The sequence below is a fragment of the Polynucleobacter alcilacus genome (genome assembly GCF_018881545.1).
In the GTDB taxonomy this organism is placed as follows: Bacteria; Pseudomonadota; Gammaproteobacteria; order Burkholderiales; family Burkholderiaceae; genus Polynucleobacter; species Polynucleobacter alcilacus.
In genome coordinates this window covers 57176-172518 of the sequence record NZ_JACVQD010000001.1, presented here as the reverse complement: position 1 = coordinate 172518, position 115343 = coordinate 57176, and the positions used below count along the sequence as shown (strand labels likewise).

The 115343-nt window shown below is 45.6% G+C and carries 112 protein-coding genes and 3 tRNA genes (2 of these 115 running past the window's edge); 28 read left to right on the top strand and 87 right to left on the bottom strand.

All coding sequences use genetic code 11. The features are described 5' to 3' along the window. The 5 genes from ICN45_RS00860 to ICN45_RS00840 form a co-directional block, all read right to left on the bottom strand. Positions 1 to 1510 carry the 5' portion of an alkaline phosphatase gene (locus ICN45_RS00860; protein ID WP_216172118.1) on the bottom strand. Its footprint begins 236 nt before the window's first position, so only the first 1510 of its 1746 coding nucleotides appear in the window; its start codon is at positions 1508 to 1510; the stop codon falls past the left edge of the window. 78 nt (positions 1511 to 1588) lie between these two features. Continuing rightward, positions 1589 to 3037 carry a DUF2252 domain-containing protein gene (locus ICN45_RS00855; protein WP_216172116.1) on the bottom strand — a complete coding sequence of 483 codons (1449 nt, stop codon included), beginning with the start codon at positions 3035 to 3037 and terminating at the stop codon, positions 1589 to 1591. Positions 3038 to 3100: 63 nt separating this feature from the next. Beyond that, positions 3101 to 3541 (bottom strand): tautomerase family protein, encoded by a 441-nt coding sequence (locus ICN45_RS00850; RefSeq protein WP_216172114.1) that lies wholly within the window; start codon positions 3539 to 3541, stop codon positions 3101 to 3103. A gap of 23 nt (positions 3542 to 3564) precedes the next feature. Beyond that, positions 3565 to 4065 (bottom strand): arsenate reductase ArsC, encoded by a 501-nt coding sequence (locus ICN45_RS00845; RefSeq protein WP_216172111.1) that lies wholly within the window; start codon positions 4063 to 4065, stop codon positions 3565 to 3567. A gap of 27 nt (positions 4066 to 4092) precedes the next feature. Further along, complete coding sequence (locus ICN45_RS00840) at positions 4093 to 4269, bottom strand: hypothetical protein (RefSeq protein WP_216172109.1); 177 nt, start codon at positions 4267 to 4269, stop codon at positions 4093 to 4095. Between the two features lie 361 nt (positions 4270 to 4630). Between ICN45_RS00840 and ICN45_RS00835 the strand changes: the two genes are divergently transcribed. Then, on the top strand, positions 4631 to 5107 hold the full coding sequence (locus tag ICN45_RS00835; protein ID WP_216172107.1) for an MgtC/SapB family protein: 477 nt from the start codon (positions 4631 to 4633) through the stop codon (positions 5105 to 5107). Between the two features lie 83 nt (positions 5108 to 5190). Then, the gene (locus ICN45_RS00830) at positions 5191 to 5391 is read left to right on the top strand and encodes a hypothetical protein (protein WP_216172105.1); all 201 of its coding nucleotides are present in this window, start codon (positions 5191 to 5193) and stop codon (positions 5389 to 5391) included. Positions 5392 to 5426: 35 nt separating this feature from the next. Here the strand turns inward: ICN45_RS00830 and phoR are convergent, their stop codons facing one another. The 8 genes from phoR to ICN45_RS00790 form a co-directional block, all read right to left on the bottom strand. Beyond that, on the bottom strand, positions 5427 to 6725 hold the full coding sequence (gene phoR, locus ICN45_RS00825) for a phosphate regulon sensor histidine kinase PhoR (protein ID WP_216172104.1): 1299 nt from the start codon (positions 6723 to 6725) through the stop codon (positions 5427 to 5429). Positions 6726 to 6794: 69 nt separating this feature from the next. Continuing rightward, complete coding sequence (gene phoB, locus ICN45_RS00820; protein WP_216172102.1) at positions 6795 to 7508, bottom strand: phosphate regulon transcriptional regulator PhoB; 714 nt, start codon at positions 7506 to 7508, stop codon at positions 6795 to 6797. A gap of 15 nt (positions 7509 to 7523) precedes the next feature. Beyond that, positions 7524 to 8231 carry a phosphate signaling complex protein PhoU gene (gene phoU / locus ICN45_RS00815; RefSeq protein ID WP_216172100.1) on the bottom strand — a complete coding sequence of 236 codons (708 nt, stop codon included), beginning with the start codon at positions 8229 to 8231 and terminating at the stop codon, positions 7524 to 7526. 13 nt (positions 8232 to 8244) lie between these two features. Beyond that, on the bottom strand, positions 8245 to 9078 hold the full coding sequence (pstB, locus tag ICN45_RS00810) for a phosphate ABC transporter ATP-binding protein PstB (protein WP_216861700.1): 834 nt from the start codon (positions 9076 to 9078) through the stop codon (positions 8245 to 8247). Between the two features lie 8 nt (positions 9079 to 9086). Continuing rightward, positions 9087 to 9953: a phosphate ABC transporter permease PstA gene (pstA, locus tag ICN45_RS00805; RefSeq protein ID WP_216172098.1), complete on the bottom strand. Its 867-nt coding sequence runs from the start codon at positions 9951 to 9953 to the stop codon at positions 9087 to 9089. Further along, positions 9950 to 10936, bottom strand: a complete 987-nt coding sequence (pstC, locus tag ICN45_RS00800) for a phosphate ABC transporter permease subunit PstC (protein ID WP_216172096.1) — start codon at positions 10934 to 10936, stop codon at positions 9950 to 9952. The genes pstA and pstC overlap by 4 nt, the downstream gene beginning before the upstream one ends. An 88-nt stretch (positions 10937 to 11024) precedes the next feature. Next, on the bottom strand, positions 11025 to 12047 hold the full coding sequence (gene pstS / locus ICN45_RS00795) for a phosphate ABC transporter substrate-binding protein PstS (RefSeq protein ID WP_216172094.1): 1023 nt from the start codon (positions 12045 to 12047) through the stop codon (positions 11025 to 11027). A gap of 420 nt (positions 12048 to 12467) precedes the next feature. Beyond that, positions 12468 to 13499, bottom strand: coding sequence for a CorA family divalent cation transporter (locus tag ICN45_RS00790; RefSeq protein ID WP_255531032.1), 1032 nt, complete (start codon positions 13497 to 13499; stop codon positions 12468 to 12470). A gap of 94 nt (positions 13500 to 13593) precedes the next feature. Here ICN45_RS00790 and ICN45_RS00785 point away from each other — a divergent pair, with 94 nt between their 5' ends. From ICN45_RS00785 to ICN45_RS00775, 3 genes are all read left to right on the top strand, one after another. Next, on the top strand, positions 13594 to 14427 hold the full coding sequence (locus ICN45_RS00785) for a hypothetical protein (RefSeq protein ID WP_216861699.1): 834 nt from the start codon (positions 13594 to 13596) through the stop codon (positions 14425 to 14427). 93 nt (positions 14428 to 14520) lie between these two features. Beyond that, complete coding sequence (locus ICN45_RS00780) at positions 14521 to 14940, top strand: hypothetical protein (RefSeq protein WP_216172092.1); 420 nt, start codon at positions 14521 to 14523, stop codon at positions 14938 to 14940. A gap of 95 nt (positions 14941 to 15035) precedes the next feature. Beyond that, positions 15036 to 15902: a hypothetical protein gene (locus ICN45_RS00775; RefSeq protein WP_216172089.1), complete on the top strand. Its 867-nt coding sequence runs from the start codon at positions 15036 to 15038 to the stop codon at positions 15900 to 15902. A gap of 33 nt (positions 15903 to 15935) precedes the next feature. On the opposite strand, the gene ICN45_RS00770 is transcribed toward ICN45_RS00775, so the two are convergent. From ICN45_RS00770 to ICN45_RS00745, 6 genes are all read right to left on the bottom strand, one after another. After that, positions 15936 to 16493 carry a hypothetical protein gene (locus ICN45_RS00770; RefSeq protein ID WP_216172088.1) on the bottom strand — a complete coding sequence of 186 codons (558 nt, stop codon included), beginning with the start codon at positions 16491 to 16493 and terminating at the stop codon, positions 15936 to 15938. Between the two features lie 114 nt (positions 16494 to 16607). Beyond that, on the bottom strand, positions 16608 to 18950 hold the full coding sequence (locus ICN45_RS00765; protein WP_216172086.1) for a DUF3141 domain-containing protein: 2343 nt from the start codon (positions 18948 to 18950) through the stop codon (positions 16608 to 16610). A gap of 479 nt (positions 18951 to 19429) precedes the next feature. Next, positions 19430 to 20773: a phosphoglucosamine mutase gene (glmM, locus tag ICN45_RS00760; protein ID WP_216172084.1), complete on the bottom strand. Its 1344-nt coding sequence runs from the start codon at positions 20771 to 20773 to the stop codon at positions 19430 to 19432. A gap of 28 nt (positions 20774 to 20801) precedes the next feature. Further along, positions 20802 to 21665 carry a dihydropteroate synthase gene (gene folP / locus ICN45_RS00755; RefSeq protein WP_255531029.1) on the bottom strand — a complete coding sequence of 288 codons (864 nt, stop codon included), beginning with the start codon at positions 21663 to 21665 and terminating at the stop codon, positions 20802 to 20804. 21 nt (positions 21666 to 21686) lie between these two features. Further along, positions 21687 to 23564 carry an ATP-dependent zinc metalloprotease FtsH gene (gene ftsH / locus ICN45_RS00750; RefSeq protein WP_216172082.1) on the bottom strand — a complete coding sequence of 626 codons (1878 nt, stop codon included), beginning with the start codon at positions 23562 to 23564 and terminating at the stop codon, positions 21687 to 21689. A gap of 171 nt (positions 23565 to 23735) precedes the next feature. Continuing rightward, positions 23736 to 24410 (bottom strand): RlmE family RNA methyltransferase, encoded by a 675-nt coding sequence (locus tag ICN45_RS00745; protein ID WP_216172080.1) that lies wholly within the window; start codon positions 24408 to 24410, stop codon positions 23736 to 23738. Positions 24411 to 24536: 126 nt separating this feature from the next. On the opposite strand from ICN45_RS00745, the gene ICN45_RS00740 reads away from it, so the two are divergent. Continuing rightward, complete coding sequence (locus ICN45_RS00740; RefSeq protein ID WP_216172078.1) at positions 24537 to 25163, top strand: YhbY family RNA-binding protein; 627 nt, start codon at positions 24537 to 24539, stop codon at positions 25161 to 25163. A gap of 39 nt (positions 25164 to 25202) precedes the next feature. Here ICN45_RS00740 and ICN45_RS00735 read toward each other — a convergent pair whose 3' ends face one another. The 7 genes from ICN45_RS00735 to gloB all read right to left on the bottom strand — a co-directional run bounded on the left by ICN45_RS00735 (position 25203) and on the right by gloB (position 35095). Further along, positions 25203 to 25694: a DUF4149 domain-containing protein gene (locus ICN45_RS00735; protein WP_216172076.1), complete on the bottom strand. Its 492-nt coding sequence runs from the start codon at positions 25692 to 25694 to the stop codon at positions 25203 to 25205. Between the two features lie 22 nt (positions 25695 to 25716). Further along, positions 25717 to 26193 (bottom strand): transcription elongation factor GreA, encoded by a 477-nt coding sequence (gene greA, locus ICN45_RS00730; protein WP_216172074.1) that lies wholly within the window; start codon positions 26191 to 26193, stop codon positions 25717 to 25719. Between the two features lie 58 nt (positions 26194 to 26251). Continuing rightward, positions 26252 to 29515, bottom strand: a complete 3264-nt coding sequence (carB, locus tag ICN45_RS00725; RefSeq protein WP_216172073.1) for a carbamoyl-phosphate synthase large subunit — start codon at positions 29513 to 29515, stop codon at positions 26252 to 26254. Beyond that, the gene (gene carA, locus ICN45_RS00720) at positions 29515 to 30699 is read right to left on the bottom strand and encodes a glutamine-hydrolyzing carbamoyl-phosphate synthase small subunit (protein WP_216172071.1); all 1185 of its coding nucleotides are present in this window, start codon (positions 30697 to 30699) and stop codon (positions 29515 to 29517) included. The genes carB and carA overlap by 1 nt, the downstream gene beginning before the upstream one ends. A 247-nt stretch (positions 30700 to 30946) precedes the next feature. Continuing rightward, a complete protein-coding gene (locus tag ICN45_RS00715) occupies positions 30947 to 32830 on the bottom strand; it encodes a propionate--CoA ligase (RefSeq protein WP_216172069.1) in 1884 nt (627 codons plus the stop codon). A 37-nt stretch (positions 32831 to 32867) separates the two neighbouring features. Further along, complete coding sequence (locus ICN45_RS00710; protein ID WP_216172067.1) at positions 32868 to 34289, bottom strand: transglycosylase SLT domain-containing protein; 1422 nt, start codon at positions 34287 to 34289, stop codon at positions 32868 to 32870. Next, entirely contained in the window at positions 34289 to 35095 is an 807-nt protein-coding gene (gene gloB / locus ICN45_RS00705; protein ID WP_216172065.1) for a hydroxyacylglutathione hydrolase, read from the bottom strand. The genes ICN45_RS00710 and gloB overlap by 1 nt, the downstream gene beginning before the upstream one ends. A gap of 36 nt (positions 35096 to 35131) precedes the next feature. On the opposite strand from gloB, the gene ICN45_RS00700 reads away from it, so the two are divergent. The 5 genes from ICN45_RS00700 to dnaQ all read left to right on the top strand — a co-directional run bounded on the left by ICN45_RS00700 (position 35132) and on the right by dnaQ (position 41621). Then, entirely contained in the window at positions 35132 to 35914 is a 783-nt protein-coding gene (locus tag ICN45_RS00700; RefSeq protein WP_255531028.1) for a class I SAM-dependent methyltransferase, read from the top strand. 4 nt (positions 35915 to 35918) lie between these two features. Beyond that, on the top strand, positions 35919 to 36383 hold the full coding sequence (gene rnhA / locus ICN45_RS00695) for a ribonuclease HI (protein WP_216172061.1): 465 nt from the start codon (positions 35919 to 35921) through the stop codon (positions 36381 to 36383). Between the two features lie 113 nt (positions 36384 to 36496). Beyond that, positions 36497 to 37816 carry an efflux RND transporter periplasmic adaptor subunit gene (locus tag ICN45_RS00690; RefSeq protein ID WP_216172059.1) on the top strand — a complete coding sequence of 440 codons (1320 nt, stop codon included), beginning with the start codon at positions 36497 to 36499 and terminating at the stop codon, positions 37814 to 37816. Continuing rightward, positions 37813 to 40911, top strand: a complete 3099-nt coding sequence (locus ICN45_RS00685) for an efflux RND transporter permease subunit (protein ID WP_216172057.1) — start codon at positions 37813 to 37815, stop codon at positions 40909 to 40911. The genes ICN45_RS00690 and ICN45_RS00685 overlap by 4 nt, the downstream gene beginning before the upstream one ends. Then, positions 40911 to 41621, top strand: a complete 711-nt coding sequence (dnaQ, locus tag ICN45_RS00680) for a DNA polymerase III subunit epsilon (protein ID WP_216172055.1) — start codon at positions 40911 to 40913, stop codon at positions 41619 to 41621. The genes ICN45_RS00685 and dnaQ overlap by 1 nt, the downstream gene beginning before the upstream one ends. Before the next feature lie 7 nt (positions 41622 to 41628). Here the strand turns inward: dnaQ and ICN45_RS00675 are convergent, their stop codons facing one another. Beyond that, positions 41629 to 42720, bottom strand: coding sequence for a tartrate dehydrogenase (locus ICN45_RS00675; protein WP_216861698.1), 1092 nt, complete (start codon positions 42718 to 42720; stop codon positions 41629 to 41631). 59 nt (positions 42721 to 42779) lie between these two features. Beyond that, positions 42780 to 43442, bottom strand: coding sequence for a SprT family zinc-dependent metalloprotease (locus tag ICN45_RS00670; RefSeq protein ID WP_216172053.1), 663 nt, complete (start codon positions 43440 to 43442; stop codon positions 42780 to 42782). Positions 43443 to 43523: 81 nt separating this feature from the next. Here ICN45_RS00670 and ICN45_RS00665 point away from each other — a divergent pair, with 81 nt between their 5' ends. Beyond that, on the top strand, positions 43524 to 44834 hold the full coding sequence (locus tag ICN45_RS00665; protein ID WP_216172051.1) for an amidase: 1311 nt from the start codon (positions 43524 to 43526) through the stop codon (positions 44832 to 44834). A 7-nt stretch (positions 44835 to 44841) separates the two neighbouring features. Here ICN45_RS00665 and ICN45_RS00660 read toward each other — a convergent pair whose 3' ends face one another. Both ICN45_RS00660 and ICN45_RS00655 read right to left on the bottom strand, forming a co-directional pair. Continuing rightward, positions 44842 to 45819, bottom strand: coding sequence for a Bug family tripartite tricarboxylate transporter substrate binding protein (locus ICN45_RS00660; RefSeq protein WP_216172049.1), 978 nt, complete (start codon positions 45817 to 45819; stop codon positions 44842 to 44844). Between the two features lie 53 nt (positions 45820 to 45872). After that, positions 45873 to 46994, bottom strand: a complete 1122-nt coding sequence (locus tag ICN45_RS00655; protein ID WP_216172047.1) for an NADH:flavin oxidoreductase/NADH oxidase — start codon at positions 46992 to 46994, stop codon at positions 45873 to 45875. A 162-nt stretch (positions 46995 to 47156) separates the two neighbouring features. On the opposite strand from ICN45_RS00655, the gene ICN45_RS00650 reads away from it, so the two are divergent. Beyond that, positions 47157 to 48677 carry a CoA-acylating methylmalonate-semialdehyde dehydrogenase gene (locus tag ICN45_RS00650; RefSeq protein ID WP_216172045.1) on the top strand — a complete coding sequence of 507 codons (1521 nt, stop codon included), beginning with the start codon at positions 47157 to 47159 and terminating at the stop codon, positions 48675 to 48677. Between the two features lie 74 nt (positions 48678 to 48751). Here the strand turns inward: ICN45_RS00650 and ICN45_RS00645 are convergent, their stop codons facing one another. From ICN45_RS00645 to rpsO, 32 genes are all read right to left on the bottom strand, one after another. Beyond that, complete coding sequence (locus ICN45_RS00645; protein WP_216172044.1) at positions 48752 to 49429, bottom strand: amino acid ABC transporter permease; 678 nt, start codon at positions 49427 to 49429, stop codon at positions 48752 to 48754. Further along, positions 49426 to 50163, bottom strand: a complete 738-nt coding sequence (locus ICN45_RS00640) for an amino acid ABC transporter ATP-binding protein (RefSeq protein ID WP_216172042.1) — start codon at positions 50161 to 50163, stop codon at positions 49426 to 49428. The genes ICN45_RS00645 and ICN45_RS00640 overlap by 4 nt, the downstream gene beginning before the upstream one ends. A gap of 34 nt (positions 50164 to 50197) precedes the next feature. Beyond that, complete coding sequence (locus ICN45_RS00635; RefSeq protein WP_216172040.1) at positions 50198 to 50851, bottom strand: amino acid ABC transporter permease; 654 nt, start codon at positions 50849 to 50851, stop codon at positions 50198 to 50200. A 23-nt stretch (positions 50852 to 50874) separates the two neighbouring features. Next, a complete protein-coding gene (locus tag ICN45_RS00630; RefSeq protein ID WP_216172038.1) occupies positions 50875 to 51627 on the bottom strand; it encodes a transporter substrate-binding domain-containing protein in 753 nt (250 codons plus the stop codon). An 82-nt stretch (positions 51628 to 51709) separates the two neighbouring features. Continuing rightward, on the bottom strand, positions 51710 to 52828 hold the full coding sequence (locus tag ICN45_RS00625) for an adenylate/guanylate cyclase domain-containing protein (protein ID WP_216172036.1): 1119 nt from the start codon (positions 52826 to 52828) through the stop codon (positions 51710 to 51712). 15 nt (positions 52829 to 52843) lie between these two features. After that, on the bottom strand, positions 52844 to 53674 hold the full coding sequence (locus ICN45_RS00620) for a CheR family methyltransferase (RefSeq protein ID WP_216172034.1): 831 nt from the start codon (positions 53672 to 53674) through the stop codon (positions 52844 to 52846). A gap of 8 nt (positions 53675 to 53682) precedes the next feature. Further along, complete coding sequence (locus ICN45_RS00615; RefSeq protein WP_216172032.1) at positions 53683 to 54840, bottom strand: protein-glutamate methylesterase/protein-glutamine glutaminase; 1158 nt, start codon at positions 54838 to 54840, stop codon at positions 53683 to 53685. A 57-nt stretch (positions 54841 to 54897) separates the two neighbouring features. Further along, entirely contained in the window at positions 54898 to 55356 is a 459-nt protein-coding gene (locus ICN45_RS00610) for a chemotaxis protein CheW (protein ID WP_216172030.1), read from the bottom strand. Beyond that, positions 55356 to 57707, bottom strand: a complete 2352-nt coding sequence (locus ICN45_RS00605; RefSeq protein ID WP_216172028.1) for a chemotaxis protein CheA — start codon at positions 57705 to 57707, stop codon at positions 55356 to 55358. The genes ICN45_RS00610 and ICN45_RS00605 overlap by 1 nt, the downstream gene beginning before the upstream one ends. A 42-nt stretch (positions 57708 to 57749) precedes the next feature. Further along, a complete protein-coding gene (locus ICN45_RS00600; protein WP_216172025.1) occupies positions 57750 to 59552 on the bottom strand; it encodes a methyl-accepting chemotaxis protein in 1803 nt (600 codons plus the stop codon). Positions 59553 to 59732: 180 nt separating this feature from the next. Continuing rightward, entirely contained in the window at positions 59733 to 60218 is a 486-nt protein-coding gene (locus tag ICN45_RS00595) for a DUF1178 family protein (RefSeq protein ID WP_216172023.1), read from the bottom strand. Between the two features lie 88 nt (positions 60219 to 60306). After that, complete coding sequence (locus ICN45_RS00590; protein ID WP_216172022.1) at positions 60307 to 60906, bottom strand: NUDIX domain-containing protein; 600 nt, start codon at positions 60904 to 60906, stop codon at positions 60307 to 60309. A 123-nt stretch (positions 60907 to 61029) separates the two neighbouring features. After that, positions 61030 to 62529, bottom strand: a complete 1500-nt coding sequence (gene nuoN / locus ICN45_RS00585; protein WP_216172020.1) for an NADH-quinone oxidoreductase subunit NuoN — start codon at positions 62527 to 62529, stop codon at positions 61030 to 61032. A gap of 10 nt (positions 62530 to 62539) precedes the next feature. Further along, positions 62540 to 64006: an NADH-quinone oxidoreductase subunit M gene (locus ICN45_RS00580; RefSeq protein ID WP_216172018.1), complete on the bottom strand. Its 1467-nt coding sequence runs from the start codon at positions 64004 to 64006 to the stop codon at positions 62540 to 62542. 24 nt (positions 64007 to 64030) lie between these two features. Then, the gene (gene nuoL, locus ICN45_RS00575) at positions 64031 to 66097 is read right to left on the bottom strand and encodes an NADH-quinone oxidoreductase subunit L (RefSeq protein WP_216172016.1); all 2067 of its coding nucleotides are present in this window, start codon (positions 66095 to 66097) and stop codon (positions 64031 to 64033) included. Positions 66098 to 66099: 2 nt separating this feature from the next. After that, positions 66100 to 66408 carry an NADH-quinone oxidoreductase subunit NuoK gene (gene nuoK / locus ICN45_RS00570; protein ID WP_216172014.1) on the bottom strand — a complete coding sequence of 103 codons (309 nt, stop codon included), beginning with the start codon at positions 66406 to 66408 and terminating at the stop codon, positions 66100 to 66102. After that, positions 66405 to 67052: an NADH-quinone oxidoreductase subunit J gene (locus tag ICN45_RS00565; protein ID WP_216172012.1), complete on the bottom strand. Its 648-nt coding sequence runs from the start codon at positions 67050 to 67052 to the stop codon at positions 66405 to 66407. Before ICN45_RS00565 ends, nuoK begins: the two co-directional genes overlap by 4 nt. 21 nt (positions 67053 to 67073) lie before the next feature. Further along, the gene (gene nuoI, locus ICN45_RS00560; protein WP_216172010.1) at positions 67074 to 67565 is read right to left on the bottom strand and encodes an NADH-quinone oxidoreductase subunit NuoI; all 492 of its coding nucleotides are present in this window, start codon (positions 67563 to 67565) and stop codon (positions 67074 to 67076) included. Between the two features lie 11 nt (positions 67566 to 67576). Next, a complete protein-coding gene (nuoH, locus tag ICN45_RS00555; RefSeq protein WP_216172008.1) occupies positions 67577 to 68650 on the bottom strand; it encodes an NADH-quinone oxidoreductase subunit NuoH in 1074 nt (357 codons plus the stop codon). Between the two features lie 8 nt (positions 68651 to 68658). Beyond that, complete coding sequence (gene nuoG, locus ICN45_RS00550) at positions 68659 to 70974, bottom strand: NADH-quinone oxidoreductase subunit NuoG (RefSeq protein ID WP_216172006.1); 2316 nt, start codon at positions 70972 to 70974, stop codon at positions 68659 to 68661. 31 nt (positions 70975 to 71005) lie between these two features. After that, positions 71006 to 72304 (bottom strand): NADH-quinone oxidoreductase subunit NuoF, encoded by a 1299-nt coding sequence (nuoF, locus tag ICN45_RS00545; protein ID WP_216172004.1) that lies wholly within the window; start codon positions 72302 to 72304, stop codon positions 71006 to 71008. Further along, a complete protein-coding gene (gene nuoE / locus ICN45_RS00540; protein WP_216172003.1) occupies positions 72301 to 72807 on the bottom strand; it encodes an NADH-quinone oxidoreductase subunit NuoE in 507 nt (168 codons plus the stop codon). Before nuoE ends, nuoF begins: the two co-directional genes overlap by 4 nt. 23 nt (positions 72808 to 72830) lie before the next feature. Further along, on the bottom strand, positions 72831 to 74084 hold the full coding sequence (locus tag ICN45_RS00535; RefSeq protein ID WP_216172001.1) for an NADH-quinone oxidoreductase subunit D: 1254 nt from the start codon (positions 74082 to 74084) through the stop codon (positions 72831 to 72833). Positions 74085 to 74087: 3 nt separating this feature from the next. Further along, positions 74088 to 74687, bottom strand: coding sequence for an NADH-quinone oxidoreductase subunit C (locus ICN45_RS00530; RefSeq protein ID WP_216171999.1), 600 nt, complete (start codon positions 74685 to 74687; stop codon positions 74088 to 74090). 3 nt (positions 74688 to 74690) lie between these two features. Then, the gene (locus tag ICN45_RS00525; RefSeq protein ID WP_011902891.1) at positions 74691 to 75173 is read right to left on the bottom strand and encodes a NuoB/complex I 20 kDa subunit family protein; all 483 of its coding nucleotides are present in this window, start codon (positions 75171 to 75173) and stop codon (positions 74691 to 74693) included. A gap of 5 nt (positions 75174 to 75178) precedes the next feature. Further along, positions 75179 to 75538, bottom strand: coding sequence for an NADH-quinone oxidoreductase subunit A (locus ICN45_RS00520; RefSeq protein ID WP_216171997.1), 360 nt, complete (start codon positions 75536 to 75538; stop codon positions 75179 to 75181). Between the two features lie 109 nt (positions 75539 to 75647). Then, positions 75648 to 75732: transfer RNA gene (locus tag ICN45_RS00515), tRNA-Leu, on the bottom strand. 86 nt (positions 75733 to 75818) lie between these two features. Then, the gene (gene secG, locus ICN45_RS00510; RefSeq protein WP_216171995.1) at positions 75819 to 76172 is read right to left on the bottom strand and encodes a preprotein translocase subunit SecG; all 354 of its coding nucleotides are present in this window, start codon (positions 76170 to 76172) and stop codon (positions 75819 to 75821) included. Positions 76173 to 76194: 22 nt separating this feature from the next. Then, positions 76195 to 76953 (bottom strand): triose-phosphate isomerase, encoded by a 759-nt coding sequence (gene tpiA / locus ICN45_RS00505; RefSeq protein WP_216171994.1) that lies wholly within the window; start codon positions 76951 to 76953, stop codon positions 76195 to 76197. A 23-nt stretch (positions 76954 to 76976) separates the two neighbouring features. Then, positions 76977 to 77975 (bottom strand): NAD(P)H-quinone oxidoreductase, encoded by a 999-nt coding sequence (locus ICN45_RS00500; protein ID WP_216171993.1) that lies wholly within the window; start codon positions 77973 to 77975, stop codon positions 76977 to 76979. A gap of 31 nt (positions 77976 to 78006) precedes the next feature. Next, the gene (pnp, locus tag ICN45_RS00495; protein ID WP_216171991.1) at positions 78007 to 80184 is read right to left on the bottom strand and encodes a polyribonucleotide nucleotidyltransferase; all 2178 of its coding nucleotides are present in this window, start codon (positions 80182 to 80184) and stop codon (positions 78007 to 78009) included. 269 nt (positions 80185 to 80453) lie between these two features. Next, on the bottom strand, positions 80454 to 80723 hold the full coding sequence (rpsO, locus tag ICN45_RS00490; RefSeq protein WP_011902897.1) for a 30S ribosomal protein S15: 270 nt from the start codon (positions 80721 to 80723) through the stop codon (positions 80454 to 80456). Between the two features lie 212 nt (positions 80724 to 80935). On the opposite strand from rpsO, the gene ICN45_RS00485 reads away from it, so the two are divergent. Beyond that, positions 80936 to 81532, top strand: a complete 597-nt coding sequence (locus ICN45_RS00485) for a lipid-binding SYLF domain-containing protein (protein WP_216171989.1) — start codon at positions 80936 to 80938, stop codon at positions 81530 to 81532. Between the two features lie 36 nt (positions 81533 to 81568). Here ICN45_RS00485 and ICN45_RS00480 read toward each other — a convergent pair whose 3' ends face one another. The 6 genes from ICN45_RS00480 to ICN45_RS00455 form a co-directional block, all read right to left on the bottom strand. Then, positions 81569 to 83116, bottom strand: coding sequence for a 2-isopropylmalate synthase (locus ICN45_RS00480; RefSeq protein ID WP_216171987.1), 1548 nt, complete (start codon positions 83114 to 83116; stop codon positions 81569 to 81571). A gap of 232 nt (positions 83117 to 83348) precedes the next feature. Further along, positions 83349 to 84209: a CDP-diacylglycerol--serine O-phosphatidyltransferase gene (gene pssA / locus ICN45_RS00475; protein ID WP_216171985.1), complete on the bottom strand. Its 861-nt coding sequence runs from the start codon at positions 84207 to 84209 to the stop codon at positions 83349 to 83351. 25 nt (positions 84210 to 84234) lie between these two features. Beyond that, positions 84235 to 84882, bottom strand: coding sequence for a phosphatidylserine decarboxylase (locus ICN45_RS00470; RefSeq protein ID WP_216171983.1), 648 nt, complete (start codon positions 84880 to 84882; stop codon positions 84235 to 84237). Positions 84883 to 84924: 42 nt separating this feature from the next. Further along, on the bottom strand, positions 84925 to 85941 hold the full coding sequence (gene ilvC, locus ICN45_RS00465) for a ketol-acid reductoisomerase (RefSeq protein ID WP_216171982.1): 1017 nt from the start codon (positions 85939 to 85941) through the stop codon (positions 84925 to 84927). A gap of 55 nt (positions 85942 to 85996) precedes the next feature. Beyond that, on the bottom strand, positions 85997 to 86488 hold the full coding sequence (gene ilvN / locus ICN45_RS00460) for an acetolactate synthase small subunit (protein WP_216171980.1): 492 nt from the start codon (positions 86486 to 86488) through the stop codon (positions 85997 to 85999). Continuing rightward, complete coding sequence (locus tag ICN45_RS00455; protein ID WP_216171978.1) at positions 86488 to 88275, bottom strand: acetolactate synthase 3 catalytic subunit; 1788 nt, start codon at positions 88273 to 88275, stop codon at positions 86488 to 86490. The genes ilvN and ICN45_RS00455 overlap by 1 nt, the downstream gene beginning before the upstream one ends. 192 nt (positions 88276 to 88467) lie before the next feature. Between ICN45_RS00455 and ICN45_RS00450 the strand changes: the two genes are divergently transcribed. From ICN45_RS00450 to ICN45_RS00435, 4 genes are read left to right on the top strand one after another with little or no spacing between them, the layout of a single operon-like run. Further along, positions 88468 to 89037, top strand: a complete 570-nt coding sequence (locus ICN45_RS00450) for an RNA polymerase sigma factor (protein ID WP_216171976.1) — start codon at positions 88468 to 88470, stop codon at positions 89035 to 89037. Further along, positions 89034 to 89492: a DUF3619 family protein gene (locus ICN45_RS00445; protein WP_216171974.1), complete on the top strand. Its 459-nt coding sequence runs from the start codon at positions 89034 to 89036 to the stop codon at positions 89490 to 89492. Before ICN45_RS00450 ends, ICN45_RS00445 begins: the two co-directional genes overlap by 4 nt. A 13-nt stretch (positions 89493 to 89505) precedes the next feature. Then, positions 89506 to 90123, top strand: a complete 618-nt coding sequence (locus ICN45_RS00440) for a DUF3106 domain-containing protein (protein WP_216171972.1) — start codon at positions 89506 to 89508, stop codon at positions 90121 to 90123. Between the two features lie 28 nt (positions 90124 to 90151). Next, positions 90152 to 90688 carry an RDD family protein gene (locus ICN45_RS00435; protein WP_216171970.1) on the top strand — a complete coding sequence of 179 codons (537 nt, stop codon included), beginning with the start codon at positions 90152 to 90154 and terminating at the stop codon, positions 90686 to 90688. Between the two features lie 7 nt (positions 90689 to 90695). Here ICN45_RS00435 and ICN45_RS00430 read toward each other — a convergent pair whose 3' ends face one another. The 7 genes from ICN45_RS00430 to ICN45_RS00400 all read right to left on the bottom strand — a co-directional run bounded on the left by ICN45_RS00430 (position 90696) and on the right by ICN45_RS00400 (position 97641). Continuing rightward, positions 90696 to 93176 (bottom strand): ABC transporter permease, encoded by a 2481-nt coding sequence (locus tag ICN45_RS00430; RefSeq protein ID WP_216171967.1) that lies wholly within the window; start codon positions 93174 to 93176, stop codon positions 90696 to 90698. Continuing rightward, complete coding sequence (locus ICN45_RS00425) at positions 93173 to 93958, bottom strand: SDR family oxidoreductase (RefSeq protein ID WP_216171965.1); 786 nt, start codon at positions 93956 to 93958, stop codon at positions 93173 to 93175. Before ICN45_RS00425 ends, ICN45_RS00430 begins: the two co-directional genes overlap by 4 nt. 23 nt (positions 93959 to 93981) lie before the next feature. After that, positions 93982 to 94608, bottom strand: a complete 627-nt coding sequence (locus ICN45_RS00420) for a PqiC family protein (protein ID WP_216171963.1) — start codon at positions 94606 to 94608, stop codon at positions 93982 to 93984. Beyond that, complete coding sequence (locus ICN45_RS00415; RefSeq protein ID WP_216171961.1) at positions 94605 to 95537, bottom strand: MlaD family protein; 933 nt, start codon at positions 95535 to 95537, stop codon at positions 94605 to 94607. Before ICN45_RS00415 ends, ICN45_RS00420 begins: the two co-directional genes overlap by 4 nt. Then, positions 95534 to 96310, bottom strand: coding sequence for an ABC transporter ATP-binding protein (locus tag ICN45_RS00410; protein ID WP_216171959.1), 777 nt, complete (start codon positions 96308 to 96310; stop codon positions 95534 to 95536). Before ICN45_RS00410 ends, ICN45_RS00415 begins: the two co-directional genes overlap by 4 nt. Then, a complete protein-coding gene (locus tag ICN45_RS00405) occupies positions 96310 to 97485 on the bottom strand; it encodes an ABC transporter permease (RefSeq protein ID WP_216171957.1) in 1176 nt (391 codons plus the stop codon). The genes ICN45_RS00410 and ICN45_RS00405 overlap by 1 nt, the downstream gene beginning before the upstream one ends. Positions 97486 to 97564: 79 nt before the next feature. Beyond that, a tRNA-Arg gene (locus ICN45_RS00400) sits at positions 97565 to 97641 on the bottom strand. Between the two features lie 18 nt (positions 97642 to 97659). On the opposite strand from ICN45_RS00400, the gene greB reads away from it, so the two are divergent. Next, positions 97660 to 98160, top strand: coding sequence for a transcription elongation factor GreB (greB, locus tag ICN45_RS00395; protein WP_216171955.1), 501 nt, complete (start codon positions 97660 to 97662; stop codon positions 98158 to 98160). Between the two features lie 17 nt (positions 98161 to 98177). On the opposite strand, the gene ICN45_RS00390 is transcribed toward greB, so the two are convergent. The 4 genes from ICN45_RS00390 to ICN45_RS00375 are packed head-to-tail and all read right to left on the bottom strand — an operon-like array spanning position 98178 to position 102417. Beyond that, positions 98178 to 100568 (bottom strand): RelA/SpoT family protein, encoded by a 2391-nt coding sequence (locus ICN45_RS00390; protein ID WP_216171953.1) that lies wholly within the window; start codon positions 100566 to 100568, stop codon positions 98178 to 98180. A gap of 15 nt (positions 100569 to 100583) precedes the next feature. After that, on the bottom strand, positions 100584 to 100787 hold the full coding sequence (gene rpoZ / locus ICN45_RS00385; protein WP_011902918.1) for a DNA-directed RNA polymerase subunit omega: 204 nt from the start codon (positions 100785 to 100787) through the stop codon (positions 100584 to 100586). 45 nt (positions 100788 to 100832) lie between these two features. After that, positions 100833 to 101471: a guanylate kinase gene (gmk, locus tag ICN45_RS00380; RefSeq protein WP_216171952.1), complete on the bottom strand. Its 639-nt coding sequence runs from the start codon at positions 101469 to 101471 to the stop codon at positions 100833 to 100835. A gap of 16 nt (positions 101472 to 101487) precedes the next feature. Then, positions 101488 to 102417 carry a YicC/YloC family endoribonuclease gene (locus tag ICN45_RS00375; protein ID WP_216171950.1) on the bottom strand — a complete coding sequence of 310 codons (930 nt, stop codon included), beginning with the start codon at positions 102415 to 102417 and terminating at the stop codon, positions 101488 to 101490. A 56-nt stretch (positions 102418 to 102473) separates the two neighbouring features. Between ICN45_RS00375 and rph the strand changes: the two genes are divergently transcribed. Genes rph through hemW form a run of 3 tightly spaced genes read left to right on the top strand, consistent with a single transcriptional unit; the run spans position 102474 to position 105018 of the window. Then, positions 102474 to 103214, top strand: a complete 741-nt coding sequence (gene rph, locus ICN45_RS00370; protein WP_216171948.1) for a ribonuclease PH — start codon at positions 102474 to 102476, stop codon at positions 103212 to 103214. Between the two features lie 27 nt (positions 103215 to 103241). Further along, positions 103242 to 103832: an RdgB/HAM1 family non-canonical purine NTP pyrophosphatase gene (gene rdgB, locus ICN45_RS00365; protein ID WP_216171946.1), complete on the top strand. Its 591-nt coding sequence runs from the start codon at positions 103242 to 103244 to the stop codon at positions 103830 to 103832. Further along, complete coding sequence (gene hemW, locus ICN45_RS00360; RefSeq protein WP_216171944.1) at positions 103825 to 105018, top strand: radical SAM family heme chaperone HemW; 1194 nt, start codon at positions 103825 to 103827, stop codon at positions 105016 to 105018. The genes rdgB and hemW overlap by 8 nt, the downstream gene beginning before the upstream one ends. Positions 105019 to 105043: 25 nt before the next feature. Here the strand turns inward: hemW and ICN45_RS00355 are convergent, their stop codons facing one another. Further along, entirely contained in the window at positions 105044 to 105841 is a 798-nt protein-coding gene (locus ICN45_RS00355) for an enoyl-CoA hydratase/isomerase family protein (protein ID WP_255531027.1), read from the bottom strand. Positions 105842 to 105850: 9 nt separating this feature from the next. Beyond that, positions 105851 to 106837 (bottom strand): Bug family tripartite tricarboxylate transporter substrate binding protein, encoded by a 987-nt coding sequence (locus ICN45_RS00350; RefSeq protein ID WP_216171942.1) that lies wholly within the window; start codon positions 106835 to 106837, stop codon positions 105851 to 105853. Positions 106838 to 106916: 79 nt separating this feature from the next. On the opposite strand from ICN45_RS00350, the gene ICN45_RS00345 reads away from it, so the two are divergent. Then, positions 106917 to 108143, top strand: coding sequence for a CaiB/BaiF CoA transferase family protein (locus tag ICN45_RS00345; RefSeq protein ID WP_216171940.1), 1227 nt, complete (start codon positions 106917 to 106919; stop codon positions 108141 to 108143). Positions 108144 to 108175: 32 nt separating this feature from the next. Here ICN45_RS00345 and ICN45_RS00340 read toward each other — a convergent pair whose 3' ends face one another. The 5 genes from ICN45_RS00340 to ICN45_RS00320 form a co-directional block, all read right to left on the bottom strand. Further along, complete coding sequence (locus ICN45_RS00340) at positions 108176 to 108691, bottom strand: hypothetical protein (RefSeq protein ID WP_216171938.1); 516 nt, start codon at positions 108689 to 108691, stop codon at positions 108176 to 108178. Positions 108692 to 108818: 127 nt separating this feature from the next. Next, positions 108819 to 109100: an EF-hand domain-containing protein gene (locus ICN45_RS00335; RefSeq protein WP_216175554.1), complete on the bottom strand. Its 282-nt coding sequence runs from the start codon at positions 109098 to 109100 to the stop codon at positions 108819 to 108821. Between the two features lie 198 nt (positions 109101 to 109298). Then, positions 109299 to 110093 carry a hypothetical protein gene (locus tag ICN45_RS00330; protein ID WP_216171936.1) on the bottom strand — a complete coding sequence of 265 codons (795 nt, stop codon included), beginning with the start codon at positions 110091 to 110093 and terminating at the stop codon, positions 109299 to 109301. A 49-nt stretch (positions 110094 to 110142) separates the two neighbouring features. Then, positions 110143 to 110820, bottom strand: coding sequence for an outer membrane beta-barrel protein (locus tag ICN45_RS00325; protein WP_216171934.1), 678 nt, complete (start codon positions 110818 to 110820; stop codon positions 110143 to 110145). A gap of 345 nt (positions 110821 to 111165) precedes the next feature. Beyond that, positions 111166 to 111255 (bottom strand) — tRNA-Ser (locus ICN45_RS00320). Positions 111256 to 111413: 158 nt separating this feature from the next. Here ICN45_RS00320 and ICN45_RS00315 point away from each other — a divergent pair. Both ICN45_RS00315 and ICN45_RS00310 read left to right on the top strand, forming a co-directional pair. Further along, the gene (locus ICN45_RS00315) at positions 111414 to 111671 is read left to right on the top strand and encodes a type II toxin-antitoxin system Phd/YefM family antitoxin (protein ID WP_216171932.1); all 258 of its coding nucleotides are present in this window, start codon (positions 111414 to 111416) and stop codon (positions 111669 to 111671) included. An 8-nt stretch (positions 111672 to 111679) separates the two neighbouring features. After that, positions 111680 to 112090 carry a type II toxin-antitoxin system VapC family toxin gene (locus tag ICN45_RS00310; RefSeq protein WP_216171930.1) on the top strand — a complete coding sequence of 137 codons (411 nt, stop codon included), beginning with the start codon at positions 111680 to 111682 and terminating at the stop codon, positions 112088 to 112090. A gap of 4 nt (positions 112091 to 112094) precedes the next feature. Here ICN45_RS00310 and ICN45_RS00305 read toward each other — a convergent pair whose 3' ends face one another. After that, positions 112095 to 113228, bottom strand: a complete 1134-nt coding sequence (locus tag ICN45_RS00305) for an NAD(P)/FAD-dependent oxidoreductase (RefSeq protein ID WP_216171928.1) — start codon at positions 113226 to 113228, stop codon at positions 112095 to 112097. 100 nt (positions 113229 to 113328) lie between these two features. On the opposite strand from ICN45_RS00305, the gene pgi reads away from it, so the two are divergent. The 3 genes from pgi to ICN45_RS00290 form a co-directional block, all read left to right on the top strand. Further along, entirely contained in the window at positions 113329 to 114831 is a 1503-nt protein-coding gene (gene pgi / locus ICN45_RS00300; protein WP_216171926.1) for a glucose-6-phosphate isomerase, read from the top strand. 85 nt (positions 114832 to 114916) lie between these two features. Continuing rightward, positions 114917 to 115177 carry an AbrB/MazE/SpoVT family DNA-binding domain-containing protein gene (locus tag ICN45_RS00295; RefSeq protein ID WP_216171924.1) on the top strand — a complete coding sequence of 87 codons (261 nt, stop codon included), beginning with the start codon at positions 114917 to 114919 and terminating at the stop codon, positions 115175 to 115177. After that, positions 115177 to 115343, top strand: the beginning of a protein-coding gene (locus ICN45_RS00290) for a type II toxin-antitoxin system PemK/MazF family toxin (RefSeq protein WP_216171923.1). 202 nt of this gene lie beyond the right edge of the window; the window shows 167 of its 369 coding nt (coding positions 1-167); the start codon lies at positions 115177 to 115179; its stop codon lies beyond the right edge, outside the window. The genes ICN45_RS00295 and ICN45_RS00290 overlap by 1 nt, the downstream gene beginning before the upstream one ends.

Genomic DNA, 115343 nt, shown 5'->3' with positions numbered 1-115343 from the left:
GCACAAATGTGCCGTCCAACTTTGGATGCATCGTCTCGTAGTGGTCAGGATAATTACCGTAGAAAAAAGCGAGTCGTTTAGATACGTCGATTTGATTGGGGTAACCTTGAACATCGGCTTTGGGATAATTTGGGTAACCTGCCTCGGCATATGTACCAACCTTCTCGCGCAAGGGCCCTGGCTTGTCATCATGCACTACCCCGCTAATCGAGCCACTGTGGGTGTGATCAGGAGTAACGATAATGAGGGTATCAGGATGGGTCTTTGCAAAATCCTTAGCAATTTGTACTGCATTACTGAGCATGATGGTATCGAAAGCAGCTCGCTCCCAATCTAAGGGGTGGTTAAATTTGTCGATGAGTGCGGCCTCGACCATGAGAAAAAATCCATTGGGATTCCGAGCTAACACCTCGATAGCGGACTGCGTCATCTCTGTCAAATCCGGCTGATGAGGGTATTGAGCGACGGTGTTCTTCTTTAAAAACAAACGATCCAAGGATCCATCCATATTGTCCGGATGAAATACGCCAAACAATTTCTTAGTATTTTTATTATTGGCAGCCGCAAGCAATTCTTGTTTAGTAAATGCCAATTGATAGCCATCTGCTTTAAAGGCATCAATCAGATTTTTTTCATCTTTACGTTTTGATCCCTTACTTGACTGGGGATAGAAATAGGCTGATCCTCCCCCAAGAATCACTTCAGCATGACTGGCTAGCAGTTGATCGGCAATGTATTGTTTATCTGCACGACGACGAGTATGGGCAACCATCGCACCAGGCGTTGCATCTTGTAATTCAGAATCAGACACAATACCTACTGACATTTTTGTATTGCGTTTAACTAATTCAGTAATGGTTTCTACTTTAGGATGCGATAAGTTATCGCTGGCGCGTGATACATACACACCCATCGCATTGACTGCAGTCTTGTGGCCAGTGGTATAGGCGCTCATTGAGTTGGCAGAGTCAGTAATCAAAGAATCCGATCCTGAGGTGCCAATCATTGCTGTGCTCGGCATATCATCAAATGCCAATTTACCCTGATATTTACCCTCAACAATTCCCTTGGAAAGAACTCGAGCAGCAGTTCGATTAGCGATGGTCATACCGTCGCCAACAAATAGAATGATATTTTTTACCCGGCGCGGACCGCTAGAATACACATCCCATGTCACCTGCAATCGTTCTTGAGGGATGCGAGCGGTCAGTTGGTATTTTCCTGCTTTGGCTAATTGCACATCTCTAAAGAGGATTGAGCTGCCCTTCCCATTTTCATTGGGGATAAATTCAGGCTTAACAGCGATGAGCTTGTTGAGTGGTGCGCCATTGATATCAATCACTAGCTCTTCAAGATTAATAACATGATTGAGCTCCACTTTGATGTCAAATTTGGAGCCTGCCAATATGGCTGCATTGTCAATGGGATAAACCGCTGCCGCACGCACAGTGTGAGCAAAAAGCAAAGCGACTATAAAGAATAAGAATCCAGCAAGGCGAATAAGAGACATAGCGTAAGTAATGAGTAATAAGGGTCAACTTACAATATCTACAAAGAAGATGACATATTTGTGACTCCTCATTGCGAGCTACCTGGATAAGGCTACCTTACGGCTTGCAACCGGCAATTTGCCATTCTTAACGGCTTTACAAAATACCTCAAAATCTAGCTGATTTTGTTTGGCATAAGACCTTGCAAAGGCATACAAGGCCTCTGTTAAGGCATTCGATTGCCCACAATACCCCGCAATCATCGCAGCATCCCCAGAACGGGCATGTCCAAGCGCTAGCGCCCAGCCAAATAATCTAGCGTAATCTGGGAAGTTTTTTAATGAAACTCCGCCAGGTCCGATGGCAATTCCGCCTTTCATATCCCGCAATTGGCGCAGGTAAAACCCTTGGCTGCGATCAATATCGAATTGAACAGCGCCGTAGTTTAGAAAAATATCGGGCGCCCCCTGCAGCAAACGCTGGCCCGCAACTACCCGCCTGCCCATATCGCGATACATCGACTCACCTAGATAGGGAGTCAAGACAGATTTTTGCGCTTCCTTATACTGAAGAAATAAAGGGTCGTTTTCACTATCGCCTTCGAAATATAAAACCATACAATTGGTCCCTACACTACCTACCCCCACTACTTTTCTCGCAAAATCCTTTAACGCATAGCGTTGAAATAGTATTTGACGGTCTGCTAGTAAAGTACTTGAATAGTTCAGAAGCGCCTTATCGATGACGGAAATAAGGGAAGCTCCATACGCATCCTTTTTAAAGTGCTCAATCAATGGCGGTTTATTGATAATTTTTCGATTCTTACCTACTAAAGTCGTGAGATTTTCCAGAACTTGAATATTCCCCTGACCTTTTGTTTCCTTAAGATACACATCTAACTTTTTTTGATGTTCTTTAGAAAAGTGTCTGCGAATATCTTTCTCAGCAATGAACACTTGTGCTAAATCTAAATAAGGCATTTTTGCGTATTGCTCCATCCGCTTTTGGTACTCTGAGGCAATACGATACACAAGCTTCTTACTCAGATTCTGTTCACCACCCATGCTCTCGCAAGCGATCACGGCACTCGCAACTAAGCGCTTGATGTCCCACTCCCAACTGCCAGGCAAGGTTTCATCAAAATCATTGATTCCAAATACCAGACGATGTTCTGCCGTTCCAAATAAGCCAAAATTAGAAACATGCATATCGCCGCAAAGTTGCACAGTAATGTTAGTAGTCGGCTGGTTCGCTAAATCTTGCGCCATGATGGCAGCACCACCACGATAAAAAGCAAAGGGTGACTGCAACATGCGCTCATAACGAATCGGGATTAAGGATGTAATGCGCTGTTTAGCCTGCTGTTCAAGTATTGCTACAGGGCTAATACGGTCTTGAGGGGGCGTATAAATACCTTGCTGGGCAAAGCTCACCACTTTTCGTAAAGCCCTGCCATCTGCCATGCGTTTTTTAATACTGGGGCGGGGATCTTTGAAAGACTCCACGGAGTGAAGGACAGCATATTTGGGTTTATTCACTAAAGACATTGGATCTTCCGAGCAGTGTTCTAAACCACCCATCTTAATGCCACTGTAGGAAAAAACCTGCCGTTATGAATTGAGGTAATTCAACTTCTTTTGGATACTGGCTGGGAGGGTGGAGAACCAGACGCTATCCTCGCCAACGGCAGGAAGAACCTGCCCATATTCAATCATTTGACCAGGAGCAATTTCATCAATATAGGCCCAAATCTGATGACCGGCCAATTTGCTGACCCGCTGGATCGCGATTTCGAGCTCTACCAGTAATTGTTTCTTAGTTTGTTCACTTCTTCCATGGCGTATTTGACCACTCAGAAATATATGGGGCTCGTCTAGCAAAACGCCGCCGATGAAACAGTCATGCACATCCAGATGTTTAAAAATCACCTGGGCAAAATACGCCTCTGCTCCAGTGACATCCGCATGAATTTTTGTAATCGCTTGTGCAAGCGTATATTTTTGCAGTGTGGTGAGCGAAAGATCAGCGTAATACACGCTATAGGTGGCCATGGCACTCTTTCGACAAGCGGAAACTAGGCATTCAACTGATGGTGGATTGCATGTAGCTCGTCTTTGATTTGTAGATGGTCTAACTTATCAATTGGCAGATCAATTAGAAGCTCTATCCGATTGCGTAAACCCATCTCTACTTTTCTGAAGGCACTCCATTTTTCTTCAGTGCTGCCTACAACGGTTGCGGGATCAGGAAATCCCCAATGCGCGGTAGCTGGGTGCCCAGGCCAATAGGGGCAAACTTCGTTAGCCGCCTCATCACACACAGTGATGATGAAATCCATATGCGGCGCATTTTCTCTGCCAAACTCATCCCAACTTTTACTTCGAATTAATTCCGTTGGGTAACCCATTTCCTTGACTAGCTCAAGTGCAATTGGATCAATCTCTCCACTCGGGGAGGAACCAGCGGAATAGCCAATAAAACGGCCATGACTCAAAGTGGTTGCCAGGGCCTCACCAAGAATGGATCTAGCGGAGTTTCCGCTGCAGATAAACAGAATATTGTAAGGACGGGTCATAAAGAATCAGTATGGAAAAATGCTTAGTTAAATAATCTCATCCAGCCGCAATGAAAATTTTCTATCAAGAATAAATTGTTGCATATTTCGATCGGTCAAATGAGCCGTATTGTGATCGCGCTTTTCTAGAGCGTCTGAATCAGCATTGCTTTTGATATCCCTTCTAAATACATCAGATAGATATTTATTCAAATTTTCGCTCATATTAACCTCGATTAGATGGGGTTGATTACCGCCTCATCCTAAGGTGTATTTATTTCAGTTTGATGAAGGTTCTAAAAAGAAAAAACCCAGCGCAAACTGGGTTTAAAGGGAGGGTAATACTGCTTTATCTTGGTCAGAAAAGCCCTGACCTTTGCAATTTATCCCTTCTTTATGACATCCCAATGACTAGCTACCCAGTCGATGGTGCGAATGGCTGCTGACGCACCCTCTTCTAGCCTCATTCCAAACCCACACCGCATGTAAAACGATTTTTTACATGGCATCCTGATTGTCGATTTATGACAGAACGAAATTCTTGGAATACACTGAATTCCATCATTTTGACTACATAGGCAAGAGCATGGGTATTTGGGACCTCTACGGCACCATTGCATTAAGGCTAGGGTTGGCCCTCTTAGTAGGAACCATATTAGGCCTGAATCGCTGGCTTCACCATAAATCTGCCGGAATCCGTACTCATTCATTAGTTGCTATTGGCGCCGCAACCGCTGTCTTGCTGATCAGTGACTTTGTGAAAGATGATGCGCAGTCGGTTAGTCGCGTGCTTCAGGGGCTGATTACTGGTTTAGGTTTCTTGGGTGCTGGTGTCATTATTCGCGAACAACGATCACAACGGGTACATGGCCTCACTACGGCAGCGAGTCTGTGGGCCTGTGCGCTGATTGGCGCTGCTTTTGGAGCCGGGCAATACGTGCTTGGAGGCCTATCTTTGAGCGCCATATTGCTCACCCTAGTCATTGGTGGGCCGCTGGAGAGGCTTGTTTCTCAAATGAGGGGCATTAAAAGAAGCTCTGAAATCTCTGGGGAGCCAGACTAATACCCGAGTAAACCACTTAAAAATGGTGTTTTGACATATTACTTTAGTAGAATTTGTCATCCGATCACTGGGAACCTAGGTCTATGAGCAACTACCATTACGAAGACGCAGTAAAGCAGTTACAAGAATCTGGCGCAATTGGCCTCGTTGATCTCAAGAATCTTCCGCATGAGGATTTGGTAGAGCTATTCGAAGAAATTAAGGTTTGGTGTTTGTATGCCAGCGGCAAAACCGAAAAATTGCCAAAAGAATCTAAAAAGAAGAAGAAAAAGAAAAAGGATTAATTCCTCTTCACTGAGGCCTACAGGCGCTTAAGTACCTAAGTACTTAAGCGTTCTTTAGGAAAGCGCAGGGTAAATTGACTCCCCTTCCCAGGCGTGCTTTCAATCAGTAATTGAGCTTGGTGGCGGTTAGCAATATGCTTAACAATGGCCAAACCGAGACCAGTCCCTCCAGTATCTCGAGAACGACTCCGATCCACCCTATAAAAGCGCTCTGTGAGCCTTGCAAGATGCTCTGCTGCTATTCCTGGGCCCGTATCCCTCACAATAAACTCGCCCTGACCATGGGCATTGATCTGCCAGCTGACGGCAATCGCCCCTGAATCTGGTGTGTAGCGAATAGCATTGGAAACTAAGTTACTAAAGGCGGAGAGTATTTCGCGTTCATCGCCTAGCAAGTTTTCACTGGAAAGAATTTCAAAGCTAAATGGATGTCTACCCTGTGATAAGGCCTCAGCATCGTTTTTTAACAATGCCATGACGGTTTTAATATTGACCTCATTGACCGCAGCTGGCAAGGCATTTGCTTCTAGATTAGCTAAGGTCAATAAATCCTCAACCAAACTCTTCATGCGTTGCGCTTGCGAGGTCATCATTTCAAAATACTGATCTCGCTGGCCCTTTTCCAGATCTAAGGACTGTACTGTTTCTAAAAAACCCATTAATACCGTGATTGGCGTTCTCATTTCATGAGAGACATTCGCCACAAAGTCCCGCCGCATTGCATCGGCTTTTTGTAAATCAGTCACGTTTTGAACTAGCAATAAGTGACGCTTATCACCAAATGGAAAGGCTTGTAGCATCAAACTTAAACTACTATCTGTTCCCATACGCTCCATCAATAGCGGTTCGTCAAAGTTCCGCTTGATTAAATATTGAATAAATTCGGGGCGGCGTACCAAAAAGTTAATCCGCTGCATCACATCCCGTTTGTATTGCAGTCCAAAGAATCGTTCTGCAATGCCGTTACACCATTCGATCTGATCGTCTTCATCTAACATGACAATCCCATTCGGTGAGGCCTGGAAAGCCTCAATAAAATGGTTATGTTGCTGCTCAATATCTCGCATCTTTAACTTGAGATTTTTTACGGAGCGTTGCAACCTGGAAAAAACCTCTTCCCAGTAACCGCTTGGAAGAGGCATATTTTCAATCGTATCGCTTGCTACATATTTTTTTAAGCGCGCTAGATTGATATAGGAGTTCACTAATGGGATTGATAGGAAAAAGATCCCAATGCAAATGGCCCATTCAGCACCCCAATTAATCAAGGTGATAAAAGCGGCTGTCAGGGCTAGGAAAACGATAAAAACGAAGCGGGCTAAAGCGGAAATCATTCTGCAATCTTAGACGATCTCCAGGCGGCGCCAGAAATCTCAGAAACTGAGAAAGTCAGTGAATGAGAATTAACTCTCGGTAGGCGTTTTGGTGATGCGGTACCCGCTGCCTCGAACAGTCTCTATAAATCGATCGCAATCAACGGGGGCTAGTGCAGCCCTTAAGCGCTTGATATGGACATCTACAGTACGCTCCTCAATATAGACCTCATTACCCCAGACCTTATCGAGTAGATTGGTGCGGGAGTGAACCCGCTCTGGATTGGCCATAAAGTACTGTAAAAGTCGATATTCGGTAGGTCCTAAAGAGACAGGACGAGGATCACTATTCGGCCAATTTGCCAAGACACGGTGTGAGCTAGGGTCGAGTTTGAGAGGTCCAAGTGTGAGTGGGCCGGTATCTTCTATCGGGGCCTGCCTACGCAATAAGGCTCGGACTCTCGCAATGAGTTCTTTTGGTGAAAATGGTTTGGTGACGTAGTCATCAGCACCAGAGTCCAAGCCCATAATCTTGTCTGCCTCTTCGCTCTTTGCGGTCAGCATCAAAATCGGCAAGCCTCTAGTGCGGTCATTTGCACGCAATTCTTTTGCAAATTGCACACCAGATTTACCCGGGAGCATCCAATCTAAAATCACTAGACTAGGCAAGCGCTCCTTCATGGCAGCAAGGGCAAGATCTGTCTGCATGACTTTTTCAACTTCATAGCCAGCATGCGTTAAGTTAATTGCAATCAACTCTGCAATCGATGGTTCATCCTCAACTACCAGTACGCGGCGAGTCATTGAGTCAATAAGGAGTTAAGGCTTATTGGCTTCGCGCACTAAATCTTCGTGCGGTATATGACGAACATCAGCGCCTTTGGCAACATAGATCACAAATTCAGCGATGTTTTTTGCATGGTCACCAATTCGTTCAATTGCTTTTGCGATAGTCAGCATATCTAAACCGGTTGAGATAATATGCGGATCCTCAGACATGTAAGTAATCAGTTTACGAACAAAGCCTCTGAATTCCTCATCGATTTGGCGATCTTCAGCCACAACCTCAGAAGCCGCCGTAGAGTCTAGTCTTGCAAAGGCATCCAAACTCCGACGCAATAAGTTAATCGCCATCTGACCAGAAAGGCGGATCTCAGCAACGTTAATATTGTGTGGAGCGCCCGATTCAATCAGTCGCTTAGTGCGCTTAGCAACGCGCTCCGCCTCGTCACCTGCCCGCTCAAGATTGGTAATGGCTTTTGATACTGCCATCACTAAGCGTAAGTCACGAGCGGTAGGTTGCCGACGCGCAATCAATTCTGTACAAGCTAAGTCAATCTGAATCTCCAGATCATTAACCAGCTTTTCATTCTCAATAACGATATTGCACGTATCGATATCCATTTGAGTAAAAGCACGCATCGCAGTTGAAATTTGTGACTCAACCAATCCACCCATTTCAAGCAAACGGCTAGAAAGTGAGTTTAGATCTGCATCAAACTGTGATGAGAGGTGTTTATCTGACATTTAATGCCTCCAATTAACCGAAGCGGCCGGTAATATAGTCTTCTGTTTCTTTACGCTGAGGCTTGATAAAGATTTCATCGGTTTTGCCATACTCAATCAAACTACCAAGATACATATATGCAGTGTAATCGGATACACGAGCAGCCTGTTGCATATTGTGGGTAACGATTGCAATCGTGTATTCGTGCTTGAGCTCATTGATCAATTCTTCAATTTTACCCGTTGAAATAGGGTCTAAAGCGGATGTAGGCTCATCTAACAAGATTACGGAAGGTTTCACAGCGACGCCACGGGCGATACATAAACGCTGTTGCTGACCACCAGAGAGTGATAAACCACTCTGACTCAACTTATCTTTAGCTTCATTCCAAAGCGCCGCTTTGTTTAGAGCCCATTCAACCCGCTCATCCATATCAGATCGGGATAGCTTCTCATAAAGACGCACACCAAAAGCAATGTTTTCGTAAATAGACATTGGGAATGGAGTCGGTTTTTGGAAAACCATGCCAATGCGTGAACGCAGCAAATTTAAATCTTGAGATGGCGTCAGAATATTTTGACCGTAAAAATTAATCTCACCTTCGGCACGTTGACCGGGATAGAGGTCATACATGCGATTTAAAGTCCGCAACAAGGTGGACTTGCCGCAACCTGAAGGACCAATAAATGCGGTTACCTTGCCCTGCTCAATATCTAAGTTGATATCTTTTAAGCCTTGGAAAGAGCCGTAATAGAAATTGAGATTTCTAACTTCAAGCGCATTAATTGCCGCATGTTCTGTTTGTTGATTTGTTTCCACTCCGCCCCCTTGACTATCAATCTTATTTAAGTCAAACATTGTTTTCATATTACTCATCATGCTTGGACCTTCTCGCGAAATACCACGCGCGCTAATATATTTAGCCCCAGTACTGCAAACGTAATCAATAAAGCACCACCCCAGGCAAGATTTACCCAATTGTCATAGGGGCTCATAGCAAACTGGAAAATAACCACTGGCAAATTAGCCATCGGTGCATTCATATTGGTTGAGAAAAACTGGTTATTTAAGGCAGTAAATAGCAGCGGTGCAGTTTCACCACTCACCCGCGCCAATGCCAATAAAACACCCGTAATGACACCACTTTGCGCCGCGCGCAAGGTAATCATAAATGCCACTTTCCATTTTGGAGTACCAAGAGCATAAGCAGCTTCCCGTAGACTTCCTGGCACCAAGCGCAACATATTTTCTGTGGTACGAACCACAACAGGAATGGCAATTAAAGCCAGGGCTATCGTACCCGCCCATCCTGAAAAATGCCTTACTTGGGCAACCACGAAAGCATAGACAAACAGACCAATCACAATCGATGGCGCTGACAGCATAATGTCGGTCACAAAGCGTGTGACTGAAGCTACCCGACTGCGATCACCGTACTCAGATAAATACAGACCAGCCAATACTCCAACCGGAGTACTAATTAAGGTACAAGTGCCAACCAATAACAGACTTCCAACAATGGCATTCGCCAGGCCACCGCCTTCAGAGCCTGGTGCTGGTGTGCTAGCTGTAAACAGAGATAAATCCAGTGCGGAGAATCCCTTGAAGAAAAGTACACCCAAAATCCAGAATAGAAAGACCATACCTAAGAGCATGGCACCCATGGATAAAGTAAGACCAATCTTATTGACACGCTTGCGTTTAGCGTAAATAGCGGGATCCAAATTAGAAGTATTGTTCATGTTTTTAAACCCTGCTTCTTCTCCATATTATTTAGCATCCACTTTGCCAATGCTAAAACAATGAAAGTAATGATGAATAGCGCTAAACCTAATGCATATAAAGAAGATAAGTGATTTCCAGCTTCAGCCTCACCGAACTCATTTGCCAAGGTAGAGGCAATCGAAGTTCCAGGGGAGAAAAGTGAGGGAGATAAACGGTGGGCATTACCAATCACAAAGGTGACAGCCATGGTTTCACCAAGCGCTCTACCGAGACCCAGCATGATGCCGCCGATAACACCGGCTTTGGTATAGGGAAGCACAACATTCTTGACTACTTCCCAAGTTGTACAGCCAATACCGTAAGCAGATTCTTTAAGAACTGGCGGAACAATCTCAAACACGTCACGCATCACCGATGCGATGAATGGCAGAATCATCATAGCCAGAATCAGTCCAGCACAGAGAATTCCGATGCCGTTAAATGCACCAGAAAACAAAATTCCAAAGAAGGGTATCTGGCCTAAGGTCGCAGCCAATGCCGGCTGAATATATTCAGCAAATAAAGGCGCAAATATAAATAAACCGAACATCCCGTAAATGATAGAAGGAACCGCTGCTAGCAATTCAATGGCAGTCCCTAAGGGTCTACGCAGTGGTCCAGGGCAAAGCTCCGTGAGGAATACTGCAATACCAAAACTGAGTGGCACAGCAATTAACAGCGCAATAATGGAGGTAACTAGAGTTCCATAAATAGCAATCAAGCCACCAAACTCTCCGTTGACGATATCCCATTCTTGCGTGAAGAAAAACGCCGGGCCAAAAGTATGCAGTGCAGGCCATGCATTAATTGTGAGGGAAATAATAATTCCCAGCAAAGCAATCAGTACTGATACGGCAAAAAATTGCGTAATGGCATGAAAGAGGAAATCTTGAATGCGCTGTAACTTAGCGATGCTGACCGCTTGCGGGGTTGGCGCTGAATGAGACTGCGTAATATCCATTATGTATTCATCTTGTTCAAATGTTGAAACAGCCTCGACACCGGACGAGGCTGTTTTTAAATGAAGTGCAAAGTAAGCGTCATTAAACTTATTTAGTCACAATCTTGGTAAATACATTTTTACGAATGAAGTCTGTAGTCTTGTCAGGCATAGGAACATAGTCTAAATCTTCCGCCATCTTCTTACCATCCTTAAATGCAAAATCAAAGAACTTGACTACTTCAGCGACGTTCGCTTTATTTTCTGGATTCTTATAAATCAAGATAAAAGATGCGCCAGTGATCGGCCATGACTTAGCACCAGGAGCATTCGTAATGAAAGTACCCATACCTGGAATTTGTGACCAGTCTGTACCAGCCGCCGCCGCTGCAAATGTTAAATCGTCAGGGGCAACAAAATTACCGTCCTTATTTTTCATAGACAGGAAGGTCATTTTGTTTTTCTTAGCGTAGGCATATTCTACGTAGCCAACTGCGTTCTTTACACGGGTTACGTTAGCTGCAACACCCTCATTACCTTTGCCGCCAACAGTAGAAGCTGCAGGCCACTTCACGTTTGCACCTGAACCTACGGCATCTTTAAAGAGCGTGCTGGTCTTGGCTAAATAATCGGAGAAAATTGCGGTTGTTCCAGAACCATCGGCACGCACAACCACTGTAATAGGGCCACTAGGAATCTTTACACCAGGATTCATGATGGCAATACGCTTATCGCCCCAATCAGAAATAACCCCTTGGAAAATATCCGCTAAGGTAGGCCCGTCTAATCTCATTTCACCTGGCTTAACGCCCTCAACGTTAATGACCGGAACCACGCCGCCAATAATTGCTGGGAACTGAACTAAACCGTCTTTTTCCAGTTCGTCAAATTTCACTGGATTATCAGTAGCACCAAAATCAACTGTTTTTGCCTTGATTTGCTTGATACCACCAGAAGATCCAATGGATTGATAATTCAAGTTGGAACCCGTTTTTGCCTTGTAAGCTTCAGCCCATTTAGCATAAATTGGGTATGGGAATGTAGCACCCGCACCCGTCATATCTAAGGCAAAAGCAGTTGGAGCGATTGAAATGGCGCTAATCAGAAGCGCTTGTTTCAGAATGGATTTCATTAAGTTCAGTCCTTGATTGGTAAAAAGCTAGCAAAGTGTTGATAAGAAGATACGTTTTATCTATGACGCTTTGATGACAAGCTTTCTTAATCGCAAATAAGCCCATAAATTCAATAGCTTAGAAAAAATACACCCATCAAAATCCAGTATTAGTGCGAATAGTAGATAGTTACTAGGGGGCTACTTAGAGCGGATTTACGTTCGGAATGACGCAATCGACAATCTGAGCCCCGAATTGGTGCCCACAGGTCCAATATTGAAATAAATTAGACTCAAACAACTATTTTCGTAAATAGAAATAAATAGTCATCAAAGTGCCACATACGCAATTCAATATTGAATGAGATGTACAAGTGTTACTCCAAATGATGCAATTTTCCCCAATCGTGAATTGGGGATTTTTTTTGGGCACTACCCAAGTTAAATAATTCTTTTTAACTTTAAAGTTGCAAAAACTGCCGCACCGGCTATAGCCATGATGACCATCACCTCATAAAAGGATCCCTTTAATCCAGGGAGGTCCTCCATATTCATGCCCATAATCCCAGAGATTAAGGTCATCGGCAGAAAGATCACTGTCATCACAGACAGTACTTGCAAGTTCTTAGCATTAAACTCCGCGACATGGGCAGCCTGCTCGTCCTGCAACACTTTCGCACGATCATAGAGACTGGTGATTTCTTGAACGAGATAAGAAAGCAGATCTAAGTCATCGTTCAAGCTATTTTTATCTTCATCGCTAAACCAATACGGCAAGCGCTTTAATAGACGATGCAAGGCGATTAACTCGGGAGAGAAATGCCTGCGAAGTCGACTACATTGAATCCGAATTCTGCCTAAGTTTTCATGTTCAGGAAACTCCCTACCCTTTAAAAGATTCTCTTCTAAGTCATCCATATTTTCAGATAAGTGAACTAATAGCGTGCGCAGCTGTTCAGCGCGCAAGTCAAGCAGCTCGTGGAATATCTCAATAGCCGATACCGGGTTCAATTGACCATTCCTGAGGTCATAACGCAATTTATCTGTTGTACGCAGTGGATTATTCCTCAGGGAGATCATTAACCTCGGCGTCAGAATTGCCCAGAGAGTCCCTAGACTTGAATCACCATGATCTCCCCCAAACTCTTGTTGAAAATCATTCATCACCATCAAAAGGCAATCGTCTAATTTTTCAATACGCTCTAAGCGGCTGAGGTTTACGCCCTCCCGAATCATTTCGACAACGCGCTCAGGAACAAGGCTTGTTTTTTCTAGCCAGCGCTGTACTTGAGAGTTCGATAGATTTAAATGCAACCAAATCGAGAGCTTGGGATCCTCTAAGGCATCCGCAATCTCGAATAGGGGTAATTCATAGCCTGCCCCTGATGAAGGCATCGCCCAAGCAAAAACGACGCCAGCAACTGGGAAGGAATTAGCGGGTAGACCAACATTCATTTGCAGATTGTATGACAAGCACAAGCGCGTAATTCCCAGCATTGACATGAATTTGTAATGGGAATCCGCTATACACAAAGCTTAATGAATACCTGAAACTCTTAAGATCGTGATGAAATGGCTGTTAGTGGGTTTTCTCCTATTGCCCACCCTATCGCAAGCATTTGAGCCTCTCAATACAGACGATGCTGGCACAGTGGTAGCTGGCGGAAACCAAATTGAACAATACTTCTTTTCCATCAACCGCAATAGCGGAAGTCCACAGGTGGTGGATATCATCACTCCAGGTGAGGAGTATTCAGGTAATGCAGATGCTAAGGCTTTCCCTTTCACCTATACTCGCGGCCTGACCGATACTGTAGAAGCCTCTTTCTCAACAACATACTTTAACCAGCCATCTGGTAACTTCACTCGGTTGTCAAACTATGTTTTTGCCACCAAATGGCGCTTTCATGAAGATGAAGAAAATCGCTATGCATTAGCTATTAAACCAATGCTGGTTTTACCTGCAAGCAAACAACAACAAGTGAACGGCTTAGGGTTAGCATCATTTAATTATGGAGCTAATTTGATTGCTTCTAAATATTGGGAAGATATTGAGGTGCATGTAAATGCCTCTTATATGCACTCACCCTACAACACAAACTACAGCGTAGGATATGCCACGGATAATAATCGGACTAATATCCTCCTGCTTTCCATAGCTCCAGTATGGACGGTAAGCACTGGATTTCGTGTGGCCCTGGATATCGGCGCTACTACTAACCCCAATATGACAGAGGGATATTTAAGCTACTATTCATTGTTAGGCGCTATCTACTCCATTAATGACAGCCTTGATTTAGGAATCTCTTATATGCGCGTCGCTCTCACTTATGGTGCCACACTGGGCACGCAAACGGCAGGCTCTACCCGTTCTGAAATTGGTGTTACCTGGAGATTCTAAATGCTCAAAGCTAATAGCAGATTCAGGGTTGTCATAATTTATAGGCAAACTCTTCCCTAATATTTGATTAATTCAATCTCATTGGAGCATGCTATGCAATATCAAATTATTCCTCTAGAAATGGGCTCTTTAGTAGAAAGACACGTTTTTCAGAAAGGCAATAAAGAAATTAAATGTGGCCTAGTATGGAAGCTTGGCTCAGTCATCACCAGTGTGAAACCTGCTTTTTTAAAGACCTACGATCCCGATATTGGAATCTGTATTCAAGATATCCCCGGTGGCAGCATAGGCGAAACGTATGAGGGTGAAAAAGTAATTTACTTCTCAGATACCGTCGAAGATGAGGAGGAGTATGAGCTCTCAGAAATCTTTTATGCGAGCTCCAAAAAATATTCAAAGAATTATGCTGACGTCTATCATGACCTTGGCTGGACAGAAGTCAGCTCTGAGTCTTATATTTTTGGTGAGATAGAGATCAAAGAAATCAATAGCATGCCTACAAACTATAAATGAAAAACCTACCTGTTAGGCAATCTCTCTTTTTATGCCTTCTGCTTTGCTCATGTACCTCTTTTGCGCAATCATTTAAGTTCGTTGCCCTTGGCGACATGCCATACAACCCCCCTGAAGACTTTGTTCGTTACGAAAGATTGATTCAGGAGATCAATAGACTAAATCCAAAGTTTTCTATCTTTATTGGCGACACCAAGTCTGGATCAACACCCTGTAGTGATGAATACAACGTCACTGTTAAAGAGCATTTCAATCAATTTAAAGCGCCATTAATTTATAGCATTGGTGATAACGAGTGGACAGACTGCCACAGACCTCTAGCGGGCTCCTATGACCCACTTGAGCGTCTGCAAAATATCAGACAAACATTTTTTTCTACCAAGATAAGCCTTGGAAAGACACCGCTGCCATTAACTAGGCAAGCAGATATTGATCCTCAATATAGTCAGTTTATAGAAAACTCGTTTTGGGTAGTAAATAACTATCTATTTGTTAACCTTCATATTCCAGGATCTAATAATAATTTTGAGCGCGATGATAGTGCAATCCAAGAATATAACGAACGCAATCGTGCCAATTTAAGTTGGATTGAACGCGCATTTACCCTAGCTTCCAATAAATCCTATGCTGGCATCATTTTTGCTTACCAGGCGGATATGTTTTACTCACCAAGTCAAGCAACGGATGCAGCTAGCGGCTATAGAGATACCCTCAAAGCATTCAGCAGTCATGCGCAAGAATTTAGAAAGCCTGTGCTTCTGATTCATGGGGATAGTCACCGGCTCATCATTGATCAACCCTTACGAACAGTAGATCAAAAACACATACTAGAAAATGTAATCAGACTCCAGATGATGGGCGCCGATCAAATTCAGGCTGTTGAAATTCAAGTCAATCCGAATGCTGAACACGCATTTGGATTCACACCCATCATTCTCAAGCAAAATAGGAAGGCACCCTGACCCCGTTTGCAGCATCTGAGTGCCTTCATCTAATTATTTAACTGGCTTTTTAACTTTAGAAGATTTACTCGTGCTGCTCGGTACGATCAATTCTGCCCCAGTTATTTTATTGAGTGCTTGATCGGCATTATCGATTGCGTCACTCACTAACTTACGACCTTCTTTGTATGCTTGTGACCCTGCTTGCGAAAAATCACGCACAACATTTGCCAGCTTTTCAGCACCGATAGGCATCTTCTTATCTCCCTCTTCCAGCCAATCGGCTAGGGTGTGCATAGCATGCTGAATATGCTTTTCAGATTGTGTAGAAACTTCATGGCTCAAATTATCCAATAACTTTCTAGCATCCTTTTGATAAGTGTTAATACGAATTGTCGCTTCGAGTGCAGCATCCTTTTGAATTTCCTCAAGCTTTCTGAGATCACTTGTGGCAGTATGTTTTGCTAATTCGATTGCATGATTCACATGAATGCGCAATTCGTTTGCATGATACTCACCCAATTGCTTTGCAACATCCAGCATTTGGTGAGATAAAGAAAACAGTTCTTCTGCCTTCTGCTTATTCCAGTCTTTCATATCTACATTTTTCATTTGTAATTCCCATATTGATTGATAAACATCTTCTTTAATCTAGCTAATTCAAATGACAAATCAGAGGCAGTTTTATTACAACTGCTATTATTCAGTCATTAGTCCAAGTATTCATTAATTAGTATCGTGAGTAGCCACTTTTTGATGATTTTCCTTAGTCAACATCTCGTTAATCTGACCATACATCTTGAGTGCAAATGGATGCATTGTTTCATGTGGGCCGGCAATATCCATCACTAACTTCATCGCTTTTTCTTGCTTTTCTGCCGTATTTAGCAGGGCACATAAAGTATCCATTGCACGCTTTGGCTCAAAGTCTACGATGAGCGATTGTTGGTGAACTAGCTTCACGATATCTTTGTGAGCCATACTCGGGAATAATGAAGAGTGGCTGAGAGCAATCAGTTCACGCTCTAAGCGGGTACGACGTACATAGCCTCTGGCGCTATTGAGTAAATGCAGAATACGCACTACTGCTTCAGCAACACCACCCGTCTCGATATTAGACAAGGCAGAGTGTACCTCTGGCATTTCACGCACATCAACATCTTGCCGCTTTGGGATATGCTCATTATTAGGCGAAATTATTGCCTTCACTAGTGGCGATGTATAAATTGAGAAAAACATGGTTTCTGTCATTGCATCACGGAAATTACGATAGAGATTGAGTTGAGTCTCTACAACTTCACCAATCATTTTTTCGCCAATTAAAAATGGATTATCTTCACTAGCCTTCTTTCGCTCTTGAATCAAGGCTTCAGCAAACTTATCTAAGACTGGCATCAGCGGATTTTGATCAGAAAATGCCAAGCGTTGCGTTCTTAATGGATGCGACTCTCTGATAAATACAGCAGATTCAGGAGTAACCATATTTTTGATTGCTGGGCGTACGAAGCGGTCATAGATCGCAGTATTAATATTAGACATTTCTGCAACTTCAGTGAACAACTCCTCATCATCTCGGCCGTCACCAAGAGCCAATATATCGCCCATGCTACGGGGCTCAAAGCGAATATGCATACGATCTTCTTCATCATCAAGGAGCATTTCATACAAACCAGGTGAAAGGGTTTCAATGGCTCTGACTGTATCGGTAATCGCATTGTGTTCACGTCCAGCAACTTGGCTAGAGACAAAAATACCAAGGTGCCCTACAGAGTCATGCAACATGTAAATAATGCGTTGACCTCTCGCCTTGATTTCTTCGACACTCGTGTATAAATCGGGAATCCAATTAAGCGCTTGTTGCGGTGGAGTAATGTTGTCACCATGTGAGGCAAAAACAATAATAGGTGATTGAATCACTTTTAAGTCAATACGCTCTATACCTAAAACTGCTTCACCACTAGCAAGTTTGTTGCCAATAAATAGGTTATCTAAGATCCAGCGCATTTCTGCTTCAGTCATAAAGCAGTAACCGCCCCACCACTTTTCAAAATCCAAGAAGCGTTGCGCCTCTGTGTCCACATTGGTATAGAGTTTGTAGTACTTACCAAAAAAACTGCTACTCGGATTGAGTGATTCGAAATTGGCAACTAAGTTAGCACCATCGAATAAGCCGTTTCCTAGATCAGCCATTAGTAATGCGGATACTGCGCCACCGCGCATACCACCCGTATAACGCATGGGATTGTCTCCAATTTTTCCTGCCCAATATGACATTGGGGAGCCATTCAAGACTATTGGCCCTAGAAGTTCGGGAGCTGAGGCTGCTAACAACATGGCAGCCCAACCACCCTGACAATTACCAACCACAATCGGCTTTGGAGAATTGGGATGACGCTGAATAATCTCTTTTAAAAAAATAATTTCCGCATCTCGAATATCAGAAATTGTTTGATCTGGCTCAGGCATTGGTCGGAACACCACAAAATACACTGCGTGTCCATCATCAAATGCATCGCCTACTTGGCTATCTGGCTTAGAACCGCCAATGCCTGCTCCATGGCCTGCACGTGGATCAATAATCATCACGGGTGCACGTTTTTCATCAATCACAACTCCGTCGGGAGGTATGATCTGCAGCAGCATATAGTTCACTGGAGAACTTAGTGACTCACCATCAACAACTACTTCATACTTGAAATCCAATACGGGCGGCATTCCAGAATCGATGTGTTCTACATAGCTATTTCCGCGTTTTCGTAGCGTATCAAATACCAAAGCTGAGCGTTGCATAGAGTCAGTAGCATAGTCACTCCACTGCTTCCAACACTCTAGGGGATTCGAGGACATGAATTCTGCGGACTTTTCCTTCGACATCTGAAGTAAGGCTTCAAGCTTTTTAGCCTCTACAACGATGGACTTCTGAAATTTTTCCGAATTGTGGGCAGTAAGTTCAGCTATCTTATAAATTGATTGCTGCTGATCATTTTTTAGTACTTCAGCAGAATCTAAATTCTGTTTAAGTAATTTTTGTACAGAAGCTAAGGGGTTATATTCACGCTCATTCATCATCACACACTCCCATTCAATTCTAGGGGCACCTAGCCGAGCTTTTACTCTAGGGAGTTGTTATGACAGATATGTGTAAATTTTATGACGATTTATATATGTCAAATGAATGAAATCAATTAATGACATGCTTAAAAGCACTTAAATCACTAGATTTAATCCAATAAAGGATTGTCATAATTGCTTGCTAGTCTAGGTATCTACTTATGGGTTATGAAGTGGAATTCTGTCCTCATTAATGGTGCGCAGTTTGTACTAACAGCCCATAGGTAACCAATTTGCAATGTTCTCGAGGTCTGTATGGATAAAGAACAGAATGACAATCAAGAAAAGGCAATAAGTAAAGACTCCCAATGGGAAACCAAGTCTCTTTTGCAGAAGAGACTGATCTGGCAATACCTAGCTCAAAAGAAGATTAAGAAAGTGCTTAGATCGAGGACGTGGTCAAACAAGGTAAAGGATTGAGGCGAGATCAATTAGCCTTAGGCGGTAGGCACTAAATCAGCAATGCTTTTAGCGGAACTCATCGCCATATCAGCATCCTTAGTCTCCACCATCACCCGCAGTAGCGGTTCAGTACCAGATGCCCGAATCAGTACCCTACCAATATCTTGAAGATCTGTCGTCACTTTGCCGATCTGCTTCTGCAACTTCTCATCTTGTTTCCAGTCGTAACCAGGCTTAAATTTGATATTCAGAAGAACTTGCGGAAAAATCTTCACTTTCTCCAACAGTTGAGCAAGACTCTTTTTATTTTGACTCATCGCAGCGAGTATTTGCAGGGCTGCAATGATGCCGTCCCCGGTAGAGTGCTTATCTAAGCAAAGTAAATGACCTGAGCCCTCGCCTCCAATGAGCCATTGCTTTTGCTTGAGGAGTTCTAAAACATAACGATCACCCACATTGGCACGCTCAAATTCAATACCTAGGCCCTTAATAGCGTGCTCAACCGCCAGATTGGTCATCAAAGTACCCACCACACCACCAATGGCTTGCCCGCGCTCTAATCGATCTTTGGCAAGCACATAGAGTAGTTCGTCACCATTAAATAAGCGGCCGGTAGCATCAACCATTTGCAAGCGATCCGCATCGCCATCAAGCGCAATACCGATGTCTGCATTTTCTTCTTTAACTTTAGCTATCAATGTAGCTGGGGCCGTAGCACCACAGCCCTCATTAATATTGCGCCCATCAGGATTGACGCCGATAGAAATGACTTCAGCGCCCAGTTCATGAAATACGCGAGGGGCAATGTGATAAGCGGCGCCGTTAGCGCAATCCACCACCAGTTTTAAACCTTTTAGATTTAAGTCACCCGGAAAAGTAGATTTACAAAACTCAATATAACGTCCAGCAGCGTCATCTAAACGAAATGCTTTGCCCAGCTCTAGTGAGCTGACGCAGCCTATCGGCTTTTCTAGCTCTGCTTCAATTGCAAATTCAAAGTCATCGGATAGCTTGTCGCCATTAGCTGAGAAAAATTTGATGCCATTATCTTGATAAGGATTGTGTGATGCAGATATCACAACCCCAGCAGATAAGCGCAAGGCTTTGGTGAGATAAGCAACCCCAGGGGTTGGCATGGGTCCACACAACATCACATCAACACCAGCAGCAGCAAAGCCTGCCTCTAAAGCCGCTTCTAATAAATAACCAGACACCCGCGTGTCTTTACCGATCAGAACTTTACAGCGCTCACCGGATTGACTATTTTTAGTTAATACTTTGCCTGCGGCATAAGCTAAGCGTGTCATGAATTCAGGAACAATCGGAAATTGCCCTACTTCACCTCGAATGCCATCAGTTCCAAAATAGTGTTTTTTCATATTAGTCATTATAAAACTGAGAGCTAAGCTAGGCTTGAATAGCCCCCCAAAGTTTAAATGCGTCGACCGTCTCGGGTACATCGTGTACGCGGACGATTCTTGCGCCACGGTCAGCGGCCATGATAGCTGCTGCTACGCTTGGCGCTATACGCTCATTGGTGTCCTTGCCGGTGAGTTTGCCTAGCATCGATTTTCGAGAGATGCCTGCCAATACTGGAAATCCCAAGCTTGAAAAGGCAGCAAAGTTTTTTAACATATTGAGATTGTGCTCAAGGCTTTTACCGAAACCAAATCCGGGATCTAACGCAATTCGATTAGCATTGACCCCCACAGCGATGAGAGCTTGGGCACGTTCCTGTAAAAATAAGGATACCTCTGCAATGACGTCTTGATATTCAGGATCAAATTGCATCGTCAGTGGATCACGTTGCATGTGCATTAAAACAATACCGCAATTGCTATTTTCTAAGACTGCATTAACCGCACCCTCTTGCCTTAATGCCCAAACATCATTGACGCAATCAACTCCTGCATGCAACGCTTGGCGCATGGTCTCCGCTTTATAGGTATCGATGGATAAAGCCACGCCACAATTTTTAAGTGCTTCAATCACTGGCAGTACGCGATCGAGCTCTTCCTGCAAGGCTACTGGCTCTGCGCCTGGCCTGGTTGATTCACCACCGATATCAATCAAGTCAACGCCATTGGCTATCATGCGCTCCGCTTGAGCTATCGCATCCTGCGATGTTCTAAACATCCCCCCATCTGAAAATGAATCTGGGGTCGCATTCAGAATCCCCATGACGATGGGATATTGACGTTTAGTGAAGTCAAAAAGAAAACGCCCACAACGCCATGTTGTGGGCATTTCTTGAATGCCTGGTAGCTTCATCAAAGCGTAGCGGGTTTAAGCTTAAGCTGTTGCCGGAGCGCCGCCAGGAGCTGGGCCTGGTGTACCAGCAGAATTTCCAAACTGGGTTGCAGGTGGAGGTTTTGGAGTGCGAGGTGGGCGCCCTTCCATGATGTCGGTAATCTGGTCAGCATCCAGCGTTTCCCATTCGAGTAAAGCGGCAACCATGGCTTCAACCTTGTCGCGATTTTCTTCGAGGATGGATCTAGCCAAAGCGTACTGACTATCAATCAGCGTACGAATTTCAAAATCGACTTTTTGCTGGGTTAACTCAGAAACGGTTTTAGTGCTATTGCGACCGAAGATGCTTTCTGATTCAGTATCGACATACACCATGGTTCCCAAGCTATCGCTCATGCCGTAACGAGTCACCATATCGCGCGCCATTTTGGTAGCACGCTCAAAGTCATTTGATGCACCAGTACTCATGGAGTGTAAAAAAACTTCTTCAGCAGCACGGCCACCAAACAAAATCGCCAACTCTTCCAACATGCGATCTTTATAGAGATTGACACGATCAAACTCAGGCAATTGCCAAGTTACGCCCAATGCCATGCCGCGCGGCATGATGGTGACTTTATGAACCGGATCTGCCTTCGGTAGCACCTTCGCTACAACAGCATGACCTGACTCGTGATAAGCCGTATTGCGACGCTCTTCTTCACGCATCACAGCGGACTTGCGCTCCGGGCCCATGTAGATCTTATCTTTAGCGTCCTCAAAGTCTTTCATATCCACCGCCCGTTTATTTCGACGCGCAGCAAATAAGGCAGACTCATTCACCAAGTTAGCCAAGTCAGCACCCGAGAATCCTGGAGTACCGCGAGCTAAAACAGCAGCATCGACATCAGGATCAATTGGCACCTTACGCATATGCACATGCAAGATTTGTTCACGACCACGAATGTCAGGCAAACCCACATGAACTTGACGGTCAAAACGGCCTGGACGCAAGAGTGCTTTATCCAAGACATCGGAACGATTGGTGGCAGCAACCACAATCACGCCGCTATTACTTTCAAAACCATCCATCTCAACTAGCATTTGATTGAGAGTTTGCTCGCGCTCATCATTACCACCGCCCATACCCGCACCACGATGACGACCAACTGCATCAATCTCATCAATAAAGATGATGCAAGGAGAATTCTTCTTGGCGTTCTCGAACATATCCCGAACGCGTGATGCACCAACACCCACAAACATCTCAACGAAATCAGAACCAGAAATCGAGAAGAAAGGTACTTTAGCTTCACCCGCAATAGCACGTGCTAATAAAGTTTTACCGGTTCCCGGAGGCCCAACAAGAAGGACGCCATGCGGAATGCGACCACCCAGTTTTTGAAACTTTTGGGGATCTTTCAAAAATTCGACTAATTCAAAGACTTCTTCTTTTGCTTCATCGCAACCAGCAACATCAGCAAAAGTGACTGTATTGCTATTCTCATCAATCAGGCGTGCTTTTGATTTGCCGAATGAGAACGCTCCGCCTTTGCCACCACCCTGCATCTGGCGCATCATGAAGAACCAAAAACCAATAATTAATAATGTGGGTCCTAAATAGTACAAAGCAGAAACCAACATATTGGGTTCATCGTCTGCCTTACCCGTTACCTGAACGCCGTATTTCATTAAGTCACCAACCATCCAGATATCACCCGGAGAGATGATGGAGTATTTATTTCCGTCAGCAGGTGTTACTTGTAATGTGCGACCTTGCACATCTACGCGCTTCACTTTTCCTGCCTTGGCGTCATCCATGAATTGGGAATACGTGACCGCAGTCTGGTCCTTAGGCTTATCGAACTGTTTGAAAACAGTGAAAAGCACCAAGCCCACAATGAGCCACACACCGATTTTTTGGAACATATTGCTGTTCAAATTCTTTCCTTTTCTGGATTCATCCAGGAGTTAAAGCAGGTTGCTATACCTAAGTATTTGATTCTACTACCACCCTTTTTCAAGAGCGAATGACGGATATATTTCATAAACCCCCTCTATATTGTGGGTTATTAAGGAGTTTTAGGCCAATTTCAGCAAAAAACACCCTATTTATTTGGGTGGCTTGAGATTTCTTCCTAAAAGGAAGATCTCTGAAGACTTCGCTCGAGAAGCTTTAGGCTTTCTTGAGGCGACTGTTTTAAACACTTTTTTAAACGATTCCACAATTTGGCTATAGCCACTGCCGTTAAAACACTTGATCAGTAAAGCGCCCTCGGGCTTTAAATGCTCTGTCGCAAAATCTAAGGCAATCTCTGCCAAAAAAGCCATTCTGGCAGAATCAGCTACCCCAACCCCAGACAAGTTCGGGGCCATATCCGATAGGACGAGGTCTACCTTACCTTCTGCTTCTTTTGGTAACAGGGCCTTCAATGCTGCAAGTCCCTCATCCTCACGGAAGTCGCCTTGGATGAAGCTCACATCGGCAATATCCTCCATCGGCAAGATATCAATTGCGATAATCTGACCGTCCGGTTTGCCAGACTCAATTTTGGGATTGCTTTTCCCAAGCTCGGTTAGACGATTACGCACGTACTGAGACCAACTTCCCGGCGCACTGCCAAGGTCGATAATCGTCATACCCGCTTTAATGAGCTGATCTTGCTGGTCAATTTCGCTGAGTTTGTAAACCGCTCTAGCGCGATAACCCTCTTTCTGAGCCATCTTCACATAGGGATCTGTTAAATGATCCTGTAACCAACTTTTATTAAATTTATTCTTCGCCACAACTTACCCACTTTCGTCCTACATTTTCCTAGTTTCCGCACTCTAAAGCAAAAGGAATCGATACAAAACCGCGCAAATCAGCCCGAATTAGGCTTTTTAAACCACCAATGCTCTATCATCAGGCCCATGACTGCACTCACTATTACCCCCGCACAACGTAAATCCCTTAAAGCCGATGCCCATGACTTAAGTCCGGTAGTCATGATTGGTGGGGATGGTTTAACACTAGCTGTTGTTAAAGAAGCCAAGCTTGCAATTAGCCATCATGGCTTAATTAAGATCCGTGTCTTTGGTGATGACCGGGATGCTCGCATTGCAATCTATGAAGAGCTATGCGACAAATTAAACGCTGCACCGGTTCAGCACATTGGTAAATTGCTTGTGCTTTGGAAACCGAAAGATATTGTTGATGAAGCCTTTTCTAATTTAGGCAGATCTGCTAAGCAGACCAAGAAGTCACTACAGGCGCCACGCACAAAACGACAACCCAATCGCGCACCAGCAAAAGCAGGTGTTCGTACCAGCACCTCAGAAAGATCAGACCGTCGCTCCGCTTCCAACAAGGCGCCCTTCGCTCGTGCTGCAGCAGTGAAGTCTGCAAGCCCTAAGAAAAGAGTACTACGTTCGGAAGCAGCAGAATCCAAAATTGGTTGGTCATCACCAGGCTATCGCAAAGCTGCAGCTGCACCTGCTCCGATTAAAAAACGGAAAGTGCGTATGAGCAGTACTAAGAAAAAGTCGCTAGGCTCGTAAACGTGGGAACTTCAAAAGAACGCCGCTAGTCGGCGTTTTTTAATGCGCAGGTTTAGTGAGGCGCCAGACCAAATAAAGTCCTAATGCACTTTGGAGCATAAAGACTATGCTAGAGGCACCGTGCAATTTACTAAATATCTCTGCAGAGGGTGAGAGCATCACCGGCATGCCTTGCATTAAGGCTTGATCACGAAGGGTATTCATCCACGGGATAAAAACAAATGAGGCTGCTACAGAACAGAGCAACATGCCCAACAGAATCAAGCGAATCACTTTGTACTGTCTTAAACCACGAGTAACCAGTAGGTTGGCTAACACCATGAGCGCAATACACACAATCGTACTTAAATAGGCCTCGACCTTAAAGACACTACCCGCAACCATGCCGGCAACTTGGCGATCTGTAAGGGTATTGAAGATGGCGGGAGCAACAAGATAGCCAACCGTCAGAAGGCTTCCTACCCATAATCCAGCAAGCAGGATAAATAATCTTTGCGCTCCAGAGTGAGTTGAAGCATCTGAGATCTGCATAAGCTCTATCTTGAAGTACTACTTAGATATAACGAACAGCCAGAATCTCGACTTGACGATTGCCACCTGGAGCTTGGACGGCAACCACATCACCCTCTTCCTTGCTAATTAATGCACGGGCAATTGGCGAGCTAATGGAAATCTTGTTCAAAGCAATATCTGCTTCATCATCACCGACAATCTGATAAGTAAGCTTGGTGCCGTCCTCTAGATCTTCTAAATCGACAGTCGCACCAAACACGATCCGACCAGCAACATCTAAAGCGGATGGATCGATGATTTGCGCAGCAGACAACTTGCCTTCTAGTTCTTGAATACGGCCTTCGATAAAGCCTTGCTTTTCTTTAGCGGCATCATATTCAGCATTTTCTGAAAGATCGCCTTGGGCACGCGCTTCAGAAATCGCATTGATCACTGAAGGACGTTCAACGTGTTTAAGGCGGTGCAACTCCTCTTTGAGAAGTTCTGCACCACGTTTGGTAATGGGAATTGAGCTCATACTGCTGACCTAACTTAAATTCATGCACTGAATTGCGCGTATAAATAGCAATTCTAGATTAAATGAGCTTACGATGTAAATCCTGTAAGGAATACACCTCTAAGGACTCTTTACTACCGTTTTGTGAAGCCAACAAACCATCCATTACCGCACGTGCAGCGCTAATGGTCGTGTAGTAGGTTACGCCATTCGCTTGAGCAGTGGTTCGAATCGATCGAGAGTCTGCAATTGCCGTACGGGTTTCATCCACGGTAGTAAATACTAGGGAAATCTCCCCGTTTTTGATGAAATCCACAATATGAGGACGGCCGTCTTTTACTTTATTGACTATCCTCACTGGTAAACCAGCGGCTTCAATGGCAGCGGCAGTCCCCTTCGTGGCCACCATAGGGAAACCTAATTGATGCAGGAGTTTAGCCACTTCAATGGCTTTGGGCTTATCGCTATCTTTTACTGTTAAGAGCACAGTGCCACTCTTGGGTAGTTTGATGCCAGCACCCAATTGGGATTTGAACAGAGCCTCGCCAAAAGTTTTGCCAACCCCCATGACTTCACCAGTCGAGCGCATCTCTGGCCCAAGAATAGGATCAATACCCGGGAACTTATTAAATGGGAATACCGCTTCTTTGACTGAGAAGTATGGTGGCTTCACTTCTGCCTGAATACCTTGCTGTGCGAGTGTTTGACCAACCATACAGCGTGCTGCAATCTTCGCCAACTGTAAACCGGTTGCCTTAGAAACAAATGGCACGGTACGTGAAGCACGTGGATTGACCTCTAATACATAGATGACATCCTTACCGTCTACATTTTGAATCGCAAACTGGACATTCATTAAGCCAATCACATTGAGCCCTTTAGCCATCAAGGCAGTTTGACGCTTGATTTCTTCGACAGTAGTATCAGATAAAGAATAGGGTGGCAATGAACAAGCAGAGTCACCTGAGTGAACACCAGCCTGCTCGATATGCTCCATCACACCACCAATAAAGACCTGGCTACCATCACTGATGCAATCCACATCACACTCAATAGCATCATTGAGGAAGTGGTCCAAGAGCACTGGAGAATCATGTGAAACTTTCACTGCTTCACGCATATAGCGCTCTAAGTCACGGCCATCATGCACGATTTCCATAGCGCGACCACCCAATACATAAGAAGGGCGTACGACCAAGGGATATCCAATTTCTTCAGCAAGAACAAGCGCCTCTTCTTCAGTGCGTGCAGTGCGGTTTGGCGGTTGACGTAAACCCAAGTCCTGCAATAACTTCTGGAAGCGTTCGCGATCTTCTGCGGCATCAATCATATCCGGTGAGGTACCGATAATCGGCACGCCATTTCGCTCAAGATCTAAAGCCAGCTTCAACGGAGTTTGACCACCATACTGAACAATCACACCCTTGGGTTTCTCTTTAGCAACGATTTCTAAGACATCCTCTAGAGTCAATGGCTCAAAGTACAAGCGATCAGACGTATCGTAGTCAGTAGAAACGGTTTCAGGGTTGCAATTGACCATGATGGTTTCATAACCATCATCCCGCAATGCTAGAGCAGCATGCACACAACAGTAGTCGAACTCAATACCTTGACCAATGCGGTTTGGACCACCACCCAAAACCATGATCTTGTCTTTATGGGTGGGGTTTGATTCGCATTCACCATGCTCTGCTTCATATGTGGAGTACAAGTACGCAGTATTGGTAGCGAACTCAGCCGCACAGGTATCAACCCGTTTGTAAACTGGAACTACTTTGAGGCGATGGCGTGCAGCGCGCACTGACTCAGCATCTATACCGAGTAATTTGGCTAAACGGCGATCTGAAAAACCTTTTTGCTTAACAAAGCGCAATTCTTGTGCTGAAAGACTGTCGATCTTGCGTAACTTGAGTTCCGTTTCGATCGTAATCAGTTCTTCAATCTGCTCCAGAAACCAAGGGTCAATTTTGCTTTCGTTATAGATCTCGTCTAAGCCCATACCCATCCGGAAGGCATCCGCCAGAAACCAAATGCGGTCTGGTCCAGGCTCATTGATCTCTTGAATGATGTCATCTAAATCAGTAGAAAATTCATCTAAGCCATCAACACCGACTTCAAGACCACGCAGCGCTTTTTGGAAAGACTCTTGAAAGGTACGACCAATCGCCATCACTTCGCCGACTGACTTCATCTGCGTTGTTAAACGAGAATCCGCTTGCGGGAATTTCTCAAAGGCAAAACGGGGAATCTTTGTGACAACATAGTCAATTGAAGGCTCAAAAGAAGCGGGAGTGGCACCACCAGTAATGTCATTCTTGAGTTCATCCAAGGTATAACCAATAGCTAACTTAGCAGCGATCTTTGCAATTGGAAAACCAGTTGCTTTCGAGGCTAATGCAGATGAACGGGAGACCCGTGGATTCATTTCAATCACGATCATGCGCCCATCAACTGGGTTGATCGAGAACTGTACGTTTGATCCGCCAGTATCTACCCCAATTTCACGCAGAACTGCAATCGATGCATTGCGCATGATTTGATATTCTTTATCAGTTAGTGTTTGCGCAGGAGCAACCGTAATCGAGTCACCGGTATGCACACCCATCGGGTCTAGATTTTCGATTGAACACACAATGATGCAGTTATCGTTGCGATCACGCACCACTTCCATCTCAAATTCTTTCCAACCTAAGAGAGACTCTTCAATCAAGAGTTCACGGGTTGGGGATAAATCCAAACCGCGTTTGCAGATTTCTTCAAACTCTTCACGGTTGTATGCAATTCCGCCGCCGGATCCACCCATGGTGAATGAAGGACGAATCACTACTGGGAAACCAGCGCTACCAGTCTGCAACTGAATTTGCTGCTGCACTTCAAGTGCTTCATCCAAGGAATGGGCAATGCCCGATTTTGCTGAGCCCAGACCAATTTTGGTCATCGCCTCTTTAAATTTCTGGCGATCTTCGGCTTTATCAATTGCTTCTGGTGATGCCCCAATTAATTCACAGCCGTATTTTTCTAATACGCCATGACGATGCAGATCTAAAGCGCAATTAAGGGCAGTTTGTCCACCCATGGTTGGCAAAATCGCATCGGGTTTCTCAGTCGCAATAATGCGCTCTACCACTTCCCAGGTAATCGGCTCAATGTAAGTCACATCTGCCATTTCTGGGTCGGTCATGATGGTTGCTGGATTGCTATTGACCAGAATGACTTTATATCCCTCATCGCGCAACGCTTTGCAGGCCTGCGCTCCAGAATAGTCAAACTCACAAGCCTGCCCAATCACAATGGGGCCTGCACCAATAATCAAGATGCTCTGAATGTCGCTACGCTTAGGCATTATTTGCCTCCTTTATTGCTAGCATTCATCAGCTCCACAAAACGATCAAATAAATAGGCAATGTCATGAGGGCCTGGTGAGGCCTCAGGATGTCCTTGAAAACACAGTGCTGGCTTATCTTTCCAAGCCAAACCTTGCAATGAGCCATCAAACAAAGAAACATGTGTCACGCGCAAGTTGTCTGGCAAGGTATTTGAGTCGACAGCAAAGCCGTGATTCTGAGAAGTAATCGCCACGCGCCCGGTATCTAAGTCTTTCACTGGGTGATTTGCGCCATGATGACCAAACTTCATCTTCAATGTTTTAGCGCCTGCCGCAAGGCCCATAATTTGATGCCCTAAACAGATGCCGAATGTAGGAATGCCTTTTTCTATAATTTCTTTCGCGGCAGCGATTGCGTAATCACAGGGTCCAGGATCTCCAGGGCCATTTGAGAAAAATACACCATCTGGCTTCATTGCTAAGACTTCAGTAGCGCTCGTTTGTGCAGGTACTACCGTAAGCTCGCAACCCCGCTCAGTGAGCATGCGCAATATATTGCGTTTCACACCAAAGTCATAAGCAACGACTTTTTTGATTGGCTTACTGCCATCGAATGTTCGGTAGGCTGGCTTGCCATCAGGGCCATGCAAATCCCATTCTGCTTCACACCATTCATAGGATTTCTGGGTAGTAACAACTTTTGCCAGATCTAAGCCAGACATTCCAGGGAATGCTTTAGCAAGCTCAAGCGCTTTTTTACCCATGAGCTCATAGTCATCGCCGGCTTTTCCAGCAACAATTGCCCCTGATTGCGCACCGGTATCCCGCAGGATGCGAGTCAATTTACGGGTATCGATTCCGGCGATTCCAAGAACGCCTGCAGTTCTTAGGTAATGATCTAAAGTCCCCTCTGAGCGAAAATTGGATACCCGCTTCGGCAAATCTTTAATCACCAGTCCTGCAGCATGAATTCGATCGGACTCCGCGTCCTGCGCATTCACACCGACATTACCGATATGAGGATAGGTTAAGGTAACAATTTGACGTGCATAACTTGGATCAGTGATGATCTCTTGATATCCAGTTAATGCGGTATTAAAAACGACTTCGCCGGTAGTTTCGCCTGGGGCACCAATACTAAAACCGAGAAATAATGTGCCGTCGGCTAGAGCCAACACGGCGGGGGGAAAAGAAGGAAGCAAGGGTGACAAACCATCTCCAGTCCCTGCTCCATCCGACGCTCAAAACCCCCAAAAATACCAACCCGGGGCTTCTTTATGCGGGAGGTGAGTGTCTTTAAGCGCTAGGGTATTAATTAAGTTTTGAACCTGGTCATCATACCATTTTTACTCGTAAACCCTTGAACGCCCCGCCCCATACACTTAGCAACTTACTGCCTCCTCCAGTCCTTGGTCAATGGAAGTAGATTGAGGCTAGCCCTTCAGGAATTTATGTCTTGGCGCGTTCCTCAATAATGGTCTGAATTTGAGCTAAAACAGTCTGGTCTTCCATGGTGCTGATATCACCAGGGTCGCGACCTTCGGCTACTGCTTGTAATGCACGACGCACGATCTTGCCAGAACGGGTTTTAGGTAAGGCTGTCACTACATACACGCGACTAGGACGTGCAATAGCCCCCAAGGTAGTGTCAACGGTCTTCATACACTCAGCTTCTAAGGTGCTTATATTCGAGGCATCCTTAGGAATAACGAAGGCAATAGCTGCCTGACCTTTCAGTTTGTCTTCAATACCAACTACAGCTACTTCAGAAACATTAGGATGCCCAGAGATACTCTCTTCAATCTCCCGCGTTCCAAGACGGTGTCCTGCAACATTAATCACATCATCAGTCCGGCCTAAGATAAAAAAGTAACCATCTTTATCTTTGATACCCCAGTCAAATGTGGAGTAGATCAACTTACCGGGAATCGTGTCCCAATAAGTACTGACAAAGCGCTCGTCATCACCCCAAACAGTTTGCATGCAACCTGGAGGCAACGGGCCTTCGATGGCAATCACCCCTTTTTGATCTGGTCCTAACTCTTCAGATGTAGCGTCATCCAATAGTTTCATGTTGTAACCAAAGGATGGCACACCTGGTGAGCCAAACTTATGCGGCATGACTTCAACACCCCGTTGAATTGCCAACATCGGCCAACCTGTTTCTGTTTGCCAGTAGTTATCCACAATCGGTTTTTTAATCGCATCATGAATCCAACTTGCGGTTGGCTCATCTAATGGCTCGCCCGCCAAGAACAGAGCGCGCAATGATGAAAGATCATATTTAGTCAAAAAAGCAGGGTCTTGCTTTTTGAGAACACGTACTGCAGTTGGTGCCGAGAACATCACAGAGACTTTGTACTTCTCAACCAACTGCCACCAAATTCCTGCATCAGGTCGCAATGGCGTGCCTTCATACATGATCGTTGCCATGCCGTTGAGTAATGGACCATAAATGATGTAGCTGTGACCCACTACCCATCCGATATCTGAGGTAGTGAACATGGTTTCACCAGCCTTGCCACAGAAGATATGGTTCATAGAGGACATTAAAGCAACTGCATAACCGCCGGTATCGCGTTGCACACCTTTCGGTTTGCCAGTGGTACCTGAGGTATACAGAATGTAGGAGGGATGGGTTGCATCCACCCATTCAATGGGAACGATAGCGTTCAAATGCGCTTGACGTTCGCTTGCGTAATCTAAATCGCGTCCAGCTACCGCAGTGAACTCAGTCAGTCCGCGATTGACAATCAGTACTTTTTTAGGCTTATAGCTTGCTAGTGTGATTGCTTCATCCAGGAGTGGCTTATAGGGCACCGCTTTGCCGCCACGCATACCTGCCTCTGCAGTCACAATCATTTTTGGTTTGGCGTCATCAATCCGAGATGCCAGACTATGAGAAGCGAAGCCACCAAAAACCACTGAATGAATTGCGCCAATCCGTGCACAAGCGAGCATTGCAAAACAGGCTTCCGCAATCATCGGCATGTAGATCAGAACCCGATCGCCTTTTTGAATACCATGGGCTTGATAAATAGCAGCCATCCGATTTACTTCTTCGTAGAGCTCTTTATAGGTATACGCTTTTTCTAGATTGGTTTCTGTGGAAACGGCAACTAGGGCAATTTGATCTGGCCGCTCTTTTGCATGGCGATCCACTGCGTTGTAGCAGAGGTTGGTAAGACCTCCTTCGAACCATTTTGCGAATGGTGGATTGTCGTAATTCAGAACAGTATCGAATGGCTTTTCCCAATGGATTAACTTTGCCTGCTCACCCCAGAAACTATCTGGGTCTTTTATTGAGCGTTCGTGATGTGCTTTATAGGACATGGATCAACCTAATTTTGAATATACAAAGTGACTGAAATTACTGTTTATTACTCCCCCCTTTAACACTGGGGTTAGCCGAACTCGTATTTTTCGCAGATATTGCAAGCCCTGTCGATGCGGATTTATGCTGAGATGCAGCATTTTTCGCTGAAGAATTACCCTTAGATGAGCCTTTTTCCGCTGTTTTGCTACTTTTTGAGCTGCCGCATTTAGCCGTCTTCTGCCCTTTTGCGGGTTTTGCACACTTAGCAGCTGGAGGGGCTGGTTTTTCTAAGCTCAAGCTGGCATTTTCAGCCATTTCAGTGGAGACATCACCTGGGCGTCGGCTCGTTTTCGGGATTAATACAGTAGAGCCAGCTTTAATACGCATCCCTTTAGGAATGCCATTAATACTTCTCAAGGTATCGGCATCTACGCCCAATGTTTTAGAGACCTGATCAACGCTCTCCGTTTTACTGACCTGCACTGCTGTCCAAGAAGAAAGTGGTTTGTTGTAAGTCTTCAGGTTGGCCTGAAAGATCTCGGCATGAGCAAACGGTAAGAGGATCTGTTGATTGGCATTGCTCAAAATCACTGGTTTATTAAATGAGGGATTGAGGCTATGGAATTCATCTTCAGGGATTTCTGCTAACTGAATCACTAGTGCAACGTCGATATCGCTGCCTACATCAACTGCTACAAAATAAGGATGGTTCTCCAGATCGGGTAGAACAATTCCGTAAGCTTTAGGATCCAAAACAATTTGGCGATAAGCCATGAGCTTGGGCACATAATTGCGGGTTTCGCGCGGCATGGTCAAACTCTCGTAATCCGTAGGCAGACCTGCTGCTACATTGCGTTTCTGCGCCTTCAATATATTGCCAGTACCCCAGTTATAAGCAGCCAATGCAAGCTCCCAACTGCCAAACTGTTTATAGAGTCGTTGCAGATAATCCAAAGCAGCATCGGTCGATTGCAAAACATCGCGACGCTCATCACGAAAGACGTTTTGCGTTAAGCGAAAGTCTTTACCAGTTGCCGGCATAAACTGCCACAAGCCCACAGCCTTTGCGCTGGATTTGGCATTCGTCACAAATGCACTTTCTACAAAAGGAAGCAGTGCAATTTCAGTGGGCATATTTCGGGCATTGACTTCTTGCACGATATAAAACAAATAACGTGATGAGCGGGTCATCGAACGGTTTACATAGTCAGGTCGCGCACTTAACCAGCGGACTTGCTCTATCTCTAAAGGACTATTCAGAGGCTCCATCTGAAAGCCATCGCGTATCCGAATCCATAAATTATCAGACGGTGCGTAGACTTTACTAACCGATTGGCTCTGCAGATTAACGCGAGTCGCTTTAGAGGATCTTGCATTGGCCTTGGTCGGTGTATCTGAAGACCAGTCGCCCATGCTCGCGCATCCCGAAAGAAAGGCGGCAAGCAGCATTACTACAAATACAAAAACTAAACGCATCAGAAACGGTCTTTCCAAGCCCGGATAACAGCCAGCGCATGGGCAGGCGTGGGTAGATTTTGCTCACCAGACACTTCTTTGGCTGCAGCAATAACCTCTGCTTGGTCACAGCGCATAAAGGGATTTACTTGCAGTTCTTGGCCAATAGTCGTTGGTAAGGTTGGTAATCCTTGCGCGCGCAATGCTTGTGCCTTCTCAGCCCAAGAAATTAGATTGAGATTGTTCGGCTCAACCGCTAAAGCAAAGCGAATATTGGATAAGGTGTACTCGTGTGTGCAAAACACCAAGGTATTTTTCGGTAATGCCGCAAACTTTGCCAAAGACTGGGTCATTTGCGTGGGCGTTCCCTCGAATAAACGACCGCAACCGGAGGCAAATAAAGTGTCACCACAGAACAGCATAGGCTCTGGAAGGCTGGCTTGAATCTTGGCAAAGTAAGCAATATGGTCCAAGGTATGCCCTGGAACTTCAAAGACTTTTAAGCTGATGCGAGGAACGGCAATCTCAATCTCGTCATTCTCCATAGCAACTATCGTGCGCCCTGGAATATCAGCTCCTGCAGGGCCGTAGACTGGAATATCCGGAAATTGATGCAATAGTTTGAGTATTCCACCAGTATGGTCAGGGTGGTGATGGGTCACCAAGATGCCCTTGAGCGTCAAACTACTCTGGAGCAGGTAGTCCTGAACTGGTGCAGAATCCCCCGGGTCGACCACTAAAGCAGACTCTCCATCGTGGATACACCAGATGTAGTTATCATCAAAGGCCGGTATGGGCCAAACTTGCAATAAAGTATTCTTATCCATAAACCGATGATACCAACCCCACCCATCCCTTCCCAGATGCCTGCACCCCCATGGAGTTCATGGGAAAAATGGCTCCAATCACCTCCAGGACGCTATGTTCTTGGCTGGGAGCAAAAATGCTTTGATCAAATCGTCGCTGATGTATTTGGTTTTAATGCTGTCCAAATTGGCCTGCCACAAATCAATACCCTGAGTGAGAACCGTATGCCAATGCAGGCAATTCTGATTCACTCTAATGACAGCCTTGAATACGCGTCTAAATACCATTGGCATTTAATTGAAGGTAGCTCTTCCGAATTGCCCTTTGCGAATGAGAGTCTGGATTTAGTTGTACTACCCCATGTTCTGGAATTCGCGACAGATCCCCATCAAATCTTGCGTGAGGTAGATCGGGTCTTGCGACCAGAAGGTCGTCTCATTATTTCGGGATTTAATCCAGCCAGTCTTTGGGGCGCAAGACAGTATTTAAGTCGCTTAATCGGCAGCCCCTATCTGCCGCGTGATGGGCAATTTATTGGCCTCATTCGCGTAAAAGATTGGCTGCAATTACTCAACTTTTCTTTAGATCGGGGCCACTTTGGTTGTTATAAATTCCCCCTCCAAGGGATATCTAGTATGAATCGCATGGATTTTTTGGAGCATATGGGGAATCGTTGGTGGCCTATATTTGGCGCGGTGTTTGTGGTGTCGGCAATTAAGCGTCATCAAGGTATCCGCATGATTGGTCAGATTGCACCAGTGCGCGTGCCAGCGATTCAACAATTAAGCCCCGCTGCCAAACGTAGCAAGCTTAAAGAAATTCAAGACACAGTAAATTAAGAATATGTCTCATTCACACAAAACATCTAGCACACCGCATATCGTGATTTATACCGATGGAGCTTGCAAAGGAAATCCAGGCCCAGGTGGTTGGGGTGCGGTACTGCGATCAGGCGGCCATGAAAAACACATCCATGGCGGAGAAAAACTCACAACCAATAACCGGATGGAGCTCAGTGCCGTTATTTTCGCTTTGCGGGCTCTGAAACAAAGAAGCAGCGTTGAACTTTGGACCGACTCCCAATATGTCCAAAAAGGGGTGACAGAGTGGCTAGAGGGTTGGAAAAAAAGGGGCTGGAAGACGGCTAGCAAAGACCCCGTTAAAAATGCTGACCTGTGGCAAGAATTGGATGCCCTGCTGCCAGATCATGCCATCTCTTGGCATTGGGTCAAAGGTCATAACGGCCATCCCGGCAATGAACTGGCTGATCAGCTGGCAAATAAGGGTGTTGAGGAGTTTTTACCTTAAGGCGAAAGCTTAGCGTTGGATACACCGTTTTAGCGGTCTTGTGAGAGAATGGGCGAGCTCAAAAAAGCAGCAAAACTGCGCTTAAACCCTATAAAACCACGAAAAACGAGACTGTGTCAAAAATAGAATCTTCTCTGGATACATTGCTTGCCAAATTAGTGCAAATCAAAGATGTGGGCATGGCACGTCTATGCGCCCTCTGGAAAAAGTATTCCCCTCAAGCAAACCAATACATTAGTCAACTCAAGAAAATGAATTACGCCACAGCGAAGGCTTTTGTCATTCGTTTTAAGTGGCGCATTTTGCTGGTATTGATTGTTCTTTATGCAGGATCGAAGTCATACGATTATGTCTTCCCTGCTGGCAAAAAAGCTGGGGGTCCTCAAGTGATTACTAGCGTAGTAGTAGAGAAAAAAGATGTGCCCCTCATCATTGAAGCTACCGGTACGACTGTGTCTAATAGCATTGTAGATATTCGTCCGATGGTGACAAATACCGTTGCTAAGATTCATATTAAGGATGGTCAGGAAGTTAAAGAAGGACAACTCCTTTTTACCTTGGATGATCGTAATGACAAGGCCAATTATGAAAAACTGAAAGCATTGGCTGATGATGCGCAAAAGCAATACTTACGCGCAAAAGAATTGGTAGACAAAAACTTTATATCAAAGGCCGGCCTGGAGACATCCCTTGCTAATTCCAAGTCTGCACAAGCTGCTGCACGTTCTGCCGAAGTACAACTCTCCTTTGACTCCATTCGCTCTCCAATTAACGGCAGAGCCGGAATCATCAACGTCTTCCCCGGCTCTTTAGTGCAAGCAAGTAATGTCGTAACAACTGCAACAAGCTCTACTGCCACCTCGAGCGTAGGGTCGATGGTCACAATCACGCAACTCAACCCCATTAATGTTCAATTCGTCATTCCAGAAAAGGATATCCCCATCATTCTTGAAAATAAAAAGGATGATGCACCTTTGAAGGTTAAAGTGACTATTGGGGATACCGGAAAAAATACTTATGAGGGTCAAGTTTTGGTGATCGATAACCAAGTAGACCCACTGATTGCCGCAGTGCGTGTTAAAGCACAAATCCCGAACGAAAAGCTAGAAGTACTTCCTGGGCAATTTGCACGCGTCTCCCTCAATGCCAATACCCTAAAAGACGTGATTGCCGTTCCTACTCAAGCAATTGTCATTGGCCCTAATGGGCGCCTGGTATATGTTATTGATAAGGACGACAAGGTCACCGCAAAACCGGTGAAAGTACCCTATGAGTACCAGGGCACCTCAGTCATTACTGGGATTAATTCTGGTGATCGCATTGTGGTTGAAGGTAAGCAGAATTTGCGCACTGGCAGCAAAGTACGCGAAGCAAAATCCTCCAAATCGGGTCCAGCCTCCGCTGATAAAACTACTAGCACTGAACCAAAATGACGCTTTCTGAGCTATGTATTAGACGTCCCGTAATGACGGTATTACTGTCTATTGCAACTGTCATTGCTGGAAGTGTTGCGTATTTTAAGATTCCAGTAGCCGCCCTGCCTAGTTTCAATACACCAGTGATTTCTGTAACTGCGAGCTTGCCTGGCGCCTCACCAGAAATTATGGCCTCGGCGGTTGCGCTACCGCTTGAAAAAGAATTTTCAACGATTGATGGCATCAAAGTCATTAGCTCTACCAACTCACTTGGTTCAACGAGCGTTACCCTTGAATTTACAAGTGACCGAGATATCGATAGAGCAGCTGTAGATGTTCAAGCCGCCCTCTTGCGGGCACAGCGACGTTTACCAATTGAAATGACGATACCGCCTTCGTATCGAAAGATAAATCCTGCGGATACACCCGTATTAATTGTGCGCATGAGCTCTCCGTCAATCAGCCTCTCTGAAATGAATGCTTATGCAGAGAACCTGATGTCTCCAAACCTATCAACTATTTCTGGGGTATCACAAGTAATAGTGTACGGAGCAAAGCGTTATGCAGTCCGAGTGAGTGTGAGGCCAGATGCTTTGGGTAATCGCAATATCACCATGGATGAGGTAGCCGCAGCGCTAAATAAGGCCAATACCAATAGTCCCATTGGAACCCTTGATGGCCCTCGCCAACTGATCACCATTTATGCCAATCCACAGCTAGTTCAGGCTGAGGAATTTGGCAACCTCATCGTCGCCCAACGTAATGGCTACCCGATTTATCTCAAAGATGTAGCTGATGTGCAAGAAAGCTTTGAAGACGTTAAGACATTTGCCTCAGCAAATGGCGAGCGCTCCATAGCGATTGCTGTTCTGCGCCAACCAAACGCTAATACGGTTGAAGTGGTTGACTCCATTAAAAAACTGTTGCCTTCTCTTAAAGCGCAAATGCCTGAGTCTATTCAGCTAACACTGTTTAATGACCGCTCGCTCTCGATTATTGAGTCTATTCATGATGTTAATCTGACCTTGCTTCTAACTATTGCACTTGTTGTCTTAGTTATCTTCCTATTCCTAAAGCATCTATCTGCCACCGTCATCCCATCTATTAGTCTGCCGATTTCTCTGATCGGCGCATTTTTCGTTTTCTACTTTTTAGGCTACAGCCTTAATAATATTTCCTTACTAGGTATCACTCTTGCTGTTGGCTTGGTAGTAGATGATGCAATCGTGGTGCTAGAAAACATCATGCGCTATGTTGAAGAAGGTATGGACCCCTTAAAAGCCGCTTTAAAAGGTAGTAAAGAGGTTGGCTTTACGATCATCTCAATCTCGCTATCTTTGGTGGCAGTATTTATTCCGCTATTTTTCATGGCTGGTCCCATTGGCCTTCTCTTTAGAGAATTTGCCGTTGTAGTAACGCTCTCCATCTTGGTCTCAGCGCTTGTCTCATTAACAGTAGTGCCAATGTTATGTAGCCGCTTTTTACCCAAACCCGGTCAACATCCAAAAGAATATGAAATCACAAAGCAGTTTGATCGCGTATATGAATGGACTTTAAAAAAGTATGTCCACTTTTTAGATTTAGCCTTAGTAAATAGAAGGAAAGTATTGCTAGGGGCGATTGCAAGTTTTGTGATCACCATCGCTCTTTTTGTCTATAGTCCCAAAGGGTTCTTTCCGGAAGAAGATATTGGTCAATTACGTGTAACTGTAGAAGCTTCTGAAGACACCTCTTTCAAAACAATGATGGCTTTGCAGGAGCAGGCTGCGAAAATTGTGGATAGTGACCCCAATGTGGCAACCTCAATCTCCATTCTTGGCGGTGGCCAAAGTTCAGGTCGCAATACCGGGAGATTTTTTATCATTCTCAAGCCCAAGGATGAGCGCCAAAAAATGAGCAAGGTTATGGAGGGGCTTAGAACCAAGTTCAAAGAAATTCCGGGCATTCAGGTCTACATGAGCCCCGTACAAAATTTACAGCTAGGCGGTCGAAGCAGTAAAAGCCGCTATCAATTTACCCTGCAAAGTGTTGGCTTTGAAGGCGTGAACGAATGGGCTGATAAATTGTTACAAAAAATGCGCGCTGACCCCATTTTTAAAGATGTCACTAGCGACTCGCAATTAAAAGGCTTAAATGTCAGGATTGATATTGATCGGGAAAAAGCTGCCAGCGCAGGAGTTTCCATCGCCGATATTCGTACTGCGCTCTATTCTTCCTTTGGTGAGAGACAGGTTTCTACCATCTATACACCTGTAAATACCTATTACGTTATTTTGGAAACAGCAGAGGATGATCGTCAATTTGAAACGGACTTGAACAAGGTCTTTGTGCGCGGTAGAGCGACAGATAAATTAATTCCGCTATCCAGTCTGGCGAGCTTTGTCAGAACTGTGGGCCCTACAGCCGTAAACCACCAGGGTCAGATCCCTGCAGTAACGATTTCTTTTAACCTCGCTCCAGATGTTTTCTTGGGGGATGCTACTCAGGCAATCGATGGCTTTGTTAAGGCAGTTGATTTGCCGCCTTCTATCATCACGAGTTATGGTGGCGATGCGGCCGTATTTAAAGATAATCAATCCGGTCAGATAATTTTGCTATTGGCTGCATTAGGTGTTATTTATGTCTTGCTTGGGGTTCTGTATGAGAGCTATATCCACCCCCTTACTATTCTGGCAGGTCTACCTTCTGCAGCTATTGGCGCAATTTTGTCCCTACGCATCTTCGGTTTTGAGCTCACCGTTGTTGCTTCGATCGGCATCTTGCTGCTGATTGGTATTGTGAAGAAGAATGCAATTTTAATGATTGACTTTGCATTAGATGCGCAGCGTAACCAAGGTATGACTCCCGAAAAGGCGATTCGTGAAGCCTGTATCTTACGTTTCCGCCCCATTATGATGACCACTATTGCCGCTTTGATGGGTGCATTACCCATTGCCCTCGGCTTAGGTGCTGGTGCAGAGTTACGCCAACCGCTTGGTATCAGCGTTGCTGGCGGCTTGATTTTCTCTCAGTTTGTCACCTTGATCATTACGCCTGTCATTTACCTCTATCTCGATAAATATGCGGGCAATGGTCCGATGGATATTCCGGCCTCAGTACTGGAAGGAACCTAATGCGTAAAGTCATTCTAGATACAGAAACAACGGGTTTGAATCCCGCTACTGGTGATCGCATCATCGAAATTGCTTGCGTGGAAATGCTAGGCCGTCGCCTGACTGAAAAAACCTTTCATTACTACATCAATCCTGAGCGGGATATTGATGCGGGTGCGTTTGCGGTGCACGGTTTATCCAGAGAATTTCTGTCGGACAAACCCATCTTTGCCAATATTGTTGAACAGCTCATAGAGTTTGTTGATGGTGCTGAAATTGTGATTCATAACGCTGCCTTTGACTTGGGCTTTTTAGATAATGAATTCGCTCTTTTAAAGCGTCCGCCCTTCCGAAATCTGGCGTCTAAAGTCACAGACACTTTGCTCGATGCCCGTCAGATGTTCCCTGGCAAACGCAATTCCTTAGATGCACTTTGCGAGCGCTTCTCCATTAGCAATCAACATCGTACCCTCCACGGTGCTTTATTAGACGCCCAGCTTTTAGCCGAAGTCTATGTAGCCATGACCAGAGGTCAAGAGGATCTCTCAATTGATTTAATCGACTACACGGTAGGCGCAGATTCTTCAGGGCACACAAAAGCCTTGCCAACGAATCTCAAAATCATTACTGCTGCTGCTGCTGATCTTCAACTACACGAGAAGATCTTGGCTGAAATTGCAAAGGCAAGTAAAAAGGACCCCATATGGAGTCCTTTGAATACTGCAGGCTAACTACTGCTTAGATTGCTGCAGCTATCGCCTTACCGAGATCATCCGTCTTAGCTGTTCCACCAAGGTCTGGCGTCAAGGGTGCATTACCTGGGCCAGCCGCTAACACCTTCTCAATCGCGTTAAAGATTGCTTTGCCAGCCTCTGGGTAGCCAAGGTGGTCGAGCATCATTGATCCACTCCAGATCTGCCCAATCGGATTGGCAATCATCTTGCCGTAAATGTCTGGTGCTGAACCATGAACAGGCTCGAACAAAGACGGGAACTTGCCTTCAGGATTAATACTTCCTGATGGCGCAACCGCAATGGTCCCGGTACAGGCAGGCCCTAAGTCCGACAAAATATCGCCAAACAGATTACTAGCGACCACTACATCAAATCGATCGGGATTCATAACAAAATGCGCTGCCAAAATATCAATGTGATATTTATCGGTACGAATATCAGCATAGTTTTTAGACATTGCTTCGACACGCTCATCCCAATACGGCATGGTGATCGCAATCCCATTGGATTTGGTTGCTGACGTTAAATGTTTCTTGGGACGGCTTTTTGCTAACTCAAAGGCATATTGCAAAATCCGATCTACGCCCTGCCGTGTAAATACCGATTCTTGAATGACGAATTCACGGTCGGTATCGGGAAACATCTTGCCACCAACGCTGGAATACTCGCCTTCGGTATTTTCACGAACCACAAAGAAATCGATATCACCCGGCTTGCGATTAGCTAATGGGCATGGCACGCCTGGCAGCAATCGAACCGGTCGCAGGTTCACGTATTGGTCAAAACCACGGCGGAATTGAATCAAGCTACCCCACAAAGAGACGTGATCAGGAAGAATATCGGGCATGCCCACAGCGCCAAAAAAGATCGCGTCATATTGCATCAAGGTATCAAACCAGTCGTCTGGCATCATCTTGCCGTGCTTGAGGTAATAGTCGCAACTCGCAAAATCAAAATGATCAAATTGCATGCCAATCCCAAACTTCTGGTTTACGACTTCTAGCGCACGAATACCCTCAGGCATCACTTCTTTACCAATACCGTCGCCAGCGATGACAGCGATTTTGGGGTTTTTAAATATTTTCTTTGCGCTCATTTTTTTGTCTCAAAATTTGAATGAATGGTTATCAATGGAAATCAGTCTAGTTTTATATACTAGCTGATGGCACGACGAATTTCATCTGGAGGATTTTTGCTCCCCTTAGTCACTGATTCGCTATCGTAATCGCTGGTATTTTCAATCGTCTCAGGCGCATCTTCCTGCATCCGGATATTATCCTTTGGACAAATCGGCGCACCATAGCTAGCCCATTTTTTTAGTAAGGTCACCTCAAAGCCACATTGGCCACACTTGGCTTTGCTGCGACTCGCATTGCTTGGTCTAGGCGGCGGAAAAACGATGGCTTGATGAGGATATGGGCCGAGCTCTTGACTGATCATCATCAGCCTCACCATCAGCTCTTCGCTTGCATGCGCCATTCTGGCAGGACCCTCAAGCCCCACTGTCTGGGCAATGCCCTTGAAATCTTCCCCATGACCACTAAAGCAATCGTCTACCGCATGGCATAACTCGTGTACCAAGGTGTCTAGTAATTGCACTGGGTCATCAATCTTGGGGGAGATAAAAATCTCGTTGACACCCCCGCCTGAGCGTTCCCGCGGCCAACACTGTCCCAAAGTAGTTCTGGGGCTACTAGAGGCTGGAAAGCCACAGGAAACTCTGACTGGGGGGATGGCATAGCCTGCTTTAGAAAATACAGGTTCTAGGTGCCTTACAGCGTCTACTAGCCAGGCTTCACGCACTGAATGTTGCTTCATCTTTTGCTTACTATTGACTCAATTGGGGAAGTTTAAAAATACTAAATTGCGATCATACGCCACCAACCGTATTATGTTGGTATGAAAGATCTAGAAAGCCTCAGCGCTTCCCAAGCAGTCAAAGCGCTTTCTAAACGAGAAATTAAGGCGACTGACTTACTCCTCTCCTGCCTAGACCGCATCGGGCAAAGAGAAAGCCTGGTGAAGGCTTGGGTCAGCCTAGGGAAAGAGAATGCCCTAGCGCGCGCTAAGGAACTGGATAGAGGGGCTATTCAGGGGCTATTGCATGGCCTCCCAATCGGGGTGAAAGACTTATTTGATACCTACGACCTACCTACCACCTATGGCTCCCCGATTTACGCCAATCACTACCCCAGTACCGATGCCGTCTCTGTAGCACTGATGCGACAAGCCGGCGGAATTATTCTGGGTAAAACCGTCACAAGCGAGTTTGCCTTCTTTAAGGGTGGTCCTACAAGCAACCCCCATGACAATCAACATACTCCTGGTGGTTCCTCAAGCGGATCTGCTGCTGCGGTTGCAGACTTCATGATTCCCCTTGCTATCGGCAGCCAATCAGCTGGTTCCATCATTCGTCCAGCGTCATTTTGTGGCGTAGTGGGTTATAAGCCTAGCTATGGAAAGATCAGTGTTGCTGGGGTTAAGAGTCTGGCAATTTCACTCGATACCCTGGGTTGTTTTGGTAGAACGGTAGAAGATGTAGCCCTTGGTGTGGCTGCAATGAGCGGCGATCATCAGCTCGCTAGAGTCGCTGATTTACAAAACAAACCCCGTATTGGGATTTGTAAGACAGCACATTGGTCAAGTGCCAGCAAAGAAACTATCAGTGCATTAGCTCTAGCACGTCATACAGCGGAAACGATTTCTAAGGGAGCCATTCGCAATCATGTCCTACCAAAAGCTTGCGATAATTTAATTCAGGTGCAAACACGAATCATGCAGTCTGAAATGTCACGAAGCTTAGCTTTTGAACGCGCGCATTTTCACAAGAAATTAAGCCCAGTGCTACTCAAACAAATAGATGATGGCGCTAAGATCAGCTATGAGGAATACGCAAAAGATTTGCTGCGGGCTAAAAAGGCTCGGACTTCAATAGAAGATCTTTTTGATCATGAAATCGATATATTGATTGCACCAAGCGCGATTGGTGAAGCGCCATTACTAAAAGAGGGAACTGGTGATCCGATCTTCTGTAGAGAATGGACCTTATTAGGACTTCCTTGCATCAATATAAATATTGGCAATGGACCGCATGGCCTGCCAGTTGGCATTCAACTCATTGCCGGACCAGGTAAAGACCATTTCTTATTGAGTGTTGCGAGAGCATTTGCTCAGGCATTACCTGACCCCGTTTTACGAGATCAGGCATAAGGACCTCTTAATCAAGAGTGATATTGGCAGCTTTGATGGCTTTACTCCAATAAGGCAATTCTTTCTTAAGCAAAGCATCCATCTGAGCTGGGTTGAGATAACGCAATTCAACACCGGCAGCATCAGAGCGGTCTTTCACTTCAGGTAAAGCCAGACTCTGCTTTACGGAATCAGAAAGTTTATTAATCACGGGTGCGGGTGTGCCTGCAGGCGCATACAAGGCTACCCAGGACTCTAATTGGAATGAAGGTAAGCCGGCCTCGGCAGTCGTTGGCACATTAGGCATGCCGGGGTGGCGATTCTTACCAGTAACTGCCAAGCCTTTGAGCTTGCCACTTTGGACATGCTGCATTAATGAGGGCGGTGTACTAATAAAAACTTGTACTTGACCCGCTAAGACATCCTGAATCGCTGGGCCCGATCCTTTATACGGTACGTGAACCATCTCCACACCGGTGGTTTGTTTAAAAATCTCGGTGCCAATATGAGAAACAGAGCCATTACCTTGCGAGGCATAATTTAACTTACCGGGATTCGCTTTGGCATAGGCGATAAATTCTTTTAAGTTATTGACTGGCACTGAAGGATGAACGGCAATCACATTGGTTGAAACAGTTAGCAAAGCAACCGGTGAAAAATCTTTAACAGGGTCCCACGGTAACTTGTCAAACAGTGCTGGATTACCAACGTGATATCCAGAATAAGAAATTAGTAGTGTGTAGCCATCGGGTTTTGCCTTAGCAACAGATTGATAGGCAGTGTTACCACTGGCGCCAGGCTTGTTATCCACAATGATTGGCTGGCCAATGACGCGCGCCAGCGGTTCACTCAAGAGGCGCGCAGAAGTATCCACCAAACCACCCGGTGGATTAGGCACCACCAAAGTAATTGGACGATCTGGGAATGCTTGGGCAGCAGCAAGTTGAGCGCTTAAAGCAAAGCCCAATGAAACCAATAGCTTTTGTGTGAGATGGAATCTTTTCATGCTGGTCTCCTGATTTTCTTTTTATTCATTCAGTGTAGCGCTTACTGAAGGATTTATCGTTGCCCTACTTTCACATTCCCAAATACCGCCTGGGCTTCGCGCGGCAAACAACGCCAGTAACGCTCATTAGCCGTTACCGTAGCATTCAAGGCGGCTGCAGCCTCCCAACCCCAGCGCGGTTTATAGAGGAATGCTCTCGCTAAGGCAATTAGGTCAGCATCACCGTCTTGAAGGATTTCCTCTGCTTGGTGGGGATCGGTAATTAAACCAACCGTCATCGTTGGTAAGCCAGACAGCTCTTTCACCATCTTCGCAAAGGGCACCTGATATTTAGGGCCCAAAGCAATTTTTTGTTTTGGTGAAATACCACCAGAAGAAATGTGTACAAAGTCACAACCCAAGGGCTTCAATTGGGTTACGAAATTCGAGCTCTCCTCTGGATTCCAGCCCCCATCAATCCAATCATGCGCTGAAATCCGCATACCCAAAACACCTTGATATGCTGCTCTTACGGCCGAAAAGAGTTCCAAGGGAAAGCGAATGCGATTTTCAAATGCGCCGCCATATTCATCAGTACGCTGATTGGCAATCGGAGATAAAAATTGATGTAGTAGATAACCATGCGCACCATGCAATTCGATACCATCGACCCCGACACGATCTGCACGTTTGGCTGATGCCACAAAGTCTGCGATGAGTTGTTTAAGCTCATCCTTACTTAATTCATGGGGCAAGCGCTCCCCATCCAATTGGGGAATCGCTGAAGGTGCTAGTGTTTCCCAGCCACCATTCTCTGGGGAAAGCAGTTGCCCACCATCCCAAGGAGTGGCACTAGAAGCTTTACGGCCCGCATGCGCCAACTGAATAAAAACCGGTATCGCTGGGGCCAAGGCTCTTGCCCGACTTAACTTATCTTTCAGAGCCGCTTCAGTACGGTCATCCCACAGGCCTAAGCAGGCATTCGTAATACGTCCTTCGGGGGTAATGCCAGTGGCCTCAATAATGAATAAAGCTGCACCGCTATTTAATAAATTGCCCCAGTGCATCAAGTGCCAATCTGTTGCCTCGCCATTATTCGCTGAATATTGGCACATGGGCGCAACCACAATCCGGTTCGCAAGCGTCAGCGGCCCGCGGGGGGAATTAAGGGTGTAGTTTGAAAAGAGAATGCTCATCGAAATGCCTTTAAATGCTGGTAAATGGGTCAAAAATACGAAAAATGCCTTTAAGCGATAGAATACTAAAAATCAGAATAAACGAGACAGCAAAGTCCTGCAGACCTTTGGAAGCAGGGCTTTATTTACCCAAACCTTACAAATTACTCATTACAAGAGACTATGAACGCACCTAAAGCCTTTGAATCAAAAGAAGATGTTGGCCATTATGTTGGCGGAAATCTAGTAAACCCAAAAGACGGACGTTTTGCCGATGTTTACAACCCTACTAAAGGCGCTGTAGCCCGCCGCGTGGCCCTAGCTAGCAAATCCGAAGTGGATACTGCTGTAGCCGTCGCACAAAAGGCTTTTGAGACCTGGAGTCAGACTAGCCCATTACGTCGCTCACGCATCATGTTTAAGTACCTCGAGTTACTCAATGCCAACCGCGATGAATTAGCAGCCATGATCACCGCTGAGCACGGCAAGGTGTTTACTGATGCCCAAGGTGAAGTCACCCGTGGAATTGAAATTGTGGAATTTGCTACCGGTATTCCAGAATTACTCAAAGGTGAGTACACAGAACAAGTTTCTACCGATATTGATAACTGGGTAATGCGCCAACCTTTAGGTGTGGTGGCTGGCATTACGCCATTTAACTTCCCAGTAATGGTTCCGATGTGGATGTTCCCTATGGCGATTGCCTGCGGCAATTCATTCATCCTCAAACCAAGTCCAACCGATCCTTCCGCTTCACTATTCATGGCGAAACTTCTTAAAGAAGCGGGATTGCCTGATGGCGTGTTTAACGTAGTGCAAGGTGACAAAGAAGCCGTAGATGCGTTGATTGAGAACTCCCTTGTTAAAGCAGTGAGTTTCGTGGGCTCTACCCCGATTGCCAATTACATTTATGAGCGTTGTGCACACTTTGGTAAGCGTTCCCAAGCGTTGGGTGGCGCTAAAAATCATATGGTCATCATGCCGGATGCCGATATCGATAAAGCAATTGATGCTTTGATTGGCGCTGCATACGGTTCTGCTGGTGAGCGCTGTATGGCGATTTCAGTAGCGGTACTGGTAGGTGATGCGGCTGATAAGATCATGCCAAAACTGATCGAGCGCACCAAGACACTGAAAGTAAAGAATGGCATGGAGCTCGATGCTGAAATGGGCCCCATCGTGACTAAGGCAGCACTAGAGCGTATTACTGGCTATATCGATAGCGGTGTCGCTTCTGGCGCCAAGCTGTTGGTTGATGGTCGCGGTTTAAAGGTCTCCGGAAATGAAGCTGGCTTCTTTATTGGTGGCACTTTGTTTGATAACGTGACTGCCGATATGAAGATCTATCTTGAAGAGATCTTTGGACCAGTACTATCTTGCATGCGTGTTGCAAACTTTACTGAAGCACTCAATTTAGTGAACTCTTGTGAATATGGTAATGGCGTCGCTTGCTTTACCAGTGATGGCAACATCGCTCGTGAATTTGCGCGCCGTGTTCAAGTCGGTATGGTTGGTATTAACGTACCGATTCCGGTACCGATGGCATGGCATGGCTTTGGTGGTTGGAAAAAATCCATCTTCGGCGATATGCATGCCTATGGCAAAGAAGGCGTTCGCTTCTATACCAAACAGAAGAGTGTCATGCAGCGCTGGCCAGAAAGCATTGCTAAAGGTGCAGAGTTTGTCATGCCTACTTCAAAATAATATTGCCAGCAGGTTTTGGGAATAAAAAATAGCGACCTTCGGGTCGCTTTTTTATTGGGCTAAATGAATTTATGTCAATTAGACTGTGCTGTCGGAAACACCACCCGGCGCTCAATGGCACGAGCACACAATACGATTACTGAAACCATTGCTAAGTAAACAAGGGCGGTTAATAAGTAGGCCTTGAAGAACTGAAAGTTGCTGGCGGCCAACTCTTGCATCCGCGCAAAAAACTCCGTGTACTGAATTAAAAATGCTACCGAACTGTCTTTTAAGTTTCCGATCACCTGGTTGGTTAAGGCCGGTATTGATAACCTTATTACTTGCGGTAAGGTAATGAGACGAAAAATTTGCAATGGATTAAATCCTTGGGCAGCAGCAGCCTCCAGTTGAATAAAATTCAAGCCGTTGTAGGCCGTCTTCATGTACGCCGCGTTATAGGCTGCTACATTTAAAGTAAAGCCAATAGTGGCAACTACAAAGGGATCCATACGGATACCCCATTGCGGCAAGCCGTAATACATTAAAAAGAGTAATACGATTAAGGGCATGCCAATAAAGAAAGAGATATAGGAATTAGTAACAGTCCGAATCCAGAAATTTTTACTAATAGCCAAATAAAACACTACGATACCCAAAAGCAATCCAGTCACACTAATTAATCCAGCGAGTTTCAGCGTATTGACTAGGCCCGCCAAGATTTGCGGCATCTGTGTAATCAGGTCGGTCTCAAAGATCTTCCAAGCATTCATTTAAAGCCATCCTTATTGCCAAAGAATGCTTGAATATCTGGATCAGATTTGTCACTGGCCAATACCGAAATTTTATCGTCGGCTCGAATAATGCCTTTATCTAAAAACATCACCGTATCAGAAATATTTTGAGCCAAACTCAAGTCATGGGTGACACAGAGCATTGTGATACCGGAATCATGAAGATGGTTAATCAGGTCTGCCACATCTCGTGACATGATGGGATCTAAAGCTGAGGTGGGTTCATCCAGTACCAATACAGCAGGGTCCATTGCTAAGGCTCGCGCAATCGCCACCCGCTGTTGTTGACCGCCAGAGAGCTGAGCTGGATATTTGTGTTGATGTATTGCCATACCAAATTTTTCTAATGTCGCCAAGGCTTTTTCATTGGCTTCCTGTTTTTTCATTCCTTCCAGAATTTTTAATGCCAAAGTGACGTTCTCTAATACGGTCAAGTGGCTATAGAGGGCAAACTGCTGGAACACAAAACCAATTTGTTTGCGTAATGCTCGGACATCAACACCTGGACCCGCTACCTCTTTGCCACGAAAAATAATCGATCCAGAAGTAGGGTCTTCTAAGCGGTTGAGGCACTGTAATAGGGTTGATTTACCTGAGCCTGAAGCACCCATTAATACCCTCACCTGCCCATCATGAACATCAAAGTTGATATCGGAAAGTACGACCTGCTCTCCAAATACCTTCTTTAAATCACGGACCTGAATTAACGACATGATGCGGCCTCTCTTAAATCACTGTATTGGTATCTCATGCTTTGCCTAAGCCCGGTATTGCGTAATGGCGGTTAATGAGTTGAATGCCACCCAATAAAATACGATAAATTGCAAAATACAATAAGCCAACCGCAAAATACACCTCAACCCCACGCAAGGTAGTGGAAGTTAAAGCGATTGCTTGTTTGGTAATCTCAGGAATGCCTACTGTATAAGCAAAAGGGGAATACTTTAATACCGAGGTGAACTCATTAATCATGCCGGGAACAGAGAAACGCAGCATTTGCGGTAAGTCGATATACCAAAGAATTTGTAGTCTGCTCATGCCCATGGCTTCACCAGCCAAAATCTCCATCGCGTCTACTGAATTAAAGGCGCCACGAAAGACCTCGGCCAGGTAGGCAGAAGTAACGAGTCCCAGACTCATTGCCATCGCCATCAAGGGCGGCACTTTAATACCGACACTGGGCAAACCAAAATACACCATGAAAAGCAATACGAGGACTGGCACACCCCGAAACACATAGGTATAGACATCAATAAGTGGGGTTAGGCCAGGAATAGACAGACGGCGAAGACAGGCTAGTGTTAATCCAATCACCAGGCCCGTAGCACTACAAACCAATGTGACCAGAACGGTATAGGAAATCCCATGCGCAAGTTGCGCAAGGATGTCATAAAAATTCACTGGTATGCTCTATTTCCTAGAAATTAATTCATCCATTTATCGAGAATGGCTTTAATTTTTTCTGGCCCAATTTCTTTTAAATACGCATCAAAATCATCGCGCAATTTGGATCCTTTGACAAAGGCAAAGCCGAGCTTATCGTAGCCACTAAAGACATAATCACTCTCGATCGGTAACTTCATTTTATTGATGTAGTTAGCCAGAACAGGCTCTTCAATAAAGGCCAGATCAATATTGCCGTTTTGCAAATCGGTAATGACTTCGGTATAGGAAGGATAGAGCTTGACCTTACTTAAGGAGTAATAGCCTTTTGGCTCTAACTCATTCCGAATGAGATCGTCGTATGCCATACCACGAGGATAGCCAATTTTATATTTCTTCAGCTCGTTTAAATCTTTGATTTGAATGTTGCGATTTTTCATGCTGACTAAGTGCCATGCATTGTCATAGTATGGCTGTGAAAAATCCATTACCTCTTTACGCTTATCAGTAATCGAAATACCTGAGAAAGCAACGTCTGCTTGACCGCTAGATACTGCGCCTAACATTCCAGCCCAGTCATAGGGAGTTACTTTCATAGTGCAACCGCGCGATTGGCAATAACCTTCAAAGATGTCCATGTCAGCACCAACGATCTTGCCGTTTTGCTCGAAGACCATCGGTGGCGAAGCAGGAGAAACAGCCACTTTGATTTCTTTGGAATCTGGCGTCTTGGAGCAAGCCAAAATGGTGAGGGCTAGAACAGCGGCAAACAATGCCAGGAAAAAGCGTTTCATGGGTATTTCTCCTATTCTAATGACTGAATTCTTAGTCGTTACTATACATTGGGTCATACCCAGTGTAGGGGAACTCGTTTGATCACTTCCGACCGTTGAGGAAAGAAGTCAATATTTGGCCCAGTCCTTTGCACTCCACTAACTCACGCTCTTCAACTATAAAGGCATCCTTCACCAACTCCGCAGTTGCTGGTGTCATATGTACGCGGCCAACCAGTGAGGTTGACTCCATGCGGCTGGCAGTATTGACTGTGTTACCCCAGAGGTCATAAGAAAATTTAGTAAAGCCGATCACGCCTGCTACTACGGGTCCTGAATTTAAGCCGATACGCATTTGCAACTCAATACCATTATCAGTATTAAATGCAGCTAGATCATCAAACATTCCCAGAGCCATATCAGCACAGATAATCGCATGATCTGAACGGGGGATCGGCAAGCCACCGGCGGCCATATAAGCATCACCAATTGTTTTAATTTTCTCCAGACCCAAATCTTCAGCCCTTCTATCAAAACGCCCGAACAAATCATTTAATAGCTTAACTAATTCAGCAGCGGTTTTATTCGAAGCCATCTTGGTAAAGCCAGATAAGTCACTAAATAAAATCGTGGCCTCAGGATAACTACCAGAAATATTGCTCTCGCCTTTCTTTAAGCGCTCAGCAATTGGCTTAGGCAGAATATTCAGCATCAACTTTTCGGTTTTCATTTGCTCGATATTGAGCAATTCTTTTTCATGCTGGAGTTGAATAATCCGTTCGCGGTCAACATCCCTTAACCGCTTCTTCTCTAAAGAGGAAAAGACCCTGGCACGCAGCAGGACAGGATCAAAAGGTTTAGGAAGGTAGTCTTCCGCCCCCACCTGGATACATTCGATAGTTCTTTCAAAATGCTCAGATCCCGACACCACAATAATAGGTAAATAGCGAAGTTCGGGGGAAGACTTCACGGCCTTGAGCGTTTCTAGGCCATCCATCTCAGGCATCTCCATATCCAAGAGCATCAGATCGAAGGTCTCGGCACGAACCTTCTCAAGAGCTTCAACCCCATCCCCTGCCTCTTGAATATTCGTAATCCCTACTGAATTTAATTCGCGGATGAGCAACTTACGTAAGGTACGACTGTCGTCTACTACCAAGACTTTCATTGCCTTGGTTTGCTCTAGGATTTCTGGTGAAATATTCGTCATTTCTGCGTTCATATACCCTGCCTCGAATTAAATTCTCTTTTTTTGATAATAAGAAACTCTGTCTAACTGCACAATTTGATAGGTCTGATCAAATAAGATTGATTCTGACGAACCCAGAATTAAATAAGATGAAGAATCTAGCAGCTGTGAATAGATTCGTTTCACGATTTTGGCTTTCGTGTCCTGGTTAAAGTAAATCAACACATTACGAATCAAAATTAAATCAAATTTTGGCATCAAAGGCCAGTCTTGAATCAGGTTCATCTGTTTAAATTGCACCATGCTTCGCAGATCGGCGCTAATTTCATAATGGCCATTGGGTAATTTCTTAAAATGTCTCTGAATCTGCGTCTCAGTGAGGCCGCGCTGTACCTCAGTTTGGTTATAAATACCTAAACTGGCTTTTTCCAGTGCCTGCTCAGATATATCGGTGGCCAAAATCCGAATATTCCATCCCCCGAGCTCTGGAAAATGTTCACGCAAGAGCATAGCAATACTATAGGGTTCTTGACCGGTAGAGGATGCCGCAGACCAGATGTTTAGCTCGCGTGAGTCTTTACGTTTCTGAATCAGGTCTGGAATAATGGTCGTTTTAAGAACTTCAAATGGACTAGTGTCCCTGTAAAAACTGGTTTCATTGGTGGTCATTGCTTCAAAAGCCTGCCAATGAATATCACCAACGGGGTTGGTTATTAAGAACCGCAATAGAGCTGCGAGTCCTGCAAAACGATGCTCAGCAACAATGCTTGAGAGACGAGACTGAATTAAATAAGCCTTACTTGAATCTAAGGCAACGCCTATATTTTTTTCTACTAAATTAAAAAAACTCTCAATATCCGCTTGATCAATTGGGCTCATTTCTACATTCATTTCAATTGAGTCCGAAACAGGATTTCATCAGGAATGGACTCAAGAGGTAGCACTTTCTCGGCTAAATCTGCTTGCGCTATTGCGCCTGGCATTCCCCAAATCACGCTGGTGGCCTCGTCTTGTGCTAACACTACGCCATTGCTGCGAATAATATCCTCTGCCCCACGTAAACCATCGTAGCCCATACCCGTGAGCACGACAGCTAATAAAGACTGTCCATATACTTTTGCCGCACTTCTAAATAAAACATCTACCGCCGGCCTACAAGAATTCTCAGGAGGGTCTTCATTCAAATGCATAAAGACTTTTGCACCCTTCCGTCTAAGCTCTAAATGGTAGCCACCGGGTGCTAAATAAGCCTGTCCTGCTAATGCCTCTTGACCCTCATAGGGCTCCTGCACCGGCATCACGCCAACTTCAGTTAGGCGGGCGGCCAATAAAGTGGTGAACTTTGGCGGCATATGCTGGACGATAAAGATGGGTACCGAGAGAGGCGTACGCCACATTTCAAAAACCTTCATTAAGGCTGCTGGGCCTCCGGTAGAGACGCCAATACAAAGAGCATCTACCGGATAGAGTGGCCGCCCCTCTGGCCTGACTACCTTCGTGCTGGCCATAGGCGGAGTTTGATTACTCGGTATTGCGGTAATTTTTTCTGGGACCGGTATAGAGAGCGCTTCCCGGCGAGCTGCGCCACGCTCTTTAATAGATGTGGGCTTATTGCCATCCCCAGTTGCCCGTTGACACAGGGCCTTAATCTTGGGAATCAAATTATCTTCTAGGACTTTGTAGGCATCGGCAGGATCAGCTGAGGCTTGAGGCTTGCCTACATAATCACTAGCCCCATAAGTTAAGGCATCCATCGTAGCCTTAGCCCCTCTTTGGGTTAAAGAGCTAAACATGATGATCGGTAATACAGGATAAATCTTCCGAATTTCTCGCAAGGCGGTAATGCCATCCATCTCTGGCATTTCTACATCCAAAGTGACAATATCGGGATTAGAGCGTTTGATGGATTCGATTGCCAACAGACCATTGGCAGCAGTTCCTACAACCTCAATTTCAGGGTGCTTCATTAAGGAGTTCATGATGATGCGGCGCATTACCGCAGAATCATCCACAATCAGCACTCGAATTTTATCTTCAAACTTCATTACTTAATCCACAAAAATACGAGTATAGGTAGAACAGGGAATGGATTGCGCAATCCATTAGGCTATCAGCAGCTGATTTTTAGCCTTTTCTGTGCGTTGGTTAATTAACTTCGGATCCAAGATCAATAATAGCCGATCACTCAACTTATGGACGCCCAGCACTAGCTCCCTAGAGACCACAGAAAAAATGCTGGGAGGAGGCTCAAACGTATCTTGGTCTAGCGTCAGAATTTCGCCTACATCGTCCACCAAAAGAGCAACCAGGAAGCCATCGCTACGCAAAATAATGCTAATCGATTCCGTCAATCCTGATTCACGCTCCAGATGCAATCTCTCATACATATCAATTGCAGGCACCAACTGGCCCCGTAAATTCATAATGCCGCGTACAGTCTTGGCACTTTTCGGAACTGGTGTCACTTCCAAATTTCGATTCAGCTCAAGGACATCAGTCGCATTGATGCCAAAGTAATGACCACCTAAATAGAAAGTCACAAAATCTGTAGAAATACTCATTAGTTCATATCCATATCAATGACCGCTGGGTATTCTTTCGAATTCTCCTGCAAATTACGCATCATCAAAATTTCTTGTAAATCAATCACGTTAATCACCTGATCATTTAAAGAAACACAACCAAGCAAGCCTTTTTGCGGTGGATTAGCCTCATGCAAATTCTTGGAAACATGAATGATGTCATGAACTTGGCTAACAACTAGTCCAACTGGTATGTCATTGGTGTAATGAACAATGACCGGAATCACTTCATCCTCGGTTGATGACGCTTTACCCTTTTTGGCACCCTCAATATAGTGGTTGAGGTAGAGCAAATGCATGATCTCATTACCATACTGAATGACATCGCGATTGCCGTTCCGTTGAACTTGTTTTGGTGAAATCATTTCCAAACGCTCAACATGATCCAGATAAATCGCTAAACGGGATTGGCCTTCAAGCTCAAATGACAGCATCGCTACATCTTCTTCAGATGCCTCCTCTTGTGTACTGTCGGCATTCAATGGGCGAGACTGAATCTTGGCAACCATGCCAGACTGAATCGCAATACCGTCAATATCCAAAATCAGTGCTACTCGACCATTACCTAAAATCGTTGCACCAGCAAAATCTGTCACATCTTTGAGCAATGGTCCAAGGGGTTTGACAACCACTTCTTGCATATTCAGAACCTCATCAACCACCAAACCAAAACGAATGCCCGAGGATTGCAAAATCGCAATATTCAAAATAGCATCTTCCGCTGGTAAATCTTTGCTGACTTCAAGCTGGTGGTTCAAAAATAAAATGGGGACTAGCTGATTACGCAATCTGAATACCGGAGTGCCATAAAAATCCTCTAAGCCTGTCGTGTCAGCACTTAAATCTAAGCGTACCATCTCCAAAACGCTATTTTGTGGGATCGCATAGGGCTCGGAGCCACAGCGCACAAATAATGCCGGCATGATCGCTAGAGTCAAGGGGATTTTTAAACGGATGGTTGTGCCAACACCGCGTTTACTGTTGATATCAATTGATCCACCAATATTGGAGATATTGGTTTTCACAACATCCATTCCAACCCCTCTTCCAGAGAGATTGCTTACTTGGCTCTTCGTCGAGAAGCCCGGTAAGAATATATATTCCAGTAACTGCAGGTCAGATAGATCTTGCGCTTGTGGCGCAGGAATCAAATTCTTCTCGATTGCCTTTTGACGCACCAGATCATAATCAACGCCGGCCCCATCATCCGCAATCTCAATGACCACCATGCCATTTTCATGACTGGCACGCAATAAGACTTTGCCTAATTCAGGTTTACCAAGTCTGATACGATCCTCAGGAAGTTCGATACCATGGTCGATACTATTGCGAATGATATGTACCAAGGGATCACGAATGGCATCTAGCAAAGTTCTATCGAGTTCCGTTTCAGAACCCTCTTGTATTAAGCTGACCTGCTTGCCGCATTGATTTGAAACGTCGCGCATCAAGCGTGGAAATTTAGTCCATACCTGGGCAATCGGTTGCATGCGGGTTTTCATCATGCGCTCTTGTAGCTCAAGAGTTAGCAAATCGACTACGCGTACGGCACTAGAAAAATCATGATCGCTAAATTGATTCGTGAATGGCAATAAGCGATTTCTAGCAAGAACCATTTCGCTGACTAAATTCATCAACCGATCTAATAACTCCAGGCTGACTTTTACTGGTGCAGCAGATTCTTGGGTTTTGACAATATCTGCAGGGTCTGGAGCCCAGACTTGATCCGTAGATTCACTATCCTCTGAAGTCATTGCAAGCGAGGACTTGACTGGGGCGCTTTGCGGCTCCGGAGCCACAGCCTGACTAGTCGGCTCAGGAATAGGCGCAGTAACTGCTGGCGGTTCAGTAGTGGCAGCTGGCTGAGCAGGCGGGGTTGCTTGCGTTGCTTGAGTTGCTTGAGTTGCTTGGGTTGTTTGCGTTGCTTGAGCAACTACATTCGCTTCCTTACCAGCCGCTAGCGCCAATAAATTCTCTACCAATGCCGAGTCATCACCAGCAGGCTCAGTTTGAGTAGCTTCAATCCCTTCAATAATGACTCTCAGGCAATCTAAAGCTGAAAGCAGAATAGTTGCCTTTTGGGTATCAAGCGTTAACTGCCCATCCCGAATTTTTCCCAATAAGGACTCACCTGCATGCGATACCTTTTCCAGGCGCTTAAAGGCAAAAAATCCACTACTACCTTTAAGCGTGTGCATGGCACGGAAAATATTGCCAACTAATTTTTTATCATCAGGGGTGATTTCTAGTTGGACAAAATCGAGGTCGAGCTGATCCAGAATCTCGCGTGCCTCAACGATGAACTCAACTAGAATGTCGTCATCATTCATAGATTGCTATGCCGATGTTCTATCAATAAGCCTATCTATTCCTCAAACTTTAAACTTGGAAACCAAGTCTTGAAGTTCACTAGCAATCTTGGCTAAATCAGAAGCTGCCACTTGCGTATTTGCGGCACCCTCAGTAGTACTCTGTGCGGCCTCAGATACCGTGCCAATGTTCGAAGCAATATTGGCGCTACTAGAAGCTGCCGTAGAAACACTACGACCCATTTCACCAGTAGTTGCTGCCTGCTCCTCTACTGCACTCGCAATTAAGCTAGAGATATCGTTAATCTTGTTAATGATGTTTGAAATTTCTTCAATCGAAACCATCGCACCATTGGTATCAGACTGAATAGCAGTAATGCTGCCGCTGATTTCTTCAGTAGCCTTCGCTGTTTGTCTTGCTAATTCTTTAACCTCATTCGCTACCACCGCAAAACCTTTACCAAGCTCACCCGCACGGGCTGCCTCGATCGTTGCATTGAGTGCCAAGAGATTGGTTTGTTCAGCAATACTAGAAATCACTTTCAAGACACTACCGATCTCAGTACTGCTCTCACTTAACTTCGCCATCGTGGTATTGGTTCTTTGGGCAATTTGCACCGCTTGATTAGCAACCGTAGAAGCCTCCACTGCATTGATGGAGATTTCCCGAATACTCGCGCTCATCTCTTCTACACCTGCAGCCACTGTCTGGGTATTTGAGCTCACCTCAACCGCAGCACCTGAAACTACTTTAGCTTGGGCAGCAGTTTCTTCTGCGTTCGAACTCATTTGCATACTCACAGCAGCCAACTCTTCAGATGAACTTGCCAATGCAGTCGCATTCTTCGAAATCGCTTGGAATGCTTTACGGGAGGTATCGATTAAACGATTGACCTGTGTGCTGATGTCGAGGAAGAAACCTTCTTTGCCAGCCAATGGCACTTCTGCTGTGAAATCTCCAGCAGCTGCAGCAGAAATAATCTCGCCAATTTGCTTAGTAGTTTCTTGCGCCTTAATATTGTTTTCACGATCCTGAGTGGCTAATGCATCTGCTTTTTGCAGACTTACCTGTAGAACACCAACGGCTTTGGCCATCGTGCCAATTTCATTATCGTAATCCGTATTAGAGATAGTGTTGTGTAATTTAGCTTCGGCTAGATCGCTAATGGATGATGCCAAACTGGTAATAGGTCCATTAATCGATTTATTGACCAGGTAAATAATAGCTAAAGCAAAGAGAATCGCAATCGCCAACATCGACCCAAGCAGAATTTTCACAAAAGAGGCCATCTCCATGGCCTTTTCCATATTTTGTTCTGCACCCTGCGCTTTGAGCTCGCTGATCTCTCGGATCTCCGCCGAAAGTTTAGCAACTAAATCCTGATAATCTTTCGCGATAATAGCTTTATAGCCTGATATTGCTGGGGTGCTAGTCTGGGTAGCAAGCACCACCTTGTCTACGGCAGCGTAGTAAGCCTCTAAATCAGGCTTTACTGCATCGATTTTTTCTTTTAACGCAGGGCGAATAATCGTAGCCTTGGCTTTTTCATACAGCTCCATCTGCGTTTTTTTAGTCTTCGCAATCGTATCAAGTGCTTTCTGCGCGCCTTCGCCATCCCCGGCATTCACCGCTAAGATGTAACGGTTGGTTGCACGACCAATAATGTTGACATCTCGATTGAGCTGCCGTAAGTAAGAAATTCCCAATAAATCTTTCTCGTAAATCTTTTTCGTATTAGCGGTCAACTCATCAAAGGCCCAAAATGATGCGCCGGCAATGATGATTGAAAATAGCACTACTAATGAAAAACCAATGATCAGCTTGGTTTTGAGTTTGAGTTTTTCAAAGGTTTTGAAGAGGGACATGATTCAGGACACCAAAAAGAGATTGATAAAAAAACAGTTTTTTTCATAATACATTTTTTTTAATGCAGAACAAATGCCGCTGCACTTTTTTTAAGCAGGATCAGAAACTATTCAAAGGGTAATTAAATGGGATCGATTGGGCTATCTCACCCAATAGTATCTAAATACTAGATTTGAGGTTTACTGCAGGGTGTTTTTAAAGGCTGGCATTAGAGGTACTGCTAATACCTCAATACCCTCTTCCCTGAGAGATTCGGCTTCATCCAAGGTGGTCTGACCCCGAATACTGCGCTCAGGAGACTCTTTGTAATGTATCTTTCGAGCTTCCTCGGCAAATCCACTGCCAACATCCTCAGATTTACCCATCAGATCACGCATCCCCTTTAAAAAGGCTGCCTGAACTTGAGCCTCCAGATCAGAATGGTCACCGCCGGTAAGCGCCACAACGTCACCACTTAAATTACCATTATCAGCCTTAGAAACCGTCAGTTCCGTAGAAGAAGACTTGGCAATATGGGGTGCAGACGGCATACGGGTAATATCAATGCTATCGCAAACAGGACAAGCAAGTATGCCCTTGTCTTGCTGAGCTAGACAGTCCTCTTCTGAGGCGAACCATCCTTCAAAGCGATGGTTTAGTGGACAAGCGAGGTTATAAACTTTCATGACTATATATAGGGGCAAAAATGCTAAATTCAATGCCCCTATTTTAGTCGGGATTAGGTATTGCCTATTTATTAGGCTTCGCCCTTGGCTAAATAGCAGGCAGCGGACTAACAAGACCGCGACGATAACGGTCCAACCAGTAGGCCGCTATAGTCGTTTTAACGTCGGTGATCTCACCATCTTCCACCCAGGCTAAGAGTTGCTCTAGAGGAGCAGCAAATACGTCTAAGAACTCCTCTGCATCGAGGTGACTCTTTCCTGGAATCAAATCCTCCGCTAAATAGATGTCAATGAATTCCGTCGAATACGAAATCACTGGATGAATGCGGCGGATAAAGCTCCACTTTTGAGCCGTATAGCCAGTTTCTTCTTCTAATTCTCGTTTGGCACATAAGAGATGGTCTTCGCTGGGGTCTAATTTACCCGCTGGGATCTCAATACAAGTCTTGGCAATCGGATAACGGTACTGCCGCTCTAAGAGCACCCTTCCATCATCTAGTAGCGCCACAATGGCAACTGCACCAGGATGAGTCAAATACTCCCGTATGGCTTCCCCACCATCCGGCAAAGAAACGCTATCCCGTTTCATATTTAGGAAGATGCCGCCATAGATGTCTTCGCCAGAAATACGCTCTTCGCGTAAATGGGCATCTCCAGCAGCGAGGTCTTCAAATGATTTTTCAGTCATATATCACTCAGTATTTTCAAATGCACATCTTACAAAAATTAGATGTCTGCTTAGTTTAGATCTGATAGCGTTAGATCTGATAGGTTGGACCATGAGAGCCCTATAGCAATAGCTTATCGAGCCTTAAGAACCCAACAAGGTCCGACGCATCGCATCTAAGCAAATTGTCATCAATCCCGCTGGCACTATTCCGAGAACTAAAACCAGCATGCAGTTCAATCCTAAGAGGCCTTTTGCAATACCTGAACCAGTAATAGTGATGTCATGCTCTGGCTCATCAAAGTACATGACTTTGACCACGCGCAAGTAGTAGAAAGCACCAATCAACGCGGCCATTACTGCGATGATCGCGATAAAGGTATGTTCCGCATCGACCAATGCTTCTAGTACGCCTAATTTGGCGGCAAAGCCCACCGTAGGCGGAATACCTGCTAAAGAGAACATCATGACGAGGCCAACAAAGGCAAACCAAGGGTGCTTCTTATTGAGGCCTTTGAGACCGGATAAGGTTTCGCAGTCGTAGCCTTTGCGAGAAAGAAGCATTAGCAATCCGAAGCTGCCTAAGGTAGTGAGCACATAAGTAATCACGTAAAACAAGGCTGCACTGAATGCATGATCGTCAAACACCGACAACATACCAAGAAGTACGAAGCCCATTTGTGCAATGGCAGAGTATGCCAACATGCGTTTCAGATTGGTTTGGGCAATCGCCGTAATATTACCTATTAATAGGGATAACACTGCCAGCAAGATCAACATCGGCTGCCAGTCCCCGAGGAGTGGTAGCAAAGTATTGACCAATAAGCGGAATAACAAAGCAAAGGCAGCCAGCTTAGGCGCAGCCGCAATCATTAAAGTCACTGCAGTCGGTGCACCTTGATACACATCTGGTACCCACATATGAAATGGCACAACGCCTAGCTTGAAAGCTAAACCAGAAACAATGAATACCAAACCAAAAGCCATCACCAAATGATTCACGCGCGGATCAGCCACGGTCTTAAATATCTCGATTAAATCTAAGGAACCTGTAACGCCATAGAGCATTGACATCCCGTACAAGAGAAAGCCAGATGCGAGTGCCCCCAGAATGAAATACTTAATACCAGCCTCAACGCTCTTCTCGCTACTGTGACGCATGGCAACTAAAGCATAGGTTGGCAAGGCCATGAGTTCAAGACCAAGATACAAGGTCAACAGGTTTGCGCCTGAGATCAACACAAATTGACCCAGCAAAGCAAGCAATGCCAGCACAATAAAGTCTGGACGGAACAATGCACGATCCATTAAATATTGCTTTGAGTAAATCAAGCTAATCAATACCGCACCACAAGAACATGCCTTCAGTAAATTCGAGAATGGGTCTGACTGGAATAAGCCATTCATTGCAACGAGTGCGGGGTCACCCATACGACCAATAAAGGCAATGATCAAGAAGACTAATAAAATAATCGAGAAGAAATAAACGAAGCCAACTCCCCGTGGCGTGTGGAAGATATCCTGTTCTACACCAGGGGTTGAGGTGACTCTTTCGGGAACATAAACGCTAGCTACCAGTAAAAGACAGGTCACTACGAGTAAAACAAGTTCCGGCAGGATGGCGTATAGGTCGAATGCTTGCATTTGCTTTTACTCAGAGTTTGCTGACAGCAACATGCTGTAGCAGATTAATCACGGCTGGATGGATGATGTCCGTAAAGGGTTTTGGATAAACGCCCATACCAATAACGCAAATACTTAATACCGCCATCATGAAATACTCACGCGCATTGAGATCTTTTAATGTTGCTACATGCTCATTGGTAATGACGCCGAAGAATACCCGCTTCACCATCCATAAAGAAAAAGCAGCACTCAGAATCAAGGTGGTCGAAGCTAACAAGCCAATAGTGAAATCGTAATCTACGGCAGCCAAAATCACCATAAACTCACCCACAAACCCAGACGTAGCCGGTAGGCCGCAGTTTGCCATTGCCATCAAGACTGCAAAGGCAGCAAAGACCGGCATTCGATGGATGACACCACCGTAGTCTGCAATTTGACGAGTATGCATGCGGTCATAGAGCACGCCAATCGAGAGAAACATCGCACCCGATACGAAGCCATGGGAGATCATCTGCACAATACCGCCCTCCATGCCCAGCGGGCTAAAGAGAAAGAAGCCCAGGGTTACAAAACCCATATGTGCGACGGATGAATAAGCTACGAGCTTTTTCATATCCTTCTGAACCAAAGCCACTGCACCCACATAAATCACCGCCACTAAAGAGAGGAAGATGACAAATGGTCCTAGATATTGACTAGCATCTGGCGCAATCGGTAATGAGAAACGTAAGAAGCCATAAGCACCCAGTTTCAACATGATGGCTGCCAAGACTACAGACCCACCTGTTGGAGCTTCAACGTGTACATCTGGCAACCAAGTATGTAAGGGCCACATCGGTACCTTCACGGCAAACGCCATGAAGAAGGCAAAGAACAGGAGGATTTGCTCAACGATATCTAGGCGTGCATTATGCCAAGCCAAGATATCAAAGGTATTGGTCACGTTGTACAGGTAGAGCATCGCGATCAAGGTAAGCAAGGAACCCATCAAGGTATATAAGAAAAACTTGAATGCCGCATAAATCCGGTTAGGACCACCCCATACCCCAATGATGATGTACATCGGGATTAGAGTCGCTTCAAAAAATACATAGAACAGTAAGGCATCTAGAGAAGCAAATACGCCAATCATTAATCCAGATAGGATCATGAAGGAAGCTAAATATTGGGATACCTTAGTGGTAATCGACTCCCAAGAGGCAATCACGACAAAGATATTGATAAATGCCGTTAAGACAATGAACCATACCGAAATACCATCCACGCCTAAGTAGTAATTAATATCGTAGCGAGGAATCCAACTGATCTTTTCTACAAACTGCATGCCTGGATTGGCGATATCAAAATCAACCACTAATGGCAAAGTAGCAATGAAGCTGAGTACTGCACCCACGAGTGCTAGCCAACGCACTCCAGCAGAAGGTTTTTCTGAACCGAAGAACAAAATAATGATGCCGAAAAAAATCGGGATCCAGATAGCGAAAGAGAGAATCATAATGGCTACTTAAGTAACAAAGACCTAGCGAACAAAAGGCAGGTAAGCATATAAAACCCAGGCCAACAATAACGCCAAGCCCGCAATCATGGCGAAGGCATAGTGGTAGAGATAACCGGATTGCAAATGGCGGATGACGCCAGCAAAGCGCCCAACGGAGTAGGCGGTGCCGTCCACAATAAATCCATCGATGATTTTTTGATCGCCTCGATACCACAAGATATTACCGATCCACAGTAAACCTTTAGCGAATACCAATTGATTTAGTTCATCCAGATAGTATTTGTGGTCAAACAACTTCTTAATGGGTGCAAACGTTTCTGCGACCTTTGCAGGCAATTTAGGAGCCCAGAGGTAACCGATTGCCGCAGTGAGAACACCTAGAACAACCAAGAGTAATACTGGCGATGTAAACGCATGAATGGCCATTGCAATGGGGCCATGGAATTCATCTTCAAGCTCTTTCATCACTGGGTGACGCGCGATATCAATAAAGATAGAGTCGCCAAAGTAGGTGCCAAATAAGAGTGGCGTAATGGTGTAGAAACCTATGATGACCGATGGAATAGCCAACAGAATTAGTGGCAAGGTCACCACCAAAGGAGATTCGTGTGGCTTCTGCCCAGGCGCTAAACCATGGTGCTCATGCGCATGATCGTCATCCTGCTTTTGATGACCATGGTGCTCTTCGTGCTCATGTGCATCTGCATGACCCCAACGGGCTTTACCGTGAAATACATAAAAGTACAAACGGAAAGAATACAAGGCAGTGACAAAGACGCTGGCCATGACGGCAAAGTATGCAAAGCCAGAACCAGCAATATGGCTGGCGGCTACCGCTTCAATAATAGAATCTTTGGAATAGAAGCCCGAGAAAAATGGCGTGCCGATTAATGCCAAGTTGCCTATCAACATCATAAGGCAAGTGATAGGCATGTACTTCCAGAGACCGCCCATCTTGCGCATATCCTGCTCATGATGCATGCCTAAGATCACACTACCCGCCCCGAGGAACAACAGCGCCTTAAAGAATGCATGCGTCATCAGATGGAAGATAGCTACTGGATAAGCAGAAACCCCCAATGCAACCGTCATATAACCCAACTGGGACAGAGTGGAATACGCAATCACCCGCTTGATATCGGTTTGCACAATACCCAAGAAGCCCATGAACAGAGCCGTAATTGAACCGATGACCAGGATGAAGCTCAAGGCCACATCCGAGAGTTCAAACAAAGGAGACATGCGTGACACCATGAAGATACCCGCAGTCACCATGGTCGCTGCGTGAATCAAGGCAGAAATAGGCGTGGGACCTTCCATCGAATCTGGCAACCAGACATGCAATGGAAATTGGGCTGACTTACCCATCGCGCCGATGAATAGACAGATACAAACGACTGTCAGCAAATTCCAGTCAGTACCCGGTAAGGTTTGTGCAGCTAAAGCCGTATTCTGGGAAAAGATCACGTCATAGTTAAGGGAACCAGTACTGGCCAGCAATAGGCCAATGCCGAGAATGAAACCAAAGTCACCTACCCGGTTAACTATGAAAGCCTTCATGTTTGCAAATACTGCGGACTGACGTTCATAGTAGAAGCCAATCAATAAATAAGATACAACCCCGACCGCCTCCCAACCAAAGAAAAGTTGCAAGAGGTTATTACTCATGACTAACATCAACATCGCAAAGGTAAAGAGCGAAATATAGGAGAAGAAACGGTTGTAGCCCTCTTCACCTTGCATGTAACCAATCGTGTAGATATGCACCATCAAGGATACAAAGGTCACGACACACATCAGGGTGGCTGTTAGCGGATCAATTAAAAACCCAATATCTAAGTTCAGCTCACCTAACTCCATCCATCGGTAAACCGTACCGTTGAAATAGAAGCCATCCATCACTTGGACCAACACAAAACAAGACAGTACAAACGCGATCATCACACCCAAGATGGTGACAAATTGACAAGGACCCTCGCCAAGACGATTGCCACCCAATTTAGTCCCAAAAAATCCGGCTATCAAAGAGCCGAATAGCGGCGCCAATGGAATGGCACAGAGAATCGGAATATTTAAGGTGAATTGCATGACTAGCCTTTTAGGTGGTCCAGGTCTTCAGCATTAATGGTGTCGACCTTACGGAAAAGCACAACCAAAATAGCCAAACCGATAGCCGCTTCAGCAGCTGCCACAGTCAAAATAAAGAATACAAATACTTGCCCTGCCATATCCCCCAAATAATGAGAGAAGGCAATAAAGTTCATGTTCACCGCAAGTAGCATTAATTCAATCGCCATTAAGAGCACGATGATATTTTTGCGATTCAGGAAAATACCAACTACACTCGTCGCAAATAAGATGGCGCCAAGCACTAAGTAGTGAGCAAGAGTAATTGTCATTGCTTCTCCCCGCGACTATCCTGCTTTGCAGCCATATCAGAATCCATTTTCACAATGCGCATCCGATCTGCAGAATTCACATTGACTTGCTGATGAATATTTTGGGACTTAGAGTCTTTACGATTGCGCAGAGTCAAGGCCACAGCAGCAATAATCGCCACCAATAGAATGACACCAGCAACCTCGAAGGCATACACATAATCTACAAAAATCAACATACCCAAGGCATGGGTGTTGTTAGTAGCCACCTCTTCTAGCATTGGCTGGACTGGTGTACTGGTTCCAATAAAGCTGCGGATTAGGACAATGGATAGTTCCAGCACAATGACAGCGCCCATTAAAAAAGCAACGGGTAAGAATTTTTTATAGTCCCGGCGCAAATTCTCAATATCAAGATCTAACATCATGACCACAAATAAGAAGAGCACCATCACCGCACCAACATAAACCAGGATCAAAGCCAAACTGAGGAATTCTGCTTTGAGGAGCATCCACAAGCCAGAGGCGCAGAAAAAGGCGAGCACTAAAAACAAGGCAGCATGCACAGGATTGCGGGCTGTAACCACGCGCAAAGCAGAAATCACTAGTAGACCTGCAAAGGCGTAAAAGAACACGGCAAAGAGAGTGGCTGGATTAAATGTCATATAGGTTTGTGCTCTGCTCGCTCAACGATAAGGTGCATCCGCTACGCGGCTGGCGGCAATCTCTTTTTCATAATGATCACCTACGGCTAATAGCATATCTTTTGTGAAGTACAAATCACCGCGCTTATCGCCAAAATACTCAAAAATATTGGTTTCCACAATCGCGTCTACAGGGCAAGCCTCTTCACAGAAGCCACAGAAAATACACTTGGTTAAATCAATATCGTAACGGCTAGTACGGCGCGTACCATCGTCCCGCTCGGCGGTTTCAATGGTGATGGCATAAGCTGGACAAACAGCTTCACATAATTTACAGCCAATGCAGCGCTCTTCACCATTCTCGTAACGGCGCAAGGCATGCAATCCCCGAAAACGCGGAGACTGCGGGGTTTTCTCTTCCGGATATTGAATCGTCACTTTTGGCTTGAAGAGATAACGGCCAGTAATCGACATACCAACCAGAATATCTTTCAGCATCAAACTATCGAGGAATTGGGAAATTTTCTTAAACATGATTAATCACCTTATTTCCAGATATTCCATGGGGACACAACCCATGCACCAACGACGACCACCCAGAAAACCGAGATGGGAATAAAAATCTTCCAGCCCAAACGCATAATTTGATCGTAACGATAGCGTGGCAAAGTCGCGCGCAACCAAACCACACAGGATAAGAGGAAGAATGTTTTAGCAAACAACCAGAAAAAGCCTGGAATATCACGCAAGATTGGCAGATCAACAATAGGCAACCAACCGCCCAAGAAAATGGTAGATGCCACGGCGGCGAGCAAGATCATGGTGGCGTACTCTGCCAAGAAGAACATTGCAAAGGCCATGCCGGAATACTCCACCATATGACCCGCAACAATCTCTGACTCCCCTTCCACTACGTCAAATGGGTGACGATTGGTTTCAGCCACACCAGAGATAAAGTAGATGATGAACATCGGGAGCAATGGCAACCAGTTCCAAGACAGGAAGTTCAAACCCATACTGGCAAAGTACCCTTGCGCTTGAGAATGGACAATAGAACTCAAGTTGAGCGAGCCAGAAGTCAATAGAACTGTTACTAAGGCGAAACCCATCGCGATTTCATAAGAAATCATTTGGGCTGAAGCACGCATTGCGCCGAGGAATGGGTACTTTGAGTTGGATGACCAACCCGCCAAGATGACACCATAAACGCCAATCGAAGAGATTGCCATGACATACAGCAAGCCCGCATTGACATCAGCCAATACCAATTTAGCTTGAAAGGGAATTACCGCCCAAGCTGCAAAAGCCGGCATGATTACCATCACCGGCGCAATGAAATACAGCGTCTTACTCGCTTGTGTAGGAGAAATAATCTCCTTCATCAGCAACTTTAAAGAATCTGCAATGGGTTGCCATAAACCCAATGGGCCAACTCGATTTGGGCCGAGGCGGACATGCATCCACGCAATGAGTTTGCGCTCCCAAAGCGTCATATAGGCCACAGCAGCAAACATGGGCAATACGATAATCACGATACGGATCAAAGCCCACACCAGTGGCCAGAGCGATCCAAAGAAAGCTTCGCCCTGAGTAGTAATGAGGTTCAAGAAATGATCCATCTCAGCGCCTATACCTTGCTAACCGTAACAGGACCAAACATCGAACCCAATTGAGCGCTAGCAGGGGTTCCTGCAGAAATTCGCATAACGCCTGGAGCTAAATTGGCTTCCAGGGTTGCTGGCAAATCGACACTCTGACTTCCTTGCGTCACTCGCACTACATCACCCTCTTTTAAGCCCAGCTCATTAAAGAGCGCTTGACCTAAACCAAACTGATTGCCGCGCTTCGCATCGCGCGTTAATTGCAAAGCAGATGAACGACGCACAATTTGGTCGCCAGCATAAATCCCTACGTCGGATACACGCTCTACACCATTCAATGGGGCTAAATTCGGATTAATCAATCCATTTGCAGTGGATTGATTACTGAGATGAGCGCAGTAGCTGTCATCCAGCGCATCAGCCAAGACCTCTTCAGGCATATTAAATAGGAAGCCGTCTAAACCTACTAAGACACCAAGCGTGCGCAATACTTTCCATGCTGGACGTGAGTCGCCTAAAGGCTTCACAGCAGGCTGAATCGTTTGAGCGCGACCTTCTGCATTCACAAAAGTAGATACGGTTTCGGTAAAGGGGGTGATTGGCAGGATGACATCGGCTACTTCTAAGATATCTGCACTCTTATAGGCACTTAAGGCAATCACTGTGTTGGCTTTAGCCAATGCCGCACGCGCCATCACCGGGTTAGGCAAGTCGGCATCGGGCTCGATATTCATCAACAGCACCGCACGACGATCACCCGATAATACGGATTCAACACCAGCACCATTGGCTTTTACCAAGCTAGCACCGACTGCATTCCCACCAACCGGCAAGAAGCCTAAAGTAGCACCTGTTTGTTCGGCAATAAACTGAGCCAATACATGTAAGTCAGACGCTTGAGGATGAGCAATCGCTGCGGAGCCTAACAGTACTGAAGTTGTAGTACCAGAAAGCAAGCTATCAGCTATCTGTTGAGCGGTAGCAGAAACCGCTACAGTAGCTAAACCTGCAGGTGCAGAAACCGATTTCGCCTTTGCCACAGCCATTGCAACTTCGCTTAAGGCATTCAACCAGGCGCTCGGTCTAACTGCAATACCAATGCTAGGAATGAGCCAGTCATCACCACCCGCATCAATCCGTAGAACCTGCAAACCTTTTTTAGCACCCTCGCGCAAGCGAACGGCAACTAAAGGTTGATCCTTGCGTAAGAAACTACCAATGACTAAGACGCAATCAAGCGTGCTTAATTGCGTAATTGGCATACCTAACCAAGGGGCAGATGCAGCTCCACTAACATCCGTTTGACCTAAGCGGGTTTCAACCTGATTAGAGCCCAAGTCACGAACGATTTTTTGGAGCAAATGCAACTCTTCAGTACTGGAAATAGGATGGGCCAGTGCACCAATCGCCTCTGGACCACTTTCCGAGGCAATCGTTTTGAGTGAATGAGCGACGTAATTCATCGCAGATTCCCAATCGGTCTCCAGCCACTGACCGCCCTGCTTCACCATGGGAGTCGTCACACGATCTGCGCTATTGAGGCCTTCGTAGGCAAAACGATCACGGTCGCTAATCCAGCATTCATTGATGGCTTCATTTTCTAAAGCAACCACGCGCATGACTTTATTGGACTTCGTTTGAACGGTAGTATTTGCCCCCAAACTATCGTGCGGACTCACTGAACGTTTGCGACCCAATTCCCAAGTACGGGCAGCATAACGAAATGGCTTGCTCGTTAATGCACCGACTGGGCAGATATCAATCATATTGCCAGATAACTCTGAATCTACTGTTTGACCTGTGAAGGTCGTGATTTCAGAGTGCTCACCACGATTGACCATACCCAATTCCATTACACCGGCCACTTCTTGGCCGAAGCGCACGCAACGTGTGCAGTGAATACAGCGAGACATCTCCTGCATGGAGATGAGTGGACCGACATTTTTATGGAAGACAACCCGCTTCTCTTCTTCATAACGTGAATTGGATTTACCGTAACCCACCGCTAAATCTTGTAACTGGCACTCCCCGCCTTGATCGCAAATCGGGCAATCTAAAGGATGGTTAATCAGAAGAAATTCCATGACAGAACGCTGTGCTTCGACTGCCTTAGCAGAATGGGTAAACACCTTCATGCCTTGGGTTGCCGGTGTAGCACAAGCGGGCAATGGTTTAGGCGCCTTCTCTACTTCTACCAAGCACATCCGGCAATTAGCAGCGATAGAGAGTTTCTTGTGATAGCAAAAGTGAGGGATATACGTGCCCAGTTTGTGCGCGGCGTGCATCACCATCGAACCTTGCGGAACTTCTACGACCTTGCCATCTAATTCGAGTTCAACCATGCTCACTGTAAGATATCCCGTGCTCAATGTCTTATAAAGGTTTAGCAGAATCTAAGCAGCGCTTATGTTCTACGTGATACACAAATTCATCCATGTAATTCTTCAGCATTCCACGAACCGGCATCGCAGCAGCATCACCCAAAGCGCAAATCGTGCGCCCCTGAATATTCCCTGCAACATCGTTCAATAAATCTAAATCCTCTGGACGCCCTTGGCCATGCTCAATGCGATGGACGATACGGTATAACCAGCCAGTACCCTCACGACATGGGGTGCACTGACCGCAGGATTCTTCATGATAAAAATAGGATAAGCGCTCAAGTGCACGAACCATACAACGGGTTTCATTCATGACGATGACGGCGCCGGATCCCAACATCGAACCGGCTTTGGCAATACTGTCGTAATCCATCGTGAGATCCATCATCTGCGCACCCGGAATCACCGGAGCCGATGAACCACCCGGAATGACTGCCTTCAATGGAATGCCATCGCGCATACCGCCAGCAAGCTTTAATAACTCAGCGAATGGAGTGCCTAATGGAACTTCATAGTTACCAGGGTGAACTACATCACCAGATACCGAGAATATTTTGGTTCCACCGTTATTAGGCTTACCCAGATCCAGATATGCCTGACCACCGATTGCCAATATAAAAGGCACAGCAGCGAACGTCTCAGTGTTGTTAATGGTTGTAGGCTTACCATACAAACCAAAACTCGCAGGGAAAGGCGGCTTAAAGCGAGGTTGACCCTTCTTCCCTTCAAGCGATTCTAAGAGCGCGGTTTCTTCACCACAAATGTACGCTCCCCAACCTGGAGTGGCATGTAGTTGGAAGCTAAAGTCGCTTCCCAGAATCTTGTCGCCCAAATAGCCAGCAGCACGAGCCTCTTCAAGGGCTTCTTCAAAACGCGCATAGACATCCCAGATTTCACCGTGGATATAGTTGTAACCCGTGGTAATTCCCATGGTGTAGCCACCAATGATCATGCCCTCAATCAAGGCATGCGGGTTGTAACGCATGATGTCACGGTCTTTAAATGTACCTGGCTCACCTTCGTCACTATTACAGACCAAATACTTTTGACCCGGGAACTGACGAGGCATGAAGCTCCACTTCAATCCCGTTGGAAAGCCTGCGCCTCCACGACCACGCAATGAGGACGCCTTTAATTCAGCAATGATGGCATCTGGGGCAACTTGGTCATTGAGGATGCGACGTAGTTGTTGGTAGCCACCCCGACTTTCGTAATCCTTTAAGCGCCAGTTCTCACCATTCAAACCAGCAAGTATCAGGGGCTTAATGTGTCTATCGTGCAAGCTACTCATGCTGTAGCTCCTTCTGCACGCAGCTCTTTTAACAAGACATCAATTTTTTCATTACTCATAAAGCTACACATACGTTTGTCATTGACTAGCATGACAGGAGAGTCACCACACGCACCCATACACTCACCCTCTTTCAGGGTAAAAGTACCGCAGGGGGTAGTCTCGTTATACCCAATGCCTAAAGTTTCCTTTAGATGAGTAGCCGCTGTTTCACCATGGCTTAGCTGGCAAGGTAAGTTGGTACAAATCACCAACTTATATTTACCAATCGGTTTGGTGTTGTACATGTTGTAGAAGGTAGCCACTTCATCAACAGCAATCGTTGGCATTTCTAGAATCTGGGCAACCGTAGCAATCACTTCAGAAGAAATCCAACCGAGCTCGGTTTGGACCGCAATTAAAGCAGCCATCACCGCAGACTGCTTTTGATCTGGAGGATATTTCGCGACATTACGCGCAATCTCGGCAAGGGTTTTGTCAGAAAATTGAAGTGTCGTTATCATAAATTATTCCTTGGCACGCTGGATCAGCGGTCAATCTCTCCGAACACAATGTCTTGAGTGCCGATAATCGTGACAGCGTCAGCCAACATGTGACCGCGCGACATCTCATCCATGGCAGACAGGTGCGCAAATCCGGGTGCACGAATCTTCATTCGGTAGGGTTTATTGGCGCCGTCAGAGATCAAGTAAATACCGAACTCCCCTTTGGGATGTTCAACCGCGGAATAGGCTTCACCATTGGGAACATGGATGCCCTCAGTAAAGAGTTTGAAATGGTGAATTAACTCTTCCATATTCGTCTTCATACCAACCCGGTGAGGTGGAGAAACTTTATGATTATTACTTATCACAGGGCCATCATTTGCCTTGAGCCAAGCGATGCATTGCTTGATAATGCGATTGGATTGACGCATTTCTTCCATGCGCACTAAATACCGATCGTAAGAGTCGCCGTTCACGCCCACGGGAATATCAAAGTCGAGCTTGTCGTAGGTCTCGTACGGCTGCTTTCTACGTAAATCCCACTCGATGCCGGAGCCCCGCAGCATGGGACCAGTAAAGCCCAACTGCAATGCCCGTTCAGGCGTCACCACGCCAATACCTACTAAGCGTTGTTTCCAAATTCGGTTATCGGTCAAGAGATTGCAATACTCATCGACGTTTCCATCAAAACGACCGGAGAATGATTCAATGAAATCCAACAAAGTGCCACTACGGTTTTCATTCAAGCGCTTGATAGCAGAAGTGCTACGAACCTTGGACTGTGAGAACTGCGCCATTTGTGTTGGCAGGTCACGGTAAACGCCACCTGGACGATAGTAAGCGGCGTGCATGCGCGCGCCTGAGACGGCTTCGTACATATCGAAAATATCTTCACGATCACGGAAGGCATACAAGAATACTGCCATTGCGCCAACGTCTAAACCGTGACAGCCAATCCACAAGAGGTGATTGAGTAAACGGGTTAACTCATCAAACATGACGCGAATATATTGGGCACGCAAAGGCACATCTACTTGTAACAATTTTTCAATTGCCATTACGTAAGCGTGCTCATTGGCCATCATCGATACATAGTCCAAACGATCCATATAAGGCACGTTCTGAATCCAAGTACGGGTCTCAGCTAATTTTTCAGTAGCGCGATGGAGTAAACCAATGTGCGGATCTGCACGCTGAATCACTTCACCATCGAGCTCTAGCACTAAACGTAATACGCCGTGCGCCGCAGGATGTTGAGGACCGAAATTGAGGGTGTAGTTCTTAATTTGTGCCATGACTTAAACCGGGCCTCCATACTGCGCTTCACGCACGATACGCGGCGTAATCTCACGCGCTTCAATCGTCACCGGCTGATAGACCACGCGCTTGAGCTCTGGGTCATAACGCATCTCTACGTTGCCAGAGATAGGGAAATCTTTTCTAAAAGGGTGGCCAATGAAACCATAGTCAGTCAGGATGCGGCGCAAGTCTTCATGCCCATCAAACAAGATGCCATAGAGGTCAAACGCTTCACGCTCAAACCAATTCGCTACCGCCCAAACTGGCGTAAGCGAAGCCACCATTGGATAAGAATCCTCTGGAGCAAATACGCGCACACGCAAACGCCAGTTATGCGCCAATGACAAGAGATGCGATACGGCAGCAAAACGTTGACCAGCCCAAGCGCCATCGCGGAAGTCTTGATAATCTACGCCGCATAAATCAATGAGTTGCTCAAAAGCCAATGTAGGCTCATCACGCAAGAGCATGGCGGATTCAAAATAGGTGTCTGCATTCAAGACGACAGTCACCTCACCTAAAGCAATCTCAATCGATTGTGCACGCTTGCCTAAAACTTTTTCGAGGTTGGCAGCTAGTTGAATTAAACGATCTGACATGAATTAAGCCTTCCGTGCGATCGTGCTGGTGCGAGCGATCTTGGATTGCAGCTGAATAATTCCGTAAATCAAAGCCTCTGCAGTGGGAGGGCAACCAGGAACATAAATATCGACCGGCACGATACGGTCGCAACCGCGTACTACTGAATAGGAGTTATGGTAATAGCCACCACCATTGGCACATGAACCCATGGAGATCACCCAACGCGGTTCTGGCATTTGGTCGTATACCTTACGTAAGGCTGGAGCCATCTTGTTACACAAAGTACCAGCAACAATCATCAGGTCAGATTGGCGTGGTGATGGGCGGAAAACCACACCAAAACGGTCCAAGTCGTAACGTGAAGCGCCTGCGTGCATCATTTCAACTGCGCAGCAAGCCAAACCAAAGGTCATGGGCCATAAAGAGCCGTTGCGTGTCCAGTTAATCAACTGGTCTGCAGTGGTGGTAACAAATCCTTCTTTAAGAACGCCTTCTAATGCCATACCTATCACTCCCAGTCGAGAGCGCCCTTTTTCCAGATATACACAAATCCCACAATGAATTCCAAGAGGAAGATCACCATAGAGGCGTAGCCAAACCAGCCGATATCACGTAGTGCAACACCCCATGGGAATAGGAATGCGGTTTCTAGGTCAAAGAGGATGAAGAGGATGGCAATGAGGTAATAGCGCACGTCAAACTTCATACGTGCGTCTTCAAAAGCTTCAAAACCACATTCGTAAGGAGACAGTTTCTCCGCATCTGGCTTAGAAGGAGCCAACATTTTTCCGAGGAACATGGGGACTAAACCAACCCCAATACCTACAAGGATAAAAAGCAGAACAGGAAAGTAATTAGCGAGATTCAAAATGGTCCTGAGTCGTTCGTCTGGTAATACTTAAAACAGCAAATTATTCGTTATTCCACTACCTACTAGTTTGGTTTATACCAAAAACTTGCTACAAATCACTTCATTTTGGTGCCGACGGCGAGACTCGAACTCGCACAGCCTAAGCCACTACCCCCTCAAGATAGCGTGTCTACCAATTTCACCACGTCGGCATCTTGCAAAACACCTCAATTCTACTGCATTGCAACACTGAACTGCCCCAAATATCGGACAGATAAATCCGTTAAAACCTACTGTTTTACTTAGGAACTGCAGGTTTAGTGGGATCTTGCACCGGGGCTACTGGAGCTGCTGGAGCAGTCGGGGCTACGACAGGCGCTACAGTTCCCGAAAGAACTCCAGGGCTTACTTCTTTCTTATTACCAAGCCATGTAATACCTAAGGTGCAAATAAAGAAAATGCCCGCAAAAACAGCTGTTGTATGAGAAAGGAAATTAGCAGAACCGCTGGCACCAAACAGGCTACCAGAGGCACCAGATCCAAATGCAGCCCCCATATCAGCGCCTTTACCTTGCTGTAATAGCACTAATAGAATGACAGCTAACGCTGAAATTACCTGCAATACGATCAATAAAGTCTTAAGCCATTCCACGATTTATCTCCAAATAAAAAATCTATGCCTGACAGATAGCCAGAAAGTCCTGAGGGTTCAAAGACGCTCCCCCAACCAATCCACCATCAATATCTGGCATTGCAAACAATTCAACGGCATTATCTGGTTTGATACTGCCGCCATACAAAATTCCTACGTGTGCTGCCACATCCTCGTTAAATTCTGTTAGCTGCAGACGAATCACGCGATGCATATCTTGCGCTAACTGGGCGCTAGCCACCTTGCCTGTACCAATAGCCCATACGGGCTCATAGGCAATTAAGCAGTCCGCCAAGCGATCTTGCAAAACCGAGACCTGCTTAGCGACTTGGCCACACACCACTTCTTCTGCCCTACCTGAATTTCTCTCATCGGCTGTTTCACCAACACAAATCACGGGAGTCATCCCGCCATCTAAAACTTGCAAGGCTTTTGCAGCAACTACTTCATCGACTTCATGATGCATCTGTCGACGCTCAGAATGGCCCACAACAACATAACTACAACCCATTTCTTTGAGCATGGAGGCGGCTACTTCACCGGTGTAAGCACCGGATATATGTGCCGATGCATCTTGGGCGCCAAGACCTAGGAATGCCAAAGAATGTTCTTTAATTAAAGTAGCGCATTGTGACAAATACGGAAACGGTGGACATACAACGAACTTCCGTCCAGATGGCATACCACTTTCCATGCCGCGGGCAACTGTCTTAATCCAATCCTGATTGCTAGCAAGACTGCCATTCATTTTCCAGTTGCCGATGACGATGAGGGGTCGCATAAGAATGGCTTAGTGAGAAAAGATTAAACCGTTAAAACAATTTTGCCGACATGCTCGGAAGATTCCATCAAACGATGCGCATCTGCTGCTTGATCGAGCGAAAAGGTTTGATAGATCACTGGCTTTAGTTGACCGGCATTGAGTAAAGGCCAAACGTTCTCAAATAATTGCTTAGCAATTTGCTTCTTAAAAGATACTGGGCGGGGACGCAAGGTTGAACCAGTTATGGTTAAGCGGCGACGTAAGATTTGGTTCGTACTCACCTCAGCCTTTGAGCCCCCCTGAATAGCAATAATCACAATTCGTCCGTCATCAGCCAAACAATCAATCTCACGCTGAACATAAGCCCCAGTCACCATATCCAGAATCACATTGACGCCTTTGCCATCAGTCGCTTTCTTAACCTCTTCTACAAAATCTTGTGTCTTGTAGTTGATCGCCAAGTCGGCGCCCAGCTTTAAGCATGCAGCGCATTTCTCATCACTACCAGCAGTAACAAATACCTTGTGACCCAATGCTTTAGCAATCAGAATCGCCGTCACACCAATACCACTTGAGCCGCCTTGAACTAAGAGTGTTTCGCCTGGAGATAGCTCGCCTCGCATGAAGACATTACTCCAGACGGTAAAGAACGTTTCCGGCAAGGCCGCAGCCTCTTGGTCAGTGAAACCGGTTGGATAAGGCAAGCATTGGGCAACGGGTGCGGTGCATAGATCTGCATAACCACCCCCCTGTACCAAAGCGCAAACCTTGTCGCCGACTTTAAGACCAAAGACATTATCAGCATGCGCTACATCGCCACCCACAATCACACCAGCGACTTCGAGACCAGGAATATCAGATGCGCCTGCAGGGACTGGATAAAAGCCTTTACGTTGTAAAACGTCTGGGCGATTAATGCCCGCTGCGAGAACCTGAATCAAGATCTCGCCAGAACCAGCAGCAGGAACCGCTGGATCTGGACGAGTGGTCGGTACCAACATTTCTGGCGTACCAAATTCTTTGATCTCAATTACACGCATTGATAACTCCGAGTGATCTTAAAGATGTTACTTAAGCTGTTTCGTCCGTTGGAGCTACTTCAGCAACCACTTCAGCGCTGGCATCAGATGAGCCAGCCAAAGGAGCAATCGTGCCACCTTCATCTGCCATTGCAGCTTTGAGTGATAAACGCAAACGACCACGCTCATCAGCAGCTAGTAATTTCACACGCACGATCTGGCCTTCTTGCAAATAGTCTTTCACTTCTTTAACACGCTCAGTGGAGATTTCAGAGATGTGCAAGAGACCATCTTTACCAGGAAGAATGTTTACCAAAGCACCAAACTCGAGCAACTTCACTACTGGGCCTTCGTAGATCTTGCCTACTTCAGCTTCTGCAGTAATACCCTCAATGCGTGCTTTTGCTTCAGCCATGCCTTCGGCACTAGTTGAGGCAATGGTTACGGTACCGTCATCTTTAATGTCGATGCTGCAACCGGTTTCTTTAGTCAAAGCTTGAATCGTTGCGCCGCCCTTACCGATCACTTCACGAATCTTGTCAGGATGGATCTTGAATGACACCATGCGTGGTGCGTGAGCGGACAATTCTGTGCGAACTGAACCCATAGCTTCTTGCATTTTGCTCAAGATGTGCAAACGGCCTTCTTTAGCTTGCGCCAGAGCCACTTGCATAATTTCTTTAGTAATGCCTTGAACCTTAATGTCCATCTGCAACGCAGTAATGCCATTCGCAGTACCAGCTACTTTGAAGTCCATATCGCCTAAGTGATCTTCATCACCCAAGATATCGGTCAACACAGCAAAACGATTGCCATCAAGGATCAAGCCCATGGCAACACCAGCAACGTGTGCCTTAACTGGAACACCCGCATCCATCATGGCTAAACAGCCGCCGCAAACAGAAGCCATAGATGAAGAACCGTTAGATTCAGTAATTTCTGAAACCACCCGAATGCTATAAGCAAAGTCTTCAGCACTTGGCAATACTGGAATCAAGGCGCGCTTAGCTAAACGACCGTGACCAATTTCACGGCGCTTTGGGCTACCGACGCGGCCAGTTTCACCAGTCGCAAATGGAGGCATGTTGTAGTGGAACATGAAACGATCACGGTATTCACCTTCGAGCGCATCAATGATTTGCTCGTCACGTGCAGTACCTAAAGTAGCTACCACGAGGGCCTGTGTTTCACCACGGGTAAACAATGCAGAACCGTGTGTACGCGGCAATACGCCATTACGAATTTCAATTGGACGAACAGTACGGGTATCGCGACCATCAATGCGGGGCTCACCATTCAAAATCTGGCTACGTACAATCTTCGCTTCAATTTCAAATAAGATGTCATTCACCGCTACTGCATCAACGTCACCCTCTTCTTGCAACTGAGCTACTACTGTTTTTGTAATTTCCTTGAGCTTGTCTGAACGAGCGCCTTTTTGACGAATCTGATAAGCCTCACGCAATGGCGCTTCAGCCAAAGCAGTGACCTTAGCAATAAATGGCTCATCTTTAGGGGCAGCAGCCCAATCCCACTCTGGTTTGCCAGCTTCACGTACTAAATCATTAATGGCGTTGATCGCGGTTTGCATTTGGTCATGACCATACACAACGGCACCCAACATCACTTCTTCAGACAATTGATTTGCTTCTGACTCCACCATCAAGACCGCTGCTTGGGTACCGGCAACGATCAAATCGAGCTCACTAGTAGCTTGTTCTGTGCGGGTTGGGTTCAATAGGTATTGACCATCGGCATAACCGACGCGCGCTGCGCCAACTGGGCCAGCAAAAGGAATGCCTGAAATAGCCAAGGCTGCAGATGCTGCGATTAAGGCTGGAATATCGGCAGGAACGTCAGGGTTGATAGACAACACATGCACGACTACCTGAACTTCGTTCAAGAAACCTTCTGGGAATAATGGGCGCAATGGGCGATCGATCAAACGGGAGATCAAAGTCTCACCTTCTGATGGGCGACCTTCACGACGGAAAAAACCGCCAGGAATCTTGCCTGCCGCGTAGGTTTTTTCTAGGTAATCAACAGTGAGTGGGAAAAATGATTGGCCTGGCTTTGCAGACTTTGATGCCACTACAGTTCCCATTACTACTGTGTCGTCGATATTCACAATAACGGCACCACCGGATTGGCGCGCAATCTCGCCTGTTTCCATTGTTACTTGATGGTTGCCCCATTGAAAACTTTTTACTGCTTTTGTAAACATAGTCATTCTGATCTTCTCCAAATTGTTCACGTAAAACTCACATGAATTTCACGCTTGTCGTGGGATAAAGCAGTGTCACGACAACACTGGAGCGATTTAAGATCACTAGGGATGCCATTCCAGGGAGGCTCTGAATTGATTTTCAGAAACTCATTGGAATGACACAATCCCCTACACAAATAATCTTGAAACGCCCAAAAAACATGCCATCTGCTTAAGACTGATTCGGTGACGAAACAACCCTAAGATAGATGGCATTGCATACCGATAAAGAATTACTTACGGAGACCTAATTTCTCGATCAATGCGCGATAGCGGTCCAAATCTTTGCCCTTGAGATAATCCAAGAGGCGACGGCGACGTGAAACCATCTTCAACAAGCCACGACGGCTGTGATGGTCTTTAGCGTTAGCCTTGAAATGGGGGGTTAATTCATTGATGCGGGCTGTTAGCAATGAAACTTGAACTTCAGGGCTACCCGTATCGTTTGCGCTGCGCGCGTTATCTTTGACGATTTCCGCCGTTTTAATATCAGCAACTGCCATTTTTAATACTCCTTACTTGCGAACACTTGAGCTTTCACCCAATCGGTGTCGTGCGTTTTTAACAAAATAAAACAAAAAAGCTTTACAAATCAAAGCCCTCGAATTGTAGCAGACAGACCCCTAAAATAGGGCTTAACCGAAGAATAATTGGTATGCTTTAGTATCCTCCCCCTACAAATATAAATAACTATATAAATCAATAACTTACAAATATGACTTCTTTATACCGCACCCTCATTGCCCTGCTGTTGATTGGCTTAAGCCTCAATCAACCCGCATCTGCTCAATTTTCTTCTATGTTTGGCCCAAGCAAGACGATTGCCCAGCAAAAAGATGACATCCTAAAAAAGAATGATGACATTCTGAAAAATCTCTACAAAGTAGCCCCGCAAGCAAAAGATCTCATTGAAAAATCTGCTGGCTATGCTACTTTTAGTAACTTTGGCATGAAGATTCTGATCGCAGGGGGTGGAACCGGTACTGGCGTAGTGTTTAGCAAATCATCATCAAAACCGATTTATATGGATATGGCTGAGGTTCAAGCAGGACTTGGCATGGGTATTAAATCAACTCAAACGATTTTTGTATTTCAAAAAGCAACAGCTCTAAATGATTTTGTTAATTCTGGCTGGACTTTCGGGGGTCAAGTAACGGCAGCTGCCAAATACGAAAAAAATGGGGATGCCTACCATGACGCTAATATCGTCGCCGACGGAATACTGATGTATCAGTTAACTGACTCAGGCCTTGCCGCTGAAATCACCGGCAAGGGCTCTAAGTACTATAAAGATACTGAGCTAAACAAATAACTAGGTTTAGTTGATGCCTAAAGTGTAAGGGGGGTGTTAGGGGGTCATCTGTGCATTGAGTTTGATTTGGCTAGAATCATGCAATTTATTCAAAGCAGCTAAGTAGGCTTTAGCGGAAGCGGCGATGATATCAGGGTCAGTTCCCACGCCATTCACAATCCGACCGCCCTTCGCTAAACGCACAGTAACCTCACCTTGCGACTGTGTGCCCGAAGTAATGGCATTGACTGAGTAAAGCAATTGCTCTGCCCCACTCTGCGCCATTTCTTCAATTGCATTTAAGCTCGCGTCTACTGGGCCATTGCCCTCCGACTCTGAACTTACCTCTTTATCCCCCATGCGGAAAGTAACTCGTGACTTAGGGCGCTCACCGGTTTCGGAATGTTGACTCAAAGAAATAAAGTGGTAATGCTCACCCTCTTCTGCAGCAGCAGAAGCAGACATGATGGCAATGATGTCTTCATCGAATATCTCTGACTTTTGATCAGCCAATGCTTTAAAGCGCGCAAATGCTTCATTGACGTCTGCTTCGGCTTCAACCGTAATACCCAATTCTTGCAAACGTTGTTTGAACGCATTACGCCCCGATAATTTGCCCAACACAATCTTATTTGTAGACCAACCCACATCTTCTGCGCGCATGATTTCATAGGTTTCACGGTTCTTCAAAATACCATCCTGATGAATGCCGGAAGCGTGTGCAAATGCATTCGCACCCACCACCGCTTTATTCGGCTGCACCACAAATCCCGTGATATGGGAAACCAATTTAGAGGCAGGCACAATTTGGGTCGCATCAATACCGCAAACCAGATCAAAATAATCCTTGCGCGTACGCAAAGCCATCACAATCTCTTCTAAAGCGGTATTGCCAGCGCGCTCACCCAAGCCATTGATAGTGCACTCGATCTGGCGAGCGCCTCCAATCTTCACACCTGCCAAGGAATTTGCGACCGCCATACCCAAGTCGTTATGGCAATGTACCGACCATAAGGCTTTATCTGAGTTCGGCACGCGGGTACGCAAAGTCTTAATAAATTCTCCATACAGTTCTGGAGTTGCATAGCCAACAGTATCCGGAATATTGATCGTCGTTGCGCCTTCATTGATGACACCTTCAACTACTCTGCACAAGAAATCCATCTCAGAGCGATAGCCGTCTTCAGCTGAAAATTCAATATCATCAGCCAAATTTCTAGCAAAACGAATCGAGCGCTTTGCCTGCTCCAATACTTCTTCTGGTGACATCCGTAACTTCACTGCCATATGCAAAGGGCTGGTGGCTAAGAATGCATGAATACGTTTCGCTTTGGCAGCCTTTAATGCATCTGATGCACGGGTAATATCTTTGTCATTTGCTCTAGCCAAAGAGCAGACGATGGAATCTTTAATGGCCGCAGCAACTGCAGAAATAGCCTGAAAGTCACCTTCGGAGCTCGCAGCAAAACCGGCTTCAATCACATCGACTTTGAGTCGCTCTAATTGGCGCGCAATACGGACTTTTTCATCCTTAGTCATCGAGGCGCCTGGGGATTGCTCACCATCACGCAAGGTGGTATCGAAAATGATTACTTTATCGCTCATCACTACTCTCCGGTTTTAAATACTGAATTGGTTTGTTACTAAATTGGGTTCTTAAAAACAAAAAACCCCAGCAAATTGCTGGGGCTGGTATGTGGTGGTTAATGAACTCTTTTTGATCTCATCAACTCAGGCCTTACCCGCCCCAAGCTTTAGGCTTAGTGCTAGTAGAAGGAGCCCTGTTAAAGGTGAGAAATTCATCAACATGGAATTAATATACCCGAAAATCCTAAAATTAGCTAAAACGCTTCCCGCTGAGGCGTTCCCATGCCCAAATGACATAGCCAGAGATGGAATACACCACGAATACGCCAAATAAGGTCAAGGGTGGATTGGAAGAAATCAATACAAAAGTCAGGATCATCAGAACCATGACCCCAAAAGGAACCCGATAACGGATATCTAAGGCTTTGCCACTGTAAAAACGGGCATTAGAGACCATAGTTAATCCTGCATAAACTGCAATGAAGAAGGTAATCCATGGGATTGCGGTATCCCGAACTGGAATTTTATTGTCATCCGCCAACCAGATAAAGCCAGCCATTAAAGCGCCGGCTGCTGGACTCGGCAAGCCTTGAAAGAACTTCTTATCAACCACACCAGTATTGACGTTAAAACGCGCTAAGCGCAAAGCTGCGCCAGCACAGTAAGTAAAGGCAGCCAACCAACCCCACTTACCTAAATCTTTTAAAGCCCACTCATAAGCCACTAAAGCTGGCGCAACGCCAAAGGACACCATGTCAGCCAGTGAGTCATATTGCTCACCAAAAGCACTCTGCGTATTGGTCATGCGAGCGATACGTCCATCCATCCCATCGAGCACCAGCGATGCAAAGATTGCAATTGCTGCAATCTCAAAATGATGGTTCATCGCATTAACGATGGCAAAGAAGCCGCAAAACAATGCTGCGGTTGTAAATGCATTCGGTAGTAAATAGATACCCTTGCCGCGTGGGCGCGGTTTTTCGTGGATTTCTTCTACTTCGTAGTCAATCCCATCTCCAAGCTCTTCAGCCCAGTCATCACGAGTTGACTCAGTAGGAATGCGTGTGAGGCGACTGCGATCGATACGGCCACGACGGCGAAATGTAGTCAAAGAGTGTCCCAGTGATTCGTTGTAATCAGTCCAGACCTGGTAAGCGGGCCAAGGCGGTATTGGTTGCAAATACTTTATCACCGACACTGACCAATGGCTCAGCGCTCAGCGGTAAATAAATATCAACTCGAGAACCAAAGCGAATAAAGCCATAGCGTTCACCCGCTTTTAAGCGATCGCCCACATGGATATAGCAGAGGATACGGCGTGCAATCAAGCCAGCAACCTGAACTAGAGTAACGATTTGGCCGTTAGCGTCGATCACAACAGCATTACGCTCGTTCTCAGTGGAAGCCTTGTCTAAATCGGCATTTACAAACTTACCGGGGAAATATTGAATCTCTTTGACTAAACCATTGACTGCACTGCGATTTGAATGCACGTTAAATACGTTCATGAAGACACTGATTTTGAGTGCTTCACGACCAGCATAGGGATCATTGGTTTTTTCAACCACCACAATCCGTCCATCCGCTGGTGATAAAACCAAATCACGACCCAGTGCAGGAATGCGCTGTGGATCACGGAAAAACTGCAGAACAAAGATAAAGATAATCCACAGCGGCCAAGACCAGGCGGAACCGCCAAGGTATTGCACTAGCAGAGTAAAGAACCCCAGTAGCGCCAAATACGGCCAGCCTTCTCTTGCAATAATGGGGTGTGGATACATCATCTTCGTTCTGAGCCTTATTGATTAAAACTGGTGGTTTGCTACTTAGTTCTTCGTTTGATCCACTAATTTGTTCTTCGCAATCCAAGGCATCATGGCACGCAATTTTGCGCCGACTACTTCGATGTCATGCTCTGCGTTCAAACGACGACGTGAAATCAATGTTGGAGCACCGGCCTTGTTCTCAAGGATGAAGCTCTTCGCATACTCACCTGTCTGAATGTCTTTCAAGCACTGACGCATTGCATTTTTGGTATCTTCAGTCACTATGCGAGGGCCAGTAACGTACTCACCATACTCAGCATTGTTAGAAATCGAGTAGTTCATATTGGCAATACCGCCTTCGTAGATCAAGTCAACAATCAACTTGAGCTCATGCAAGCACTCAAAGTAAGCCATTTCAGGAGCGTAACCCGCTTCAACCAAGGTTTCAAAACCAGCTTTGATCAATTCAACTGCGCCACCGCAAAGTACAGCCTGCTCACCGAACAAGTCCGTTTCAGTTTCTTCGCGGAAATTGGTTTCAATAATGCCGGCACGACCACCGCCGTTTGCTGTTGCGTATGACAAAGCAAGATCACGAGCAGAGCCGGATTTATCTTGGTAAACCGCGATCAAATGCGGAACACCACCGCCTTGAGCGTAGGTGCCACGAACAGTATGACCAGGAGCCTTCGGTGCAATCATGATCACATCTAAGTCAGCGCGTGGCTGAACTTGACCGTAATGGACGTTAAAGCCATGGGCAAAAGCAAGAGCGGCGCCCTGCTTAATATTGCCATGCACTTCTTTGTTGTATACATCTGCAATTTGCTCATCGGGCAACAACATCATCACGATATCAGCATCTTTGACCGCTTCAGCCACTTCTTTTACTGTCAGGCCAGCATTTGCAGCCTTGCTCCAGGAAGCACCATCTTTACGTAAACCAACTGTCACGTTAACGCCAGAGTCTTTTAGGTTCAACGCGTGTGCGTGACCTTGTGAACCATAACCAATGATGGTGACTTTTTTGCCCTTAACGAGGGACAAATCTGCGTCTTTATCGTAAAAAACTTTCATGCTCTTTCCTTGTATTGAAGATAGGTTTTATTGCGTAATAAATCAGTTAAAAAAATTAAACTTTCAAGATGCGTTCACCACGCCCGATACCAGAACCACCCGAACGAACAGTTTCCAGAATCGAGGCACGATCAATCGAATCAATAAATGCATCTAACTTCGTCCCATCGCCGGTTAATTCAATGGTGTAACTCTTGTCTGTCACATCGATGATGCGGCCACGAAAAATATCAGTAGTGCGCTTTAATTCTTCACGCTCTTTACCAACGGCCCGAACCTTAATCATCATTAACTCACGTTCAATGTGAGGACCTTCGCTCAGATCAAACACCTTAACGACCTCAACTAGGCGGTTTAAGTGCTTCGTGATTTGCTCAATCACATCATCTGAACCCATGGTGACAATAGTCATGCGCGACAAAGAGGAATCTTCAGTAGGAGCAACACTCAAGGCTTCAATGTTGTAACCGCGAGCAGAGAACAGACCGACCACGCGGGACAAGGCGCCTGGTTCGTTCTCTATCAATACAGAAATAATGTGTCGCATTACAGATCCTCGCTACCTAAGAGCATTTCAGTAATGCCCTTACCAGCTTGAACCATAGGCCATACGTTCTCTTCTGGGTCAGTCTGGAAATCCATAAATACAGTGCGATCCTTTAAGCGAATGGCTTCCTTTAGAGCGCCCTCCACATCAGACTTTTTCTCAATGAGCATCCCAACGTGACCATAAGCCTCTGCCAGCTTTACAAAGTCAGGTAAAGAATCCATATAGGAACTGGAATACCGTTTGTTATAGGTCAGCTCTTGCCATTGACGAACCATTCCCAAGTAACGGTTATTCAAGGACACAATTTTCACAGGCGTGTTGTACTGCTTACAGGTAGAAAGCTCTTGAATGCACATCTGGATCGAGCCTTCGCCAGTAATAGCAAAAACATCCTTGTCCGGAAATGCTTTCTTGATACCCATGGCATAAGGCAAGCCTACGCCCATCGTACCCAGACCACCTGAGTTAATCCAACGGCGGGGCTTATCAAACTTGTAGAACTGAGCTGCCCACATTTGATGTTGGCCTACGTCAGAGGTAATAAAGGCATCCCCGCCGGTCAGTTCATATAACTTTTGTACAACATATTGTGGCTTCACGATTTGAGAAGCTTCGTCGTACTTCAAGCAATCTTTCTTACGCCACTCATTAATCTGCTCCCACCACGCAGCAACTTTCTCGCCGTTTTTACGGGGGCCGGCAGCCTTGAGTTGTGCTGTCATCTCCTGCAACACTTCTTTGAGATTGCCAACAATCGGAACATCGACCTTCACCCGTTTAGAAATCACGGAAGGATCGATATCGATATGAATGATTTTGCGGGGATGACTTGCAAAGTGGCTGGTATTGCCGATCACCCGGTCATCAAAGCGCGCGCCGATGGCAATCAATACATCACTGTGTTGCATCGCCATATTCGCTTCGTAAGTTCCGTGCATACCCAGCATGCCAACAAATTGCGGGCTACTGCCAGGAAATCCGCCCAATCCCATTAAGGTATTGGTTACGGGATAGCCCAACAAGTCTGCGAACTCTTTTAACTCAGGCGCTGCGTCGGCAAGAATCACGCCACCACCGGTATAGATATAGGGACGCTCTGCTTCTTGCAATAAGGTAACTGCTTTGCGGATTTGGCCGCTATGACCCTTTACTACTGGGTTATAGGAACGCATTTCCAATGTTTCTGGATAGTCAAAGGGACCCTTGGCAGCAGAGACATCCTTGGGGATATCAATCAACACTGGACCAGGGCGACCGGTCTGCGCAATATGAAACGCTTTTTTCAAAACCAAAGGCAAATCTTTAACGTCCTTAACCAGAAAATTGTGCTTAACCACTGGTCGTGTAATACCAACGGTATCCGCTTCCTGGAAAGCGTCTTCACCAATCGCGTACGTAGGCACGTTACCGCTAATGATCACCAAGGGGATGGAATCGGTATAAGCAGTTGCAATGCCGGTAACCGCATTAGTTACTCCTGGACCGGAGGTGACTAAAGCAACGCCAACCTTACCGGTTGCACGTGCATAACCATCGGCCGCATGAACTGCTGCTTGCTCATGGCGAACCAGGATATGTTCAAACTTATCCTGCTTAAAAATTTCATCATAGATAAAGAGAACGGATCCACCTGGGTAACCCCAAACGAATTCAACTCCTTCTTTGTGCAATGCCCGCACAAGCATTTCAGCACCAATTATTTCTGGGGGCGCATCTACGGTATTGGGGGTTGTTAAGTCTTTGTTAGCTTTAGTAGCTAAAAATTCGGCGCTGCTTGTATTCATTTTCTTTCGTCCTTTGCAATTTTCGGCAAAAAATTGTTTGGTCTGTTCTATCCCCTGCTTATGGCCTGAGTTCGAACGGCGCTGCTACCGGAAAAACCACTTCTTGAATGAGAATCTAGGTAGTAAGCCTTATATTCTATAGCAATCCCCTAAAATTAACCAATTCTTACAGATTCAGGTCTAATCCTTTGCATGGCATCAGCCCAAGAACTATCTGACTTTTTGAGCAGTGTTGAACAGCGCGCGTTTAAGCAAGCGGTCTATGCTGTGCGCGATGATGATGCTGCGCTTGATATTGTTCAGGACGCCATGATTAAATTGGCTGAAAAATACGGGGATCGTCCTGCAGCTGAATTACCACTCATCTTTACTAGAATCCTGCAAAATCAGGTTCATGACTGGTTTCGGCGCCAGAAGGTCAGGAATACCTGGGTCACCCTCTTTTCCAATATGGGCAGGAAAAATGAAGAAAATGAGGATTTTGATCCCCTAGAGTCACTTTCGGCACCAGATGACAGTGAAATTCATCAAGATGGGTCCCAAACCCTAGAGAGAAGTCAGCTTTTACAGGCTCTGGAGTCAGAAATATCAAAATTACCTGTACGTCAACGAGAAGCCTTCCTGATGCGTTATTGGGATGAGCTAAGCATTACTGAAACCGCAAAAGCGATGGGTTGTAGCGAAGGTAGCGTCAAAACCCACTGTTCTAGAGCCACTCAAACATTAGCTAAAGCATTGAAATTAAAAGGAATTACGCTGTGAAACACCTAACTGAACCACTGACCGAGAGCCAAGCAGACCAATTTGGTCGCAACAGTATCGCCCTCCTGAGCGAAGGCGCTCAAGTCCTGCCTGCAAAAATCAAAGAACGTCTCTATGCAGCTCGTATGAAGGCACTTTCTGTCAGAAAAGCAGAAAAAGTACTTGTTCAGAAACCGGTTTTGGCTGGCTTCACTGGCAATTGGAGTTTTGGATCTCATGGCCGCTGGGAGAGTTTGGGCTGGATAGCACCTTTGGTAGTCCTCGTATTTGGACTGATGGCTATTGCTCAATGGCAGAATGATTCGCGCATTAACGACATTGCTGAAGTAGATGCAGCCTTATTAAGTGATAATGTTCCGCCCGACGCTTATGCTGATAGTGGCTTTTTAGCGTTTCTTAAGAATGGTCCTCTCTCTGATTCAGACGACTCTGCTGATTTAGTGCAAAGCAAATAAGTTCTACTCTTTGATGTTGCCTAAACTGAAGATGCTCTTTGCTAGTGCTTTAGTAGCACTAGTTGTTGCTTCATTCACTCTACCTATTTCTGCAGTTCAAGCACAATCTGCACCGAGTGCCTCTCATGGCAAAACAACTGCTATCCCCGAAAAGAAACCGGATGGTACTTGGGAAGGATTGAAGCCGGCACAACAACAAATTCTTGCCCCTTTAGAAAGCGACTGGGATTACATGCTGCCCGATAGTCGCAAGAAATGGATTCAGGTCGCAAACATCTATCCAAAGATGAGTGCGCAAGACCAAGAACGCTTGCAATCACGAATGACTGGCTGGTCAAAACTTTCGCAAAAGGAACGCCGTATTGCTCGTGAAAACTATTTAGATAGCCTCAAGTTCCCTGCTGAGAAAAAAGCAGAAGCTTGGAGCGCCTATCAAAAGTTAAGTGACGATCAAAAGAAGAAGTTGGCTGACTCCCAAGTGAAGAAAAAACCGACTGCTGCTAACGCACCTACACTACAACAATACCCGACCCCCAAAGTGAGTCTCCCTGCGACCACTGCCGCCCCAATTATTCCTGCATTAGTTGAAAGCTCTGGCTCAAGCGCCGAGAGCAACACTCCCAGCAATTAATTTCCCTATCTCATGATTAAGCAGTTTTATGACGCCTGCTGAACTCAGCACATTACCTTCCCCACAATTTTGGCGACGCGTTTCCTGCTGTTTATATGAACAGCTCGTACTGTTGGGGGTGATTGCCCTTACCTTCCTAGTTCCCAATCTGGGATTAGGTATTTTGTTTGGGATAGCTCTACCGAGTTGGCTAACGTTTATTTATCTCTATGCCGTTTTAGGACTTTACTTTGTTTGGTATTGGAGTAAATCGGGCCAAACTTTGGCAATGCAGACTTGGCGCATTCGCATGATTGATATGAATGGCTTCACCCTTACTAGACGACAAGCGCTATGGCGCTATATCTATGGCTCCCTCTGGATCATTCCCTGTGTTTTATTGCAATGGGCATTTCATTTAGAAAAATGGCAAATTATCGAGATGCTATTTGCAGTTGCGTTGTTTCTTTGGCCTCTGACGATGTATCTTGATCGCAGAAGCCCAGCTCTGCGACAAAGCCTGCCTGATCGGTTTGCCAGCACCCGACTAGTCGAGCTTCCAAAAAATGTAGTAACGATCAGTTAATTAGATACTAAATCTCGCGTAAGCACTCAATCGCTGTGGCACTTTGAATTTTTCTCTGAAAGCGATACCCAGCTACTAGGCAGGCAGTAACTCCAAACAGCATTCCCATTAGCAATGACTGAGCAAAGGCATTGAACTCGATTTCTAATACATAGCGGCCTAGAGCCCAAGCAGCAATACCTGCAGCAATGCCAGCTAAAGCCCCAGAGACAAGCCCAATCATGATTAACTCAAATCGAGCAATATTAGCTAAGGTTGCGCGTGATGCGCCAATCGCTTTCAAGATCGCCGCATTTCTGAAGCGATCATCCTGAGTCGCTGAAATTGCTGCCATCAATACTAAGATTGCTGCAGCGATGGTAAAAGCAAACAATAAACCTAGGGCTGCAGATAATTTATTCAGTACTTCCTGAATTTGTTGGAGTGAAGCAGATACATCCACTACTGTGAGGTTAGGATACTTCTGGCTCATTTGAAAATCGAGCGCTTCAAGATTAGATGCTTGATAGTAGGACGTAATCCAAGATTGTGGCAAAGTACTTAATTGTGATGGCGGCATTATCACAAAGAAATTCACGCGCATGGAGCCCCAGTCAAGTTTTCGCAAGGAGGTAATTGGGGCAGTGAGTTTCTCGCCAGCAATTACATAAGTTAGTTGATCGCCCATCTTGAGTCTCAGAGTTTTAGCAAGCCCAGTTTCTATCGAGACTTGAGGGCTCTCATCACCTATCCACTTACCCTCAGTAATGCGATTACCCACTGGTAATTGATCGGTATACGATAAATTAAACTCACGATCGATTAAGCGACGCGCGTTATCGTCAGAAAAATCATTTGGGGAAATATCGCGGCCATTAATGGCAATCAAACGGCCCCGCACCATAGGATAAAAGTCCGGCTTTGCTACACCAGATTGCACTAGGGTATTGGCAATATCCGTTTTTTGATCACCTTGTACATTAATCATGAAACGATTAGGTGAATTTGCTGGAATATTACCTTGCCAGGTACTTAGCAAATCCTGCCTCAATAACAAGATCATTAACAAAGCCATTAAGGCAATACCTAAAGCCGTGATTTGCATCATGGCAAATCCTGGCTTTCTGCCTTGAGCAGTGATCGAAAAACGCAGCGCAAAGTGTTGAGTGCGAATGCGTGCCAGCAAACGCAAGATTAACCAAGCCGAGCCCGCAAAGATCACGATCGCTCCACCGAAGCTCAAGCCGGCCCAAAATGCCAACTTCCAATCTCGGGCAGCCAGTGCAATTAAGACAGCGCTAGTGCTAATTCCGAAAATTGCTACCCACATTGCTGAACTGTTAATACCCTCAAACTCTTTACGAATCAAACGGATTGGAGAAACTTTTACTAAAGAAAATATGGGTGGCCCTGCAAATCCAATGAGTAAAAACCAAGAAAAGAGCGCGCTCCAAACTACTGGCCATAAGGAAACACTCGGTAGATTGGTGAGGATTAAATTGCCTAAAAGCCATGTCAAGATGAACTGAACTAAGTAGCCCAAGATGGCGCCAACGATGGCTGAGGCTATGCCAAGACTAAGCAAGGTGTTCATGTGCTTTTTGAGGATCATCGGACCAGTAGCACCAAAGCATTTCAGAACAGCACAAGCATCCGCTTGTTTTAATGCATAGCGGCGCGCAGATAAAGCGATTGCTACTGCGGCAACAATAGCTGTTAATACTGAAATCAAGGACAAGAAGCGCTCAGCTCGCTCCAAAGTCTTGCGCATGATGGGCTGTGCAGTTTCGAGCGTCTCAATCCGCAAACCCCGCAGACTCTCTTGTGCAATATAGCCTTTAGCCCAAGATTCATATTCCTGTATTTGCGCATCAGAACCAGCCAACAGCAAACGATATGTCACCCTACTACCAAGTCCAATCAAACCTGTCTCAGGCAAGTCTGCCATCGCCATCATGACGCGCGGTGCGAAATTCATAAAACCAGCACCCCGATCCAATTCTCGTTCCAGCACACCAGCAATAAGTAATTGCTTCTTCCCAATCGTAATTTGCTCGCCCAACTTCGCTTGTAGGCTGGATAACATCACAGGGTCTATCCAAACTGAGCCTACAGGTGGACCTCCATCACTAGATTCATTCGTTGCAGTTTTGACGTTCAGCGCACCTCGCAATGGGTACTGAGGATCAACTACTTTCAGGGAGGCCAGTTTGCTACGTGTACCCACTGAAGCCATACTGGGGAAAACAATGGTTTGGGCTAGCTGAAGCTGCCGAGTTTGAGCTTCTAAAATGAAGCGCTCAGGTATAGGCTGATCTGCCGCAATCAGTAAATCAGATGCCAGCAACTGACGGGCATCGAATTGAAAAGCCCTTTGCATCCGATCTGCCAGAAAGCTCACGCTAGATAAAGCGGTGACGGATAGAGTTAAGGCGACAAATAACCAGGCCAGCTCGCTAGAGCGCAGCTCTTGTTTTAAACCGATTAGTAGTCTTGGAAAATACTTCAAATTGCTTGTATCTGTCCGCCATCTATCCGCATGACAGTTCCAGTAATGAAGGAGGCATTTTGACTTGCTAAAAAGGCAGCAGCATCACCGTATTCCTTTGGATCACCATAACGCCCCATCGGAATCTGCCTCAGGCTGGCTTTGACTACCTCTTCATAACTGATACCCTCACGTTTTGCTCTTGCTTCATCCAACTGACGGAGTCTATCGGTTGCAACGCGGCCAGGCATGATGACGTTTACAGTGATACCCTCATTGGCAACTTCTGCAGCCAAGGTTTTGGACCAGGCTAGTAATGCCGCACGCAGGGTATTTGATATGGCCAAATTTTTAATGGGGGCAATTGCCCCTGAAGTGGTGCTAGTAATGATGCGACCCCACTTACGTTCACGCATCCCTGGTAAAACCCGATCAGTGATCGCAATCAGCGAGACAACCATCTCATTAAAACTTGTTTGCCAGAGCGCAGGATCTTGCCCAGCTGCGGGTGTTGGAGGTGGTCCACCCGTATTGTTAATCAAGATATCAATCGGACCAAGCGCTTGTTCAACCTGAGAAATCAAACTATCGATTACGGAAGCATCGGAGAGGTCCCAGTGAAGAGCGAGGGCTTTCCCACCTGCAGCCTTGATTAATTCGACTGATTGCTTTAACGCCTCTGGATTACGCCCAGTTACCGCTACGTTGACACCCTCACGTGCCAAAGATACCGCCATAGCCTGACCCAAGCCACGACTAGAGGCCATCACTAAAGCCACCCTTCCCTGAATACCCAAATCCATATCAACTCCCAAACTTCATCAATTTAATATCCGATTGGTTTCGGCAAATTCGCAGCGTATTTAAATAACTGCTCTTCATATTGCTTGAAAATCTCAGCAAGTGCTTGTTGCTGCCCCAACACAAGTGACTCAGGGCTATTGTCTTTCAGAGGAATGCGCTTGGTATAGCGGTTTGCCCCAATCATCGGTTTAGCTGCTCCACCACTCTCTGCAGTCAAGAAAAACTCCATGCTAACTACCGCTTCTGGTCGAACACGATAGTCCCCATAAAACTCATTTACAGTAGCTTGCACAGTGTAATAAGGAAAGAAACTATTACTTTGGCCTACGGTAGCTGAAAAAATATTGGCCTTATTAAGCCATTGCCGCTCAGCATCTGCAATCATTTCTGCTGGGATGGTGGTATAGACGTTATAGAAATCCTTTTCGTAACGCTGGTCACTAATGCGGTACACAAGGGACTTCCCATCAAATGGTGGGGCGACTGATACGGTGCCTACCTTTAGCCAGAGATCCGAACGCGGCTTAAGAGGTTCACCCATGCGCTCAGGGGCAACCAGCCAGCTAGATGGCGTTACTGGGGCACGGGTTGGCAAGCTGCAGGAAACCAGCCCCATCAGTATGAATGGAAATAGAATTCGCTTCATCATTTTTGCGCTCCTGACTGACCTTGTGCGCCATTCAATGGTGGTGTGAACTTGGGTGGCGGTTCACCCCAGATCAAACTGGCGGGCGATTGACTTGCAATGCGACTCAATTCATTGAGGTTCTCGCTGGTTTGCTTGAGATTTTCTATAGTCATGGTGGTATCACCCTGAATGCTGGTAATCGTTTGACGCAGGGCTACGGTTGCGCCAACTAACTCGCGCATCAATACACTTAACTCTTCCTTGTCGGTTACCTTGGCAATACGCGCCAAAATCACATTCAAATCTTTTACAGAACGAATAACGCCTTCGTTTCCTTTGCCATCGCCACCAATCATGACATTGAGATTATCTAGTAGCGAATCGAGTTTTTTCTGTACTTCCCCCACCTTCATCTCATTCAAGGATCCAATGAGTTTTTGAATTCCCGAGATAATTTCATCAGCCTGATTTGGCATGGAAGGTATTACTGGGTAAGCTGAGGTCCACTCGTATTCCAACGTTGGTGTTTCCGCCCCTTTTGCTACGAAATCAAATTCGACGTAACTAACCCCAGTAATACCCATGGATTTCACACGTGCACGTAAATTATTTTCTACAAATTCAGCTATCTGCTCTTCCGTGACCTTGTCCCCAAAAATTTGCATCCGCACCACCACATACTGGCGACGTTCATGGAAAGAAACTTCCCTTTCATAGATATCGCCAGATAGGCCAATCAACTTTACTTGGCCAATCTTCACTCCCCGAAAGCGCACATCGGCACCCGTATTTAAGCCCGTAACCGACTGCTTGATATAAGTCTCTACCATGAACGAACTTTTGAAGAATTGGCCTGATCCAAAGATGAGTATCAAGGCTATCAGCACGCCGATTGCGGTAAGCACAAAAACACCTAAACGGAAGTAGTTGGGATTTGAGTTATTGCTCATGCTGCGTCCTTACTCATAATGCGATTGAAGAATTGATGCACTCTAGGATCTTGACTGGTGTCTCTTAAAACCTTTGGATCACCTTCTGCAATGATGCCTTTAGCATCCTTGTCCAACATAATGACTTTATCGGCAATGGCATAAATACTAGCCAATTCATGTGAAACGATTACAAAGGTAATGCCTAAATTTTTAGATAAATCTTGAATCGTGCTGTCTAGATCTGCGGAAGTGATGGGATCAAGACCTGCTGAAGGTTCATCCAAAAACAAAATCTTGGGATCAAGAGCCATTGCTCTAGCAATGGCAGCCCGCTTTTGCATTCCTCCACTGATCTCACTAGGCATATAGGACTCATAAGGTAATAAACCAACTAAATCCAATTTGCAGCGCGCCAATAGATCCATTTGGTCTTGAGTAAGGTCTGTGTACTCTTCCATAAATAAGGTGACGTTATCAAGCAAGTTCATCGAGCCGAATAAAGCGCCTTGCTGATACATCACCCCAAAACTCGTCATGATTTTTTGACGTTCAGCACCCTGAGCAGTAGTAATGTTTTGTCCCTCAATCAGCACGTCTCCGCCTAAGGGCTGATACAGGCCAAACAGATTCTTGAGAAGGCTCGACTTTCCGCATCCTGAGCCACCCAGAATGATAAAGATTTCGCCATTGCTGACAGTGAAATTGAGGTTTTGCATTAATACATTTGAGCCATAACCTACCGTGAGGTTTTGAACATCAATTGCATAAGTAGAATTAGTAAGATCGGTCATTAGAAGCCAGTCTTATAAGAGATGAAGGCAAAAATACCATCAACCACCACAATCATCACAATGCTACTCACTACAGCACGGGTCGCAGAAATACCGACTGCTGCTGCGCCTGTACCCGTTTGCATACCACGCAAACATCCCATAGCTGAAACAACCACACCAAATAAAGTAGCCTTGATTAAACCTGAGCCAATGTCTTCTACATTGACGGCAGCTAACATGCCGTTATAAAAATTAATAAATGGAATCCCATAAATTTGCATTGTTAGCATTGAAGCAATCACACTCACAATGTCTGCAAATAGCGTCAGAATCGGTGCTACTAAAATGCCAGCCAGTACTCTAGGCACTACTAAGAATCTCATCGGACTTAAGCCGCCAGAGACCAATGCATCTACCTCGCTATTTACTGTCATGGTGCCAATCTCAGCAGCGAATGCCGCTGATGATCTGCCTGCCAGCAAGATAGCGGTAATGAGCGGACCCATTTCGCGAACAATCCCAAGTGCTGCTAAGGGCCCCACAAAGGAAACAGCACCAAACTGCGCCATCCCAATCGCAGCCTGAAAAGATAAAATAACGCCAATCAAGAAGGACACTAAACCGACGATAGGCAATGCAGCAATGCCTGCCTCTACCGCTGTATTCACAAAATCACCCCAGCGGACTTGTCCTGGATGACGCAATGACCAAAATAAGTCTAAGGCTAAATGCCCCGTAAATGAGATCAATCCTTTTGCGTCATCAATTAAGTTCTGCGCTGCCATTCCAGTGCTAACGATAAAACTGCGTTTTGGCTTTACAGCTGGAACAGGAAACAAATTGTTGATTGGATCAAACTCTTTTAGTAGGGGTTGGTAGCGTGCATCCAAGCCCACTAAACTAAATTTCCCTCCTGCTTTTTGTTGAGCCTCTTCTATGCCAATCAAAAAAGCAACGCCTGCACCATCAAAAAAGGATACTTGCGACGCGTCAAAAGTTAAGGTCTGGTTGGAATTTTGTTTTAACCATGCATTTTGAGACGCTTGAATTTGCGTCCAAACTCCACCCAAGGAATACACATTCACTACACCATTGAGAGCTACTTTGGCATTCGATGCATCCATTTGCGTCCAAACCGCTACTGGGGCCTTGGAATCAGCAGAAATGGATGAAATCGGGGCAGAAACGCTCATAGCCCAACTATAAGGGATCTTGATGAAATGCTCTAGAAAGTAAAAAGGGCCCAGTTTCTCAACTAGGCCCTGTATGGGATGGTGCGGCTGGCAGGAATTGAACCCACGACCCCTTGGTTCGTAGCCAAGTACTCTATCCAACTGAGCTACAGCCGCAACATCCATAATTATGCCATGGAAGAGAAAAACTACATTACGCCAAGCGGTCACGAACGGATCAAAACCGAGCTTCTGCAGCTTTTAAACCTTGATCGGCCTGAGGTTGTAAAAGTGGTTCACTGGGCTGCTTCCAATGGTGATCGTTCAGAAAACGGCGACTATATCTATGGGAAAAAGCGGCTTCGAGAGATCGATAGAAGGATTCGCTTCCTCAATAAACGACTGGAATTTGCGGTAGTGGTGGACAATTCCGCGCGAAAATCTGGCGATGTAGATGCTGAGCAAATCTTCTTTGGTGCAACGGTGACCTATTCCGCTCTTCAGGGTGATGAGGCTGGAAAAGAAATCCTCATCACGATTGTTGGAGTAGATGAAGTTGATCTAGATAAGGGTCATGTCAGTTGGGTCTCCCCCATTGCTAAAGCACTCATCAAAGCGAGATTGGGAGACTGTGTTTCAATTCAAACGCCAACGGGGCCATGCGAAATTGAAATCTTAGAGGTGCAATATCTCTAAGACAGCTTTATCAGACATTAAAGTGCCCGTATACGAGTGACGCGCATGACATCATGATTTGTGCGCAAACTACGCATCACTTTGGATAGATGAAGGCGATCGTAAACTTGTATAGTGAATCGGATAGTGACGGAGTCTTCCTTATAACGATCTTCCATCGAAACATTCATGATATTTGAATCAGCAGCAGTCACACTGCTTGCGACACGTGCTAAGACCCCTTTACCTTGGCGAGTATCAATCGCAAGATCTACTTCAAACTCTCGATTGACATCTTTGCCCCACTCTACTTCTACCCATTTATCACCATCCTTTGAAAGCATTCTTAATGCCACTGGGCAATCGTTAGCGTGGACTTGTAGGCCCTCACCTTTACCGAGATAACCAATGATATGGTCGCCCGGTATTGGATGGCAGCATGTCTGGAAGCTCATAGAGTTGCCTTCACGCCCGTCAACCAAGATTGCCTGGCGTTGGTGATGATTAATTTCTTGGTTAGGGGATACCCAGTCAACCGCACCTAAGCGCATTTGCTCGTCACCACCTTCATCGTCAATCAATATCTTCAGACGAATTGCTAACTCCTGAGGAGAACGACGACCCAAGGCAATATTGACGCAAGCTTCTTCACGTGTCTTGTCACCTGTCCAATGCATGAGCTTTTCCCAAATCTCTGGTGTCAGCAAAGCGGCATCCACCCCTTGCTGACGCAAACCATTGGCCAAAAGACGTTCACCCAGCTGTAATGATTCTGAATAGTGTTTGGTTTTTAAAGAGTGGCGTATCGAAGCCCGTGCTTTACCAGTACGCACAAATGCTAACCAGCCCGGGTTCGGCTGGGAGTTAGCAGAAGTCACTACTTCAATAATGTCGCCATTTTTAAGCTCACTACGCAAAGGGAGTTGCAAGCCATTGATCTTGACAGCGACGCAGGTATTACCAAGGTCGCTATGAATGGAATAGGCAAAGTCAAGTGCAGTAGCGCCTCTTGGTAAAGCCCGAATTTGTCCCGCAGGTGTAAATACATAAACGGCATCTGGGAATAAATCAATCTTGACATGCTCTAGAAATTCTTGTGAATCGCCACTGCTATCCTGTATATCAATCAAGGATTGCAACCATTGATGAGCGCGGTTCTGGACTTCACTCATATCCGGTGAACCATCCTTATATGCCCAATGTGCAGCCACACCGGCTTCTGCTACCGCATGCATCTCTGCCGTACGAATCTGAAACTCCACTGGCACACCTGAGGGACCTAATAAGGTGGTGTGAAGAGATTGATAACCATTTAACTTCGGAATCGCAATGTAATCCTTAAACTTACCAGGCATGGGTTTGTATAAGGAATGCAAGATACCAAGAGCACGATAGCACTCATCAATACTGCGCACCGTTACTCGAAAGGCATACACGTCCAATACTTGAGAAAAGCTCAAGTGTTTGCTACGCATCTTTTTGTAAATACTAAAGAGTGTTTTCTCGCGACCCCGAAGATCAACCTCAAGATTGACTTTCGCAAAAGACATACGCGTCGCTTGCAAAATCTTCTCTATCATTTCCTTGCGGTTACCTCGAGCGCGCTTAACTGCACCTTCAATGACGCGAAAACGCATCGGCATGGAATAACGGAAACTGAGATCTTGAAGATCGCGATAAATAACGTTGAGGCCCAGGCGATGGGCAATAGGTGCGTAGATCTCAATGGTTTCAGCAGCTACCCGACGGCGCTTTTCCATCGGCACCGCATCTAGGGTGCGCATATTGTGGGTACGATCGGCTAACTTCACGAGGATGACGCGCACATCGCGCGCCATTGCCATAAACATCTTGCGAAAGCTTTCAGCTTGCGCTTCAGCATGGCTCTGAAACTCTAATTTATCGAGCTTCGTTAAACCCTCGACTAGCTCTGCCACTTTCGCGCCGAACTTTTCAACTAGATCAGCTTTGGTGCAACCCGTATCTTCAATCACATCATGCAAAAGGGCTGCCATGATGGATGGGGCATCTAAACGCCAAGTGGCGCAGAGCTCAGCAACAGCAACTGGGTGAGTGATATAGGGTTCACCGCTATGGCGGTATTGACCTAAGTGGGCCGCATCTGAAAATTGAAATGCTTTTCGAACTTGCGTAATTTCTTCTGGTTTGAGATAGGTCAGCTTTGCGAGCAATCCCTCAATAGAAACAACTTGATGCTTTAAGGGTAATGTCGGCGCAGAAGTAGGTCCAAACAAGTGTCGGCTTGACTGTGCCAACAAACTTGCAAGAATGGATTTTTTACCGTTTTGAGTGGGTGTATCTGAAGGTATAGCCGACAGATCTGCTTGCTTAATTCCAAGCGAGGTCTCTTGGGGCGAGACCCCTCCTACTAATTCCGATGTTTTGGGCGTACCTAGAGGGAGCTCCACACCGGAACTCCTAAATTACAAAGGTACTTTGGTCAGCATGTCACGGTCAGTTACACCAGCAGCAACTTCACGTAATGCAACAACAGTCGCTTTATCTCTGGACTCAACACGTGGGGAGTGACCTTGAACTAATTGGCGAGCGCGATAGGTCGCAGCCAATACGAGTTCAAAACGATTTGGGATAGTTTTCAGGCAATCTTCTACAGTAATTCGGGCCATGCTGGACTCACTTCAATTTAGCTTCAATACCCATAGGATAACTGATTAGACCCCGAGGCGCCTTAAAAGTGCTGGATTTCTGGCCATGCTAGGCCCAGAACGCAGGCGACTGGAGCTCAAAATGTGCTTTAGATCAACCAGAGCCTGATCAAAGGAGTCGTTGACGACAATGTAATCTGCCTCGGGTGCGTGCAATAGCTCCACATGTGCAGCAGCTAAACGCCTCTGAATCGTCGCCTCATCATCCTGGCCCCGCTTTCGTAAACGCTCTTCTAAAGCCTCAATTGAAGGAGGAAATATAAAGATCCATTGCACTGAGGGAATGAGTTTGCGAATCTGCTGTGCACCTTGCCAATCAATTTCCAGTATCACATCATTGCCAGCTTGCATTTGCGATTCAATCCACGGCTTTGAAGTGCCATAAAAATGGCCATGCACTTCAGCCCATTCTAAAAATTGACCCTGATCTCTTTCGCGAATGAATTCTTCTTGAGATACAAAGCGATAATTTTTTCCGTCAACTTCACCTGGTCTTGGTGCACGGGTAGTAGTCGAAAGAGAGAGCTTCACACCTGCTTCGTCTTGTAACAAGGCATTGACTAGCGACGATTTCCCTGCGCCTGACGGCGCCACAATCATCAGCATGCTACCTTGGTAAGCAGGGGTTGGCTTAGAACTAGTCATAGATTTATTGTAAAGATTACTCTAGGTTTTGAACTTGTTCACGCATCTGCTCTATAAAAAGCTTGAGCTCTAGGGCGGCTTGAGTGCACTCTTCAGAAACAGACTTTGAACTCAGTGTATTTGCTTCACGATTTAACTCCTGCATCAAGAAATCCAAACGCTTCCCTACTGGCCCCTTACCTACTAAAGCGGTATCAACCGCTTGTAAGTGGGTCTTGAGGCGGGCAAATTCTTCAGCGATATCAATCCGCACCGCATAAAGCACCACCTCTTGGCGAATACGCTCCATCAGTTCAGTGCCGGCCTTAGCTTGTTCTTGCGCGGCCAATGCTTCTGATAAACGCTCAGTGAGCTTTTCTTGGTATTGCGAAACATATTGAGGAAGCTTTGGTTCGATGGTCTTCACAATCTCACGCATTTTTCCGGTGATATTCGTTAGCACCTCTACTAAAGCTTTGCCTTCAGCCTGGCGACTTTCCATCAACATAGCCAAAGCTGCCTTACCTGCCTCAATAGTGGCAGCTATCCAACCTTCTTCCTCGCCACGGAGCTCAGAAACTACACCAGGCCAACGTAAAACTTCAGCAATGCTCAGCTCTTGGGCTTTTGGAAAAGCATCTTGGGCTTTTTCTTGCAGGGTATAGAGCGCGTCTAAACGGTCTTGATTGATTGCCCCTAGGGAATGGGGGTTGGCTTTAGCAGCCCCAGCAGCAGCGCTATTAATACGCCATGCAGCCCTAAACTCGACTTTTCCCCGAGAAAGGCTTTGGGTCACCAGCTCTCGCAAAGCAGGTTCAGCCCCACGGCATTCGTCTGGAAGACGAAAGCCGAGATCCAGAAAGCGGCTGTTAACAGCCCTACATTCAACCTGCAGATCAGCAACTACACCCGCTCCTAGGGAGACTTGGCGAGAAGCGCTGCCATAACCAGTCATGCTCGATATCATGTGAACATTGTAGATTGATCCAAATCCCTTAAGACTATATTTCAAGGCTAAATTCCATGAGTACCGCAAACCCAGGCAACATCACCCGCCCTAGTGGCCGCAATCCCAAACAACTGCGCCCTATTACGATCACAAGGGCTTTTACCAAGCATGCGGAAGGTTCCGTCTTAATTGCCTTCGGTGATACCAAGGTGCTGTGTACTGCCAGCATTCTCGATAAGGTGCCTCCCCATAAAAGAGGGTCTGGTGAAGGATGGGTTACCGCGGAATACGGCATGCTTCCCCGCTCTACTCATACCCGCAGCGATCGTGAAGCTGCCCGTGGCAAGCAATCTGGTCGTACTCAAGAAATTCAACGTCTGATTGGACGTGCAATGCGTAGCGTCTTCAATTTAGCCATATTGGGTGAGCGCACCATTCATCTTGACTGCGATGTACTCCAAGCAGATGGCGGAACTCGGACTGCGGCAATTACTGGCGCCTATGTTGCCGCTCGTGATGCAGTCAATCAGCTCCTTCAGAGTGGTGTACTGACTCAAGACCCGATCATCGATAGCGTAGCTGCTATCTCTGTTGGAATTTATCAGGGCGTGCCAGTCCTAGATTTAGATTATCCAGAAGACTCTTCTTGCGATACTGATATGAACGTTGTCATGACTGGCAAAGGAGGCATGATTGAATTGCAAGGAACTGCTGAAGGCGTATCTTTTTCAAGACCTGAATTGAATGCACTCCTAGACTTAGCGGAACAAGGCATTCAAGAGCTGATTCAATTACAAATCGACGCATTGAAGTAAAACGTCAGTAAAAAATATCCCTAGGCTATGCAAAAACTCGTTCTCGCTTCCAATAATGCTGGCAAGGTTAAAGAATTTAAAGCGCTTCTCGCACCCCTACATTTCGAAGTAATTCCCCAAGGTGAATTAGGCATCCCTTCTGCCGAGGAACCGCATCATACCTTCGTCGAGAACGCACTTGCAAAAGCCCGACATGCTAGCGCTGCGAGCGGTCTTCCTGCACTAGCGGACGACTCTGGTATCTGTGCACATGCCTTGAATGGTCAACCAGGTGTTTTATCTGCTCGTTATGCAGGAGAATTGGCTACTGATGCTGCCAACAATCAACAGTTGATTGAGAATTTAAGGTCGCACACAGATCGGGGTGCGCACTATGTTTGTGCACTGGTCATGGTCAACAGCGCAAGTGATCCTGAACCCTTGATCGTACAAACGCGTTGGTACGGTCAAATTGTGAATGAAGCCAAAGGAAGTGATGGATTTGGCTATGACCCCCACTTCTTCATACCAGAATTAGGTCTGACGGCTGCAGAGTTAAAACCCGAAGAGAAAAATTTAATCAGTCATCGCGGCTTAGCCTTGCGTGAACTTATCAAGCAATTGCAGTCTCGTGCTTAACACCAGCCCAAATACCATTAGCCTAAGCGCATTGCCTCCATTGGCTTTGTATATTCACTTTCCGTGGTGTGAAAAGAAATGTCCTTATTGTGATTTCAACTCCCATCAAATTAAGGATGCATCCGCTGTTTTAGCTGGAGGCTTTGATGAGACGCGTTATATCAAAGCACTGATTACTGACCTGGAAACGGAATTAGCCAATACTTGGGGTCGTCAGGTTCATAGTATCTTCATTGGCGGTGGTACTCCTAGCCTCCTCTCTGCCAAAGGTATGGATGAGTTACTTTCGGCAGTCCGCGCTCGAATCAGCTTGGAACCCAATGCTGAAATCACCATGGAAGCCAATCCCGGATCCGTTGAGGCAGAAAAGTTTGCGGGCTTTGCTAAGGCAGGCATCAATCGGGTTTCTCTTGGCATTCAAAGCTTTCAAGATGCGCAACTCAAAGCGCTGGGGCGGATTCATAATGGTGCAGAAGCAAAGCGTGCAGTTGAGATTGCAACCAAACACTTCAAGTCGGTCAATTTAGATCTGATGTACGGCTTACCGAATCAAAGTCTTGAGGCTGCCAAATTAGATACCGAGACAGCACTGTCTTTCAAAACACCGCACCTGTCTTTTTACAATCTAACGCTGGAACCCAATACCTATTTTGCAAACTTTCCACCGAAGTTGCCATGCGAGGATGAAGTCGACGCCATCTTTGAACAGAATTTAGCCTTACTAACTCAGGCAGGCTACAGGCGCTACGAAGTTTCAGCCTATGCCAGAAAAGATCAAGAATGCAAACATAATCTGAACTACTGGCGCTTTGGTGACTATATTGGCATTGGGGCTGGAGCTCATGGCAAGATTTCCTACCCAGGAAAGATTACACGTCAAGTTCGGGAACGTCATCCAGAAACTTATATGTCTGCGATCGAAAGCAAAGGCAATGCCTTAATTGAGTTAAAAGAGATTGCTGCTAAGGATCTGCCTTTTGAATTTATGCTCAATGCCCTACGCCTAACGGATGGTGTCGCTACCAACACCTTTAGCGAACGGACTGGTTTGCCTTTAAGTGTGATTAGCAAAGCCTTAAGCGAGGCCAGTAAGAAAGGCTTACTCGATGAGAACCCTAGCAAGCTTAAGGCAACCGAATTAGGCCTACGCTATTTAAATAACCTGCAAGAAGTGTTTTTGGATTGAGCTGAATTGAATTGCAAGCTTGAAATTATTTGCCAGTCCAAACTGGAGGCTCACCTTTTAAGAAAGAAGTAACTCCATTTTTAAAATCCTCACTACCGTAAGTTTCCCGAATAAGATCCTGGCAATCGGGTAGCTGATTCTCAATAATTCTCGCCATTGCCAGTTTGCTTGCTTTTTGAGTAATGGGTGCAAGCTTAGCCAAACGTTCAGCCAAGATATCTGCCTCTTTGCCAAGTTGATCGGCCTCATGGATTGCCAACAAGTAACCTTGCCCAAGTAACTCACTCGCTGGAATCATTTCAGCAAGTAGCAACATGCGCCTGACGACATTCATGCCGAGGTGGGCTGCTAACCAAGCAATATTACCGGGGTACAAGCAATTTCCTAGTGTGCGCGCAATGGGTACCCCAAATTTTGCGTCGGGCGTTGCGATCCGAAAATCGCAGCAGGTTGCAATCGCCAGACCTCCGCCGACTGCCATACCATCAATGACTGCAATCGTGGGCATCGGTAGCGTCGCCAAAGGATTGAGATAATCGTGTATCGCCTCTTCATAACGCACACCATCATCTCCGTCCTGAAAGCTGGTGAATTGCGCAATATCACTTCCAGAAACAAAAGACTTGCCACCAGCACCACGGAAAATGGCAACCCGGATGTTGGGATTCATGGCAAGCTCTTGGCAAATGGACCGTAGGCTTTCATACATGCCGACCGTCATCGCATTGCGCGCTGCCACGTGGTCGAAGGTGATGTAGGCTAGCTTGCCACGAAGCTCTATGCTTACTTGCGCAACATTACCCGCTTGATCTTTTTGCATCATCAATGAAACTTATTCAGCCTTAATATTCAAACTCTTTACCAAGCGTTGGTATTTAGCTAGCTCGCCAGCCAAGAACAGACTAAATGCTGCCGGCGTTGCCGGGCCTTCAGGTTGCAAACCTTGAGAGTCCAAAGTCTTTTTAATCTGTGGGTCAGCCATAGCTGCTTTTACTGCTTGATCAATCTTATTTACTACCGCAGGATCCATATTTTTTGGGCCCATGATGGAATACCAGTTCGTCACATCAAAACCCACAATCCCGACTTCATTGAAGGTGGGTACGTTTGGCAGAATAGATAAACGTTTTGGTGTAGAGATCGCTAGCGCCTTCAAGCCACCCTCTTTAATTTGTTGCAAGTTAGGAGGCAAGGTATCAAAGTTCATCGTGATTTGACCACCAAGCAAATCAATAATCGCCTGACCACTACCCTTGTAAGGCACATGATTTATTTGAATGCCTGCAATCTTAGCAAATAAAGCACCCGCTAAATGTTGAGTGCTCCCAATACCTGAAGATCCATAGGTCATTTGACCTGGATTGGCTTTAGCAAGTGAAATTAACTGTGCCACAGTATTGACTGGCAAGGAAGACTTAACTACCAACACGTTTGGTACATATCCCAAATAGGTAATCGGTGTGAAATCCGTTGCTGGGTTATAGGGAACATTCGTCAATACAAATGGCGCTATCGCATTGGAGTTGGAATGCCCCATCAGCAGGGTGTATCCATCAGGATTGGATTTAGCCACTTGATCAGCGCCAATAGTGCCAGCCGCACCTGACTTATTTTCAATGATGACGCTTTGTCCCAAAATCTCACTCATCTTGGGAGCAAGTGCGCGAGCAACGATATCAGTACCTCCACCAGGCGCAAAGCCAACAATTAAACGAATCGGCTTTGTTGGATATGCCTGTTGCGCAAAAGCAAACAGGGGTACTGCGCTTAGTACTAGCGCTACAAGGCCACGCAGTACTAATTTAGGTGATTTAAGCAAGATACAGTCTCCAAATATTGTTTTAATTGTGTTTGATACTATTAGACATTCATTCTATACAGATAAAAAAATCGAGACAATGACGAAAACACCTATTAATGACGCTATTAGACCCCTGCCCCTGTCTGGCGTCAGGGTTCTAGATGTAAGCCAAGTCATGGCTGGCCCCTACTGCTGCATGCTTTTGGCCGACTTAGGTGCAGACGTCATCAAGATTGAGCCTCCAGGTACAGGTGATCAGACTCGTGGAGCCATGGGTTTCAAAATGAAAGGCTCAGACAGTATGGGCTTTTTGAATATGAACCGCAATAAACGAAGTCTAACACTCAACCTCAAGACCGCTGCCGGCAAGAAAGTCTTTTTTGAATTAGTAAAGACAGCAGACATCCTCGTTGAAAATTATCGTCCAGGCGTCATGAAAAAACTGGGGATTGATTACCCCTCTTTGCAAGCAATCAATCCTGGTTTGGTTTATGCCAGCATCTCTGGCTTTGGACAAACGGGTCCATGGGCAGATCGTCCGGGCTTTGATCTCATGGCACAAGCAATGTCTGGAGTCATGAGTGTGACCGGCTACCCAGATGGGCCTCCAGTAAAAGCTGGTGTCCCTGTTGCTGATATTGGTTGCGCGCTCTTTGCTATTTACGGAATTTTGTCTGCTTACATTGGTAAAACCAAAACCGGCGAAGGACAATTTATTGATGCCTCACTCTTTGATTCTGCCTTGGCATTTTCTATTTGGGATACGGCACAGTATTGGGGTACTGGGGTAGAGCCCTATAAATTAGGCACTGCCAACCATATGAGTGCGCCCTATCAGGCTATGAAAGCCTCAGATGGGTATTTTGTGATGGGTGCTACCAACCAAAAGCTATGGAAACTGCTTTGCGACAAGATTGATCGCTCGGAATTATTTGACGATGCGCGTTTTAAAACTAATCCCCTCCGCCTCGCTAATCGCCTAGAGCTTGCTACTGAATTAGAAAAAACTTTTGCCGCTAAATCTACTCACGAATGGGTTGATGATCTCTTGGCATCCGGTATTCCAGCAGGTCCAATCAATACTTACCCAGAAGCATTTGATAGTGAGCATGGTCGTCACCGCCAAATGCGTATGGAGATTGATCATCCCATTGAAGGTAAGGTACCTAATATTGGCTTTGCAGTGAAGATGATGGGCACTCCACAGCAAGTGCGTAAACATCCTCCTTTATTAGGAGAACATACAAGTGAAGTGTTGGCTGAGCTCGGGATTGCTGGTGAAGAACTCAAAGCGCTTGAGGCTGGTGGAGCGTTTACAGCCTAACCAATTAAAGTCTCACACTAGGCCTGCAAAAATTACTTGGTAGTGATATGAGAAAAGCCACTCCAGTGTTTGGCTGAGGTGGGTACAAAATCAATATATTGAGTTTTGATTACTCCATCAGGCAGAACAAAATTTGGCGCCTGAACGCCAGCAGGGCCTAAAGACTTCACAAATTGATAGGTAGCTCGCAAATCTGACTCAGAAACCATCTGCAAGGAAAACCAAGGCATCGGAGGCCTGGCCTGCATATTTTTTGCAAAATTAACCCATTGCTCTTCTGTTAAATTCGATATAAATAATCGTAAGTTGGCAGGATAGGAAACTCCCCAGGGACCTTTAAAGCCAACTGGATTTCCAGTCAGCCATTGGCTAGTGGGAATATTTCCGCCTTTTTCTGCATAGCCTGGCGTATGACAATCATTGCAGCCTGTAATCCGAATAATGTATTCCCCACGGGCTACTGCATCATTTGCTGCATATAAGTTGGCTTGCAAACCAAAGAAGATTGTAATCATCAACAAGGGTTTATTAAAAATGGTGTATTTCATTTCCAAATTCTCTCTATGGAAGACTAGCGGCACATTGACGCAGTGTACTAGATCCTTAAAGTCCTGGTATTCGTTCCGAGCGGATCATTTCCAATTTTAATCAGTTAAAAAGATTGGTCCGAAGAACTTATTCCCACCTACCCCCACCGGTAGAGTAACCAGCCGCCAAGGCTGCAATAAATTCACTCTGGGATACGGAGCCATCGCCATTCACGTCAATTCTTTTGAATGTCTTAGGAGACATTCCGGCTGCCTCAGCCTCTGCAGCAGAAATGGTGCCACTACCATCTTTATCAATAGCTTTAAATTGTGCAGCTGCAGCTTTTGAATCCGTAGCCGGCTTTTGTTGGGCAAACCCAGCTATCGGCAATAAACACAATACGACTGTTGCTATCTTGATTATTTTCATTCCGAATCTCCAAGTCAATGATTGTTAAGTTACATAAATAGCTCTAAGCAAAGTACTGCAAGTTTCACTGATCAACTATTAAACCCATGGGCGAGGTCTGCTGTGTTTAGAATGCCCAGCTTAGAGATATAGGTCAAAGCCTTTGTGAACTATTTAATCCAAACTGAGGGTTATCCCCTGCAAAACGAGTGGGGTTAGTTATTGCATCACGCTTTGTAATCTGAGCAAATCCGAGTTCACCGCATCATAGTTAAATAGCTGGTTAGGAAATTCTAGAGAAAAGATGATAAATAAGGCATACCCCGTAAGGGCTAGATAGATCCCCGTTAATAGCAAATCCTCTTCTTTTTCAATTGCCATTGCATACCCGCTCAGAAGAGCGCCGACACACAGCAATGCAAACAGGAATTGCTGAACAATTGACGGAGGATGATTCTTTGCATTCAGAATGCCCACGTTAATCACATCCACTAAGTTTGCAATCTGTGGTCTTAAGATCTTGTCAGCTAGCTCCTTGGTGTTTGAGGGAGCCCTGAGAATTGCCAATGTAATTTGTTCATTGACCTTTTGCAACTGGGTAATGACGAGTTGCAAATTAGCATCTAAGTCCTCCATAGTTCTAGCGCTCTGAAATTCTTGTAAACGCAGTTTTAACAGTTCGCGCAATGAACTTTGGACTTCAGCACGATCATGTGCATTTAAATAGGCAGTCGAAATATATACCTGTTCAAGACTCGCTGCTTGAGAACGGATATTACTAATGCGATCACCAAAGTGATTAGCGGCATTAGAAAAGGTAAAGCCAAGCACTAATGCCGAAAGTCCAAAGATAGCCGAGACAATGGAATGACTAATGATTGGGCCCTTTGCGTTTCGGATAACAAATTTTCCATAACGCCAGCCAATGACAAAAAAGAAAATAACCCCAACTGAAAGAAAATAAGGGACAAACTTAATCAGGTCTAGGTGACTGGTTATCCAAGAATTAAACATGTCATTTTTTATAGGTAATATAAGTTGGTCTTGATTGGTTTAATCTCATCTAAAACTTATAGCCGATACCGAGTAAAGCATTGGACGAATGTGCTCCAAGAGATTTATTATTGGTGCCTGTAGTGTAGGCTACGCCTTGGTAACTAAAAGGTTCAGGAGCCGAAATTTCGTAGTTTCTATAAGCTGTAAAATTAGCCTCAATAAAACCATACCAGTGACTAGCCAAGAATTGTTTATAACCAAGTCCAAGCGAGTAGCCTGATAACAAAGTAGAAGTTTGGTTTCCAGAGGCGGCGTCACTATTCGTTATTTTTGCCCTCGAATACCCAAATTTTGTATATATTTGTTTATCGTCATCTATGGCATAGCCAGGCGCTAAAAATAAATTCCATGAATTTGTCATTGCAATTGTGCCCATAACACCAGCATCAGTAATATTTTGAGTAGACTGACCTAATGGACTATATTCCGCGCCAACGCCCAATAAGAATTGATTTGTTAAGGCATATGTGTATCCCAAAGTTGCGGTTCCTGCAAACCCAGTAGAATTATTAATTACTGGATTAGGCCTTGGAATAGAAACGCCATTGGGTGGATAGGACGAAGCAGGCAGAGTATCAACTACATTAAGGATTGAAAACCCCGTACTCTCATAGCCAAACCCAACTTGACCATAAAATCCTTCAAATCTAGATTGGGCATTACAAATTGAATTTGCAGTACTCAAAACTACAAAGCTAATAAAGTAGCAAAGATATCTGGCTAGTCGCTGAATACTCCTAGCAGCGCACTTCAAATACATTATTTTATTGTTCAAGGACTAAGATCATCTGTACTAGCATGGTGTATCTCCATTTGTAAGCCGGAAAACTCGATGTCATGATGACTTATTCTTTATAGGCTAGTTATCGATATATAGATATAGATAGATACCTAGTGCTGTGCCAATGCGGCTTATTGGTGAAAATTGGACTGTCGCCAATGAAAAAGCCCCCGCAGGATGGCTTAGCTAAGGATTTTGCTAACAAAAGCGCTGTATTGATGCAAATCCTTGTTGTACCCATTGATGATTTGGCGGAAGAGGTGAGATTCGAACTCACGGAGGACTTTCATCCTCGCCAGTTTTCAAGACTGGTGCATTCAACCGCTCTGCCACTCTTCCATTTGCGATTTAAGCCCTCGATTATAAGTAATTCGGTCCAGTCCTTCATAAAAATCCCATTTCTTGTCTTTTGAGGTTCTGAAAGTGTCTATATAAAGGAGTACTAAGGCTTATGATTTCTGCTAAACTAGTCAGGTATCTAGTCAGGAGAAATAGCCATGAATAACCACTGGGCTGTACAGGATGCCAAAGCAAAATTTAGCGAGCTTCTGAATGCATGTCTTGCCGAAGGACCTCAAGTAGTCACTAAGCGCGGTCATGAGACTGCAGTACTAATCACCATAAAGGAGTGGAATACATTGAAAAAATTGGCGAGGCCATCACTCAAATCACTTCTTCTATCAGAGGAAGCGCGGGGTGAATTAGTCATTCCAAAACGTGGCCAAGGCCTATCTCGCAAACCGATCAAACTTTGAGCTAGCACATGTATTTACTAGACACCAATATCATCTCCGAATTGCGCAGGCCTAAACCACATGGTGGGGTCTTGGAGTGGTACAAAAACATTACTGAACAAGATTTATTTATTTCTGCAGTATCTATTGGTGAGATTCAAACTGGTATTGAACTTACCCGTACACAAGATAAAAAGAAAGCTGAAACCTTAGAGCAATGGCTGCAAAGTATTGCCAATATTCACAATGTATTGCCAATGACCGGCTCTACTTTTAGGCTTTGGGCGAAATTGATGCACAGCCAAACAAATACCGTTAGGGAAGACGCGATGATTGCCGCAACAGCGATAGAAAAAGACTTGATAGTCGTAACGCGAAATACCAAAGACTTTAAGCGCTTCAAACTTCAATTACTAAACCCCTTCGAAGTTCTTTATTAAAAAACTAGGCGCTTTTAATTTTCTCCTCCAAATACTGAGCAATGGCAATACTGGATGTTAATCCTGGGGACTCAAAGCCATATAAGTTATAGAGGCCTTGAAGGCCGTGATCTTGTGGCGTATTGAAACAGAAGTCTCCGGCTGGGCTACTAGGCGGGACAATTTTGGCTCTGACGCCTGAATAATCTGGCTGTAAGCTATTGTCTTTGAGGTCTGGCCAATAGCGTCTCACGGCTTCATAGAATCCATCTCCCCGCTTTGGGTTCACGGTGTAATCAATTTGCTCTTCAGCATCAATCTCAAGCCACTCTACATCTGGCCCAAACTTCGCTTGACCACCCATGTCTAGAGTGAGATGTACACCCAGACCTCCAGGCTCAGGAATGGGATAGATTAAGTGAGTAAATGGTGATTTTCCTGAGAGGGAAAAGTAATTTCCTTTCGCGAAATACGCTTTGGGTATTTGCTCTGGGTCTAAGCCTTCAATCTGTTGCGCTACTGCTGGCGCGCTCATACCGGCGCAATTCATCAGTAACTTGGTGTGAAGTTTCATACCATCGGGGCCGCCGATTTCTAATTCAAAACCACCCTGCGCACCAGATCCAATTGGCTTTGCACTAATGAGTGGCGATTGATAAGCAATCATGCCGCCCGCATCCTCAAAGCCTCCCAGGAGCGAAAGCATGAAAGCATGGCTGTCCACAATACCCGTACTTGCAGAAAGAATCGCTGCTGAGCAACTCAGTTTTGGCTCAAGCTGTTTTGCTCTATCACCGGAAATGAGCTTAATCTCTGGCACACCATTATTTTGGGCTTTATAGAGAATGGCTTGCAAAGCATCAATCTGATTTTCATCAGTCGCAACAATCAATTTACCGTAGGGCTGAGTGGCCACTTGATGGCTGCGACAGTACTCATAGAGAAGTCGATTACCTGCCACACACAGTTTTGCCTTCAGAGAATCTTTTGGATAGTAAATGCCCGCATGAATCACCTCGCTATTACGAGCACTGCTGACGGTACCAAAGGCATTTTCTCGTTCAAGTAGAATCGTTTCTCGACCCTGAAGCGCCATTTCTCGGGCAACGGCTAGGCCAACCACCCCAGCCCCGATTACGACACAATCAACTTGCTCCATCTACTACTCTCGCTTTGTTTTTTTAGGTAGCAACATACTGAAATCGTAACATTTTTAGTGTTTTAGTGGGTATTAGAGTACTTATTGATAGAATCAAGGAATGCCCTCTAGACCCCTGCAAAACCCAGATAACCCAACTAACAGCACCTTTACGGCAGTTGACGTAGTACTCGACACCGCCTATCAAAATATTGATGCGGCAGAATGGAAAAAGCTGTTTTCGGTAGCCAAAAAATCTAAGGTAAAAGAGTTTATTGCTGATATGTTTGCAGGAGAGCATATCAATTTAAGTGAAGATCGCCCTGCATTGCATTCTGCACTTCGCAATCTTTCTAAATCCCCTGTCTTTCTAGATGGCATAGATGTCATGCCAGCAGTCGCAGATGTTTGGCGTCGTATTGATGCCCTTTGTAATAAATGGGTTGGCGTTACTGATGTGATTCATATTGGCATTGGGGGTTCGGACTTTGGTCCCCGTTTAGCAATTGAGGCTCTGGCCCATGTTCCCGGCATTGAAAGTCGTGGCATGCGCATGCACTTCTTGGCCAATATTGATACTGCCGAGCTGGCCCGCATTCTGGATCGGGCGCAACCGAATAGCACCCGCGTCATTATTGTTTCAAAGTCATTTACCACTCTTGAAACGACCATGAATGCAAAAGCCGTGGTCAATTGGCTTAAAGATAATAACTGTACAAAGGGGCAAATAGCGAATTCTTTATTTGCAGTAACTGCCAATGTGCCTGCTGCTAAAGAGTTTGGTATTGAGGAAGACAACATTTATCCATTTTGGGATTGGGTTGGCGGCCGTTATTCTGTTTGGTCAGCCGTGGGCTTGCCCATTGCCTTGCAATTTGGCTTCAAAACCTTTGAAGAGTTTTTAGCTGGTGCACACGCAATGGATTTACATTTTAAGAATGCGCCACTAGAAGAGAATCTTCCAGTGATTATGGCCTTAGCCTTGTTACATCAACAGCAAAAACGGGGCATTACAGCATATGCAGCTATTCCCTATGCGGATGCCTTGGATGCATTTCCGAAGTGGCTACAACAACTTGATATGGAAAGTAATGGTAAGAGTGTGGACCGTAACGGCAAGCCGGTGAAGTATTCCTCACCAGTCGTTTTTGGAAGCACTGGTAGTAATGCTCAGCACTCCTATTTCCAACTGCTTCATCAAGGCCCAGAAATCATCCCGATTGACTTCATAGCAGTTCGCAAGCCGATGAGTGAGCGTCCCGAGGCTATTGCACATCATCGTATCCTACTAGCGAATTGCCTAGCTCAAGCTCAGGCATTGGCACACGGTAAAACTGCTGATAACCCAAATCATGTTTATCCCGGAAATCGTCCTAGTAACCTATTACTCTTACCCGAACTCAATGCTTTCTATTTAGGCGCTCTTTTAGCGCTTTATGAAAACCGTGCGGCCATACTGGGTGCTCTCTGGAATATCAATAGCTTTGATCAACCCGGTGTTGAATACGGCAAAGTTCTTGCTAAACCAATTGAGAAGGCGCTGGTGAGCGGCTCTGATCCTATCCAGGCTGATGATGACATTGATACAGTAACCGCAGCACGTATTAATTTATTGAATTCATAGGGTAGTAATCCACCTAAGTGTGATCAACTTGACATTGCCAGACAAGTTGTTTAAACTTGTATAAACATTTAACTAGGGGGTGCCTATGGCTCCAGTACTGAAGGTAGAGCAAACCATTCAAGAATGGGGGAATGGTCTTGGTGTTCGAATCACCTCACCAGTGGCTAAAGCTGCCCATTTTTCTCAAGGAGTCCCTATTTCAGTCGAGGTTGTTAAAGATGGTGTTTTACTCAGGGTAATTGGTAAGCCTAAACTGAGCCTCTCTCAAAAGCTAAAAATCTTCGATTCAGAGACACATGGCGGCGAAGTAATGACACCAACACCCATTGGGAAAGAAATTATTTAATGGTAGAAAAATTGAAGGCTTGGATTCCTGAGCGTAGAGACATGATTTGGATTAACTTCAATCCCCAATTGGGCAAAGAAATGAAAGATGAACATCCCATGCTCGTCATCTCACCTAAAGCATTTAATGAAAAAACTGGTCTAGTTATTGGTCTCCCTATGACGCA

What these genes read in the sequence shown, in the direction of transcription:
- ICN45_RS00855 (WP_216172116.1), bottom strand. Translation starts at nt 3,037, where the DNA reads ATGTCTTTAGTGAATAAACCCAAATATGCTGTCCTTCACTCCGTGGAG.
- ICN45_RS00850 (WP_216172114.1), bottom strand. Translation starts at nt 3,541, where the DNA reads ATGGCCACCTATAGCGTGTATTACGCTGATCTTTCGCTCACCACACTG.
- ICN45_RS00845 (WP_216172111.1), bottom strand. Translation starts at nt 4,065, where the DNA reads ATGACCCGTCCTTACAATATTCTGTTTATCTGCAGCGGAAACTCCGCT.
- ICN45_RS00840 (WP_216172109.1), bottom strand. Translation starts at nt 4,269, where the DNA reads ATGAGCGAAAATTTGAATAAATATCTATCTGATGTATTTAGAAGGGAT.
- ICN45_RS00835 (WP_216172107.1), top strand. Translation starts at nt 4,631, where the DNA reads ATGGGTATTTGGGACCTCTACGGCACCATTGCATTAAGGCTAGGGTTG.
- ICN45_RS00830 (WP_216172105.1), top strand. Translation starts at nt 5,191, where the DNA reads ATGAGCAACTACCATTACGAAGACGCAGTAAAGCAGTTACAAGAATCT.
- phoR (WP_216172104.1), bottom strand. Translation starts at nt 6,725, where the DNA reads ATGATTTCCGCTTTAGCCCGCTTCGTTTTTATCGTTTTCCTAGCCCTG.
- phoB (WP_216172102.1), bottom strand. Translation starts at nt 7,508, where the DNA reads ATGACTCGCCGCGTACTGGTAGTTGAGGATGAACCATCGATTGCAGAG.
- phoU (WP_216172100.1), bottom strand. Translation starts at nt 8,231, where the DNA reads ATGTCAGATAAACACCTCTCATCACAGTTTGATGCAGATCTAAACTCA.
- pstB (WP_216861700.1), bottom strand. Translation starts at nt 9,078, where the DNA reads ATGAAAACAATGTTTGACTTAAATAAGATTGATAGTCAAGGGGGCGGA.
- pstA (WP_216172098.1), bottom strand. Translation starts at nt 9,953, where the DNA reads ATGAACAATACTTCTAATTTGGATCCCGCTATTTACGCTAAACGCAAG.
- pstC (WP_216172096.1), bottom strand. Translation starts at nt 10,936, where the DNA reads ATGGATATTACGCAGTCTCATTCAGCGCCAACCCCGCAAGCGGTCAGC.
- pstS (WP_216172094.1), bottom strand. Translation starts at nt 12,047, where the DNA reads ATGAAATCCATTCTGAAACAAGCGCTTCTGATTAGCGCCATTTCAATC.
- ICN45_RS00785 (WP_216861699.1), top strand. Translation starts at nt 13,594, where the DNA reads ATGAAATGGCTGTTAGTGGGTTTTCTCCTATTGCCCACCCTATCGCAA.
- ICN45_RS00780 (WP_216172092.1), top strand. Translation starts at nt 14,521, where the DNA reads ATGCAATATCAAATTATTCCTCTAGAAATGGGCTCTTTAGTAGAAAGA.
- ICN45_RS00775 (WP_216172089.1), top strand. Translation starts at nt 15,036, where the DNA reads ATGCCATACAACCCCCCTGAAGACTTTGTTCGTTACGAAAGATTGATT.
- ICN45_RS00770 (WP_216172088.1), bottom strand. Translation starts at nt 16,493, where the DNA reads ATGAAAAATGTAGATATGAAAGACTGGAATAAGCAGAAGGCAGAAGAA.
- ICN45_RS00765 (WP_216172086.1), bottom strand. Translation starts at nt 18,950, where the DNA reads ATGATGAATGAGCGTGAATATAACCCCTTAGCTTCTGTACAAAAATTA.
- glmM (WP_216172084.1), bottom strand. Translation starts at nt 20,773, where the DNA reads ATGAAAAAACACTATTTTGGAACTGATGGCATTCGAGGTGAAGTAGGG.
- folP (WP_255531029.1), bottom strand. Translation starts at nt 21,665, where the DNA reads ATGAAGCTACCAGGCATTCAAGAAATGCCCACAACATGGCGTTGTGGG.
- ICN45_RS00740 (WP_216172078.1), top strand. Translation starts at nt 24,537, where the DNA reads ATGACTGCACTCACTATTACCCCCGCACAACGTAAATCCCTTAAAGCC.
- ICN45_RS00735 (WP_216172076.1), bottom strand. Translation starts at nt 25,694, where the DNA reads ATGCAGATCTCAGATGCTTCAACTCACTCTGGAGCGCAAAGATTATTT.
- greA (WP_216172074.1), bottom strand. Translation starts at nt 26,193, where the DNA reads ATGAGCTCAATTCCCATTACCAAACGTGGTGCAGAACTTCTCAAAGAG.
- carB (WP_216172073.1), bottom strand. Translation starts at nt 29,515, where the DNA reads ATGCCTAAGCGTAGCGACATTCAGAGCATCTTGATTATTGGTGCAGGC.
- ICN45_RS00715 (WP_216172069.1), bottom strand. Translation starts at nt 32,830, where the DNA reads ATGTCCTATAAAGCACATCACGAACGCTCAATAAAAGACCCAGATAGT.
- ICN45_RS00710 (WP_216172067.1), bottom strand. Translation starts at nt 34,289, where the DNA reads ATGCGTTTAGTTTTTGTATTTGTAGTAATGCTGCTTGCCGCCTTTCTT.
- gloB (WP_216172065.1), bottom strand. Translation starts at nt 35,095, where the DNA reads ATGGATAAGAATACTTTATTGCAAGTTTGGCCCATACCGGCCTTTGAT.
- ICN45_RS00700 (WP_255531028.1), top strand. Translation starts at nt 35,132, where the DNA reads ATGCCTGCACCCCCATGGAGTTCATGGGAAAAATGGCTCCAATCACCT.
- rnhA (WP_216172061.1), top strand. Translation starts at nt 35,919, where the DNA reads ATGTCTCATTCACACAAAACATCTAGCACACCGCATATCGTGATTTAT.
- ICN45_RS00685 (WP_216172057.1), top strand. Translation starts at nt 37,813, where the DNA reads ATGACGCTTTCTGAGCTATGTATTAGACGTCCCGTAATGACGGTATTA.
- dnaQ (WP_216172055.1), top strand. Translation starts at nt 40,911, where the DNA reads ATGCGTAAAGTCATTCTAGATACAGAAACAACGGGTTTGAATCCCGCT.
- ICN45_RS00675 (WP_216861698.1), bottom strand. Translation starts at nt 42,720, where the DNA reads ATGAGCGCAAAGAAAATATTTAAAAACCCCAAAATCGCTGTCATCGCT.
- ICN45_RS00670 (WP_216172053.1), bottom strand. Translation starts at nt 43,442, where the DNA reads ATGAAGCAACATTCAGTGCGTGAAGCCTGGCTAGTAGACGCTGTAAGG.
- ICN45_RS00665 (WP_216172051.1), top strand. Translation starts at nt 43,524, where the DNA reads ATGAAAGATCTAGAAAGCCTCAGCGCTTCCCAAGCAGTCAAAGCGCTT.
- ICN45_RS00660 (WP_216172049.1), bottom strand. Translation starts at nt 45,819, where the DNA reads ATGAAAAGATTCCATCTCACACAAAAGCTATTGGTTTCATTGGGCTTT.
- ICN45_RS00655 (WP_216172047.1), bottom strand. Translation starts at nt 46,994, where the DNA reads ATGAGCATTCTCTTTTCAAACTACACCCTTAATTCCCCCCGCGGGCCG.
- ICN45_RS00650 (WP_216172045.1), top strand. Translation starts at nt 47,157, where the DNA reads ATGAACGCACCTAAAGCCTTTGAATCAAAAGAAGATGTTGGCCATTAT.
- ICN45_RS00645 (WP_216172044.1), bottom strand. Translation starts at nt 49,429, where the DNA reads ATGAATGCTTGGAAGATCTTTGAGACCGACCTGATTACACAGATGCCG.
- ICN45_RS00640 (WP_216172042.1), bottom strand. Translation starts at nt 50,163, where the DNA reads ATGTCGTTAATTCAGGTCCGTGATTTAAAGAAGGTATTTGGAGAGCAG.
- ICN45_RS00630 (WP_216172038.1), bottom strand. Translation starts at nt 51,627, where the DNA reads ATGAAACGCTTTTTCCTGGCATTGTTTGCCGCTGTTCTAGCCCTCACC.
- ICN45_RS00625 (WP_216172036.1), bottom strand. Translation starts at nt 52,828, where the DNA reads ATGAACGCAGAAATGACGAATATTTCACCAGAAATCCTAGAGCAAACC.
- ICN45_RS00620 (WP_216172034.1), bottom strand. Translation starts at nt 53,674, where the DNA reads ATGAGCCCAATTGATCAAGCGGATATTGAGAGTTTTTTTAATTTAGTA.
- ICN45_RS00615 (WP_216172032.1), bottom strand. Translation starts at nt 54,840, where the DNA reads ATGAAGTTTGAAGATAAAATTCGAGTGCTGATTGTGGATGATTCTGCG.
- ICN45_RS00610 (WP_216172030.1), bottom strand. Translation starts at nt 55,356, where the DNA reads ATGAGTATTTCTACAGATTTTGTGACTTTCTATTTAGGTGGTCATTAC.
- ICN45_RS00605 (WP_216172028.1), bottom strand. Translation starts at nt 57,707, where the DNA reads ATGAATGATGACGACATTCTAGTTGAGTTCATCGTTGAGGCACGCGAG.
- ICN45_RS00600 (WP_216172025.1), bottom strand. Translation starts at nt 59,552, where the DNA reads ATGTCCCTCTTCAAAACCTTTGAAAAACTCAAACTCAAAACCAAGCTG.
- ICN45_RS00595 (WP_216172023.1), bottom strand. Translation starts at nt 60,218, where the DNA reads ATGAAAGTTTATAACCTCGCTTGTCCACTAAACCATCGCTTTGAAGGA.
- ICN45_RS00590 (WP_216172022.1), bottom strand. Translation starts at nt 60,906, where the DNA reads ATGACTGAAAAATCATTTGAAGACCTCGCTGCTGGAGATGCCCATTTA.
- nuoN (WP_216172020.1), bottom strand. Translation starts at nt 62,529, where the DNA reads ATGCAAGCATTCGACCTATACGCCATCCTGCCGGAACTTGTTTTACTC.
- ICN45_RS00580 (WP_216172018.1), bottom strand. Translation starts at nt 64,006, where the DNA reads ATGATTCTCTCTTTCGCTATCTGGATCCCGATTTTTTTCGGCATCATT.
- nuoL (WP_216172016.1), bottom strand. Translation starts at nt 66,097, where the DNA reads ATGCAATTCACCTTAAATATTCCGATTCTCTGTGCCATTCCATTGGCG.
- nuoK (WP_216172014.1), bottom strand. Translation starts at nt 66,408, where the DNA reads ATGACAATTACTCTTGCTCACTACTTAGTGCTTGGCGCCATCTTATTT.
- ICN45_RS00565 (WP_216172012.1), bottom strand. Translation starts at nt 67,052, where the DNA reads ATGACATTTAATCCAGCCACTCTCTTTGCCGTGTTCTTTTACGCCTTT.
- nuoI (WP_216172010.1), bottom strand. Translation starts at nt 67,565, where the DNA reads ATGTTTAAGAAAATTTCCCAATTCCTCGATAGTTTGATGCTGAAAGAT.
- nuoH (WP_216172008.1), bottom strand. Translation starts at nt 68,650, where the DNA reads ATGGATCATTTCTTGAACCTCATTACTACTCAGGGCGAAGCTTTCTTT.
- nuoG (WP_216172006.1), bottom strand. Translation starts at nt 70,974, where the DNA reads ATGGTTGAACTCGAATTAGATGGCAAGGTCGTAGAAGTTCCGCAAGGT.
- nuoF (WP_216172004.1), bottom strand. Translation starts at nt 72,304, where the DNA reads ATGAGTAGCTTGCACGATAGACACATTAAGCCCCTGATACTTGCTGGT.
- nuoE (WP_216172003.1), bottom strand. Translation starts at nt 72,807, where the DNA reads ATGATAACGACACTTCAATTTTCTGACAAAACCCTTGCCGAGATTGCG.
- ICN45_RS00535 (WP_216172001.1), bottom strand. Translation starts at nt 74,084, where the DNA reads ATGGCACAAATTAAGAACTACACCCTCAATTTCGGTCCTCAACATCCT.
- ICN45_RS00530 (WP_216171999.1), bottom strand. Translation starts at nt 74,687, where the DNA reads ATGTCAGATCGTTTAATTCAACTAGCTGCCAACCTCGAAAAAGTTTTA.
- ICN45_RS00525 (WP_011902891.1), bottom strand. Translation starts at nt 75,173, where the DNA reads ATGGCATTAGAAGGCGTTCTTAAAGAAGGATTTGTTACCACCACTGCA.
- tpiA (WP_216171994.1), bottom strand. Translation starts at nt 76,953, where the DNA reads ATGCGACCCCTCATCGTCATCGGCAACTGGAAAATGAATGGCAGTCTT.
- ICN45_RS00500 (WP_216171993.1), bottom strand. Translation starts at nt 77,975, where the DNA reads ATGCGTGTAATTGAGATCAAAGAATTTGGTACGCCAGAAATGTTGGTA.
- pnp (WP_216171991.1), bottom strand. Translation starts at nt 80,184, where the DNA reads ATGACTATGTTTACAAAAGCAGTAAAAAGTTTTCAATGGGGCAACCAT.
- rpsO (WP_011902897.1), bottom strand. Translation starts at nt 80,723, where the DNA reads ATGGCAGTTGCTGATATTAAAACGGCGGAAATCGTCAAAGATAACGCG.
- ICN45_RS00485 (WP_216171989.1), top strand. Translation starts at nt 80,936, where the DNA reads ATGACTTCTTTATACCGCACCCTCATTGCCCTGCTGTTGATTGGCTTA.
- ICN45_RS00480 (WP_216171987.1), bottom strand. Translation starts at nt 83,116, where the DNA reads ATGAGCGATAAAGTAATCATTTTCGATACCACCTTGCGTGATGGTGAG.
- ICN45_RS00470 (WP_216171983.1), bottom strand. Translation starts at nt 84,882, where the DNA reads ATGATGTATCCACACCCCATTATTGCAAGAGAAGGCTGGCCGTATTTG.
- ilvC (WP_216171982.1), bottom strand. Translation starts at nt 85,941, where the DNA reads ATGAAAGTTTTTTACGATAAAGACGCAGATTTGTCCCTCGTTAAGGGC.
- ilvN (WP_216171980.1), bottom strand. Translation starts at nt 86,488, where the DNA reads ATGCGACACATTATTTCTGTATTGATAGAGAACGAACCAGGCGCCTTG.
- ICN45_RS00455 (WP_216171978.1), bottom strand. Translation starts at nt 88,275, where the DNA reads ATGAATACAAGCAGCGCCGAATTTTTAGCTACTAAAGCTAACAAAGAC.
- ICN45_RS00450 (WP_216171976.1), top strand. Translation starts at nt 88,468, where the DNA reads ATGGCATCAGCCCAAGAACTATCTGACTTTTTGAGCAGTGTTGAACAG.
- ICN45_RS00440 (WP_216171972.1), top strand. Translation starts at nt 89,506, where the DNA reads ATGTTGCCTAAACTGAAGATGCTCTTTGCTAGTGCTTTAGTAGCACTA.
- ICN45_RS00435 (WP_216171970.1), top strand. Translation starts at nt 90,152, where the DNA reads ATGACGCCTGCTGAACTCAGCACATTACCTTCCCCACAATTTTGGCGA.
- ICN45_RS00425 (WP_216171965.1), bottom strand. Translation starts at nt 93,958, where the DNA reads ATGGATTTGGGTATTCAGGGAAGGGTGGCTTTAGTGATGGCCTCTAGT.
- ICN45_RS00420 (WP_216171963.1), bottom strand. Translation starts at nt 94,608, where the DNA reads ATGATGAAGCGAATTCTATTTCCATTCATACTGATGGGGCTGGTTTCC.
- ICN45_RS00415 (WP_216171961.1), bottom strand. Translation starts at nt 95,537, where the DNA reads ATGAGCAATAACTCAAATCCCAACTACTTCCGTTTAGGTGTTTTTGTG.
- ICN45_RS00410 (WP_216171959.1), bottom strand. Translation starts at nt 96,310, where the DNA reads ATGACCGATCTTACTAATTCTACTTATGCAATTGATGTTCAAAACCTC.
- ICN45_RS00405 (WP_216171957.1), bottom strand. Translation starts at nt 97,485, where the DNA reads ATGAGCGTTTCTGCCCCGATTTCATCCATTTCTGCTGATTCCAAGGCC.
- greB (WP_216171955.1), top strand. Translation starts at nt 97,660, where the DNA reads ATGGAAGAGAAAAACTACATTACGCCAAGCGGTCACGAACGGATCAAA.
- rpoZ (WP_011902918.1), bottom strand. Translation starts at nt 100,787, where the DNA reads ATGGCCCGAATTACTGTAGAAGATTGCCTGAAAACTATCCCAAATCGT.
- gmk (WP_216171952.1), bottom strand. Translation starts at nt 101,471, where the DNA reads ATGACTAGTTCTAAGCCAACCCCTGCTTACCAAGGTAGCATGCTGATG.
- ICN45_RS00375 (WP_216171950.1), bottom strand. Translation starts at nt 102,417, where the DNA reads ATGATATCGAGCATGACTGGTTATGGCAGCGCTTCTCGCCAAGTCTCC.
- rph (WP_216171948.1), top strand. Translation starts at nt 102,474, where the DNA reads ATGAGTACCGCAAACCCAGGCAACATCACCCGCCCTAGTGGCCGCAAT.
- rdgB (WP_216171946.1), top strand. Translation starts at nt 103,242, where the DNA reads ATGCAAAAACTCGTTCTCGCTTCCAATAATGCTGGCAAGGTTAAAGAA.
- ICN45_RS00355 (WP_255531027.1), bottom strand. Translation starts at nt 105,841, where the DNA reads ATGATGCAAAAAGATCAAGCGGGTAATGTTGCGCAAGTAAGCATAGAG.
- ICN45_RS00345 (WP_216171940.1), top strand. Translation starts at nt 106,917, where the DNA reads ATGACGAAAACACCTATTAATGACGCTATTAGACCCCTGCCCCTGTCT.
- ICN45_RS00340 (WP_216171938.1), bottom strand. Translation starts at nt 108,691, where the DNA reads ATGAAATACACCATTTTTAATAAACCCTTGTTGATGATTACAATCTTC.
- ICN45_RS00335 (WP_216175554.1), bottom strand. Translation starts at nt 109,100, where the DNA reads ATGAAAATAATCAAGATAGCAACAGTCGTATTGTGTTTATTGCCGATA.
- ICN45_RS00330 (WP_216171936.1), bottom strand. Translation starts at nt 110,093, where the DNA reads ATGTTTAATTCTTGGATAACCAGTCACCTAGACCTGATTAAGTTTGTC.
- ICN45_RS00315 (WP_216171932.1), top strand. Translation starts at nt 111,414, where the DNA reads ATGAATAACCACTGGGCTGTACAGGATGCCAAAGCAAAATTTAGCGAG.
- ICN45_RS00310 (WP_216171930.1), top strand. Translation starts at nt 111,680, where the DNA reads ATGTATTTACTAGACACCAATATCATCTCCGAATTGCGCAGGCCTAAA.
- ICN45_RS00305 (WP_216171928.1), bottom strand. Translation starts at nt 113,228, where the DNA reads ATGGAGCAAGTTGATTGTGTCGTAATCGGGGCTGGGGTGGTTGGCCTA.
- pgi (WP_216171926.1), top strand. Translation starts at nt 113,329, where the DNA reads ATGCCCTCTAGACCCCTGCAAAACCCAGATAACCCAACTAACAGCACC.
- ICN45_RS00295 (WP_216171924.1), top strand. Translation starts at nt 114,917, where the DNA reads ATGGCTCCAGTACTGAAGGTAGAGCAAACCATTCAAGAATGGGGGAAT.